The sequence below is a fragment of the Caballeronia sp. ATUFL_F1_KS4A genome (assembly GCF_023630905.1).
Classification (GTDB): Bacteria; Pseudomonadota; Gammaproteobacteria; order Burkholderiales; family Burkholderiaceae; genus Caballeronia; species Caballeronia zhejiangensis.
On record NZ_JALQEB010000003.1, the window covers coordinates 1 to 113,499 of the forward strand.

A 113,499-nucleotide genomic window follows, 5' to 3' on the forward strand; every position below is an offset into this window, starting at 1 on the left:
AACTCAACCCTTGACGCTCAATACAGTTGCTTTCTTTGCAGCAGCAAAGAAAGTGACTGCCGCCCCGCACAGGGGCAGTGCTAATAGACCGACACGAAAACGGGATCCAGCGAAATCGCAAGCGAACCACCACAACAAGCGCCAGCAAGAACCCCAAAAAAAACCATGCCCCGCCCAACCCCAGAAGAACTCCTCGACAAACTCCACCGCGAGGAAGAAAAACGCGAGCGCGGCAGACTGAAGATTTTCTTCGGCGCATCGGCGGGCGTAGGCAAGACCTTCGCGATGTTGCAGGCCGCACGCCGCCGCCGCGATGAGGGCGTGGAAGTAGTCGTCGGCGTGGTCGAAACGCATGGCCGCAAGGAAACCCTTGCACTGGTCGAAGGCCTCGAAACGCTCCCGCCCGCGCGCATCGAACACCGCGGCCGTCTGCTCGCCGAATTCGACCTCGACGCCGCGCTCGCCCGAAAACCGCAACTCATCCTCGTCGACGAACTCGCGCACTCGAACGTGCACGGCTCGCGCCACATGAAGCGCTGGCAAGACGTGCAAGAACTGCTCGACGCGGGCATCGACGTCTATACGACCGTCAACGTCCAGCACCTCGAAAGCCTCAACGACATCGTCGGGCGCATCACCGGCATTCGGGTCTGGGAGACCGTGCCCGATCGCATCTTCGACCTCGCCGATGAAGTCACGCTCGTCGACCTGCCGCCCGAAGAACTGCTCGACCGTCTGCGCGAAGGCAAGGTCTACCTGCCGGCGCAGGCCGAGCACGCCGTGCGCAACTTTTTTCGCAAGGGCAATCTGATCGCGCTGCGCGAACTCGCCTTGCGCCGCACGGCCGATCGCGTCGACGCGCAAATGCGCGAATACCGCGCCGATCAGTCGATCGAACGCATCTGGCGCGCGCGCGAACGGCTCATCGCGTGCATCGGCCCGGGACCGGAAAGCGCGACGCTCGTGCGCGCGGCCGCGCGGCTCGCCACGGCGCTCAAGGCCGACTGGCTCGCGGTGTACGTCGAGACGCCGAAGCTGCAGCGCCTCTCCGACGATCAGCGCCGCCGCACGCTCGACGCGCTCAAGCTCGCCTCCGAACTCGGCGCGGAAACCGTCACGCTCGATGGCGCCGATGCCGCCGCGACGCTCATCGACTACGCGCACATGCGCAACGTGTCGAAGCTCGTGGCGGGCGCGTCGGCGAGCGCGGGATGGCGGCGTCTCATCGCTCGGCCGGTGAGCGAGCGCATCATCCGGCAAGGATCCGATATCGACGTGACGCTCGTGTCGACCGGCACACGCGACGCGCCACGCCGCACGATCACGCAAGCCTTCGGCACCTGGCGCGACGGCGCGCACTCGCCGCCGCGCGCCTATCTTCATGCGCTCGCGATCGGCGGCGGCATCACGCTCGTCGCCGACATGCTCGCCGCCCGTCAGTTCGCAATCACGAATCTCGTGATGCTCTATCTGCTCGGCGTGATCTTCGCGGCCGTGCGGCTCGGGCGCGGTCCCGGCGTGATGCTGTCGTTTCTGTCGGTCGCCGCGTTCGACTTCTTCTTCGTGCCGCCCGAGCTGTCTTTCTCCGTGACGGACACGCAGTATCTGCTCACGTTCCTCGTCATGCTGCTGACCTCGCTCACGATCAGTCATCTGACGTCGAGCCTGCGGCGCGAGGCGCGCATCGCATCGCAACGCGAGCGGCGCACGGGCGCGATGTACGCGATGACCAAGGAACTCGGCGCCGCGTTGATGACCGAGCAGATCATCGAGATCGGCACGCGCCACGTCGCGGAAGTGTTTCAGGCGAAGGTCGCGATGCTCCTGCCCGACGCCGCCGAGAAAGTGCGGCAGAAAGTGGACGAACCGAATCCCGATGTGACGCTCGATGCCGCGCGTCTCGATCTCGACATCGCGCAATGGGTCTATGACCAGCAGAAACCGGCCGGACGCGGCACCGAGACCTTGCCCGCGAGCCAGGCGCTTTATCTCCCGCTCAAGGCGCCGATGCGCACGCGCGGCGTGCTCGCGCTCGTGACCGGGCGCGAAGCCGAACTCGCGGTGCCCGAGCAGCGCCGCATGGTCGACACGTTCGCGTCGCAGATCGCGCTTGCGCTGGAACGCGTGCATTACGTCGAAATCGCGCAGGACGCGCTCGTCAACATGGAATCGGAGCGCCTGCGCAACTCGCTTTTATCCGCGATATCGCACGATCTGCGCACGCCGCTCACGTCGATCGTCGGCTTCGCTTCGGTGCTGGAGGAAGAGGCGCGGGAAGCAGGCGGCCAGAGCGAGGCATCGCAGGAACTCGTGCACGCGATCCACGAAGAAGCGCTGCGCATGAGCGGCCTCGTGATCAATCTGCTCGACATGGCGCGTCTGCAGGCGGGCGCGATCCGGCTGAATCGTCAATGGTCGATGCTCGAAGAAACCGTGGGCGCCGCGCTCGCGAGTTCGCGCCGCGTGCTCGCCGGGCGTCCCGTACAGACGCGCGTGCCGGCGGACCTGCCCTTGCTGCAACTCGACGCCGTGCTGATGGAGCGTCTCTTCGCCAACCTGCTGGAAAACGCCGCGAAGTACACGCCGCCCGCGACGCCGATCCGCATCGGCGCCGCGCTCGCGCACGACGGGGATGCGCGCTTCGTGCGCGTGTGCATCGACGATGAAGGGCCGGGCGTGCCGGCCGGCATGCAGAACCGTCTCTTCGACAAGTTCACGCGCGGCGAGAAGGAATCGGCGCAACCGGGCATCGGGCTCGGTCTCGCCATCTGCCGCGCGATCGTCGAGGCGCATGGCGGGCACATCGGCGTCGAGAATCGCGCGGACGCGAACGGGCGCGTTCTCGGCGCACGATTCTGGTTCACGCTGCCGGCCAACGATGCGCCGCCCGAAGAATTGCCGCCCGACGAGGATGTCGACTCGAAGGCGGCCGCGCCGGGAACGGACGATGTCTGACGCGGCGAATTATGATGTCGGCTCACGAGCAAACTGCAAACCAACGATGAGCCAACCGACTTTGAACGGCGAGCGCGTGCAGCTTCGTCCGCTGCAACGCGAGGATCGCGCCGCCTTGCTCGATGCAGCCGCCGACGGCGAACTCTGGAATCTGAGCGTGACGGTCGTGCCGAACGAAGACGCCATCGATCGTTATATCGACACCGCCCTCGCGGGCCGCGATGCCGGCACCGTGATGCCGTTCGTGATCGTGCGCGCCAGCGATGCGCGCGTCGTCGGCAGCACGCGTTACTGGAAGATCGACCGCGTGAACCGCAAGCTCGAAATCGGACATACGTGGCTCGCGGCATCGACGCAGCGAACGGGCATCAACACGGAAGCGAAGTTTCTGCTGCTCGCGCACGCGTTCGAAGCAATGCGTTGCGTGCGCGTGCAGTTCACCACCGACGAGCTCAATGCGAAATCGCGCGCGGCGATACTCGGCGTCGGCGCGAAACAGGAAGGCATCGTGCGGCACGAGCGCATCATGCCCGATGGCCGCAAGCGCAATTCGGTCCGCTTTTCGATCATCGACGACGAATGGCCCGACGTCAAAGCGATGCTGCTCGCCAAGCTCACGCGTCGAGCGTAGCGCGCGCCTTCAGCGCTTTCACGCGCGCCTTCATGAACGCGACGAAGCGGCGCGTGACGGTGTCGTCGCGTTCGTCTTGCCATGCAAGTCCGACGCGCCAGCGCGCCGCTCGATCGCGCAATGTCAGCACGCGCGCATCGCGCAGCAAGTACTGCGCGCGCGATGGCAGGAACGCCGCGCCCACGCCGCCCGCCACCGATGCGAGCACGGACTGGATATCGTCCGCTTCCTGAATCACGCGCGGCGCGAAATCGTGCTCCGCGCACCAGCGATCGATCTGCGCAGCAAGCCCCGGCCCGCGCCCACGCGACAGCGCGATGAATCCCGGTTCGTTCAGTTCGTTCAGATTCGCGGGCAGACGCTTGTAGCGCGTGTGCTCGGGCACGGCGAGCGCGAGCGTTTCATCGAGCACGGTGAAGCCGGAAAGCCCGGCGCTCGCGGGCATCCGCATGAATCCGACATCGAGCTTGTTCGCGAGGATGCGGCGCGTCTGTTCGTGCGACGAGAGATCGTGCAGCGTGATGCTCACGTCCGGATTCAGCGCGCCGAATTCGGCGATCAGCTTCGGCACATGCGTGAGCGTCGACAGGCACAAGCCGACGCGCAGAAATCCGCGCGCGCCGCTCGCGGCTTCGCGTGCGCGGGCCAGCACGGCGTCGGCGTCGCGCACGAGCGCTTGCGCATCGCCGATGAAGCCCGCGCCGAACGTCGTCAGATCCGCGCCGTGGCGTCCGCGTTCGAAGAGGCGCGCGCCGAGGCTTTCTTCGAGCGACGCAATCTGCTTGCTGAGCGCAGGCTGGCTCAAGTGCAGCGCTTCGGCGGCACGGCCGAAATGACGCAATTCGGCGATGGTGAGAAAGGAGCGCAGGAGTTTCAATTCCATTTGGCGATCGAACACGTCGAAACATTCATTTTACTTATCGATTGCCGAGCGCTTCAATGAGGATACTCACTCGTCACATCGGGAGTTCCACTTGGATGCCGCATCGTTTCGTGTCGCCGTCATCGCGCTCGAATCGCGGAAGGGCGATGCCGCGCTCGACTGTCGATTCATCGCCGCAAAGCTCGCCTATGCCGCGCGCCAAGGCGTGTGGCTCGCGCTGTTTTCCCCTTCGGGTATCGACGATTCGCGCGCCGATCCGTTCGACGATCCGTCGATTCACGCGATCGCCGCCGCCGTCGATGAAAGCGGCGTCGCGGCGGGCGTCGGCTGGATCGAGCGCACCGAAGACGGCGGGCGCTTCGACAGCTACGCGATATGTTTTCCCGGCGGCGCGCGCGTGCGTCATCGCATGCCGAGTGCGGCGCGGCGCGGTTCGCACAGCGGCAATCGCCTCGGCGTATTCGACGCGCATCCGCTTGCGCACGAGACGGAGCGCACGACGGAGCGCACGACGGAACGCACGATGCCGCGCGGTTCGCTGCCGCTCAGTTTCGCGATCGTCGGCCGTCATCGATTGACGGGTTGAATCGCGCCTCCGCACGGCTTTTATGTCCCGATACAATCGGACGAACAGCCCGGCACGGAGGTTTCGCACATGGATTTGATCATTCGCCGCGCGGCGCTCGCTCACTCGCGCGAACTCGTCGACATCGGCATGGAGGCGGGGCGCATCGCCGCGATCGAGCGGCATCTTGCGGCCACCGCGCGCGAGGAAATCGATGCGAACGGCTCGCTCGTCACCGCGCCTTTCGTCGACGCGCACTTCCATATGGACGCGACGCTTTCCTACGGCCTGCCGCGCGTGAATGCGTCCGGCACGCTGCTCGAAGGCATCGCGCTATGGGGTGAATTGAAGCCGGATCTCACGCAGGAAGCGCTCGTCGAGCGCGCGCTGCAGTACTGCGACTGGGCCGTCGCGCGCGGATTGCTCGCGATCCGTTCTCACGTCGATGTGTGCGATCCGCGGCTTCTGGCCGTCGAAGCGCTCGTCGAAGTGAAACGGCGCGTGAAGCCGTATCTCGATCTGCAACTTGTCGCGTTTCCGCAGGACGGCGTGTTGCGCAGCCCGGGCGCGTTCGACAATCTGAAGCGCGCGATCGCGATGGGCGTCGATGTCGTCGGCGGCATTCCGCACTTCGAGCGCACGATGGCGGACGGCGCGGCATCGGTGAAACTGCTGTGCGAATACGCGGCGGAGCAGGGCTTGCGCGTGGACATGCACTGCGACGAGTCCGACGATCCGATGTCGCGCCACATCGAAACGCTCGCTGCGGAGACGCATCGGCTCGGCTTGCATGGACGCGTCACCGGCTCGCATCTCACGTCGATGCATTCGATGGACAACTACTACGTCAGCAAGCTCATTCCGCTGATGCGCGAGGCGGGCGTGAATGCAATCGCGAATCCTCTCATCAACATCACGTTGCAGGGGCGCTCCGATACTTACCCGAAGCGGCGCGGCATGACGCGCGTGCCGGAACTGATGGCGGCGGGCATCACGGTCGCGTTCGGGCACGACTGCGTGATGGATCCGTGGTACAGCTTGGGTTCGGGCGACATGCTCGACGTCGCGCACATGGGCTTGCACGTCGCGCAGATGACGGGCGTCGACGCGATGCGCGCGTGCTTCGATGCGGTCACGAAAAATCCTGCGCGGATTCTCGGGCTCGAAGGGTATGGCATCGAAGTGGGCTGCAACGCGGATTGCGTGGTGCTGGATGCGCGCGATCCTGTCGAAGCGATTCGGCTGCGGGCGGCGCGAACGGTTGTTGTCAGGCGCGGAAAGGTGGTGAGCCGGAGTCCGGCCGTGCGCGCGACGCTGGCGCTGGAAGGAAGGCCGGGGGAGGTGGATTTCAGGATTGAGAGGCGATAAAAAACCCGGTCCTCGCGGACCGGGTTTTCGCATCAATCGGCAGGAGGCGTCAATGCACCGTCGCGCCCGACATCCCGTTATGCCTCAACAACGCGTCGATATCCGGCTCGCGCCCACGGAACGCCTTGAACGATTCCATCGCCGGACGGCTGCCGCCGACTTCCAGAATCTCGCGACGATAACGCGTACCCGTGGTCGCATCGAGCACCGAACCGCTTCCGGCCTTCGCGGCTTCCTCGAACGCGGCGTACGCATCGGCGGATAAAACTTCCGCCCACTTGTAGCTGTAATACCCCGCCGCATACCCGCCCGCGAAAATATGGCTGAACGTATTCGGCCAGCGCGAGAAGGGCGCCTGCGGGATCACATGGAACTTCTCGTTGATCGCGCGTGCGAGATCGTTGACGTTCTGCGTCGCGTTGGCCGGATCGTAGGACGTGTGCAGCACCATATCGAACATCGAAAAGACGATCTGGCGCAGCGTGCCCAAACCGCTCTGGAAGTTCTTCGCGGCGAGCATCTTGTCGAACAGTTCGCGCGGCAGCGGCGCGCCGGTTTCGACGTGCGCGGACATGTCGGTCAACACGTCCCATTCCCAGCAGAAATTCTCCATGAACTGCGACGGCAGTTCGACCGCATCCCACTCCACGCCGTTGATGCCCGACACGCCCAGTTCGTCGATGCGCGTCAGCATGTGATGCAGCCCATGCCCGAATTCGTGGAACAGCGTGATGACTTCATCGTGCGTGAAGCATGCGGGTTTGCCGCCCACCGGCGCCGAAAAGTTGCAGGTGAGATAAGCAACCGGCGTCTGCACGCCGCCTTCGCCGCGCTTGTGACGCGAGCGCGCGTCGTCCATCCATGCGCCGCCGCGCTTGCCTTCGCGCGCGTAGAGGTCGAGATAGAACTGCGCGACGAGCGTGCCGTCCTTGTTCTCGACGCGGAAAAAGCGCACGTCCGGATTCCACACGGCGGCTTCGTCGCGGCGGATCGACACGTTGAAGAGCGTCTCCGTCACCTTGAAGAGACCCTTCAACACGGCTTCTTGCGGGAAGTATTGCTTCACTTCGTTTTCCGAGAACGAATAGCGCTTCTGACGCAGCTTCTCCGCCGCGTACGCGATGTCCCACGGCTGCAACTCGGGCATGCCGAGCTCGGTCGCGGCGAACGCGCGCAGTTCCATCCAGTCGTTTTCGGCGTAGGGGCGGGCGCGCTTCGCCAAGTCTTCGAGGAACGCGATGACCTGCGCGGGCGATTCCGCCATCTTCGGCGCGAGCGACACTTCCGCGAAGTTCTGATAACCGAGCGTCTTCGCTTCTTCCTCGCGCAGCTTCAGATGCTCGACGACGTTCGCCGTATTGTCCCATTCGGCCTTGCCGTTGCCATAGGTCGCGCCGAGTTCGGACGCGCGCGTGACGTACGCGCGATACATCGCCTCGCGCATCGGACGATGCTCCGAATACTGCAGCACCGGGAAATACGACGGGAAATGCAGCGTGAACTTCCAGCCTTCCTTGCCGTCGCGTTGCGCGGCTTCGTGGGCGGCTTCGATCACGTCGTCGGGCAGACCGGCGAGATCGCTCTTCTGCGTGACGATGTACGCATAGGCGTTGGTCGAATCGAGGACGTGATCCGAAAACGCCTTCGACAGCGCCGCCTGTTCTTCCTGCAACTGCGCGAAACGCGGCTTGCGGTCTTCGGGTAATTCGGCGCCCGAGAGACGGAAATCGCGCAGCGAGTTTTCGAGGATTTTTTTGCGCTCGGCCGACAAGCCCGCGAATTCGGTACCGGCGGCGATCGCCTTGTACTTTTCGTAGAGCGCGAGATTCTGTCCGACGCTCGCCGAGAATTCGGTCACGCGCGGCAGGTTTTCAGCGTGGGCGGCGCGCAGTTCGGGCGTGTCGGCGACGGCGTTCAGATGGCCGACGATGCCCCACGCGCGCGACAATTTTTCCGATTCCTGCTCGACGGCCTCGACGACGTCTTTCCACGTCGCAGGCGTCTCGGGCGCGCTTGCACGGTCGACGGCGGCCTTGGCATTGGCAAGGAGCACATCGAGCGCGGGCGTGACGTGCGCCGGCTGAATCTCGCCGAAACGCGGAAGATCGGAGAAGTCGAGCAGCGGATTGGCCGCTGCCGCTTCGGACGTGATGGCTGACGTGGTATCGCTCATGGCTCTCCCGTGCTGATATTGGATGACGCCGCACGGGTGTCGCGCCCCGCGCCGGCTCGTTCGGAGATTATTGGGGCGGGCGCGGCAAATTCCAATCGTTTGTTTTTAAGGGGCCGATTAAGGCAATGCCCGGCATTCCCCTACAACCCGCGGCCGCCCCGCGCCGCTCAAGCCTGCGCCGCGCGCTCGGCCGCTTCGATCGTGTTGACGAGCAGCATCGTGATGGTCATCGGGCCGACGCCGCCCGGCACCGGCGTGATATAGCCCGCCACTTCCTTCACGCCCGCGAAATCGACGTCGCCGCACAGCTTGCCTTCGTCGTTGCGGTTCATGCCGACGTCGATGACCGTCGCGCCCGGCTTCACCATGTCGGCGGTGAGGATGTCGCGGCGGCCGACCGCGGCGACGATCACATCGGCGTCGCGCGTATGTTTGGCGAGGTCGCGCGTCTTGCTGTGGCAGATCGTGACGGTCGAGCCCGCTTCGAGCAGGAGCAGCGCCATCGGCTTGCCGACGATGTTCGAGCGCCCGATCACGACGGCGTTCGCGCCTTTCAGGTCGATGCCGTGCGCTTCGAACATCTTCATCACGCCGTAGGGCGTGCACGGGCGAAAGAGCGGCTTGCCGGTCAGAAGCGCGCCCGCATTGGCGACGTGAAAACCGTCGACGTCCTTTTCCGGCGCGATCGCCTCGATGACCTTGTGGCTGTCGATGTGGGCGGGCAGCGGCAGTTGCACGAGGATGCCGTGGATCGACGCATCGGCGTTGAGCTTTTCGATGTGCGCGAGCAGTTCGTTTTCGGCGAGCGTCGCGGGGAAACGGTCCATCACCGAGTGCAGGCCGTTGTCCTGGCAGGCCTTCACCTTGTTGCGCACGTAGACTTCGCTCGCCGGATTGTCGCCGACGAGCACGACGGCCAGGCCCGGCTTATGTCCACGGGCGGAGAGGGCGGCGGCGCGCCGGGCGACATCGGCGCGAAGGGTCTTGGATAGGGCGTTGCCGTCGATGAGTTGGGCGGTCATGGCGAATCGGATCGAGGATGGGCGAGGGCGCGCGAGGGCGTGAAGCCGACGCCGTGCCCGCCGCTCTGATCGGCGACGGTGCGCGGCGCTCGCGCAAGGTGCTGGGCGCTTGCTTGGCCGCTGTGCGGCAAATGCGCCCTTGGGAAGGGCGAAATTATACCGCCGGGCGCGCTCGGGAGTCTCGGCGGGTCACCGACGTGAAACCAGAATCTCGGATCCGCTGCGTGCCGATGAGTCTTCGCCCAGCGCTTGTCAAATTACTTGCCGCTTACCAGTAAACCACCGTTCTTCCGGGATACTCCCTGCCGCGTTATTTACCGATGCTTGCAGGAGAAAATCAAGAATGTCTTTCGGAAAATGTGCAGTCATATCATTGACGTTTAGCAGTGTCGTTTTGCTTTCCGCCTGCGGTGGCGGAGGCTCCGGCGGCGCGGATGAGAACCGTCAGCCCGCCAGCGCGCCCGCCGCGGCCGCACCGGCCAGCGCGGCGTCGTCGACGGTCCCTTCGACAGATTTGCCGACCAGCGCCAGCGCGCCTGCTGCGGCGTCTTCGCCGGCAACGGTGGGGGAAGCACTGCCGAGCCTCGCGAATCCGCAAGCAGGATCGACGGCGCAAACAGGAACGAACGCCGAAGGAATCTGGACGACGAATTCGCTGACGAACCGCACCATCGCGCTAGTCGATCCGGACGGCAATGTCTCGTCGCTCAATGCGATTGGGTCGATCGTGACCAGCGCACTCTATGGCGTCATCTCATACTCGCCGCAGGCCTGGACGCTGACGTCCGGTCTGTCTTTCAACAACATGCTGTTCGCGTATCCGACGAGCTCGGGAAGCGGAACCTACTCGCCGCGAAACACTTTCAGCGGGAGCTACGTCGCGAATGGAGCGACCACGGAGTTCTCGTCGAACTACGATGCAGCGAACGCATTGAGTGTCACGCAGCAGAGCGTCGCGGGCACCTGGACGCAATCGTCGACGTCGCTGACGATCGCCGACGACGGCTCTTTCACAGGCAAACTAAGCGGTTGCGACGTCAGCGGAAAAATGTTGCTGGCGACCCCCGGCAGCAATCGCAACATGTACGCCGTGACGATGAGCGTGGCGCCCGCCACTTCCTGCTCGGTGCCTGCCGGCACGACCTATACCGGCAACGCGGCCATTCTGTTCGTGCCGATCACCGGCAGCAATGGTTATCGCCGAACGGTTCTGTACAACGTGCATAACCTGAACGAACTTCGTTATGCCTACGGCCAGTTGACGAAACAATAGTCCTCTCGCCCTGAGCCGCGCGCCACCCCGCGCCCGCTCAGGGCGTCACCACCTTCCACGACGAATCCGGGTTGAACGACTTGATTGCCGCCGCCTTGCTTGCGGAAGCCGGGCCCAGATCCTTCTCGTAGATCTGTCCGTCCTGATTGACCATGAACGTCATCACGCCCGTCTGGCCGTAGCGCGCGGGTGTCGCGATGACGCCGAAACCCTGCGTCAGCCGTCCGTCCTGAAGATAGTTCTTCGCGCCGCCCGGTGCGTTCGAGCCTTGCGACGTCAGAATGCGGTAGTGATAGCCGTAGTAGCCGTCCTTGTCGGTCGGCTTGTTCGGCATCGTCTCGGCGAGCGGACCGAGCGGGCTTTCCGGCTCGCCCGGCGCCGTGTCCCAGTAAAGGCCGTCGTGCTTGCCGGGCGTGCTCACGAAGCGGTCGGCGTACCGCCCCGCCGTCTTGCGAAAGTCGTCCTGCGCGGCGACGACCGCGAGCGCGACCTGCATCGCCGATCGCTCGTTGCGCCCGATGCGCCTCGTCAGCAGCTCGTCGCGCGCGGCGCGCATGTCGAAGCGCCAGCCGTTCGCGACCTTGACGAGCGGAATCGGCAGCGTCCAGCCGTCCGTGCCCGCTTCGATGCGCGCTGAAGGATGTCCGTCGACCCTTTGCGCATCCTCGACGATGCGATGCTGCTGCGCCCACGCGCCGAGGTACGCGTAGATATCCTCCCGGCCGATGCTGCCTTCGGGCACATATCGGCGATGGTCCTTGCCGAGCACTTTGGCGAGCGCGGCTTCGTCGTTGGTGGCGATGGCGTCGGTGAACGCTTGCGCCGCCGCTTCGGGCGTCGGATAAACGGCCTGCGCGTGCGCGAGCGACGCGCCGAGCACGAGCGACGCGACCGCGAACGCGCGCAGGACGAGCTTCTTCGATGAGGCGAATGGTTTCATGTCGGGCTCCTGGATCTGGCGTTCGCCGCATTCGCGGCGTTTGACGATGGAATCGATCATCAACGGCGGAAGCCTCCGCCGCCGCCTCGATGGAACCCGCCGCCGCCTCCGCCACCGCCGTGGAATCCGCCACCGCCGCCGCCTTGAAATCCGCCGCCGCCACGTTGCACGCCGCCTCCGCCCGCGCCCAAACCACCGCCACCGCCACCGCCGCCGCCCGCCTGACGCTGAACACCGCCGCCACCTGCGCCGGCGCGCTCATGCGACTGATTGAACGACTGCCGGCTCGCCTGTCCGCGCTGCATGTCCTGGCGCGCGCCGTTGCCATCGCCCGCGCCGCGCAGCGCGTTGTCGCGATTTACGTCCTGCGAGCGCTGACGAAGATCGCTCGTCGTGCGCGCGTTCGGTCCGCCGCCCTCGCGGATGCTCTGCGCGCGCTGGCTCGCCGATTCGTTGAGGTTCTGGCCGGTGCGCTGCTGCAAGGTCTGCGCGGCTTGCGCGCGCGCATCCTCGCGGCCCCGGAACTGGTTGCCGTTCGCGCCGAGATTGGCGTTGTTCAGGTTCTGGCGGTTCGCGGCGACGTTCGTCCGGTTGAACTGCGGATCGTTGCGGTTCCAGCGGACGTTATTGCTGTTCGCATTGATGCGGTTGGCCGTGTTGATGTTGTTGTAGCGATTCACGTTGACGTTGACATCGCCGTGACCCCAGTTGCAGTTGCCCCACAGCGAATTCACGACCGCGACGCCTGTTGCGAACGCCATGCCGGTCATGAACGCCGACCCGATCGCATATCCCGGAGGCGGCGGCACATAGACCGGCGGATACGCGGGATATGGCCACGTCCCGTACACGACCGTCGGGTTGTAGGTCGGCACGTAGACGACTTGCGGATTGGCGGGCTCGATCTGGATCACCGTAGTGCTGGTGGTCGTACTGCCCGCCGGCGCGGGCGCGCTCGTGACTTTCTGCTGCTCGTTCGTCTTCAGATTGCCCGCGCTTTGCGCCGCGCGCCGCAGACGCTGAACGGAGTCCATCACGTCGCTCGGCTGCGCGATGAACGCGTTGCCGAGCTGCGTCACCCAGTCGATCTTGGAGGCCATCGTCGCGAGCGCCTGCGGGAAAGCGACGAGCGACTGCACGCTCGGGTCCCATGGCTGCGTCTGCACGGCTTTCACGGCGTCGTCGCCCTTGAGGTTCGGATTCGCCTTCGACCAGTCGGCCGCTTCGGTAATCTGCGACGGATACGTCGACGCCATCAGCACTTGCGCGAGCAGCGCATCCGGATAGAGCGCGACCGGCGCGGTCAGCGCGTCGAGTTGCTGGTTCGTGAGTTTCTGGCCGGCCGGCGCGGCGTTCTGCGCTTGCGCGTCGAGCGGATGCGCGGCGAAAAGCGGCATCGCGGCGAGCGTGACGGCGAACGCGATCGCTCTTGCCGTGCCGATTTGCGAACCAATGACACCCATTCGTTTCGACATCGAATCCCCCCGTGCGAGACGTTGCGAGATCGTTGCGCGTAGCCGGGATTGAAGCGAGGAAATCGGGTAGTGATCCGGCGTGATTCAGCCAATATCACTTTTCAGTTCGGCGTTCAACGAACTTTGGCGGGAAGGAGATTCGGGCGCATTCGCTCGCGAGCGCGCCGATAAACGCGCGGCCGGCATGACGATGCCGGCCGCGAAGGGGAGAGCCGAAGCGCTTATTGCTGCGGCTTGTTCGACAGCGCGAGACGCAGCAGATCGGCCACCGTGTTCACGGAAAGCTTCTCCATGATGTTCGCGCGATGCGCTTCGACCGTCTTGATGCTGATGCCGAGATCGTCGGCGATCTGCTTGTTCAGCCGCCCGGCGATGATGCGTTCTAGCACCTGATGCTCGCGCGCCGTCAGCTTGCCCAAGCGCTCTGCGGCCGCGCGCTGCTGCTGCACGCTGGTGCTCTCGCTGCGCGCCTTTTCGAGCATGCGCTCGACGAGCTTGCGCAGTTCGGCTTCGTCGAACGGCTTCTCGATGAAGTCCATCGCGCCCTTCTTCATGGTCGAGACGGCCATCGGGACGTCGCCGTGCCCCGTCACGAAGATGATCGGCAAGAGCGAGTTCTCGGCGATGAGCTTCTCCTGCAGTTCGAGCCCCGTCATGCCGGCCATGCGCACGTCGAGGATCAGGCAGGAAATCGCGCCGGAATGGGCGATCGGCAGGTAGACGTCGAGGAACGATTCCGCGCTGGAGAAACACTGAACGCGATAGCCGTTTGCTTCGAGCAGCCAGCGCAAGGAATCACGTACGGCTTCGTCATCGTCGACGACGAAGACGGTTTCCTGAGTGGTGACTGTGCTCATAGTTCTCCCGTAACTGTTTGTTGTCTCGTATGTTCGTCCTGCGCATCCGTGCCGCCCGTGCCCGAGCCGCCTTCCACTTCGCCGATAGGCAGGCTGCAGTGGAAAGTCGCGCCGGTCACGTGGCCGTCCGCTTCGACGTTGTTGACCACCCAAAGGCGCCCGCGATGCGACTCGATGATCGAACGGCAGATGTTCAACCCCATGCCCATGCCGTCGGACTTGGTGCTGTAGAACGGCTCGAAGAGACGCTCGGCGGTTGCTTCGTCCACGCCCGGACCCTGGTCGACCACGCTGATGCACACGAAGCCGCCGTCCATGCGCTGCACGACTACGCGTATCACCGGATCGACGGCGTGTGGTTTCGCATCATGCATCGCCTCGGCCGCGTTTTTCAACAGGTTGACCAACACTTGTTCGATCAAAACCGGGTCGACGTAAATGACGGGCATCCGCGAACGGATTTCGGTGACGATGCGGATCTTGCGTTTGCGCGCCTCGATCTCGGCGAGACCGACCGCGTCCGCGACGATATCCGCGACGCGCGCCGCCTGGCGCTTCGGTTCGCTGCGCTTCACGAACTCGCGGATGCGCTTGATGATCATGCCCGCGCGCACGGCCTGCTGCGCGGTTTTTTCGAGCACCGGAAGCAGCGTTTCCTGCGTCATGCGGCCGGATTTCACGAGCGCGACGCAGCCCGAGCAATAGTTGTTGATCGCGGCGAGCGGCTGATTCAGCTCGTGCGCGAGCGACGACGCCATTTCGCCCATCGTCATCAGGCGGCTCGTGAACTGGAGCTTTTCTTCCTGCTGATGCGCGAGTTCCTGCGCCTGCTTCCTCTGCGTGATGTCGGTGGCGATCTGCATCTGCGCGAGATGGCCGTCGACCCACTGAATGTACTGGCGGCGCACCTCGAACCACTTCTGAATGCCTTCGACGTAGACCTCCTGCGCGTCCGCCGAGCTTTCCGTGAGGGCGGTGGCGGGCAGGCCCGCGTAGGTATCGACCATGTCGATGGTGTCGGACGAGCTCTGCGAACCGCCGTCGAACGCCGCGCCCGCGAGTTCCAGATGGCCGTCCGGACGAATGCCGAACAGATGCCGGTAATAGCGGTTCGCGAACAGCAGTTCGGCTTCGTCGGCGGCGAGCACGGAGACGGCGGCGTCGAGACTTTCGAGGACGGTGGTGAAGCGCTCGTGCGCGGCGGCGAGTTCCTCACGCGCGCGTTTCGGTTCGGTGATGTCCGTCATCGACGACATCCAGCCCGTCTGACGGCCGGAACTGTCGATGAGCGGCGAGACATAGAGTCGCGCGTGGAAAAATGACCCGTCTTTTCGGCGCACACGCAGTTCGAAACCGGAAGAGGGCGCTTTGCCGCGCAGCGTCATGTCGAGCTGGCGCTGCATCTCCGGATACGCGTCGCGCGGCCAGTACGGGAACGGCGCGTTCTTGCCGACGAGATCGCTTTCGTCCCAGCCCGTCATCCGGCAGAACGCCGGATTCACGTGCGTGATGCGGCCGTGCATGTCGAGCACGCGCATGCCGATCAGCACGGAGTTTTCCATCGCGCGACGAAAGAACGCCTCGGCGTAGAGCGCCTGCTGCGCCTCGAAGCGCTGGCGCGTGTGCTTCCACAGACTCCAGAGACTCCACAGCACGAAGCACGACAAACCGGCGACGAGCCAGACGAGCGTGTTGTTGGTGAAGTTCGTGAGCTGCGGATACGAGTACACGCGCACCGACAGGCCTTGTCCGGGCGGGTCGAGCGGCAGGTCGTAGAACATGTCGCGCGGCAGGCGCGGGCGGCTCGATGTGGTCGCGAGCTCGCGGTTGTTCAGATCGGTGATGGAAATCTTGTATTTCGCCGACAATTCGCTCGGAATGTCGTGCTTCAGTATGCCTTCGATCGAAAACACGGCCGCGATCGAGCCGAGGAATTCGCGGTCGCGGAAAACCGGCGTCTGCAGCGTGATGTAGCCGTTGCCGAGATCGTCGTACAGCAACGGCGAGTAGACTTGGCGGCGGGTGGTGCGCGCTTCGTCGAAGGCGGCCTGCACGGCCTCGTCCATCTGCGTGTCGTTCGGCTTGGCGAGGCGCGATCCGAGCACGGGCAGCGGCGTATTCGGCCAGCGCGGCTTATGCTCGCTCGTGTACCAGTTCATGTAGAGGATCTCGGGATGCCCCTGCATGATGTCGGTGGACGAAGTCTGGAAGGTTTGCGGATCGCCGTGCCCTGTCGCGATGTCGCGCGCGAGCGCCTGGATCTGCTCCTGCGCACCGGTCATCGACAGGCGAATTTGTTGCTGAGCCCACGCGACGTTGCGATAAAGCGTGTCTTCCTGCTGCTGTTGCTCGCGCCGGTTCAGGCTCCAGAGAATCAGACTCATCACGATCAGAAACACCAGGATCGAAATGAGCGGCGTGAGTAAATAGGAGTTCGACCACCACGGTCCGTGGTGCCAGCGGGAGGGCGAGGCGTCGGTCGGCTTGCGCGCGGACCTCGCCGAGCGTTTGATCAGCCGTTCGGTCAACATGGAGCGATTGTAACGCACCACCTGATTGTTAAATGGCGTAAAAAGACGGTAAAGCGTGCTCAGTTGCAGGAAAAGGAGGAGAAACATCTGAACAAAAAAGTCTTATCGGACGGTGCGTTGCAGCAATTTTTCGCATGGTGAGATTAGCTCTCATGATTTGAAAAATTCCTTGCGTCATGGTCTGGACCCTCTTTAGAATTGCCGGCACGCGGCCAGTGCCCGCTTTTCCGCGTGTGTTCGCGGGCGTGTGCCGGCGGTTCTCATCGAGTGTTCCTCACATCAGGAGACGAGCATGTCCGCTGTACCCGACGAAGTTCTCAAATATGTCGCCAACGCCAAGGACGACGATCCTCAGGAAACCGCCGAGTGGCTCGATGCGCTCGACGGCGTGATTTCCGCGGTCGGTCCTGATCGCGCGCACTACCTGATCGAGAAACAGATCGAATTCGCTCGCGTGCATGGCGAGCACCTGCCGTTTTCGGCGAACACGCCGTACATCAACACGATCCCCGTCGCTTCGCAGGCGAAGATTCCGGGCGATCAGGACATCGAACACCGCATCCGCTCGTACACCCGCTGGAACGCCATCGCGATGGTGCTGCGCGCGGGCAAGGACACGAACGTCGGCGGTCACATCGCTTCGTTCGCATCGGCCGCGACGCTCTACGACGTCGGCTTCAATCACTTCTGGCACGCGCCTTCGAAAGATCACGGCGGCGACCTCGTCTTCGTGCAGGGCCACTCGTCGCCGGGCGTCTATTCGCGCGCGTTCCTGCTCGGCCGCCTGACCGAAAAGCAACTGAACAACTTCCGCCAGGAAGTGGGCGGCGAGGGCATCTCGTCGTATCCGCATCCGTGGCTGATGCCGGATTTCTGGCAATTCCCGACCGTGTCGATGGGCCTCGGCCCGATCATGGCGATCTATCAGGCGCGCTTCATGAAGTACATGGCCGCGCGCGGCATGGCGAAGACCGAAGGCCGCAAGGTCTGGGCCTTCCTCGGCGACGGCGAAACGGACGAGCCGGAATCGCTCGGCGCGATCGGCATGGCCGGCCGCGAGCGTCTGGACAACCTCGTGTTCGTCATCAACTGCAATCTGCAGCGACTGGACGGCCCGGTGCGCGGCAACGGCAAGATCATTCAGGAACTCGAAAGCGAATTCCGCGGCGCCGGCTGGAACGTCATCAAGGTCATCTGGGGCAGCCGCTGGGACGCGCTCTTTGCACGCGACAAGACCGGCGCGCTGATGCGCCGCATGATGGAAGTCGTCGACGGCGAGTACCAGACGTACAAGTCGGAGTCGGGCGCGTTCGTGCGCGAGCACTTCTTCAACACGCCGGAACTCAAGGCGCTCGTCGCCGACTGGTCCGATGACGACATCTGGAACCTGAACCGCGGCGGCCACGATCCGCACAAGATCTACGCGGCCTTCGACGCAGCGACCAAGACGAAGGGCGCGCCGACCGTCATCCTCGCCAAGACCATCAAGGGCTATGGCATGGGCGAGCATGGTCAGGCGATGAACATCACGCACCAGCAGAAGAAGCTGCCGATCGACACGCTGAAGAAATTCCGCGACCAATTCCGTCTGCCGCTTACCGACGAGCAGATCGCCGACGTGCCGTATCTCACGTTCGAGGAAGGCTCGAAGGAACTCGAATACATGCGCCAGAAGCGCATGGACCTGGGCGGCTATCTGCCGACGCGCCGCGAGAAGGCCGAATCGCTGCCGGTGCCGGCGCTGTCCGCGTTCGAGCCGCTCTTGAAGGGCACGGGCGAAGGCCGCGAAATCTCCACGACGATGGCGTTCGTGCGGATCCTCAACATCCTGCTGAAGGACAAGGCGCTCGGCAAGCGCATCGTGCCGATCGTCCCGGACGAGTCGCGCACGTTCGGCATGGAAGGCCTCTTCCGCCAGATCGGCATCTGGAATCAGGACGGCCAGAAGTACATCCCGGAAGACTCCGACCAGCTGATGTTCTACAAGGAATCGGAGACGGGGCAGATCCTGCAGGAAGGCATCAACGAAGCGGGTGGCATGTGTGACTGGATCGCGGCCGCGACGTCGTACTCGACGCACGGCGAGATCATGATCCCGTTCTACATCTTCTACTCGATGTTCGGCTTCCAGCGCATCGGCGATCTGGCGTGGGCCGCGGGCGACATGCGTTCGCGCGGATTCCTGCTGGGCGGCACGGCTGGCCGCACGACGCTGAACGGCGAAGGGCTGCAGCACGAAGACGGCCACTCGCTGCTGTGGGCGGCATCGATTCCGAACTGCGTGAGCTATGACCCGACGTTCGGTTACGAACTCGCCGTCATCATGCAGGACGGCCTGCGCCGCATGGTCGCGGACCAGGAGGACGTGTACTACTACATCACCGTGATGAACGAGAACTACGAGCATCCGGCGATCCCGCAAGGCGATGCCGTGGCTTCGGACATCATCAAGGGCATGTACGCCTTCAAGAAGGCCGATGCGCCGGCCAAGGCGCACGTTCAGTTGATGGGCGCGGGCACGATCTTCAACGAAGTCATCGCCGCGGCTCAACTGTTGAAGGACGACTGGGGCGTCAGCGCCGATCTGTGGAGCGTGCCGAGCTTCACCGAACTGGCCCGCGACGGTCAGGCGTGCGAGCGCTGGAACCTGCTGCATCCGACCGAAGAGAAGAAGCTGCCGCACGTCACGGCGCTGCTGAAGGACGCGAAGGGCCCGGTGATCGCATCGACGGATTACATCCGCGCGCTCGTCGACCAGATTCGCGGCTATGTCCCGCAGAAGTTCGTGGTGCTCGGCACCGACGGCTATGGCCGCTCGGATACGCGCGAAGCGCTGCGCCACTTCTTCGAAGTCGACCGCTACTGGGTGACGCTGGCTGCGCTCAACGCGCTGGCCGACGAAGGCACGATCGAGCGCAAGGTCGTCGCCGAGGCGATCAAGAAGTACAACCTCGACCCGTCCAAACCCAACCCGATGACCGTCTAAAGGCATCGCCCCCGTGCGTTGTGACGCGGCCTCTTTCCGAAGCGGAAGGAGGCCCGCGTGCGACCCAGGAGACACTAATAATGAGTCAAGCGATCGAAGTCAAAGTGCCGGACATCGGCGATTTCAAGGACATCCCCGTGATCGAGGTGCTGGTCAAGGTGGGTGATACGGTCGAACCCGAGCAGTCGCTCGTCACGCTCGAATCCGACAAGGCCACGATGGACGTGCCGAGCTCGGCAGCGGGCGTCGTGAAGGAAGTGAAGGTCAAGGTCGGCGATAACGTGTCGGAAGGCTCGCTCATCGTCGTGCTGGAAGGCGGCGCAGGCGGCGCGGCCGCACCGGCGCCCGCGCCCGCGCCGGCGGCACCGAAGGAAGTGCCCTCGGATGCGCCCGCGAAGCCCGCGCCCGCGCCGAAGGAAGCGCCGTCCGCGCTCGCGCAGGCGCCTGTCATTCCCGCCGGCGACGGCTCGCGCACGTCGAGCCACGCGTCGCCGTCGGTGCGCAAGTTCGCGCGGGAACTGGGCGTCGATGTGTCGCGCGTGCGCGGCACCGGGCCGAAGAACCGCATCACGCAGCAGGACATCACCGCGTTCGTGAAGGGCGTGATGTCGGGACAGGGCGCGGCGCCTGCGGCTGCGGCGCCGGCTGGCGGTGGCGGCGGCGAACTCGGCCTCTTGCCGTGGCCGAAGATCGACTTCACGAAGTTCGGTCCGGTCGAGCCGAAGCCGCTCTCGCGCATCAAGAAGATTTCGGGCGCGAACCTGCATCGCAACTGGGTGATGATCCCGCACGTCACGAACAACGACGAAGCCGACATCACCGAGCTCGAAGAATTGCGCGTGAAGCTCAACAAGGAGCACGAGAAAGCGGGCGTGAAGTTCACGATGCTCGCGTTCGTCATCAAGGCCGTGGTCTCGGCGCTGAAGAAGTTCCCGGACTTCAACGCGAGCCTCGACGGCGACAACCTCGTCTTCAAGCAGTACTACCACATCGGTTTCGCGGCCGATACGCCGAACGGCCTCGTCGTTCCGGTGATCCGCGACGCGGACAAGAAGGGCCTCGTCGATATCGCCAAGGAAATGGCGGAACTGTCGAAGCTCGCGCGCGACGGCAAGCTGAAGCCCGATCAGATGCAGGGCGGCTGCTTCTCGATCTCGTCGCTGGGCGGCATCGGCGGGACGCACTTCACGCCGATCATCAACGCGCCCGAAGTCGCGATCCTCGGTCTGTCGCGCGGCTATCAGAAGCCCGTGTGGGACGGCAAGCAGTTCGTGCCGCGCCTCACGCTGCCGATGTCGCTGTCGTATGACCATCGCGTCATCGACGGCGCGGCCGCGGCGCGCTTCAACGCTTATCTGTCGGCGATTCTGGGCGATTTCCGTCGCGTCATTCTCTGATCTGCTGATCTGGCCGACGGCGGAACCTCGGACGTTCGTCCGAGGTTCCATCCGCATATCTCTTAGGGGACAACATGAGTCTCGTCGAACTAAAAGTACCCGACATCGGCGACTTCTCCGATGTCGATGTCATCGAAGTCAATATCAAAGCCGGCGACGTCATCGAAAAGGAACAGGGCGTCATCACGCTCGAAACCGACAAGGCCACGATGGAAGTGCCCGCGGATGTCGCGGGGACCATCAAGGAAGTGAAGGTCAAGCAGGGCGACAAGGTGAGCCAGGGCTCGGTCATCGCGATGATCGAAACCGCCGGCGCTGCGGCCGCGCCATCGCCGGCTCCGGCTCCCGCCGCTGCGCCCGCACCGGCTGCGGCTTCGGGCGGCGGCGTGCAGGACGTGAAGGTGCCGGATATCGGCGACTTCAAGGACATTCCCGTCATCGAAGTGCATGTGAAGCCGGGCGATACGGTCGAAAAGGAGCAGTCGCTCATCACGCTCGAATCCGACAAGGCGACGATGGACGTGCCGTCGCCTGCCGCCGGCACGGTCAAGGAAGTGAAGGTGAAGGTCGGCGACAACGTGTCGGAAGGCACGCTGGTTCTGACGCTCGAAGGCGGCGCGTCCGCTGCGGCGCCTGCTCCCGCGCCCCAGAAAGCGGCGCCGGCAGCCGCGCCGACGCCCGCGCCGCAAGCAGGCAGCTACGCCGGCGCGGCCGATGTCGAATGCGACATGCTCGTGCTCGGCGCCGGTCCCGGCGGTTATTCGGCGGCATTCCGTTCCGCCGATCTCGGCATGAAGACCGTGCTCGTCGAGCGTTATTCGACGCTCGGCGGCGTGTGTCTGAACGTCGGCTGCATTCCGTCGAAGGCGTTGCTGCACACGGCGCTCGTCATCGACGAAGCGGCCGAGCTCGCGGCGCACGGCATCAGTTTCGGCGAGCCGAAGGTCGATCTCGACAAACTTCGCGGCTTCAAGGAAGGCGTCGTCAAGAAGCTGACCGGCGGTCTCGCGGGCATGGCGAAGGCGCGCAAGGTCCAGGTCGTGACGGGCGTCGGCGCGTTCGTCGATCCGAATCACATGGAAGTGAACGGCGCGGACGGCAAGAAGGTCGTCAAGTTCAAGCAGGCGATCATCGCGGCGGGTTCGCAGGCGGTGAAGCTGCCGTTCTTCCCGGACGATCCGCGTGTCGTCGATTCGACCGGCGCGCTCGAACTGCGCCAGCTTCCGAAGCGCATGCTGGTGGTGGGCGGCGGCATCATCGGGCTGGAAATGGCGACGGTGTATTCGACGCTCGGCGCGGACATCGACGTCGTCGAAATGCTCGACGGCCTGATGCTCGGCGCGGACCGCGATCTCGTGAAAGTCTGGGAGAAGTTCAATTCCAAGCGCTTCACGAACGTGATGCTCAAGACCAAGACGACCAAGGCGGAAGCCAAGGAAGACGGCATCTATGTGACATTCGAAGGCGAGAAGGCGCCGGCCGAGCCGCAGCGCTACGACCTCGTGCTGCTCGCGGTCGGCCGCAGCCCGAACGGCGGCAAGATCGGCGCGGACAAGGCGGGCGTCGCGGTGACGGATCGCGGCTTCATCAACGTCGACAAGCAGATGCGTACCAACGTGCCGCACATCTTCGCGATCGGCGATCTCGTCGGCCAGCCGATGCTCGCGCACAAGGCCGTGCACGAAGGCCACGTCGCGGCGGAAGCGGCGCACGGCGAGAAGGCGTATTTCGACGCGCTGCAGATTCCGTCCGTCGCTTATACGGATCCGGAAGTGGCGTGGGCTGGCAAGACGGAAGAGCAGTGCAAGGCCGAAGGCATCAAGTTCGGCAAGGCGGTGTTCCCGTGGGCCGCGTCGGGCCGCGCGATCGCCAACGGCCGCGACGAAGGTTTCACCAAGCTCATCTTCGATGAAGAGACGCATCGCGTGATCGGCGGCGGCATCGTCGGTCTGAATGCGGGCGATCTCATCAGCGAAGTGTGTCTCGCGATCGAGATGGGCGCGGATGCGACCGACATCGGCAAGACGATCCACCCGCACCCGACGCTCGGCGAATCGGTCGGCATGGCCGCCGAGTTGTACGAAGGCGTGTGCACGGACTTGCCGCCGCAGCGCAAGAAGTAAGCGTCCGCGGTTACAGAAGAAAGGCGCGCTCCTTGACCGGAGCGCGCCTTTTTGTTTGTGGGATTCACGAGCAATAGACGACAAAAAACCCGGCGCGATGGCCGGGTTCTTCGCGATTCTTGCTGCATCGGCCGGGCAGGGGCCCGGCGGCAAACTTACGCAACCGACTTCTTGGTGGCGCGGGCAGCTTGCTCGGTCGCTTGCGTAGCGGCCTTCGTCGCAGCCGTAGCGGCAGCGTTGAAGTTGCTTTCAGCAATTTCGACAGCTTGCTTCGTTGCCTTGTGAACCGTTTCGTACGTCGTGTTGGCGGCGGTGATGGCCGACTTCATGACGGCGACGGCGGTTTCCGAACCGGCCGGTGCGTTCTTCGCGACGTTGTCGACGAGCGTTTGGACCTTGCGGTTCTGCTCTTCGTACTGCGCTTCCGCGACGCGGGCGAATTCGGCTTGCGTGGCCGACGCGATTTCATACAGGTGACGGCCGTACGACAGCACCTTTTCCGCGACCGGCTGGGTCAGGCTGGCTTGCAGGGCGAGCAGTTCCTGCGCGTCCTTCACCGACAGCGCGCGCTGTGCGTTTTCCTGGCTTTCGGCCAGCGTGGACTTCACAACTTGCAGGTTCAGTTCGACGAGCTTCTCAACGCCTTCGAACGCCTTGTTCGTGAGGCCGAACAGCGTGTCGAAGTTGGCTTTCTGTGCAGCGGCGATTTGCTCGGGGGTCAACAGCGTCATCTCAGGCTCCTGATGGCAGACCCATCAACGCGGGTCGTGGTTTGGGTAGATCCGGCGCGATATACCTGCCGGCTAGGTGCAACTGCGATTGGTGCGTCGCAACATGAGACCCATTTTAGAGATATTCCGATGGATGTCAAGCACTTTTTGTGCGCCGCACAATAGGCAGAAACCGTATGTTAAACAACAACTTACATGCCGATTGCGTGGTCGAAATAAACGTCCGTGGAAACCCTATGCACTCAAGCTGGGCATGGCTTCCGACACGCATCGGGCCGCATGTTCAACACGATCAAAGCACGGCTCGATGAAACTTTGATGTTCCGGCGACGCGGACAGCGCGGCTTCTGCGGCAATGCGGAAGCGAGATATTTCTGAAGGTCGTCTTATTTTTAGGATGTCGCCGTACACCAAATTGTTGAAGAAACGTTAACATTTCGGCTGTCCGAGTTGTCTCGTGATCGTCTGTGCGCTCCGTTGGTGCTGACTCCCGTTCGTATCTCTGCGTTTTGTCTGATCCGATCCTCACGTTTCACTAAAGTCGTGGAAAGTTTTGCCGATAGTGCGTTTGTCGCGGTGTAGCAAAGCGCATTTTGGGCAGCACTATTTCGCCGGGCCGATCGTTTTTTCCGATCGAGGCGGTTTTTTGTTCAGCAATACGCAATCACGGCTTACAACTCGGTTTAACGAGTGCCGATAAGTGCTTAATATTGCTTAAATTTCGTAGCTTCACTACACTTGGCGGTACCCTCCAGCCGCCCAACAGAACACTAATGAAAACCGAAATGTTTTCGTCGTTGAAGGTGGTGCATGGCGTGGCAGTGCGCTCGGCATTGTCCATCGCCGTCTCCATCGCAGTAGCGACGTCCTTCGCAGCGGCTCCGGCTGAAGCCCTCGCGAAGACCGCCACCCAAACCAAAACCGCAAAGAAATCCACCGCCAAGGCTGAAAAGCCCGCGCGCGTCGCCAAGACCACGCTGAAAGCGCCGAAGCCCGCGAAAGCGGCGAAAGTCGCCGCGGCCGATGACGACGATGACGCGCCGCGCGCATCGCGCAAGCGTCGCGCGTCGTATCGCATGGAAGCGCATTCGCGACGCGCCGCGGTGCACGCGGTTGCGTTCCAGCCGCGCGCGACGTCGGTTGGTCAGGCGTTCGGACTGCACGATACCCCCGACAGCCTCGCGCTGCGTTCGAGCGTGGCTTACGTCGTCGACCAGAACACGTCCGAGACGCTCTTCGACAAGAACTCGCGCGCCGTCGTGCCGATCGCATCGATCACGAAGCTGATGACCGCGATGGTCGTGCTCGATTCGCACATGCCGCTGACCGATGAAATCACCGTCACCGACGAAGACCGCGACTACGAGAAGTTCACGGGTTCGCGCCTCGCGGTCGGATCGCAACTGAATCGCGAAGACATGCTGCACATCGCGCTGATGGCGTCGGAAAATCGCGCGGCGGCGGCACTGTCGCGCTATTACCCGGGCGGCCGTCCGGCGTTCATCGCCGCGATGAACGCGAAGGCCAAGTCGCTCGGCATGGTCGACACGCACTTCGAAAATTCCACGGGACTCACGAGCCAGAACGTGTCGAGCGCGCGCGACCTCGTGAAGATGGTCAACGCGGCGTATCAATATCCGCTGATCCGCAAGTTCTCGACCGACCGCAGCTACGACGTCTTCACCGGCAAGCGCAATCTCGCCTACAACAGCACGAACGCGCTGATCCGCAATGCTTCGTGGGACATCGGCTTGCAGAAGACGGGCTTCATCAACGAAGCGGGCGAGTGCCTCGTGATGCAGGCAACCGTCAACGGCCGTCCGGTCGTCATCGTGCTGCTCGATTCGTACGGCAAGTATTCGCGCTTCGCCGACGCGGGCCGTCTGCGTTCGTATCTCGATACGCTCGGCGAGCCGCATATCATGAGCGCGGACATGGGCAGCGGCGCAAATCCTTGAGCGCCTGATCTTCGCTGATGCAAAAGCAAACGGGATTCGTCGAAAGACGAATCCCGTTTTGACATGCGGCGAAGAAATCAGCGATGCGCGTGTTGTTGCGCGTCGGAAGCTGCCTCTTCCGGGTGATATCCCAGCGATTGCGAGATCTCGAGCGCCGTGTGGCTCAATTGTTTCAGCCAGGCGTCCTGCAGACGATCGGCGGGCGCGGACAGCGACAAGCCGGCGACGAGGCGTCCCGTATCGTCGTAAATGCCCGCCGCGATACAGCGCACGCCGAGTTCGAGTTCCTCGTTGTCGCGCGCGCACGCCTGCTGGCGCACCAGCGACAGTTCGCGCTCGAGTTTCGAGAGATCGGTGATGCTGTTCTGCGTGTGGCCGGAGAGACCGGTTCGCATCGCATACGCGCGTACGCGCGCGGCTTCGTCGGCGGCGAGAAACAGCTTTCCGACCGAAGTCAGATGCAACGGCGCGCGGCCGCCGATCGCACGCACGACCTGCATGCCCGAGCGCTCCGAGTACGCGCGCTCGATATAGACGATCTCGTCGCCTTGCCGCACGGAAAGATTGACGGTCTGCCCGGTCTGCCGATGCAACTCGCGCATCGGCGGCATCGCGGCTTCACGCACCGAAAGACGCGCCTTGACGAGATTGCCGAGCTCCAGCAAGCGCATGCCGAGGCGATACGTGCCGGGGTCCGACCGGTCCACGAGCCGGCATAGCACCATGTCGTTCAGAATGCGATGCGCCGTGGATGGGTGCAGATCGGTGCTCTGGGCGAGTTCTTTCAGGCTGACGGGGTCAGTGTGATCGGCGAGGGCGTCGAGAAGACGCATCATGCGCTCGATCACCTGAATGGAGGTTTTGGATTCCGGGTTCGTATCGCTCATCGTGAAAAATCGGTTGATGCGTCAAACAGCGGAATGGGGATTGTATCTCATAATGTGAAAAAAGCGAACGCTTCGCCAAAACAATGCGCTCGTCGATGACATCGATGGCCAGCGAGAAGCCCGTCGCGCGGGACTTATCAAGGATAATCGGCGCTGCGTTCACATCACTCCACAAACAGGAAACGCCCCAATGCGAGTCGGATTATTCGTGACATGTCTCATCGACATGATGCGCCCGGAAATCGGCTTCTCGGTCATTAAGCTGATCGAGCAGGCGGGTTTCGAAGTCGTCGTGCCGCCGTCGCAGACCTGTTGCGGCCAGCCTGCCTACAACTCGGGCGATCGGCCGCTCGCCCGCGATCTCGCCGAAAAAACGCTGCGCGAATTCGAGCAGTTCGACTATGTCGTGGTGCCGTCCGGTTCATGCGGCGGCATGATCCGCGCGCACTACGGCGATCTCTTTCGCGACGATCCGCAATTGATGAGCCGCTTCGCGCGCCTTCAGCCTCGCGTGTTCGAACTGACCGATTTTCTCGTGAACGTCGCGAAGGCGCGCATCGAGCCGGGCGTGTTCGACGGCATGGTGACGTATCACGATTCCTGCTCGGGTTTGCGCGAACTCGGCGTGAAATCGCAGCCACGCGAGCTGCTCGCCCAGGCAGGCGTGCCCGTGACCGAGATGGCCGGATGCGAGCATTGCTGCGGCTTCGGCGGCACCTTCGCGGTGAAGTACGGCGACATTTCGACGGCGATCGTCGATGAGAAATGCGCGAACATCAAGGCGAGCGGCGCGGATACCGTCGTGCTCGGCGACCTCGGCTGCATGCTGAACATCGAAGGGCGCCTGCGCCGCACCGGCGATACGTCGACGCGCGTGCTGCATATCGCGCAAGTGCTCGCGGGCGACGCGGCGCGTCGCGCCTGAAGGAGACAAACGGATGCAAGTCCAGACGATGCACTTCAAGGCGCGCGCGGGAAGCAAGCTCGCCGACGAGCGCCTGCAGCAGAATCTCACCAAGCTCTCGACCAAGTTCGTCAGCGCGCGTGCGAGCGCGGTGCGCGACATCGACTTCGAGGCAACGCGCGCCGCGTTGAAGGAGCGCCGCAATCGCGCGCTCGAGAATCTCGACGTGTGGCTCGAAACCTTCGAGCGCGAGGCGACGCGTCGCGGCGCGACCGTGCTTTACGCCGAAACGACGCAGGACGCGGCGAAGCTCGTCGCGGACATCGCGCGCAAACACGATGTGAAGAAGGTCATCAAGACCAAGTCGATGGTCTCGGAAGAGATGCAGCTGAATCGCGTGCTCGGCGAGATGGGCGTGCAGTCGATCGAGACCGATCTCGGCGAATACATTCTGCAGATCAACGACAACGAGCCGCCGAGCCATATCATCGCGCCGGTCGTGCATAAGGATAAGGAGCAGATCGCGGATCTCTTCGCGAAGACGCACAACAAGCCACGCCTCACCGACATCCCGGAGATGACGCGCGAGGCGCGGGAAGTGTTGCGGCCGCATTTCATGTCGGCGGACATGGGCGTGACGGGCGGCAATTTCCTGATCGCGGAGACGGGGTCGGTGGCGGTCGTCACGAACGAGGGCAACGAAGGCATGTGCACCGTGATGCCCCGCGTGCATGTCGTGGTGACGGGCATCGAAAAAGTGCTGCCGACGCTCGAAGATCTCGCGACCGCGATGCGCCTCCTGCCGCGCTCGGCGACCGGCCAGACGATCTCGAATTACTTTTCGCTCTTGACCGGACCGCGCTCGGCCGACGAGACGGACGGGCCCGATCATATGTACTTCGTGCTCGTCGATGGCGGCCGCACCGGGCTTATCGGCGGCGAGTTTCAGGAGATGCTGCGCTGTATCCGCTGCGGCGCGTGCATGAATCATTGCCCGGTCTATCAGAAGATCGGCGGACATGCGTATGGATGGGTGTATCCGGGACCGATGGGCTCGGTGCTGACGCCGGCTTATGTCGGCATCGACAAGGCGCTCGATCTGCCGCAAGCCGCAACGCTTTGCGGCGAGTGCAACAGTGTTTGTCCGGTCGGCATTCCGTTGTCGGATCTGCTGCGCAAGCTGCGCGAGAAGCAGATGGAGCGTCGGCTGCGTCCGTGGAACGAGCGCGCCGCGCTCGCGGCGTGGGGCTATCTCGCGAAGCGGCCGCTCGCCTATGCCCTTTTCACGAAGCTCGCGGTGCGCGTGCTCGAACGCATCGGCGGCAACAAGAAGACGATTTCACGACTGCCGTTCGGCGCCGGATGGACCGACACGCGTGACATGCCCGCGCCAGTCGGGCGCACATTCCGGGAGCTGTACAAGGCGCAGCATTCGCATCTCGGATAAAACAAGGCCGCGCCGGATCTTTCGATCGGGCGCGGCCTTTGTCGTCGAAGCGCTTTTATCCGCCGTACCGTCCCAGGAAGCCGCGCGAATTGCCGCCCTGCGAATTGCCCCCACCGCCATTCGCGGATGGTGGCGGGGCGCGATTCGGTCCCGGCGGCCGACCGCCCACGGACTGCGGCGCCGGCGAGTTGCCTGCTTGCGGGGGCTGCGCTGCCGGAGGACGGCCGCCGCCTGCTTGCGGTGGCGGACCGCTCGGATGTCCGCCGCCCGCCTGCGGAGGCGGGCCGCCCGGACCCCGGTCGCGCGGCGGATGCCCGCCGCGCCATCCGCCCGGCGGCGGACGACGCCAGCCGGGACCATCGTCCCAATATCGGTTAGGCGGACCGTAGTAAATCGGGCCCGGCCCGGAGTAGTAACCGCCGCCTACGACGACGCCCGGCGGCGGGCCACCGTAGTATCCGTAGCCCGGGTCGTCGTAGACAGCAGGGTAGCCGCCGCCATAGGCCGACGCATCGGGATACGCCGCGCAACCACCGAGAAGTGCGGCAGACGAAGCAAGCAAGACACCAGCGACTGCGGATTTCATGATCGTGGGAAATTCTGTAGAACCATTACTGAATAAGACATCATCGGCGCGTGGATGTCGCGAACAACTTTGTAAGCCTTTATGACGGCAAGCTGTCATAAAGGCGCGAGCGGTCGCGACCGTTCATCAAAACGGCTTGTTGTCCCGGGCGCAACAATCCTTTGCTTTTCAACGGCTTTTTAAGGTCGGGACAAGTCCGTAAAATTCGAAATGTCCATCAGTGGGTTCCCTTGATCCGATGCCCACTGCGACACATCGACCAAAGGCAGTCCCATGAGAAAGACAATATCGACCTACTGGCCCGTCGCCATCCTGCTTCCGATCGCGCTCGCGTTCTGCATGCACGCCGGCGAGGACAGCGGCGCGGCAATGCGCCATGAAGAAACCAGCGTGGCGGGCGTGAGCGCAGAACTGGCGCGCGCGATTTCGCTCGGCTTCGTCGACGACGAAGACGCACAACCCGCTGCCGTCTCGGCGGAAAAGACGCTCTGATTCGCCGGTTTTCGACGCACACAAAAAATGGCGCCCGCAACGGGCGCCATTTTCATTTGGACGCGGCCGAACTGCTTACTTGAGCACGGCGGCGACCGCGTTCGCGACGGCGTCGAGGTTACGCGTGTTCAGCGCGGCCACGCAGATGCGGCCCGTGCTCACGGCGTAGATGCCGAATTCTTCACGCAGACGATCGACTTGCGCAGCCGTCAGACCCGAGTACGAGAACATGCCGCGCTGCTTGTTGACGAACGAGAAGTCCCGATCGACGCCGCTCGCCTTCAGTCGCTCGACGAGACCGTTGCGCATTGCGCGGATACGATCGCGCATTTCGCCCAGCTCCTGCTCCCAGGTCGCGCGCAGTTCCGGCGACGCCAGCACGGCCGCGACGATCGAGCCGCCGTGCGTCGGCGGGTTCGAATAGTTCGTGCGGATCACGCGCTTCAGTTGCGAGAGCACGCGTGCCGATTCTTCCTTGCTCGTCGTGATGATCGACAGTGCGCCGACGCGCTCGCCGTACAGCGAGAACGACTTCGAGAACGACGACGACACAAACACGTTCAGTTCCGATGCCGCGAAGAGACGCACGGCGGCGGAGTCCGCGTCGATGTTCTCCGCGAAGCCTTGATACGCCATATCGAGGAACGGCACGAGGTTCTTCGCCTTCACGACTTCGACGATCTGCTTCCACTGCTCGTCCGACAGATCGACGCCCGTCGGGTTATGGCAGCACGCGTGCAGCACGACGACGGTGCCCGCCGCGTAGCTGTTCAGCGCGGCGAGCATGCCGTCGAAGTTCACGCCGTGCGTGGAGGCTTCGTAGTACGGGTAGTGGACCACTTCGAAACCGGCGCCTTCGAAGAGCGCGCGATGGTTTTCCCAGCTCGGATCGCTGATCGCGACGACTGCGTTCGGGTTCAGGCGCTTCAAAAAGTCCGCGCCGATCTTGAGCGCGCCCGTGCCGCCAAGCGCCTGCGCCGTCACGACGCGGCCCGCGGCGATCAGCGGCGAATCGTTGCCGAGGAGCAGCTTCTGCACGGCGGCGTCGTAGGCGGCGATGCCGTCGATCGGCAGATAACCGCGCGGCAGCGCGGCATCGACGCGCGCTTTCTCGGCTTCGCGCACGGCGCGCAGGAGCGGAATCTTGCCTTCTTCGTTCGTGTACACACCGACGCCCAGATTGACTTTGGTCGTGCGCGTATCGGCGTTGAAGGCTTCGTTGAGGCCCAGGATCGGGTCGCGGGGAGCGAGTTCGACGGCAGAGAAAAGAGACATGATCTATCGGCAGTGGAGGAAAGACGTGCGGCGGGGAAGCGTGGCGACGACGGCATCATGCCGTCGAGCCCAGTCGCACATTGTAGCGAATCCGGCGCGGCTTTTCGGCCGAATATGGCGCGAATGCGCGTGCTTTTTGGCCCTTAATTCCGCGAACACGCCAAAAGCGCGCGATAAAAAAGGGCGTGAGCCGGTGCGCTTGAGATCGGCGAACCATGCCCAATCTGATGGAGACTACGCTTCCACATCCCGGTCACGTGCAGGCGAGCGCGCGCATTGCGTACGACGCTAGAATGATTGTTTGCCTCAGGCGCTGACTTTCTCGATTTCTCATGTCCGACACTCTCATCGCATCCCCCGAAGAACTGGACGAATCGAAGTTCGTCACGTTCGAAGGCTCGCCGTTTCAGTTGTATCAGCCGTATCCGCCCGCGGGCGATCAGCCCGATGCCATCGCGAAGCTCGTCGAAGGCGTCGAGGACGGTCTCTCGTTTCAGACGCTGCTCGGCGTGACCGGCTCGGGCAAGACCTTCACGATGGCGAACGTCATCGCGCGGCTCGGCCGTCCGGCGATCGTCTTCGCGCCGAACAAGACGCTCGCCGCGCAGCTCTACGCGGAATTCCGCGAGTTCTTTCCGCGCAACGCCGTCGAGTATTTCGTCTCGTACTACGACTATTACCAGCCGGAAGCGTACGTCCCGCAGCGCGATCTCTTCATCGAGAAGGACTCGTCGATCAACGAGCACATCGAGCAGATGCGGCTTTCGGCCACGAAAAGCCTGCTCGAACGGCGCGACGTGGTGATCGTCGCGACGGTGTCCGCGATTTACGGTATCGGCAATCCGTCCGAATATCACAAGATGATTCTCACGCTGCGCACGGGTGACAAGCTCGGCCAGCGCGACGTCATCGCGCGCCTGATCGCGATGCAGTACACGCGCAACGAAGCCGACTTCCAGCGCGGTTCGTTTCGCGTGCGCGGCGACACCATCGATATCTTTCCGGCCGAGCACGCGGAAATGGCGGTGCGCGTCGAGCTATTCGACGACGAAATCGAATCGATGATGCTCTTCGATCCGCTCACCGGACGCGTGCGCAACAAGATTCCGCGCTTCACCGTGTACCCGTCGTCGCATTACGTGACGCCGCGCGACACCGTCATGCGCGCGATCGAAACCATCAAGCTCGAATTGCGCGAGCGGCTCGAATTCTTCCACAGCGAGGGCAAGCTCGTCGAAGCACAGCGGCTGGAGCAGCGCACGCGCTTCGATCTGGAAATGCTGCAGGAACTCGGTTTCTGCAAGGGCATCGAGAACTACTCGCGGCACTTCTCGGGCGCGGCGCCTGGCGAGCCGCCGCCGACGCTCGTCGACTATCTGCCGCCCGATGCGCTGATGTTGCTCGACGAGTCGCACGTATTGATCGGCCAGTTGAACGGCATGTACAACGGCGACCGCGCGCGCAAGGAAAATCTCGTCGACTACGGTTTCCGGATGCCGTCCGCGCTCGATAACCGGCCGCTCAAGTTCAACGAGTTCGAGCGCAAGATGCGCCAGGCGATCTTCGTTTCCGCGACGCCCGCCGACTACGAGCAGCAGAAGGCAGGGCAGGTGGCCGAGCAGCTCGTGCGGCCGACGGGTCTCGTCGATCCGGAAATCGAAGTGCGTCCGGCGCGCTCGCAGGTCGACGACGTGCTCTCGGAAATCAACGCGCGCGTGGCGGTGCAGGAGCGCGTGCTCGTCACGACGCTGACCAAGCGCATGGCCGAGCAGCTGACCGAGTTTCTCGCCGATCACGGCGTGAAGGTGCGTTATCTGCACAGCGATATCGACACGGTCGAGCGCGTGGAAATCATCCGCGATCTGCGGCTCGGCACGTTCGACGTGCTCGTCGGCATCAACTTGCTGCGCGAGGGTCTCGATATTCCCGAAGTCTCGCTCGTCGCGATCCTCGACGCCGACAAGGAAGGCTTCCTGCGCGCCGAGCGCTCGCTGATCCAGACCATCGGGCGCGCGGCGCGTAATGTGAACGGCAAGGCGATTCTCTACGCCGACAACATGACCGACTCGATGAAGCGCGCCATCGGCGAAACCGAGCGGCGCCGCGCCAAGCAGATGGCGCACAACGAGAAGATGGGCATCACGCCGCGCGGGGTGGAGAAGCGCATCAAGGACATCATCGATGGCGTCTACAACGCCGACGACGCCCGCGCCGAGCTGAAGGAAGCGCAGGCGCGCGCGAAGTTCGAAGACATGTCCGAGAAGCAGATCGCGAAGGAAATCAAGCGCCTCGAGAAGCAGATGATGGATCACGCCAAGAATCTCGAATTCGAAAAAGCGGCGCAGACCCGCGACCAATTGGCGCTTCTGCGGCAGCGCGTGTTCGGGGCGAACGTGGGCGATCACGTGAGCGGAATCGGCGGTAAGTAAGCAATATGTAAGTGATTTTCAAGGCTTAATTCGAAAGGCGCGGCGAATCGGACGGTTCGCCGCGCCTTTTTTTATCCCGCCGCGATCGTGCGAGTCGGCGAAAAGCCTTACTGCGCCTAGGTCTGTAAGCTCGCTCAAATTGTTGCGGGAATCGAACGATGCTAAACTGACGAACATTGAGAATGGTTCGTATTAACGTTCACAGAGTTGTGCTAACGCCGCCGACCGAGCGGCGCTCCGGTATCTCAGTGGCAAGGCTCGCGTGGCACGCGTGCCAATCGATAACAACAAGGAGTTTTCTGATGGGTTCAACGTTGATGCGCGGCCTTGTCGCCGCCGCAGGTCTCACGGCGATGATGGCAGCGTCGGCAGCCGAATATCCGATCGGCAAGCAGCACATCGAGGCGGGCATGGAAACGGGCGCCGTGTATCTGCAGCCGATCACGATGTCGCCGGAAGGCATGATGCGCAAGGCGTCGGATTCGGATATCCACCTGGAGGCGGATATCCACGCGGTCAAGAACAACCCGACCGGATTCGCCGAAGGCGACTGGATGCCGTATCTGCAAGTCACGTATGAACTCACGAAGGTCGGCACGACGCAGACCATCAAGGGCGACCTGATGCCGATGGTCGCGAGCGACGGCCCGCACTACGGCGACAACGTCAAGCTCTTCGGGCCGGGCAAGTATCACCTGAAGCTGCATATTTCGCCGCCGTCGCAGGAAGGCCACATGGCGTTCGGCCGTCACACCGACAAGGAAACGGGCGTCGGTCCGTGGTTCAAGCCGTTCACGATCGAGTACGACTTCCCGTTCGCGGGCATCGGAAAGAAGGGCGGTTACTGATCGTCCGTGGCGCCCGGCATCCCGGACCGGGCGCATTCACTCTCAGGAAGTACGCATGAAGCTGAAAAATCAGGTGGCCGCGCTCGCGATGTCCGCGTTTGCCTTTGCCGGGATGAACATGGCGCACGCCGCCGACCTGCCGACGTTCAAGCTCGAAATGAACGACGGCAAGCTCAATCCGGCGCGCATCGAAGTGCCGGCGGGGCAGCGCATCAAGATCGAAGTGCATAACGTCGGCAAGGGCGCCGCCGAGTTCGAAAGCGTGCAGTTGCGCAAGGAAAAAGTGCTCGCGCCGGGGGCGGATTCGTTCGTGGTGATCGCACCGCTGGATCCGGGTGAATACAAGTTCTTCGACGATTTTCATCAGTCCGCGCAAGGCGTGATCGTCGCGAAGTAACGGAATGTGCCGCGCGATGTTCGCACCGCGCGCGGCCGCTTGAAGTGGAATTGCTGGAGGTCGGGTATGGGGCAGGTACTTTTCATCGTGTGGCGAGAGAGCGTCGAGGCGTTGCTCGTCGTCGGCATTCTCTACGCGTGGCTGAAGAACGGCGATCACCAGGCGCGCCGGGGCCTGCCTTATCTGTGGGCCGGCGTCGTCATCGGCCTGCTTGCGGCGGTGGCGCTGGGCGCCGCGCTCATCGGCTTCACGGAAGTGCTGTCGGGCGATGCACAGGATTACTTCCAGACCGCGATGGTGCTGATCGCCTGCGTGCTGATCGTGCAGATGGTCCTGTGGATGAAGCGCCACGGACGCACGCTCAAGCGCGACATGGAAACGTCGCTGCAAAAGAGCACGCAGGACGGGCACTGGTGGGGCATCGCGGTGCTCGTCGCGCTGGCGATCGCGCGCGAAGGCAGCGAGACGGCCGTGTTTCTCTACGGCGTCGGCTTCGGTCAGTCGGGGCACGTCGACGCGTCGCAGTACATCGCGATCATTCTCGGCTTCGGTCTCGCGCTGCTGACGTTCTATATCCTGCAGCTCGGCGGCAAGATCTTCTCGTGGCGCTCGTTCTTTCGCGTCACCGAAATCATGCTGCTGTTCCTGGCGGCCGGCCTCTTCGAAACGGGCGTCGACAAGCTGATCGACATGGAAGTGCTGCCGGTCATCGTCAATCAGGTGTGGAACACGTCGTGGCTGCTCGATGATTCGAGTACGTTCGGATCGCTCGTTGCTACGCTCACCGGTTATCGCGCGCATCCCGCGGGCATGAATCTCGTCGCGTATGCGGTGTACTGGGTCGTCATCTATCTTCTGCTGCGCCGTTCGAACACCCAGATGGCGCAAAAACAAAAGGCGGCAAGCCGTCCAGCATGAGTTCCGTAATGCGTAGACCGGGCCGGCTTCAACAAGCCGGCCACTGGATGCAACGTCACGGCAGCACGATCCGCATGATTCAGTGGGTCGTCGTTGCCGTGTATGCATTTCTGATCATCGTTCCCGCCGTGATGCCGCTGCCGGACGGCGCCGCGCATCTGTGGAGCAATCTCACGCTCGCCGCGCAGTTCGTGTTCTGGGGCATCTGGTGGCCATTCGTGCTGCTGTCGATGGTCATGCTCGGGCGCGTCTGGTGCGGCGTGTTGTGTCCCGAAGGCGCGCTGTCGGAGTTCGCGAGCAAGTTCGGCCGCGGCTGGGCGATTCCGCGCTGGATGCGCTGGGGCGGCTGGCCCTTCGTCGCATTCGGGCTCACGACGATCTACGGGCAGATGGTCAGCGTCTATCAGTATCCGAAGGCGGTGCTGCTCGTGCTCGGCGGCTCGACCGTCGGCGCGATGATCATCGGCGTGCTGTATGGCCGCGAGAAGCGCGTGTGGTGCAAGTATCTGTGCCCGGTCAACGGCGTGTTCTCGCTGCTCGCGCGCCTCTCGCCGTTTCACTACAAGGTCGACGAAGAAGCGTGGCGCCGTTCGTACACGAAGGGCGAGCACGGCCATCGCGTGATTCCGATCAACTGCGCGCCGCTCGTCCCGCTGCGCAACATGAAGGGCGCACAGGACTGCCACATGTGTGGCCGATGCAGCGGCCATCGCGACGCCATCGCGCTCACGTGGCGCTCGCCGTCCGAGGAAGTCGTGAAGCTCGGCGACAAGGCCGCGAATCCGTGGGACACCGCGCTCATTCTCTACGGCCTGCTCGGCATCGCGATCGGCGCGTTCCACTGGACCGTGAGCACCTGGTTCGTCGATCTGAAGCAATTTCTCGCCGCCTGGCTGATCGATCACGACATCCTCTGGCCGCTCGACACCAACGCGCCGTGGTTCCTGTTCACGCATTACCCGGAACAGAACGACGTCTTCTCGTGGCTCGACGGCACCATGGTCATCGGCTATATCGTCGCGACTGGGCTCGTGTACGGCACGGCGCTGCTCGGGCTGCTCGCCATCGGCACGCGCATGCTCGGCAAGATGAACGCGACGCGCCTGCATCACCTGACGCTCGCCCTGATCCCGATTGCGGGCGTCGGCGTGTTCCTGGGCCTGTCCGCGACGACGGTATCGCTGCTGCGCGCCGAGCATCTGCCGTTGTGGTGGGTGCCGGGTCTGCGGCTCGGCTTGCTCGCGGCCGCGAATCTCTGGAGCGCGTGGCTTGCGTGGCGCGTGACGGGGCGCCATGCATCGTCACTTGTTCCGCGCCTTCTTGCGATGGTATGGTTTGTCGCTGCGCTGGCCGTTGCGGACAGCGCGTGGTACCTGATGTTCTGGGGCTTCAGCCGATAAACCGTCCACGCCGTCAAGCGCGGCAACGAGAGCGAGAAGTGAGAACCAAACCCGTACTGACCGACGAAGACGTCAAGGCGATGGCCGCGGCCGCCGAGACGCATGCGAGAGAACACAACTGGAACGTGACGATTGCGATCGTCGACGATGGCGGACATCTGCTGCATCTGCATCGTCTCGACGGCGCAGGCGCGAGCACCGCCGAAATGGCGACGGGCAAGGCGCGCACCGCCGTGCTCGGCCGTCGCGAAACCAAGGTCTACGAAGACACCATCAAGCAGGGCCGCACGGCGTTCCTCTCCGCGCCGATGACCGCAATGCTCGAAGGCGGCGTGCCGATCTTCGTGGGCACGGACATCGTCGGTGCCGTCGGCGTGTCGGGCGTGAAATCGGATCAGGATGCGCAGATCGCGAAGGCGGGCATCGCGGCGCTCGGCATCGAGAACGTCTGAAGCATTCGCGCAATAAAAATGGCACGTCCTCGTAACGAAGACGTGCCATTCTGTTTTCGGATGCAGCGCTCGTCGGCATGCATCGTGACCCAAGCAGGAACCAAAAAAAAGCGGCTTCGCTTGCTATCGACGACTGGCTGGTGTTTGCACGAAGGGGTCTAATTTCTCGCGTGCAAGTCGTCCTCGCTGGCTAAGGCCAAACACCTCTTGGCGAGGTGGTCCCCACAATACCCGGTACTACGGCTGTTCTTGCCTGCGCGTCATTTCGTCAGGATCAGTTTGCCCAAACGCGTCGCACGCAACTGGTACGTCTCTCCGTTATGCACGATGCTCACGTGACTGCGTCCCTGCAGCAGCGCGTCGCTTTTCAGCGATCGCTCGCCGGTGCTGTCCCCCGCGTGCGCGACGTGAACCGTGGTCACGGTCGTCGCCTTCGGGCGGGTGATCGCGGCGTCGCGGACAGCCGGGCGGCGCAGCCTGAGCGTGGAGGATCGCGGCGTATCGGTCATGTCGGAAAATGTGCGTTCGTTGATTCGATGGGTCTATAGTAAATGATAACTATTCCTATTTGCAACTAGACTTTCCGATTGAAGCGCCTCTTTCGATAGCCAGTCTCGATGCGGCCGCGAAACATTCGCCACCGCATCCGTCAGAGGCTCAATGCAGCGGACTCTCGTCCCTGCGGCCGTGCGCGAACTGGCGAATGAGCCGCACGGTGTCGATGTCCGACTCGCGATACGCCGACTTCACGATTTCCTGCGTCTGACGCTCATCGGGCGTGGCGTTTTCGTTCTCGGGCAGCGTCGTGGCGTAGGTGAAGCGCAGGAAGAGCTGGACCGCATCGGGCTGCTCGATCGCCATCGTGAGCGAGCCGCCGACGTAATCGGCGGTCGGCAGGATGTCGTAGCGCACGCTGGTGCCGGGCGTGAGCGTCACGCGGTCGCGCACGGTCGCCTGGCCGTAGTGGAGTTCGCGTTCCATCGTGTCGCCATCGCGCGCGAGGATGTCGCAGCTATCCAGGCCGATCACGAATAGTTGCGGCTGCTCGGCGCGGAGGACGAGGCCTTCCCAGAGCTGCTCGCGCGTCAGCGATTCGAGAAGCGGATTGAGCGGATCGTTGATCTGGATCAGGTGTTCGAAATTCAAGACGACGTTTCCCTTGGACGTTCGTGGTGCCCGCGATGCGTCACTGCGGCGCGAGTCCGGATTCGATGTGAATCGCGCCGGACAGGACCTTGTGCATCGGGCACGCATTGGCAATTTGCAAGAGCCGTTCCCGCTGGTCATCGGACAGCGCGCCCGTGAGCGCGATGCGCCGGTCGATGTTCGTGCCGTCGGCGGTGCTTGTCATCGACAACTCGACGTGTACGCCTTCGAGCGGCCACTCCTTGCGCTTCGCGTACATCTTCAACGTGATCGACGTGCATGCGCCGAGGCTCGCGAGCAGCAGCGACGCGGGTTCCGGTCCGGTATCGCCGCCGCCGATGCCCGCCGGCTCGTCCGCGACCCACGAATGCGTTCCGTCGCCGAGGCGGACCTGATAGTCGATGTTGCCGATGCTGGCGGTCACGGAAGGTCCGGCCATGCGTGCTCCTGGTTGAAGTTGAGACTGCAAGATTGACGACAAAGCCGAAACGGCGCGGCAAGAACGGTCATTGTGACGCAATGTGTCCGTTCGTGCCGCACCGTTGCGCGGTTTTCGCTGTGACCAGATCAATGCGCGATGGCGCCCATCCGGCCCGCCTGATAGTCGATCACGGCCTGGCGGATCTCGTCCTCGGTGTTCATCACGAACGGGCCGTAGCGCACGACCGGCTCCTTCAGCGGCACGCCGCCGATCAGCAGCAGCTCGACGGGCTCATCGCCGGCGGCGAGCGCGATCGTATCGCTGTCGTCGCGGAAAATCACCATCTGCTGCGCGCGCACCGGCTGGCTTTGCGGACCGTACAGCGCGGTGCCCGACAGCGGATAGGCGAACACGCGGTAATCGCGCGGCACGGCGAGTTCGACCTTCGCGCCCGGCTTGAGCGAAAAGTGCTGATACAGAATCGGCGTGCGCGTCTCGATCGCGGCCTTCACGCCGAGCGCCTCGCCCGCGATGACCTTCACGCTGACCTTGCCGTCCTCGCTCGTCGCGACGGGAATCTGCACGGACGGAATCTCCTGATAGTGCGGCGCGATCATCTTGTCGCGCTGCGGCAGGTTGACCCAAAGCTGCAGGCCGTGCACGCGGCCGCCGCGTTGCGTGAATTCCTCGGCGGGCATCTCGCTATGCACCACGCCCGCGCCCGCGGTCATCCATTGCACGTCGCCGGGACGCAGCGTGCCGGAATGCCCGGCCGAATCCTTGTGACCGAACTCGCCTTCGAGCATGTACGTGACGGTTTCGAAGCCGCGATGCGGATGGTCCGGCGCGCCTTTAGCCTCGCCGGGTGCGTAGTCGGCTGGGCCCATCTCGTCGAGAAGGAGGAACGGATCGAAATCCATCAGAAGACGGGTCGGGAAAGGGCGATGCACGACGAATCCGCCGCCTTCGACAGTGCGGGTCGCCGGAATGATGCGTTCGATGCTGCGGCTGGTGGACATTATTGCCTCGCGTCGGGAATACGGAAAAGAGGGGAATAGCGATAAATTTGAAACACAGAGCTATTATATGGGCCGCATTTCGCGGTAAAAGCCGTCGCGGCGCAATGGATTGTCCCGCTGGGGATAACGAACCGCGTCGATGTTCATCTCTTCCAGTCCCACCGGGCGACTCATGAAAGCCGACTCGCATGACCTGAACGATCTGATGTACTTCTCGCACGTCGTCGAGCACGGCGGGTTTTCCGCCGCCGAGCGCGTGCTCGGCATCTCGAAGTCGCGGCTGTCGCGGCGCGTGTCGGAGCTGGAAGCGTCGCTCGGCGTGCGTCTGTTGCAGCGCTCGACGCGCAAGCTCGCGCTGACCGAGGCCGGGCAGCTTTTCTATCAGCATTGTCAGGCGATGCTCGCCGAGGCACAGGCGGCCGTCAACGTCGTGCAAAGCCTGCGCGATTCGCCGCGCGGCACGGTGCGCGTGAGCGTTCCGGTCACGATCGCGCAGACGTTCCTGTCCGCCGTGATGCCGGATTTCATGCACCGCTATCCGGAAGTGCGCGTCGTCATGCGCGTGACGAACCGTGTCGTCGATCTGTTCGAAGATGCCGTCGATGTCGCGCTGCGCGTGCGCTCGGAGCCGCCCGCGAGCTCGAACGTCGTCGCGCGGCCGCTGTGGCGCACGGAGCAGATGCTGGTCGCGGCGCCATCGCTGCTGAAGTCGAATGCGCCGCCGATGACACCCGCCGAACTCGCCCAGTACGACACGATCGACACGCCGTCGGCGGACGGCCGCCACGTCTACCGCCTGATCGCGCCGGACGGCACGCGCCATGAGTTCGAGCACGAGCCGCGCCTCGTCACGGCCGATCTGTCGATGATCCGCGAGGCCGTCATGCGCGGCGTCGGCATCGCGGCGCTGCCCGAGATGATGTACGGCGCGCCGCTGCGCTCCGGGCAGCTATCGCCGGTGATGCCCGGCTGGACGTTTCCGTCGCCGCAACTCTACGCGGTGTTTTTGTCGCGTCAGGGCATGGTCCCGGCCGTCCGCGCATTCGTCGATTTTCTCGTCGAGTCGATCGGTAGCGGCCAGCGCTTTCCGGGAGAATGTCCTGTTCACGAACAGCCGGAACGGGAAACAGTTTGACCGCATCGGCGTTTGTCATTGGTTTATGGCATTGAAGCGCGCGCTTGCGATGGACAGATTCAATTGATCGTCACAATTTGTGGCGGTATATTGAAGCCTCCTTCGCTAAGGAGCTCCTTATGCGAAAACTGACGGCTGCTCTGATAGTTAGCCTGATAGGGTTGATTGCACTGTCCGTGTCGACCACGGCTGCTGCATGCGACGGAACTTCCGGTTCTGGCTATTCGAACCCAAAGTGACCGCCTCACCCGAATGCGCCGAGCGCGCACGAAAAAAGGCCTTCATCCGACGATGAAGGCCTTTTACTTTGTGCGCCCGGAAGAGGGCGCGTCGGGCTGTTACTTGCCGCTCTTCGGCTCGGTGACGAAACCGATCTTCGTCAATCCGCCTGCCTGCGCCGCCGACATCAGATCGGCGACCTTTTCGTACGCCACCTGACGATCGGCGCGCAGATGAATCTCCGGCTGCGGGTTCTGCTGCGCCGCCTGCGCGATGCGCGCGTTGAGCGCCGCTTCGTCGATCGGCTGATCGTCCCAGAGCGTGGTGCCGTCAGCCTTGATCGCGATGTTCACGTGCGCGGGCTTTTCGTCCTGCGGCTGGCTGCTCGCGTGCGGCAGGTCGATCTTGACCGCGTGATGCATGGCCGGAATCGTGACGAGGAAGATGATCAGCAGAACCAGCATGACGTCGACGAGCGGCGTCATGTTGATCTCGCTCATCATGCCGTCGTCTTCGTCTCCGGCGAAAGGGCTCATGGCCATGATGCGGACCTCCCCGGCTTACGACGCGCGCGTCGCGAGACGCAGGTTGTCCGACGCGGCGTTCGTCGCGCGCTTGGTCGACGAAAGCTTCGAGCCCGTGACGAAGAACGCGTGCAGGCCGTGCGCGAAGCGGTTCAGCTTCGTGACGATGCCCTTGTTCGCGCGGGTCAGCGCGTTATAGCCGAGCACGGCGGGAATCGCGACGAACAGGCCGAACGCGGTCATGATGAGCGATTCGCCGACCGGACCGGCGACCTGATCGATCGACGTCTGTCCCGTCGCGCCGATGGTCAAGAGCGCGTGATAGATGCCCCAGACCGTACCGAAGAGGCCGACGAACGGCGACGTGGAACCGATCGACGCGAGGATCGCGAGGCCCGCCTGCATGCGGCCGACGCCTTCGTCCATGACGTCTTTCAGGCAGCGCGTGATCCAGTCGGACACGTCCATGCGGTCGTGCAGATGCGGCTGCGTCTGATGATGATGGTCGGCGGCTTCCTGGCCGGCGAGCGCGAGCGCGAGAAACGGGTTGTCCGCCGGGCTCGACGACTGGCTGCCGAGCTTCTTGATGCCGTCGTTGAAGTCGTCGGAGTGCCAGAACGCCTGTTCGGCGTTCTTGGTGAGGCGCTTCAGGCGCACGACGTTCCACGCCTTTACGACGATCACCGTCCACGAAAGCACCGACATGATGACGAGCGCGAGCGCGATGCCCCGCGTCACGAAGTCGCCTTGCGCCCAGACGTGCGCAATCCCGTAGTTTTCCATTTCTGTTTCCTTCCTTGTATCTAATTAAACGATCAGTCGTTCAGACTGAAAACGAATGGCACCGTGGCGCTAGCACGAATCGCTTCGCCATTTTCCTTGTAAGGGCTGCACGCGCTGCCGCGCACCGCGTCGAGCGCCGCGTCATCGAGGCGCGACGAGCCGCTGCTCTTTTGCAGCGTGACGTTTTCGATCTTGCCCGACAGGCCTACCGTCAGACGGATGACGGCCGTGCCCGTTTCGCCGCGGCGCTTGGACATCGCCGGATAGTCGGGCTGCGCGATGTTGCAACTCAGGTGCGCGACGTTCTTCGGCGCGGCGAGATCCATGCTCGGCTTGCCGATCGCGGGCGCGGCCGGCGGCGGCGCAGGCTGAGCCGGAGCGGGCGGCGTGGGTTCCGGCGCGGGCGCGGCGATCTGCGAAGGCGCTTCCGTGACCGGCATCGGCGTCGGCTTCGGCTCGACTTTCGGTTTCACCTTCGGCTTGGGCTGCGGCTTCGGAACGGGCTGCGGCACGGGCTTGGGCGGCGGCGGCGTTTCGACGGCGACCGGCTGCGGCGCGGGCTGCGGTGTCTCGCTGATCAGTTGCGCGGTGATGGATTTGGCTTCGATCGGGCGGGGCGGCGGCTCGTTCTTCATCGTCAGCGCGACGCCCAGCAACGCAGCGTGAATGGCGACGACGGCGACGCACGCCGCGATCACGCGCGGATTCGCATTTGCTGTCGGCGCGGTCTGGAATGCGGCGGGAGAAGTGGTCGGGGACTGCATCGTTATTGGCTACTTGTGATGCTGCGTGAATGCTTGCTGATAACGCTGCCTTCGAGTTCGCTGTCCAACGAGCGCACAGGCACGGTGCGGAAGAAACCAGACGACGTCATTTTCGGAAAATCAGCAGGGAGATGAACAGGGTAGTCACGAAACCAATCAGCAATTCCATCTTTCCCTCCAGGGGTAAGGGTTGCGCGGCTGGCTGAAAGTGACCGGAAATACGAAGGTAACCTGGCTTGCTGGAGGCGATAAAACGACTGGGCGGCGCATCCGGAGCATCGGCGTCGCCGGTTGAGCGCGGCGACGCCGCGCGAATTGCTTCAGGCAGCCTGGCGCTCGTAGAACGTCAGCGGCGCAACGTGCTCGCGCTGCTGAACGCCGCATCGCGACGCGCAGACGCCGCTTTGTGCCATTACGTCGCGAACGCTTTCTTCACACTTGCCGCAGCACAGCGCGACGCCGAGTTCGAACTGCAGTTCATCAAAGGAGTCCACCCCTTCGGCGATGGCGCTTCGAATCTTTCGGTCGGACACTGATTTGCAGACGCAGACAATCATGATCGTTCGCAATAGTTAGCGTTAATGCGAATTATTATCATTCGGTATTGGCGCCTTTGCAAGCGCAGGACCGTGTTTTTTGTAACAGAGGGCGAAAGTTAGCGGGTTTATTGCTAGGAGCCTTGTCTGACGGGGCAAAGCGCGCGATGGAACTGCCAACGCGCGTGAGAAACCCTCAGACGATGTCGGGTTCGGCGAGGCGCGTTCGGCGCGAGGGGATGTCGACGTGCTCGACTTTGGCATCGAGCTGAAGGAGCGCGGCGGCGAGTTGACGCTGCGATTCGCCGTCGGCGGTGGAGCAGAAGCGCGGCATATCGTCGGACGGCGCGGCGAGGTTTTTGAGCGCGTGCGCGTCGAGCAGACGATCGAGCTGCCGCGCGATGGCGACGCTCGTGTCGACGATCTGCAGCCGCTCGCCCGCGATGTCGCGGATTGCGCGATCGAGAAAAGGGTAGTGCGTGCAGCCGAGCACGAGCGTGTCGGCGCCGGCATCGAGCATCGGCGCGATATAGCTTTCGAGCAGCGCCATCAGCGCGGGCGACGAGGTGTCGCAGCGCTCGACAGCCTGCACCAGCCCATGTCCCGCCTGACAGATGAAGCGGCAGTCGCCGGCGTAGCGGTCGAGCAGCGACTGAAAGCGCGCGGAGCGCAGCGTGACGGCGGTCGCCAGCACCCCGACCACGCGCGACTTCGAGACCGCCGCCGCCGGCTTCACGCCCGGTTCCACGCCGACGAGCGGAATCGGCAGACGCTCGCGCACGAGCGCGATCGACTGCGCGGTGGCCGTGTTGCACGCGACGACGAGCGCCTTCGCGCCCTGACCGACGAGCCACTCGCCGATTGCCATCGTGCGGTCGACGATGAAATCGTCGTCGCGTTCGCCGTAGGGCGCATGCAGTGAATCGGCGACGTAGATCAGACGCTCGTGCGGCAGAATCGCGCGCACGGCGCGCAGCACCGACAATCCGCCGAGGCCGGAATCGAAAATGCCGACCGGCGCGCTCGCGTCAGACGCGGCACGCTCGTTCGGCATCGGGGAGGGCGCTACGCGGGACATCCGATTATTCGTGATCGCCCATCATGGTCTGCTGGTAATTCTGGATGCCGACCTTGTCGATCAGATCCAGCTGCGTTTCCAGCCAGTCGATGTGCTCTTCGGTGTCGTGCAGGATCTTTTCGAAGATTTCGCGCGAGACGAAATCACGCACCGACTCGCAATACGCGATGGCTTCCTTGCAGGTCGACTGGGAAATCTGCTCGAGCTTCAGGTCACATTCGAGGATTTCCTTGGTCTCTTCGCCGATCAGCAGCTTGTGCAGGTCTTGCAGGTTCGGCAGGCCGTCGAGCATGAACACGCGCTGAATGAGCCAGTCGGCGTGCTTCATCTCACCGATGGATTCGTCGTATTCGTGCTTGTTGAGCTTTTCGAGGCCCCAGTGCTGGTACATCCGCGCGTGCAGGAAGTATTGGTTGATCGCGGTCAGTTCGTTTTTCAACTGCGCGTTCAGATATTCGATGACTTTCGCGTCGCCTTGCATGATTTTGTTTCCTGTTCGTAACGTGGGGCTGTTGGAAAGATAAACCTTGAGTGTGCCGATGCCAAGGTTAGGTAGAAATTTTTTGTTTCAGACGAAACTGAGAATGAAAACGCTTCTCGACTGGCGGCGGTTCAAAGAAAAGAGCCGGGCGCATCGCCCGGCTCTCGTCGTTCAGTCACGGTGATAAACCGCCATTAAGCGGCGATCAAGCCGTCGCGACCGGAATCTTGCCGATTTTCGCCTGCCATTCGGCCGGGCCCGTCTTGTGAACCGACGTGCCGCTCGAATCGACTGCCACCGTCACGGGCATGTCCTGCACATCGAACTCGTAGATCGCTTCCATGCCGAGGTCTTCGAACGCGAGCACCTTCGCCTCGCGGATCGCCTTCGACACGAGATACGCCGCGCCGCCGACCGCCATCAGATACGCCGCCTTGTGGTTCTTGATCGCCTCGATCGCGACCGGGCCGCGCTCGGCCTTGCCGATCATCGAGATGAGGCCGGTTTGCGCGAGCATCATCTCGGTGAACTTGTCCATGCGCGTGGCCGTGGTCGGGCCAGCCGGACCGACCGCTTCGTCGCGAACCGGATCGACCGGGCCGACGTAATAGATCACGCGATTGGTGAAATCGACCGGCAGCTTCTCGCCCTTCGCCAGCATGTCGGCAATGCGCTTGTGCGCGGCGTCGCGGCCCGTCAGCATCTTGCCCGACAAGAGCAGCGTCTGGCCCGGCTTCCACGATGCGACTTCGTCCGGCGTCAACGTGTTCAGGTCGACGCGCTTGCTCGTCTCCGTGTTCGGCTGCCATGTGACCTTCGGCCATGCGTCGAGCGGCGGGGCTTCGAGCTTCGCCGCGCCCGAGCCGTCGAGCGTGAAGTGCGCGTGGCGCGTCGCCGCGCAATTCGGGATGATCGCGACCGGCTTCGATGCCGCGTGCGTCGGCGCGGCCATGATTTTCACGTCGAGCACGGTCGAAAGACCGCCGAGACCTTGCGCGCCGATGCCGAGCGCGTTCACCTTCTCGTGCAGTTCCACGCGCAGTTCTTCGATCCAGTCCTGCGGGCCGCGCGCGATGACATCCTGAATGTCGATCGGGTCCATCAGCGATTCCTTCGCCATGACCATCGCCTTTTCGGCCGTGCCGCCGATGCCGATGCCGAGCATGCCCGGCGGACACCAGCCCGCGCCCATCGTCGGGACGGTCTTGAGAATCCAGTCGACGATCGAATCGGACGGATTCAGCATCGCGAACTTCGACTTGTTTTCCGAGCCGCCGCCCTTGGCCGCGACCTGAACGTCGACCTTGTCGCCCGGCACGATCTCGTAGTGGATCACGGCCGGCGTGTTGTCCTTCGTGTTCTTGCGGCCGCCTTCGGGCGGGCTCACGATCGATGCGCGCAATACGTTGTCCGGGTTCAGATAACCGCGGCGCACGCCTTCGTTGATCATGTCGGTGACCGACATCGTCGCGCCGTCCCAGCGCACGTCCATGCCGACCTTCACGAACACCGTGACGATGCCCGTGTCCTGGCAGATCGGACGCTTGCCTTCCGCGCACATGCGGCTGTTGGTCAGGATCTGCGCGATCGCGTCCTTCGCGGCCGGGCTTTCTTCCAGCTCGTAGGCGCGGCCGAGCGCCTGGATATAGTCGAGCGGATGGTAATAGCTGATGTACTGCAGCGAATCAGCGATGCTCTGAATCAGGTCTTCCTGCTTGATGACTGTCATGGCTTTGGGCTCTGGGGGACTGAATTTTTTCCTGCGGGCGTTCTGAAGGACGCTTCACTCGACTGCGTTTTTCGGCGGCGCAAAGGACTCGTCGTGGAAATGGCGCGGATGCGTATGCGTGGTCAGCCGGTCGACATACGCCATGATGAGCGCGGAAACGAGGAACGCGACGTGGATGATCACCTGCCACAACACGGTGTGAAACGTGTGCTGGTCGGGGTTGATGAAGGTTTTCAGCAGATGGATCGACGAGATGCTGATGAGCGCCATCGACAGCTTCACCTTCAGCACGCCCGCGTTGACGTGATCGAGCCACTCGGGCTCGTCGGGATGGCCTTCCACGCCGAGCTTCGACACGAACGTCTCGTATCCGCCGACGATCACCATGATGAGCAGATTCGAGATCATCACCACGTCGATCAGGCCGAGCACGACGAGCATGATATTGGTTTCGTCGAGCGTCATCGCGTGCGTGACGAGATGCCAGACTTCCTTCAGAAACAGGACGACGTACACGGCTTGCGCGACGATCAGGCCCAGATAGAGCGGCACCTGGAGCCAGCGGCTCATGAAGATGACTTTCGGCAGCAGTTTCATCGAGCCGGGCTGCTTGGGCGAGGCGGGAGAATGCTTGGGAGCGGACATGGGCGGCTTTTCAGTCGGGGCGGGTCGAACCGGAATGATGACTGGCGAATATGACGAACCGGAACGTGCAAAGTGCGTGCGGAGCGTTTGCAATCCGCCGGCGAGCGGCGGGTGTTGGCGCATTCGCGGTGTCGGGAAGCCCGCTATTGTAGCGTGTCGTCGCGCGGACTTCCCAAATGCTTTCAGAATCCGCTGAACCCGTTTTAGGCGCCGGTTTCGCCCGAAACGGAAGCCCGGGCGCGCGCCTTCAAGCTTGCGAGCGCGATGCCCGTCACGACGCACGCGAGCGCGATGCCGTGCGCGAGCGTCGGACGTTCGTCGAGAAAGGCGATGCCGTAGAGCGCCGCCGCGACCGGCAGCACGGCGCAGAAGACGCCGGCGAGACTGCCGTCGACGTGACGGATGCCCTTCATCCACAGCCAGAACGAGAAGATGCTCGCCGAAAGCCCGTACCACAGGACGAGCGCCCACGTGTTCCAGGCGACGCTCGTCCAGTCGAAGTGCGCGAGCGATGTTGCGCCGAGCGGGAGCATGAGCAACAGGCCGATCGCGTGCGTGTACGCGCAGATGTCGATGGCGGGCAGCGTCTGCGTGAGACGGCGCGAGAGGATCACATAGAGCGATTCGCAGCACACGGCGCCGAGCACCATCAGATTGCCGGGCAGGGAGCTCGCGCCCGCATCCCCGGCCTGCGCGACGTTGATGACGAGCACGCCCGCGATCGCCAGTCCGATCGACGCGAGCGCGCGCGGACCCGGCTTCTCCTTGAGCAAGATCCACGCGAAGAGCGCGACCACGGCCGGAATGGTGCTCGTGATGACGCCCGCCGCGACGGCGCTCGTGCGCGCGACGCCGTTCAACATCAGCAAGGTGAAGCCGAACGTGCCGAAGAATGCCTGCAGGAAAAGGTTGAGCCATTCGCCGCGCGCGACGCGCTTCATCTTCGACCAGCGCAAGAGCGGCCAGAGCACCGCGAGCGCGATCACGAAGCGCAGCAGCGCGAAGAGCGGAACGGGAACGAATGCGACGATCGATTTGCCGATGCCGACGTTGCTTCCGACGAGCAGCATCGCTGCAATCAAAAGAAGGGCGTAGCGATTCAAGCTGGATACCGCGCTGGGAGTTCAGTTACGATTGTGGGGACGCATTGTAGAAGCCGCGCGGACTCCGTGTATACCCCGTGCCTGTTGGCCCGGCCACGTAAGAAGCGGGTAAGTTGAGCGGCTTATCTTGAATTCAATGCAGGATGTCGCCGGTATGCGAATGTGCCGTGACATTTTTCCGTGCCGCTCCGGTACGGTAGAAAGGAGACAAGGTCGAAGCCGGGAACGCCGCGCGTTCTCCGCTTTCGAACCTCATAAACATGCGGCGCGCGCAACCCATTCAGCGATGCGCGCGCCGCCGGATTTCGGAAACACCATCAGGAGAGGTTGTCGATGTCTGCGATCGAATCGGTTCTTCAGGAAAAACGTGTGTTCCCGCCGTCAGCCAAGGCAAGCGCGGGTGCGGCAATCTCCGGCATGGACGCCTACAAGGCGCTTGTAGCGGAAGCGGAACGTGACTACGAAGGCTTCTGGGCGCGCATTGCGCGCGAGACGCTCACGTGGCACAAGCCCTTCACGCAGGTGCTGGACGAATCGAAGGCGCCTTTCTACAAGTGGTTCGAGGACGGCGAGCTCAACGCGTCGTACAACTGTCTCGACCGTCATGTGGAAGCGGGCCGCGGCAACGACAACGCGATCATCTTCGAAGCCGACGACGGCACCGTCACCAACGTCACCTATCAGGATCTGCTGGACCGCGTCTCGCGTCTCGCCAATGCGCTCAAGAAGCGCGGCGTGAAAAAGGGCGACCGCGTCGTGATCTATCTGCCGATGTCGGTGGAAGGCGTCGTCGCGATGCAGGCGTGCGTGCGTATCGGCGCGACGCATTCGGTCGTGTTCGGCGGCTTCTCGTCGAAGTCGCTCAACGAACGTCTCGTCGATGTCGGCGCGGTCGCGCTCATCACCGCCGACGAACAGATGCGCGGCGGCAAGGCGCTGCCGCTGAAAAGCATCGCCGATGAAGCGCTCGCCGCGGGCGGCTGCGAGAAGGTGAAGGACGTCATCGTGTATCGGCGCACGGGCGGCAAGGTCGCATGGACCGAAGGCCGCGACGCGTGGCTGCATGAAATCGTCGAGAACGAATCGGCGAAGTGCGAGCCGGAATGGGTGAGCGCGGAGCATCCGCTTTTCATCCTTTACACGTCCGGCTCGACGGGCAAGCCGAAGGGCGTGCAGCACAGCACGGCCGGCACGCTGCTGTGGGCCGCGCAGACCATGAAGTGGACCTTCGACATGAAGCCGGGCGACATCTTCTGGTGCACGGCGGATATCGGCTGGATCACGGGGCATAGCTATATCGCGTACGGGCCGCTCGCCATCGGCGCGACGCAGGTCATGTTCGAAGGCGTGCCGACGTATCCGCACGCGGGCCGCTTCTGGGAGATGATCGCGCGCCACAAGGTCACGATCTTCTACACGGCGCCCACGGCGATCCGCTCGCTCATCAAGGCATCGGAAGCGGACGCGAAGGTTCATCCGAAGAGTTTCGATCTGTCGACGCTGCGCATCCTCGGCACGGTCGGCGAACCGATCAATCCGGAAGCGTGGATGTGGTATCACGAGAACGTCGGCCGTGGGCAATGTCCGATCGTCGATACGTGGTGGCAGACCGAAACCGGCGGCCACATGATCACGCCGCTGCCGGGCGCGACGCCGCTCGTGCCGGGTTCCTGCACGCTGCCGCTGCCGGGCATCATGGCCGCGATCGTCGATGAAACCGGCCAGGACGTGCCGAACGGGCAAGGCGGCATTCTGGTCGTGAAGCGCCCGTGGCCGTCGATGCTGCGCAACGTCTGGGGCGACCCCAAGCGCTATCAGACGAGCTATTTCCCGGAAGAACTCGGCGGCAAGCTGTATCTCGCCGGCGACGGCGCGGTGCGCGACAAGGAAACCGGCTACTTCACGATCATGGGCCGCATCGACGACGTGCTGAACGTCTCCGGCCACCGCCTCGGCACGATGGAAATCGAGTCGGCGCTGGTCGCGAATCCGATCGTCGCGGAAGCCGCGGTCGTCGGCCGTCCGGACGATACGACGGGTGAAGCCGTGGTCGCGTTCGTCGTGCTGAAGCGCGCGCGCCCGGAAGGCGACGAAGCGAAGCAGATCGCCACCGAACTGCGCAACTGGGTCGGCAAGGAAATCGGTCCGATCGCGAAGCCGAAGGACATCCGTTTCGGCGAGAACCTGCCGAAGACGCGCTCCGGCAAGATCATGCGGCGGCTCTTGCGCTCGCTCGCGAAGGGCGAGGAGATCACGCAGGACGTCTCCACGCTGGAAAATCCCGCGATTCTGGATCAGCTCGGCGAAGCGCGCTGATCGTCCGCGACCGCTGCCTCGCGCGGCAGCGGTCGATCCTTATTGCCGATGACATGCGGTTTTGTTAAAAAACCGCATGTCCGATTCTTCCAACCCGACGCCTGCCTCGCCGCCGCCCGTATCGGCGGCGATGGCGCGCGCGCATCGGCGCTACTGGCGCTTCAATATCGCGCTGATCGGCGTGCTGATGACCATCGGCTTCGTCGTCTCCTTCGGCCTGCCGCTCTTCGCGCAACGCTTCCAGCATGCCCGCGTCGCCGGCTTTCCGCTGCCGTTCTACTTCGGCGCGCAGGGCGCGATTCTCGTCTACATCGCGCTGATCCTCATCTATATCGTGCTGATGCAGATGGCCGATGCGCGTCTTGCCCGCGCCGCCCGCGCCGAACAGGGCGACGCCGCATGAAGCTCACGAACCGGCTGATCCTCTCCTACGCGCTCTATACGGTCGGCTTCCTGCTGTTCATCTTTCTGATGGAGCGCATCGAGCGCACGACGGGGCCGGGAACGTGGATCGGCTATGTGTTCCTGTTCGTGCCCATCGCGGTGTACGCGGTGATCGGTCTTTTGTCGCGCACGTCGGATCTCGTCGAATACTACGTGGCAGGACGGCGCGTGCCGTCCGCGTTCAACGGCATGGCGACGGCCGCCGACTGGCTTTCGGCGGCATCGTTCATCGGGCTTGCCGGGTCGATCTACGCAAGTGGTTACGACGGCCTCGCGTACGTGATGGGTTGGACCGGCGGCTATTGCCTCGTCGCGTTCCTGCTCGCGCCGTACGTGCGCAAACTCGCGCGCTACACGATTCCGGATTTTCTCGGCACGCGCTTCTCCAGCAACCTCGTGCGCGGGCTCGCGGCGTTCGCGGCGATTCTCTGTTCGTTCGTCTATCTCGTCGCGCAGATCCAGGGCATCGGGCTGATCGCGTCGAGGTTCATCGGCATCGAGTTTTCGATCGGCATCTTCTGCGGTCTCGCGGGCATTCTCGTGTGCTCGTTTCTCGGCGGCATGCGCGCGGTGACGTGGACGCAGGTCGCGCAATACATCATCCTCATCAGCGCGATGCTGATTCCCGTGTCGATGATCGCGCATCGCGAAGGGCTCGGGTGGTTCCCGCAATTCAACTACGGGCGCGTGATGGAGCGCGTCGAATCGCTCGAACGCGCGGTCGCCGTGTCGCCCGACGAAGCGCGCGTGCGCGCCGATTATCAGCGGCAGGCCGCGCTGATTCAGCAACGCATCGACGCGCTGCCGCAGTCGTTCCATGCCGAGCACGCGCGCCTCGCCGCGGAGATCGCGGAACTGCGCCGGCACAACGGGCCGCTGCGGGAGATCAACGAGCGCGAGCGCGAACTCGCGGCTTTTCCACGCGATGCCGCCGATGCGCACGCCAAATGGTCGCGCGAACGCGATGCGTTGATCGAGCGCGTCGCCGCGCCCGTGCCGATGGCCGAGGCGTTCGCGCCCGGCTCGGCCGGTGACGAGAGCCCGCGCGTGCATCAGATCAACTTTCTGTCGCTGCTCCTGTGCCTGTCGATCGGCACGGCGAGCCTGCCGCACATCCTCACGCGCTACAACACGACGACGTCGGTGTCGTCGGCGCGGCGCTCGGTCGGCTGGACGCTGTTCTTCGTCGCGTTGTTCTATTTGACGGTGCCGGTGCTCGCGGTGCTCATCAAGCATGAAATATTGACGGGGCTCGTCGGGCATCGCTTTGCCGATCTGCCGCAGTGGGTCACGCAATGGCGGCGCGTGGAGCCGTATCTGATCCGCATCGGCGATGTGAACGGCGACGGCATCGTGCGCTGGGCCGGCATTCAGATGCAGCCGGACATGGTCGTGCTGGCGGCGCCTGAAATCGCGGGATTGCCGTATGTGATTTCCGGGCTGATTGCCGCCGGCGCGCTCGCGGCGGCTTTGTCGACGGCGGACGGACTCCTGCTGACGATCGCGAATGCGCTCTCGCACGACGTGTATTACTGCATGGTCGATCGCCGCGCGACGAGCCAGCGGCGCGTGACGATCTCGAAGATTCTGTTGCTCGGCGTGGCGCTGCTCGCGTCGTATGTGGCGTCGCTGAATGCGGGCAACATTCTGTTTCTGGTCGGCGCGGCGTTTTCGCTTGCAGCGTCGAGTCTCTTTCCGGCGCTCGTACTCGGCGTGTTCTGGAAGCGCACGACGCAGCGCGGCGTCGTCGCGGGCATGATCGCGGGGCTCGTCGTGTGCGTGTATTACATCGTGTCGACGTATCCGTTCTTCGTGCAGTTGACGGGTTTCGCCGGGCCGCGCTGGTTCGGCATCGAGCCGATCAGCTCGGGCGTGTTCGGGGTGCCGGCCGGATTCGCGGTGGCGATCGTTGTGAGTCTGTTCGATCGGAAGCCGGATGCGTACACGCGCGCGCTCGTCGATTACATTCGCCATCCGTAGGGGCTGGCGCAGGCGCGGGAACTTGGTATAATCGCGGTCTTCCGGAGAGATGGATGAGTGGTTTAAGTCGCACGCCTGGAAAGCGTGTATAGGGTAAAACCTATCGGGGGTTCGAATCCCCCTCTCTCCGCCAGACCCTCAAGCCCTTGATCTTCAAGGGCTTTTCTTTTTGTTCTCAGAATTGACGCGGGCGCTGTAAAAGGCCCGTATGCCGAAAAAATCCGAAACGCCGCCCGTCGTTGTTTCGAATCTCAAGTGGTTCCAATCGAAATGAGGAAGCTTCGTCCTTTTCCTCGCGCTTCGACATCATAGATTCGGATAACTGATTAAACATGGCGGCGCGCAGTCGATCGAGCGTCGAGCATGCGGACAACAAGTGGAGGGGAGCGAGAAGAGTTGTCGTAAGAGTCATGAGCGCTGGTACGGTTGCGCCTCTAATAATGCTCGATGAACTCTCGCACATGGCAGGGCGCAGCGGCCCATGCAGCCCATCTCTTACGACATTCAGAAGGATAGACGATGCGGCCAGGAAAGAAATCGGATTAATCGCGTTATGTAAGCGGCAATCGTTCAACGATGCGCCGGCTTGCCGGCAAACGCTGCAATTCGATCCGTTTCCGTCGTGGTGACTGCGGATTGTGCCGCCGCTTCGCGCGTCGCCTTCTTGCTTTGCGGCGGTGCAACGGACTTTGGACGGTTGCGCGCGGCGGCCGATCCGCCGAGAAAGAAACGCCCCGCGTAAGACACGGGGCATCGCATTGCAAGCTCAGTGCGTGAGAATCATCTGAGCGGCGTGATTCTCGGCGTCGTAGTGCAGCGCGGAGTTCGCCGCCTGCTGTTCCTGAATGAGCACTTCGCGCGCCGCCTGAGCACCTCGCTCATAACCGGCCTTCGTCGCGTGCTCCTCGAGTGCGGCGATAAGCGGCAATTGCTCCTCTGCCACCGAGCGCAGCAAATTCAGGATGTCGCGCCGCATCGCTTCGGGATAAGCGCAGAAGTGCTCGAAGCCACCCGGCGCAGCGACGATGTTCACGAGCGACGTAAGCAGTCGCGCCCGATTGTTGCAATGTTCGCTGATCTGCACCGACTGCGAGAGCGTCGCGTGGCCGTTCGGATCGACGGAAATATGCAGGTCATTCATCTTGAAAAGCCTCTTGTAATAACGGAAGGCCTGCATTTAAGCCGCTCCGGCGCTTGGAAACGCTCGGACGAATCCTATTACCTCGGGTGCGCGACGATCCTTTACTTTCGGATGTTTCCGCTCACGCGAAGCATCGTGCGAGCCAGCGCCAGAACGCGCGGCAACGGCCGGCCGTGACGACGCGTGATGCATCCATGTCGCGCGGCCAGGTCGCGTTTTCCTGATCGTCGCGCGACCGAGCGAAGAGTGTCCCGAAGTACATGGCAGCCCCCTTTGCGGATATCGATGGCGAACGGCGTCACGTGCGCGACTCCGATGCGTTCAGGATGCCGGTGCTTCCGCGAGCGCAAAACCCGCATGACGCGGGGAGCGCGCTTTGCATGCGGACATGGGCGAAAGGAGGGGTACGCGCGTCAGCATGCGCGCAGCGAAAGTTTTACATGAACTGTTGACACAAAAGATTCACAGTCGGAAAGGTCGACGGACCGTATCCTTTGCTCCGCTACGGTGAACGCGGGGCAACCATGCCGGACATCGCATTTCCTCAGCAGGGCGGCGTGAGCGAACGCACGCGCCGGACCGGTCTCATCGTTTTCGGTCTCATACTTCTCGGCGGTATCGGTTATGTCGGATTGCATCTGGCTAACGATCTCGAATCCGTCCGGCTGAGTTCCGCACTGCCTTATTTCCTGCTCGCCGTCGCGCTGCTGATCGCGCTCGGATTCGAGTTCGTCAACGGCTTCCACGACACCGCCAACGCGGTCGCGACCGTCATCTACACGCACTCGCTGACGCCGAACCTCGCGGTGGTCTGGTCCGGGACGTGGAATTTCATCGGCGTGCTGGTTTCGAGCGGCGCGGTCGCGTTCGGCATCCTGCAACTGCTGCCCGTCGAGCTGATACTCCAGGTCGGCAGCAGCGCAGGCTTCGCGATGGTCTTCGCGTTGCTCATCGCCGCGATCATCTGGAACCTCGCGACATGGTATTTCGGCCTGCCGTCGTCGAGCTCGCATACGCTGATCGGCTCGATCATCGGCGTCGGTCTCATGAATCAGCTATTGCGCGGGCCGAACGGCACGAGCGGCGTCGACTGGTCGCAGGCGGCGGGCGTCGGCAAGTCGCTGCTGTTCTCGCCGATCGTCGGCTTCATCTGCGCGGGACTCCTCTTGCTTTTGCTGAAGGCGCTCGTGCGCGTGCCGGCGCTCTATAAGGAACCGAAGAAAAATCATCCGCCGCCATTCTGGATTCGCGCACTGCTGATTCTGACGTGCACCGGCGTATCTTTCGCGCACGGCTCGAACGACGGGCAGAAAGGCATGGGTCTCATCATGCTGATTCTGATCGGCACGGTGCCGACTGCCTACGCGCTCAACAAGGCGGTGAGCCCCGCCGAAACGCAGAACTTCGTAGCCGTGGCGCACGAGGCATCGGCGAGCTTCGCGAAATATCTGAACGATGCGCCACCATCCGCCGATGCACGCGAAGACGTTCAATCCTACGTGCGTACGCGCCAGCTTTCGCCCGCGACGCTGCCCGCGCTGAAGCAACTGACCGACATCATCGCGAACCAGGTCGGCGCGTCGGGATCGCTCGCGGCGGTGCCGCAGAACCTTGTCGATAACGTGCGCAACAACATGTATCTCGCGTCCGAAGCGATCCGCCTGATGGAGAAGGCGAACGCGCCCGCGTTCGCGCCCGCGGACCGCGCCGTGATCGACAACTACAAGAAGCAGCTCGACCACGCGACGAAGTTTATCCCGACGTGGGTGAAGGTCGCGGTGGCGATCGCGCTCGGGCTCGGCACGATGGTCGGCTGGAAGCGCATCGTCGTGACCGTGGGCGAGAAGATCGGCAAGCAGCATCTGACGTACGGGCAGGGCGCGTCGGCGGAGCTGATCGCGATGCTGACCATCGGTGCGGCGGATGCCTACGGCCTGCCGGTCTCGACGACGCACGTGCTGTCTTCGGGCGTCGCCGGAACGATGGCCGCCAACGGCTCGGGGCTGCAATGGAACACCGTGCGCAGCCTCGTGCTCGCGTGGGTGCTGACGTTGCCGGCGTCGATCGCGCTCGCCGCCGGTCTCTACTGGGCGTTCAGAAATCTCTTCTGAGTGCGTGACGTTCAGGCGTTCGCCGGGCGGCCGGTCTTGACCGTTTCGAGCGCCTTGATCGCTTCGACGAGGCGTTTCTCGGGCGCGGCGTCGAGCATCGCGAGCGCGGCCCGCAGCAGTTCGCTCTTCTTCACGCGCACGCCGTTCTTCTGGCACTTCTCCTTGAGCGCGGCGATCTTCGCGTAGTCGGACTTGGGCATCGTGAAGCTGTCGCGCACGACTTTTTCCTTCTTCACGCGGCGGGCTTTCGCGTCGGCGTTCGGCTGGCTCGCGACGGTCTTCTCCGTTTTCTTCGCGGCAGCGGCTTCGACTGTCGGCGTCTTCCCGGCTTTCTTTGCGACGGGCGCTTTCGCGGCCGGCTTCTTCGCGGTCTTCGGCGTCGTGGCCGCGGCCTTGGTCTGCTCTGCTGGTTTAGCCGTCTTCTTGCTGGCCTTGGCCCCGCGCTTCGCGGGAGCGGGCGCGGCTTCCGTTGCGCCCTTGGGGAAATGAAACGCCTTCTTCGTCGGCGCCTTGACTTGCGGTGTGCTCATCCCGTTCTCTCCCGTCGTATGTGGAGAAAACAGTATATACGGTTTAAGGAGGCGCGCGTTCGCCGGACGCATCCGCGAAACGCGTGTCGCATCAACGGGATAGACGCGCGGCCCTCGACTTATCTACACGCTTGTCCACCGAAACTGTGGATAAGCGCGCGAAGGGGCCGCGTCAATCGTCATGACCGCGATGGCCGTGATCGTCGTCGTGGCGGGAGCGGCAAGCCTTGTCGTCGAGACGTTGCGCGACATAGCCCGGCAGATCGGCATCGTCGATCGCGAAGACGAAGAACTGGTTCGGATTATCGATGCCGTCCGGATGGTTCGTGTCCGTCACGGTGCCGACGAAGTCGTTGTCGTTCGCGATGAACAACGTGTGCTTGAGCGCGCCGCCGACGCGCACGTCCGGCCCGAACGCGAGGCTTTCGAGCTTCGCCGGAATGTCGGTCGACGCGATGCCGTGCGCGTTCAGCGCCTTGACGACATCGAGGAACAGCGTCTTCTGCAGCGCGAAAGGCGCGAGGCCGCTCGCGCCGCTCGTCTGGCTCACGTCCTGCGCGCCCGAAATATCGACGTGATACACGCGCTTGACGGCCGCGCTCGAATCGTCGCCGAGGCCCTTGCCGTCGCGCTCGTCGAGCAGAAGCTCGTGGTCGTTCACGGCGACGATATCGCTGATCGTCGGATAGTTCGGTTTGTCGGCCGTGCCCATGTTGGTGAGTGGATAGGCGAACTGCGTCGACTTGCCGGTGCGCAGATCGATGCGCAGGATGCGCGTGTACGCGCCATTGGTGCCGCCGTCCTGCAGCAGCGGACTTTGCATCGCGCCGAAGAGCGCGTCGCCGTCCGGCGAGATCGCGAGGCCTTCCATGCCTTTGTTCGCGACGCGGCCCGACGCGTTCGCGCCGATCTCGTCGCTGCCGACGGGCGAGAGCGCCGTCACCGCGAACGACGCCGGCACCGCGTACGCCGCGATGCGCTCGCCGCTCTGCCGGTCGAAGCGATAGATGTACGGGCCGTATTCGTCGGAGATGAAGACGCTCGCGCCGTCGCGCGCCACGCGGATGCTTTCCGGATCGAAGCGCGCGTCGCGCGGATACGTCGACGGCCGCGTCGGCGCGAAGTTGTCGGAGCGGCCGGTGAAGTAGTGCGTGTGCTTCTTCGCGTTGAACGCGGGCGCGCCGTTGCCGACGTTCGCCGCGGCGCCGTCGCCGTACACGAGCGGCTCGCGCGTATGGAGGAGCGTCGTGTCGATGAGTGTCGGATCGAGCGTGTAGGGCAACGTGCCGCCTTTCGCGCCGGCTTGGAGGCGCAGGATCAGCGTCTGGAAACGGTTGATGTACGACGCGGTGTCGTCGATGGCCTTGTTGTACGAGATCGCGTTCGGGCCGCGATCGGGCACGGCGAGAAACGTGTCGCAGCCGGCATACGCGAGTCCGGAGCCGAGCCCGCCGAGCAGATTGCCCGGCGCGCCGTTTTCGAGCGGCGCGGCCGTCGCCTTCGAGCGATCGACGGCATTGCCGCTCAACTGACCGATCGCGATGAGATCGACGCTCGCCCAAGCGGACGAACCCGCGACGGTCAACGCTAAAAAACCGAACGACAAGGCACATGCACGCGCTAGAACCATGAACGTCTCCTTTCTATGGAATTGCCCGCGCATTATTACGAGCGGCAAGTGACGTTCATATGACTAAGGAAGCGATCCTTTACTTCGAGCCATATCCAACCGATGCGAGCGCGCGATTCCGAAACGACAACGCCGGCGCAAGGCCGGCGTCGTGGACGAACGTTCGGAAGTTACTGCTTGATCGTCCCGGTCGATTTGGAGTCACCCGGCTGAGCCGGCGACATCCCTTGCTCGCGCTGCTGCATCAGCGTGCCGCCGCCGGAGGTGCCGGACTGCACGCCGCCTTGCGACGAGTCGCCCGTGCGCGGGGCGGGCATCGGTTCATTCTTGCCCGGCTGCATCTGCTGCTGACGCTGCATCAACTGATCGCGCGACATTTCCTCCGAAAGCGCGCTGGTGCTGGCGAGCGCGAGGAGCGCGCCAGCGATCGCGGTAGTGGTTTTCATATCTGTCTCCTTGAGCCGGCGCCAGGCGCGCCGCTTACAGAACCGTCAGCATCGAACGTGCCGCGTGCGCCGCGATTAGGACTGTCCTTATTTATGTCTTAAGCGACGCTAAATGGCCGATAAACGGATAGGATATTTGACAGGCGATCCAGGGCGCGGGTCTATTACAATTCGCGATCCAAACAATATCGAATTGCCTGTTTCCCGTTCGAAAGTCTGCACGCCACGGAGTACTTCATGTCGATCATCGCACTGAGCGAATTATTGAAATGGCGCGATCAATTGCCCGAGGAGTCGGGCGAGGAAGCGCACATGCTGAACGCATTGATTGCGCGTCGCGAAGCGGAAATGCGCGCGCGTATCGCGGATTCGATCGCGGCAGTCAGTCAGCGCGAAAACTGGAAACTGCAACGCTGCGCGGCAATTGCACGGCGTGTCGAAGAAACGCCGGTTCGTTATTTGGAATCGATTGACGAATTTTTTCAGAATCGAAACGAAGGCGCGCCTCATGTCGAAACGCCAGAGGTTCTGTCAGATTTCTTCGCGGACGATCGGCGCGAAGCCGCACTGACGCACGCGCCGCTGCACAGGCCCGCGACGCAGATCGGCATGCCCGGATTGCCGACGCCTGTCGTCAATCTGCATGGCGTCATGGGTTCGCTCGAGTCGCGCGTCGCTGAGACGCCGGGCATTGCGTGCGGTCTTCAGGGCATCAGGATCATGCGTATGGTCGCCTTGATGTCGAAAGCGCGCTCCGCTCAAATCGCCAGGATGAGGATGAACGGGACGCAAGCGTTTTATCGCCACTCTTGATTTTCGATCGTTGCATTCGGCGCATTCCGATTTTTTCATCGCGTTACATTTTTATCCTCTTTCTCACGGAATCCGCGCACTGCGTCGGCGGCATTTTCTGCATCGTTTGAATCGCCGGACGTCTCGCCTATACTTGATCCGATAGCTTATTCGAGCGAAAGAAAGCAGATTCCGTTCGTCATGCAGAATGGTTGCGCCGGTATTCATTCGAATCGAATAACGCGTGTCGCGGTACCGAATTTAAACCAACCTCAATGCATGACGGCCAGTGCTGGAAAAGACTGGCCAGGGAGCCATCGTGAAAAGCCTGCTGAGCAGAAGAGGGAGCTTGCTCGACAACGCACCATCGTTTCTCGTGCGTCAAAAAGCCAACATTCCACGCGGCTTCACCGCGCCGGAGATCCACGCCGAAGACCTGTCCGAGGGGGAGTCCGTCCCGGTTCAGCTTTCGACGCGCGTCACGCCGCTGCGGCCCGGGGTCGTTCCCGCCACCCAGCAATCCGGCAAGGAAGCCGTGCAGGCCGCGCATCTCGCGGAAGTCGAATGGCTCGTTCAGCAAGGCGCGCTCTCGACGTTTCGCACGTTTCAGAGCTTCGCCTATTCCGCGACCCTGCTGTTTTATCCGCGCGATCTGATCTATTACGCCGTGCTCCATCATGAGGATGCGGTCTGGCGCGTGCTCAAGGCCGGCGACCTCGGCGCGGCGGAATCGGCGTTTCGTCATTTCGTCGAACAGGCGATGCGGCTTGCCGACGCCGAAATGCGGCGCGCGCATCTCGAAGCGCAGAACGAGCAGATCGAACGTCTCACCGCGGAATCGGACGCGCAGATCGAGCGCGTGCGCGTCGATTTGCAGCGAGGCGGGCGGCACGATCAGGAGGTTGCGCTCAAGCAGCAGGAAATTCGCAAGGAGCTGGCGCAACTCGAAGGACGGCGCGCCGCGGCGCAGGCGCAACTCAACAAACTGCAGCGCCAGCTTCACCAACTCAACACGGCGGTCAACGAGAACGTGCCGAATCTGCCTGTCGTTCGATGACGCCACATTCAATCGTCCGAAGAAAACTTCCCGATCTCGCGTAGAATCGCCCCTTCGGGCAGCTAGTCGATTCTTTCGGCATACTCCCCACCGAACTTCGCAATGTATGTGCTGAGCCCGCGTCCGGCGCGGGCCAGTTGCTTCATTTCCTCGACGCGCGCGCGACCGGGCACGCGATAGTCATACAGGTATGTCCCGCCGTTGACGAAGCGCACTTTGATGCCGTCGTGCAGGATGTCGAATGCTTCGACGCCCGAATTGCCGGCAATATTTCGATAAGGCTGCATGGTGTCTTCAAACTCGAACGTACGCAAACGATTGCGCGCTCGTAGCAGGCCTAAAGTTTCGTCGGCGGGGACCGTTAAGGATGTCATGGATAAAGACCAATTCCCGTTCCTCGACTCGGACGATCCGCACTTTCAGCACGCTCGCGCGCTGAGCCTCTCGGTCGGTGCGATTCGCCGTGCACAAGGCAAGTGCAGCCCCAACGACTTCCCGGTCGGCTCGCTCGAATGGCACTTCGCCATCGAGGATTTCGCAGGCGATGTCCTGCGCGCGCTGATGGGCGAAACCGAAGGCGTCAACATTCAGGTCGGAGAGCGGCCCCTCGATTGACCGCGCGCCGCGCGTCTTAAACGCCGCCCATCGGCGGCGATTCCCCTTTGCTATAGCTTCACGCCGCCCGCTTCGGGCGCATCCACGCCGCCGGGCGGGATCGCGCCGCCCGGGCCGACGTCGCTCGTCCGGTCGCTCGACCAGTACGGCTCGCGTCCGTAGTGCTGATGCACGGTGCTCGCCCAGACGCGATCCGCCATCGAAGGCCAGGAATCCTTGTCGAAGCCCGGCGAGTTGCGCACCTGCTCGGCCGTCGCGTCGATCCGGAAGCAGTGGTTGTCCGTATCGAGCGTGAGTGCGCTCCACGGCACAGCGAGCAGTTTGTCGCCGATGCCCAGAAAGCCGCCGCTCGACAGCACCGCATAAGCGATCCGTCCGCTCGTCACGTCGAGCATGATTTCCTTCAGCGATCCGACATCCTGGCCGTCGCTGCTTCTGACCGAATTGCCGTCGAGCGTGCTCGCCGCCATGACATCGGGTCCGGGGCCGGCGGCCGTCGCCGCGCCCTTGCCGACGATCTTCGCGCCCGCGGAAGCCGGTTCCATCGATTGACTCATGATCCGCTCCTTTGACCATCGTGAGACACGTTATGGTGAGCAACGGCCGTACCCATGGCGTGTCATCGCGCTCTGCTAAGCTCGGAATTCGTTCATTCCGTCCGCTGCCCATGATCGCTTTCGAGGAATTGCTGGCCGTCGCCTACAAGAAGGAGCGCATGCAGAGCCGCCGTCTCGCCAAAGGCGCGGCGCTCACCGAGCACGCGGCGCTCGTCAGGACGTTGCAGAAGGCGGCGGGCGAGCAATCCTTGCGAGATTTCGTCGATGCGCGCCGCGCCGAGCAAATCCGAAACGCCGATGCGCTGCGCTCACGCGACGCCCGGCGCGCCGAACGGAGCAGGCCGCGTAGGACCGAGCCCGAAGCGACAGGATGGCGCGGCTGGTTCGACGGCTCCGCGCTGCCGAATCCCGGGCGGCTGGGAATGGGAGGGGTGCTCGTCGGTCCGCTCGGGGAGACGGTCGAGATCAGCATCGCCGCGGGCATCGGCGACAGCAGCGCGGCGGAATATCTCGCGCTGATCGCGGTTCTCGAAGCGGCGCTGCGCGAAGGTGCAGCGGATGCGGTGATCTACGGCGACAGCCGCGTCGTCATCGACGACGTCAGCGCATCGGAGAACGCCGGCATCCGCTCGCTCGCGCATCACGCCGCGCGCGTGCGCTCGCTCATCGCCCAAATCGGCGATGTGCGTCTGCAGTGGATTCCGCGTGCGCGCAACGCCCGCGCCGATGCGCTGTCGCGTCAGGCGCTCGACGCGGCGCGCGCGTCGGTCGAAGCGGCCTGACTTGCGGAATCATTACAAATCGCGGACGTCCGCCGTCGGGGTGTCGCCGAATGCGTCGCTCAGGAGATAATCGACGACCTTGCGCGCCGACGCCTCGGGCGTTGCGAGATGGCCGTCGCGCTTGAGCGCGTCGAAGCGCTCGCGCATCGGGAAGCGTTCGAGCGCGGTGCCGCGGATTTCGGCCTGCATGTCGGTGTCGACGACGCCCGGCGCGACGCTGCAGATGCGCAGCGCGCGATTGCCGTCGAGCGCGATCGCGCGCGCGTGATGATCGAGCGCCGCCTTGGTCGCGCAGTAGATGCTCCAGCCGGGGTAAGCGTTGCGCGCCGCGCCGCTCGAAATATGCACGATGCGCGTGTCGATCGATGGCCCGGCCGCCTGCGCCACCGCCGACGCAAGCATCAGCGGTGCGGCGACGTTCACACTGACCGCGCGCGCGACGTCGGCCGGCTTCTGATCCGCGAGACTGCCGACCGGCGCGAGCAGGCCCGCGTTGTTGACGAGCACCACGCGTTGCGCGCCGGACACGAAGCGGGACAGGGCGTCGCCCGACAGCCATTCGGTGAGCTTCGGGAGATCGGCGAGATCGAGCTCGACTTCGTGCAACTGACCGGGATGGCGCGCGGCGAGTTCGTCGTTGCGCTTTCGGGAAATCGCGAGCACTTGCGCGCCTTGCTCGAGCAGCAGCGAAGCGAGCGCGGCGCCGAGTCCGCGGGTGTGGCCGGTGAGGATGACGCGAATCGGTTCGGACATGAGCGTGGTCGGGTTGGCTGAAGTCGTCCGATTTTATCGACAAGCGCGGCGGGGCGCCGGCTACGCCAAAACGCGTCATCCCCGCAACAGGAGCGAGCGGGGAATACGGTCGTTCGTTGGTTCCTGGACACAGATGCGATCGGGCATCTTCTTTTGACTGACAAGCTTCTTCACAAAATTGACAATCGATCTCAAACAAGAATCATCGGAGCCTGCCATGCCGAATCGCCGCAAAGCATCCCGAGCTGCGTCGTCGATCTCCGAGTCTGATCGCCTTGCCGCGCGCAACAATCGCTCGCTGACTTGCTGCATCGCGGCTTGCGCGACCTTCATCGGCTTGCCTGCGGCGTCGTGGGCTCAGAGCTCGGTGCAGCTCTACGGTGAACTCGACGCGGGCATCGCTTATACGAACAACGTCGGCGGCCACTCGCAATATCGCCTGACGAGCGGCACCATCGACGGCAGTTACTGGGGACTGCAAGGCACCGAGGATCTCGGTGGCGGCGCGCGCGCGATCTTCCGGCTCGAGCGCGGCTTGTCCGTCGCGACGGGCGAGGGGCTGAACGATCATCCGATGTATGTCGGCATCGGCACCGATACGCTCGGCACGCTCACCTTCGGCCATCAATACGACTCGATCCACGATTACTTCCAGACCTTCACGCTGACCGGCAACACGGGCGGCACGGCGTTCGCGCATCTGCTCGACAACGACAACGCGAACAACTCGTTCCTCGCGGCGAACTCCGTCAAATACACCAGTGGAAACTATGGCGGCCTGAGTTTCGGCGGTCTCTACGCGTTCTCGAATCAAGCGGGCGGATTTTCGGACAATCGCGCGTACAGCGTCGGGGCCAACTATTCGGCGGGCTCCTTCAACGCGGGCGCCGCCTATCTGCACAACAACGGGCGCGGCAACACGACGAGCGGCGCATACGATTCGCTCGCGCTGCCCGGCCCGGGCAACACGATATTCAACGCCAACGTGCAGCGGCAGAACACGTTCGGCGTCGGCATGAGCTACGAGATCGGCGAATTCACGTTGGGCGGCGCATTTTCCCGCGCGATCAATTCCGGCGTCACCGATGCCGACACCGGCGAGCTGATGCCATCGCTCGCGCTCAACAATTACGAGATCAACGGCATCTACAAGCTGACGCCGGCGATTCAGATCTCCGGAATGTACGTGTACACCAACGGCGGCGGCGCGCACTGGCACGAGGGCGCGCTGCAGGTGGACTATCTGCTCTCCAAGCGCACTGACGTGTATCTGGAGTCGATCTATCAGCGCGCTTCGTCGGGCGCGCCGGCGGTGATCAACACCAACGATCCGTCGAGCGGCCGCAATCAGCTGATGTTGAGCACGGGCATCCGTCATCGTTTCTGACCATTCTGCGGGCGTCGCGCGCGTGCTAATTTTGCGGTTTAGTTTGCGCCGATCCGCAGGTGTCCCATGTCGCTCCAGACTTTCTCGCTGTTCCTGCCCGCGTGCTTCGCCATCAACATGGCCTTCGGGCCGAACAACGTGCTGTCGCTGTCGAACGGCGCGCGCGATGGCGTTCGCGCGTCGGTGCTGGCGTCGTTCGGGCGGATCGTCGCTTTCGCGATCATGATCGCCATCGCCGGGCTCGGGCTCGGCGCGCTTTTGCTCGCATCGCAGACGCTCTTCACGGCGATCAAGTTCGCCGGCGCGGCGTACCTCGTGTGGATCGGCGTGAAGCTGATCCGCTCCGGACCTTCGCTCGTCGTCAAGGAAGAGGGCGCGGCGCGCGGTCCGATGAATCTCGCGCGGCTCATCAAACAGGAATTCTGGGTCGCGGCGGGCAATCCGAAGGCGATCCTCGTATTCACGGCCTTCTTCCCGCAATTCGTCGATCGCAGCGCGTACGCGACGAGCTTCGCCATTCTCGGCGCGACGTTCCTGCTGCTCGAACTGGTGGCGATCTTTATTTACGCCGCGCTGGGCGCGCGCCTTGGCTCGCTTTCGCGCGGCGCGCGCGGTTTCACGTGGTTCAATCGCGTGAGCGGGGCGCTGATGATCGGCTTCGGCGTGATGCTCGCGTTCGTGCGGCGGCCCGCGACCTGATTCAGCGACTTTCGGGATCGATTTAATCGCGCGAATTATTACATTGAGTCATAGTCGATAACCGCGCACTAATTCTCGCGACAAATTACGCCAATCGCAGAATCCGAGAACTTTGCGTTTCGCTTGATTTACCCGCCATGCGAGAAAGCGGCGACGAAACGTCGCGCGCCCGCATTTTGCCGATTACCCGATACTTCCTTGCCTCGCGCGTCGAGGAAAGCCAACGCCGCGCGTGCGCCGCTGATTCAGGATTCGATAGCAATCGAATGTCTCCGATTTGCGATAATCGCGTGTTTGCCGCGGATAATCGCCCAGCTATTCATCTGATCATTTCGCGGACTATTCGCTCGTTTCGTCATTACGTGCAATCGGTATCTCGAAATGCGCCGATTCGCTTACGCCGTTTGAAGGATTTTTTCCGATGCTAACTCACTCGTCCCGCGCCTCGCAGACGCGCTCGTTCACGACCGTCTTTCTGATCGAAATGTGGGAGCGCTTCGGCTATTACGGCATGGCTGCGCTGCTCGTGCTGTTCATGGTCGACAAGATCGGTTTCGCCGATGAGCAGGCCAACCTCACCTGGGGCGCGTTCACCGCGCTCGTGTTTTCGGCGCCGTCGATCGGCGGCTGGATCGGCGACAAGATACTCGGCGCGCGCCGCACCATGACCGCGGGCGCTTTCGTGCTGGCGCTCGGCTATCTGATGCTCGCGCTTCCGGTCGACACGCTCGGCTTCATGTATGCGTCCCTCGGCGTGATCGTCGTCGGCAACGGGCTCTTCAAGTCCAACGCGGCGAATCTCGTGCGCCGCATCTACGAGGGCGATGACGCGCGCATCGACAGCGCGTTCACGGTCTATTACATGGCGGTCAATATCGGCTCGACGTTTTCGATGCTCGCGACGCCGTGGATCAAGGATCACTGGGGCTGGCACGCGGCGTTCGCCGTGTGCTGCGGCGGCATGGTGCTCGGCCTGCTGAATTTCGCGGTGATGCGCCGCACGCTCGCGCACATCGGTTCCGCTCCGGACGACCAGCCGATTCGCTGGAAGCACGCGTTCGCGGTGGCGGCGGGGAGCATCGCGCTGGCGGCATCGACCGTATTCATCCTGCAGCACAAGACCGTGGCGGTCGCGTGTGTCTACGCGGCGGGCGTGGCCATTCTGGCGATCTTCGGCTACATGTTGATCAAGTGCGACCGCAGCGAGCGCGCGGGCCTCGTCGCCGCGCTGATCCTCACGTTGCAGGTCATTCTCTTCTTCGTGTTTTACCAGCAGATGTCGACATCGCTCACGCTGTTCGCGCTGCGCAACGTCGATCCGTCGTTCTCGATCGGCAACGCAGAGCTGTTCACGTGGAGCGCGGCGCAGTTTCAGGCGCTCAACCCGATCTGGATCATGCTCCTGAGCCCGATTCTCGCGTTCCTTTACACGCGACAGGCACAGCGCGGCCGCGGCATGTCGGTGGCCTTGAAGTACGCTCTCGGCTTCGTCGTCGTGGCGATCGGATTCTTCGTGTTCGGTCTGAGCGGGCGTTACGCGGTGGATGGGCGTGTGTCGTCGTGGTTCATGGTGGCGGGTTACGGTCTCTATTCGCTCGGCGAACTGCTGGTGTCGGGCCTCGGTCTCGCGATGATCGCGCGCTACGTCCCGGCGCGCATGAGCGGCTTCATGATGGGCGCGTATTTCGTCGCGACGGGCGTGTCGCAGTATCTCGGCAGCGTCGTCGCCAATTTTGCGCGCATGCCGTCCGGCAACCTCGAACCGGTGCAATCGCTGCCGCTTTATACGCATCTCTTTTTCGGGCTCGGCTGGCTGGCCGCGGGCGGCGCGGCGGTCGCGATGGCGCTCCTGCCGGTGCTCGGCAGACTGTCGCGGGCGCATCAGCAGGCGGTGGAGCAGGCCGTTAACGCCGCCGCAAACGAACGCGCGACGCCGGCAGCAACGTTGAGTACAAACAACGTTTGACTTCGGGGAATGCTTCGGTCTATAATTTAATTCTTCAGACGCGGGGTGGAGCAGTCTGGCAGCTCGTCGGGCTCATAACCCGAAGGTCGTAGGTTCAAATCCTACCCCCGCAACCAGTTTCAAAAAGCGAAGAGCCCGGTTCAGCCGGGCTCTTCGCTTTTGTGCGTTCGTTTCTTCTTCGTTCTCAATGGCGCAGGTCCGGCAGCGAAAAAGCGCGACCGCTCATCCGACCGAAAATTTCCTTCCCAAGCACGAAAAGCCTGCATGAGCTGTGTGCTCATGCAGGCTTTGTGCGATCTTGCCAGCTTTAATCGATTGGGGCGCTACGATAGTGCGCGAATCCGCGAGCTTTCACGCGACCTGCACGTGAAACCGCGACCCGATCGATCTCAGGTTGCGATGCCGATCTTGCCTAAGCAGACGAGGGCGCGATGCCCTGCGTCGATCAATAGAACTTCTTCGGCAGTTGCGCGCGACGGATCTGCTTGCGCAGACGAGCGACAGCAGCAGCTTTCTTGCGCTTGCGCTCGGTGGTGGGCTTTTCATAAGCCATGCGCGACTTGAGCTCTTGAATCAGGCCCGTGCGTTCGACGGTACGGCGAAAACGACGCATGGCGACGTCGAAAGGCTCGTTCTCTTTCAACAGTACTTTAGTCATTGAAATCTCGGTTGATCTGGCCCTGCCAGAATTTAGGGCAAAACGCAATTGTACACTTTTTGAGCGTGACCCTGCACGCACTTTGTACGAAAGCATGCATATGCGGACTCGGGAATCACATCGTAGGTCGTTGAATCGAGACGACAATCCCGGAATACCCGCGCTCAGAATCCGCGCGAGCGAGGAGGCCTTCGATCGGGCTCGGCTCGGCGCGCGTCCGCCTGCTCGATCGTCACGTCGGACAGGGCGAGCGCGACGCACGGCAGAATCCAGCGTTCGGCTTTTTCCTCCGCGGTGAGTCCCGGCCATTCCACGCGATACGCGATCTCGCCTTCGACGATCCGGCAGATGCACGCACGGCAGGTGCCGTTGCGGCACGATCGCGGCAGCGACAGATTCGCCCGCAGCGCGGCTTCGAGCAGCGTCTCGCCGCCTTTCACCGCGACGAAGTGTCCGGCAGGCTCGATGACCATCGCGAAGGCGCGCGGCTCGTCGTCATTCACGCCTGTACCTCGACGTTCGCGCGGCCGTTGGTGAGATCGCGCAATTCGGCGGCGGCCGGCTCGCGCGCGATCGCGGCCATCCGCACGACGAGGCGCACGGTCATCCCATATTCGCTTTGCACGAGTTCGGCGTCGTGCTGCTCGATCCATCGGCGCACGCGCGCTTCGTCGGCATAGTCGATGTCGATGCCGATCAGCCCGCGTTCGATGCGCTCGACGCGCTCGGCCAACTGCATCGCGCTTGCGATCGCATCGGTGTAGGCGCGCACGAGGCCGCCCGCGCCGAGCTTGATGCCGCCGTAATAGCGCACGACCGCGGCCAGCACGCCATCGACTTCGTGATGCCGCAGCACTTCGAGAATCGGCCGTCCGGCGGTGCCGGAAGGCTCGCCGTCGTCGGACATGCCCGACTGGCCGCCCGCGAGCAGCGCCCAGCAGACATGCGTCGCGCCCGGATGCTCGGCGCGCAGGCGCTCGAGCTCGCGCATGGCTTCGTCGCGATCCGCGACGGGTATCGCGAGCGCGATGAAGCGGCTCTTGCGGATGTCGATTTCAGCGCTGACGGAAGCGGCGAGAGTGTACGTTGGCAAAGCGGAAAACGCGCGGGAGGCAAATATCGAATCATAGCCGCTCGACGCGGCCGGTCATGCCGCCACGTCCGAGCCGTCTTTCAGCGCGCGCTGCATGAGCACTGTATCGACCCATCGTCCGTGCTTGAAGCCGACGTCGCGCAGCACGCCGACATGTTCGAACCCGAGCCGCGCATGCAGCGCGATCGAGCCGGCGTTGCCGCTGTTGCCGATCACCGCGATCATCTGCCGCCACGGTCCGCGCTCGCATCGTTCGATGAGCGCCGTGAGCAGCGCGATGCCGACGCCGCGGCGACCGAAACCATCGGCGACGTAGACCGAATCTTCGATCGTATGCCGGTAAGCCGAGCGCGGCCGGTATGCCGACGCATACGCATAGCCCGCCAGCCGTCCGTCCCGCTCCGCGACGAGATACGGCAAGCCCGCCGCCGCGATGGCCGCGTGACGCGCGCGCATGTCGTCGACCGACGGCGCGATCTCTTCGAAAGTCGCGAGCGCGTTTTCGACGTAGTGCGAGTAAATGCGCGCGATGGCGTCGAAGTCGCCTTGCGCGGCGTCGCGCACGAGCGGTCGGGAGGAAACGTCGGAGGCCATGTCTGTCGTTCGATGCAAGGAAAACGCGGTTTCTGGTCTGGCCATTTTCGCACGGTGCATCGGCGGCAAAAAAAGCTTGCGCGGGCCGTGCGGAAGACCACCAAAAGGCAGCGTTTTCGGGCAAAGAAAACGTTGAATCGAGCGATGCGCGACCCCTACACTAAGTCGTTTGTCCGAGACTCGGGCGCGGCGCAACGCACGCCGGCCACGTCGGACAGGAAATACACAACGCGCGCGCGACAGTCTTTGCGCCGCGGTCCATAAGACGCAATGAACAAAATTCAACGTGGGGCGCTGGCGGCGCTTCTGATCGTCATCGTGGGAATCGCGGCGCTGGCGCCGGCGGGGATCGGCTTTTTGTTCGCGCAGCGCAGTCAGCGGCATGACGAGACCGCGCGCCTGAACACGGTCGCGGCCGCCGCGCTCTTTCGCGCCGAAGATGTCACGCGGCGGCTGTCGGGCGCGCTCGGGGAAATCGGCAAAGTGGCGGCCGTGCCGTGTTCGACGCCGTATCTGCAGGAGTTGCGACGCATCGCGCTCACGCACGAGCAGGTGCGCGACGCCGGCGCTTACGATCGCGACGGCCGCTGGCAATGTTCGTCGCTCCTGGGCGCGGTGTCGGCGGGCGTGCTCGACGGCCTCACGCTGCCGCCGCCCGACTGGCGCTCGCGCGACGGCGTGATGGCGTGGTACGGGCTGTCGCGTCTGCCGGGCGGCAAGTCTTCGCTCGTGATGGGGCGCAACGGCTTCTACGTCGCCGCCGATCCATCGCTTTACGTCGACACGCTCGACGCGAACGACGAGGTCGCGAGCGGCGTCGCCGTCATCAACACGGAAGTGAGCCGCGTGATCGCGACCACGCCCGCCACCGACGCCAACGCGATCCTCGCCGTCTATCGCACCGAGCCGCCCGTGCGCGACGACTCGCCGTACGTCGTGCGCCGTTCCGTGTCGATGCCGCTCGCGGTCGTCGTGAGCGCGCCGCATCAGACGCTGCGCCAGCGCCTGCGCACGCTGCCGTGGGGCTGGCTGCTCGGCGGCGTCGTGGTCGGGCTCGCGCTCGCGAGCTGGGCGGCGTTCTTCTTCGTGCGACGGCTCTCGCCGCGCGGCCAGTTGAGCGATGCGGTGCGGCGGCATCAGTTCATCGTCGCGTATCAGCCGATCGTCGATCTCGCCACGCGGCGCTGCGTCGGCGCGGAGGCGCTCGTGCGCTGGAAGTATCACGATCGCATCGTGCGGCCCGATCATTTCATCCCGCTCGCGGAGCATCAGGGGCTGATCCAGGCGATCACCGATCAGGTGCTCGACACGATCCTGCTCGAACTCGGCGACTTTCTTAAGCGCTACCCGGAGTACTACGTGTCGGTGAATCTGTCCGCGCCGGATCTCACCACGCATCGCTTTCTCGACGTGCTCGGCCCCGCGATCGCGCAGCAGGGCGTGCGGCCGGAGCAGATTCACATCGAGGCCACCGAGCGCAGCTTTCTCGACGCCGATGCCGCCAAGGAAGTCATCGGCGCGTTTCGCGAAGCGGGCCATGCCGTCTATCTCGACGATTTCGGCACCGGTTATTCGAGCCTCTCGCACTTGCAAAACTTTCGCATCGACGGCCTGAAGATCGACAAGTCGTTCGTCGATACCGTCGGGCAGGACGCGGCGTCGAGCAGCGTCGCGTCGCACATCATCGACATGGCCGCGACGCTCGACGTGCAGGTGATCGCCGAAGGCATCGAGCGTGAGGAACAGGCTGCGTATCTGCTCGCGCGCGGCGCGCGGTTCGGGCAGGGCTGGCTGTTTTCGGCGCCGCTCACGGCCGCGGAATTCATCCGCTACGCGGGCAAGACGCGCGCCGCTTGATCGGCCTCGATTCGTCCTTATCTACGATGTTTCCTGACGAGGCCCGATCATGACCACTCCGATGAACGACCCGACCGCCACCGCTTTCCTGCGCGACGTGCGGCATCCGCTGCTCGTGCTTCATCGCAGCGTGCTTGCGCATTTGCGCGCGCGCCACGAGGCCGAGTTCGGGCCGACGTCGCCGGGCGAATTCCTGCAGATCGTGATCAACGGATCGGCGTATCGCTGGCTTACGCCGTTCTCGACGCTCATCGCCGCCATCGACGACGTCCTCGACGACGAGGAAGCCACCGCCGACGCGCGCATCGCGCACGCGCAAGCCGTCGTCGACATGTTCAGCGCCGGCACGCGCGACCCGGCATTCGCCGAGCAATTCCTGCCTTTGCTGCAGGACAGCCCGGAGATCGCCGTGGCGAACGGGCAGGTCGCGCAACGCGTGCGGGACGTCGCGCGCGCGTAAATGGCGTGATCGACGGGCGCGCGGTCTATCGAAAATGCGACCTGAAAACCGCAATTTCCGGATTCCGCGCGCATCGGGGTTTTCCTGTCTGTCGCGTGCGAACAGCGTTGCGCGGCGGGCCCGTGGCCGCGTGACGGCTCACCGCGTCGTCGTGCTGCATCGCAGCAAAGACGTTTCATCACAATTGAGCGATTAATTTTCGCTTGCGAGTATCGCCGCCAATCGCCGGAGCGCTCGTAGTCGCGCTCCGCTTCTTTCAACGAAGACGATGGAGGCGACTCTTGATCCTGTACGGCTTCGGCCCGCTCCTCTGGGCGGGCGCCAAAGAGACGCTCGCGCTCGCGGTGCTGTCTCTCGCGGTATCGGTGCTGCTCGGCTTGGCCGGCGCATCCGCGAAACTTTCGCGTCACGCGCCTTTGCGCGCCGTCGCGACCGCATACACGACGCTCATCCGCTCGGTTCCCGACCTCGTGTTGATGCTGCTGCTCTTCTACAGCATTCAGATCGCGATCAACAATGTCACCGATGCCTTCGGCTGGAGTCAGTTCGACATCGATCCGTTCACGGCCGGCGTGCTCACGCTCGGCTTCATCTACGGCGCGTATTTCACCGAGACGTTTCGCGGCGCGTTTCTGGCGGTGCCGCGCGGGCAACTCGAAGCGGGCAGTGCGTACGGCATGAGCGGCATGCGCGTGTTCGGCCGCATTCTCTTTCCGCAGATGATGCGTTTCGCGCTGCCGGGCATCGGCAACAACTGGCAGGTGCTCGTGAAGGCGACGGCGCTCGTGTCGATCATCGGTCTCGCGGATGTCGTCAAGGCGGCGCAGGACGCGGGCAAGAGCACGTTCAACATGTTCTTCTTCATCCTGATCGCGGCGCTGATCTATCTCGCGATCACGAGCGCATCGAACCTCGTGTTGATGGCGCTCGAGCGCCGCTATTCGATCGGCGTGCGGCACGCCGAACTCTGACTCCTGCCAGCGAGCAAAAAGCCATGATCCAGATCTTCGCCGAATGGTGGCGTCCGTTCCTGTATTCCGACGGCATGCGCGCGTCGGGCCTCGTCGTCACGTTGTGGCTGCTCGCGGCGTCGATCGCGCTCGGCTTCTGCGCGGCGGTGCCGCTCGCCTGCGCGCGCGTATCGCGCAACCGCTGGCTTTCGACGCCCGTGCGCCTCTACACGTACGTGTTTCGCGGCACGCCGCTTTACGTGCAACTGCTGCTGCTCTACACCGGCATGTACAGCCTGGAATTCGTGCGCACGCAGTCCTTGCTCGAAGCGTTTTTCAAAAGCGGCTTCAATTGCGCGATCCTCGCGTTCGCGCTCAACACCTGCGCCTATACCACCGAAATCTTCGCCGGCGCGATTCGCGGCATCGCGCACGGCGAAGTGGAAGCGGCGCGCGCATACGGCATGAGCACCTTCACGATGTATCGCCGCATCATCCTGCCGTCCGCGCTGCGGCGCGCCTTGCCTTTGTACAGCAACGAAGTGATCCTGATGCTGCACGCGACGACCGTCGCCTTCACCGCGACCGTGCCGGACATCCTGAAGGTCGCGCGCGATGCGAATTCGGCGACCTATCAGTCGTTCGAATCGTTCGGCATCGCGGCGCTGCTGTATGTCGCGATCTCGTTCGCGCTGGTCGCGGCATTCCGGCGCGCCGAGCGGCGCTGGCTCGCGTATCTGCGGCCGGCGGGCGCGGTGCGCGCTGTGCGTCATTAACGAGCGGTAAAATTCGAAGCCATGCGTCACACCCTGTCATCACCCGAGGAGAAAGCGTTGCAGCCAACCGCCAAAGACGTCGCGACCAAGCTCGTCGCCGAGGACATTCACAAGCGCTACGGCGACAACGAAGTGCTGAAGGGCGTCTCGCTCGCGGCCAAAGCGGGCGATGTGATCAGCATCATCGGCGCGAGCGGCTCGGGCAAGAGCACGTTTCTGCGCTGCATCAACTTCCTGGAGCGGCCGAACGCGGGGCAGATCATCGTCGATGGCGAAGCCGTTCGCACCAAGACCGATAAATCCGGCAATCTCGAAGTCGCGGATCACAAGCAGTTGCAGCGCGTACGCACGAAGCTCGCGATGGTCTTCCAGCACTTCAACCTGTGGTCGCACATGACGGCCATCGAGAACGTGATGGAAGCGCCGCTGCATGTGCTCGGCATATCGAAGAAGGAAGCCGAGGATCGTGCGCGCGAATATCTCGAGAAAGTGGGCCTGCCGCCGCGCGTCGAGAAGCAGTATCCGTCGCATCTGTCGGGCGGTCAGCAGCAGCGCGTCGCGATTGCGCGCGCGCTCGCGATGCATCCGGATGTCATGCTCTTCGACGAACCCACGTCCGCGCTCGATCCCGAGCTCGTCGGCGAAGTGCTGAAGGTGATGCAGCGTCTCGCCGAAGAAGGCCGCACGATGATCGTCGTCACGCATGAAATGGGCTTCGCGCGCAACGTGTCGAATCACGTCATGTTCCTGCATCAGGGACGCACGGAAGAAGAGGGCGCGCCGTCCGAAGTGCTGAGCGCGCCGAAGAGCGAGCGTCTGCGCCAGTTCCTGTCGGGCAGCCTCAAGTAACGTGACGCTGCAAGTTGCGATCGTCGCGCTGCCGCCGGTGTCGATGAGCGGCATTGGGCCGATCATCGACAGTCTTTCGCTCGCCAATGAAATCGACGGGCATCGTCTCTACGAATGGCGCATCTGTTCGTGGGACGGCCGTCCGGTGCCGCTTTCGGGCGGCGCACAGCTTCCCGCCGATTGCGCGTTCAACGACGCCGTGCGTTGCGACTGGCTCATCGTCGTGTCGGAGCGCTATCAGCAGTTCGCCGATTACCGGCTCTTTCTCGCGAGCCTCGCGCGCGTCGCGCCGCGTACGCCGCTCGTTTCCGGCATTCATCACGGCGTATGGTGGCTCGCGATGGCCGGGCAGCTTTCGCAATATCGCGTCGCGGTGAACTGGGAAACGTATCAGCAGTTCACCGAGCAGTTCGAGCGCGCGATCGTCAGCCAGCAGATTTTCGAAATCGACCGCGATCGCGCTACTTGTTCCGGCGGGCAAGCGGCCATCGATTTCATGCTCGCGATGATCGCGCGCGAACACGGCCCGGACCTCGCGGAGCGCATCGCGGATTCGCTCGGCATCGGCACCTTGCGCGCGGGCACGGAGCGTCAGCGCATTCCGTTCGTCACGGCGCCGGGCGAGCGGCATCCGCGCCTGAACGACGCGCTTCAACTGATGGAAGCGAATATCGAAGACCCGCTCGCCACCGATGAAATCGCGAATCTCGTCGGCATTTCGCGCCGGCAGCTGGAGCGGCTCTTTCGTCAGTATCTCGGCGCGATGCCGTCGAAGTATTACCTCAATCTGCGTCTCACGAAGGCGCGCACGCAACTGCAGCGCACGAGCAAATCGGTGGTGCAGATCAGTCTCGCGTGCGGGTTTTCATCGGCGGCGCATTTTTCCAATGCGTATCGCGACCGTTTCGGCGTGACGCCGCGCGAGGAGCGCCGTAACTGGATCGAAAAGCAGCGCGGCGGCGCGATCGACGAACCGCGCGGCGGCGCGCTGATCGAGCCGCCCGGCGCGGCATAGAAGCTGCACGGTATCTGCGGAAAAGCTCATCGAAGCATGTCGCGAACGCGCAAGACGGAACGCGGGCGATTGCCTAATATCGACGTAATGCTCAAACCGAGGAGTGGCTCATGACCGACATCAATGTGAATCGCGGTACGTTCGACGAAGTAATGGTTCCGGTGTTCGCGCCGGCCAATTTCGTGCCCGACCGGGGCCGCGGCTCGCGCGTCTGGGACACCGAAGGCCGCGATTATGTCGATTTCGCCGGCGGTATCGCGGTGACGGCGCTGGGCCACGGTCATCCGGAACTGCTGAAAGTGCTGCACGAGCAGGGCGAGAAGCTCTGGCACATCGGCAACGGTTACACGAACGCGCCGGTGTTGCGCCTCGCGAAACGCCTGACCGATCTCACCTTCGCCGACCGCGCGTTCTTCGCGAATTCGGGGGCGGAAGCCAACGAAGCGGCGCTGAAGCTCGCGCGCCGTTACGCAATCGACAATCACGGCGACGACAAGATCGAAATCATCTCGTTCACGCAGTCGTTCCACGGGCGCACGTTCTTCACGGTGAGCGTCGGCGGACAGCCGAAGTATGCGGAAGGCTTCGGTCCGCAGCCGGCGGGCATCCGTCATCTGCCGTACAACGATTTGCCGAAGGCGCTGGAAGCCATCGGGCCGAAGACGTGCGCGGTCATCGTCGAGCCGGTGCAAGGCGAAGGCGGCGTGCTGCCCGCCGATCCCGCGTTTTTGAAGGGCTTGCGCGAAGCCTGCGACAAGCACGGCGCGCTGCTGATTTTCGATGAAGTGCAGACCGGCGTCGGCCGCACCGGCACGTTTTACGCGTACATGCAGTACGGCGTGACGCCGGACATCCTGACGAGCGCGAAGGCGCTGGGCAACGGCTTTCCGATCGGCGTGATGCTGACCACGAACGACATCGCCGCGCACTTCAAGGTCGGCGTGCACGGCACGACTTACGGCGGCAATCCGCTCGGCGCGTCGATCGCGGAGAAAGTCGTCGAACTCATCAGCGATCCGAAGCTGCTCGAAGGTGTCGCCGAACGCAGCAAAGCGTTCAAGGCGCATCTGGAGCGCATCAACGAGCGCTTCGGCATGTTCAGCGAGATACGCGGACGCGGCCTGCTGATCGGCGCGGAACTGAACGACAGCTACAAGGACCGCGCGAAGGACGTGCTCAACGCGGCGGCCGCGAACGGCGTCATCATGCTGATCGCGGGGCCGAACGTGCTGCGCTTCGCGCCGTCGCTCATCATGCCGATGGCCGATCTCGACGAAGGCTTCGCGCGCATCGAAAAGGCGATCGAGCAGGTCGTCGGCACGGTTGCGGTCAAGTGACCAACGGAATCCGATGATGCTCTTCGTCCGCCCCGCAAGACTCTCCGATCTCGACGAGCTCGAACGCATGGCGCGCGCCGCGCTGCCCGTGCTGCACTCGTTGCCGCGCGACCGGCGCGCGCTCGAAACGCGCGTCGCGCTCTCGGAAGACTCGTTTCGCGCCGAAGTGGAATTTCCCGGCGAGGAGTTCTATCTCTTCGTGCTCGAAGACTCGCAGACAGGCAAGTTGCTCGGCACGTCGAGCATCGTCGCGTCGGCGGGGTATTCCGAGCCGTTCTACGCGTTTCGCAACGATGCGCTGATTCACGCCTCGCGCGAACTCAAGGTAAACCGAAAAATCCACGCGCTCACGATGTCGCACGAACTGACGGGCAAGAGCCGTCTGACGGGCTTTTATATCGATCCGTCGTTGCGCGACGAAGCGAACGAAGCGGCCGCGCATCTCTTGTCGCGCGCACGCATGATTTACATCGCGGCGAATCGCAAGCGCTTCTCCAGCGAAGTCTTCTCGCTGATGCTGGGCGTCACCGACGAATCAGGCGCGTCGCCGTTCTGGGACGCGGTCGGACGCAAGTTCTTCGGCCGCGACTTCGAACAGGTCGAATCGGAATCGGGCGGACGCAGCCGCACGTTCATCGCGGAAGTGATGCCGAGCTATCCGCTCTATGTGCCGCTGCTGCCCGGCGATGCGCAGCGCGTGCTCGGCGAGCCGAACGAAAGCACGCTGCTCGCCTACGACATTCATCTCGAGGAAGGCTTCGAGCCGGATCGTTACGTCGATATTTTCGATGCCGGTCCGGTGCTGACGATCGCCGTCGACAAAAGCGCGTCGGCGAGTTCGGGCGAATTGCGCGCCGTGCGCGATGCCGCCGTCGAAAGCGGCGCGCCGTATCTCGTCGCGGCGGGCGGCGCGCATGCGTTCCGTTGCATCGTCGCGGGACTCGCGGGCACGCGCGCGGACGGCGCCGAATTGACCGCACAGGCGCGCGATGCGCTCGGCGTCGAAGACAAGGACACGGTGCGTTGCGTGCCGTTGCATCAGGCATCGGGAGAATTGCAATGATCGTCGTGCGATGCACGCAGCCGGGCGATGTCGACGCGCTCGTCGCGCTCGCCCAGGAAACGGGCCCGGGCCTCACCACGTTCAAGCCGGATCGCGGCGCGCTCGCGGCACGCGTCGAACGCGCGCGCCGCACGCTGACCGGTGAAGCGCAAGCCTTCGAAGCAGGCTATTTCTTCGTGATGGAAGACACCGCGACCGGCGATGTCGCGGGCGTGTGCGGCATCGAAACGGAAGTCGGGCTGGAGCAGCCGTTCTACAACTATCGCGTATCGACGGTCGTGCACGCGAGCCAGGACATGCGCGTGTGGACACGCATGTCGCTGCTCAATATCTCGCACGATCTGACGGGTTATGCGGAAGTCTGTTCGCTCTTTCTCAGCCCGCGCTATCGCACGGCGGGCGTGGGCGGCCTGTTGTCGCGCTCGCGCTTCATGTTCATCGCGCAGTTCGCGGATCGCTTTCCGCAGCGTTTGTGCGCGGAATTGCGCGGCCACTTCGACGAAAACGGCGAGTCGCCGTTCTGGAACGCGGTCGGCTCGCATTTCTATCAGATCGATTTCAACGAAGCGGATTACCTGAGCTCGCACGGCAAGAAGTCGTTCGTCGCCGAACTGATGCCGCGCTATCCGGTGTATCTGGACTTGCTGCCGGAGACCGCGCAACAGGCGGTCGGCGTCACGCACAGGGACACCGCGCCCGCACGCAAGATGCTCGAGGCGGAAGGGCTGCGTTACGAGAATCACGTCGATATCTTCGATGCCGGTCCGGTGCTCGAATGCCACATCGCGGACTTGCGCACGGTGCGCGAGAGCGTGATCGCGCGCGTGCGTATCGGCGATCGAAGCGACACGGGCAGCGATGCCAAAAGCCTCGTATCGAACACCTTGCTCGAAGATTTCCGCTGCGGCGCGACGACGGGCGCGGTCGAGGACGGCGCGTTCCTGCTGACGGCGGAAGAAGCCGCGGCGTTGCGCGTGAAGGAAGGCGATCAGGTGCGCGTGCTGACTTCTCATCCGCGCGCCAAGTAAATGAGACACGACATGGATATTTCGAACCAGTTGTATATCGGCGGTGAGTGGCAGGACGGCAAGGGCGCGGCGTTTGCATCGCGCAATCCCGGCACCGATGAAACCGTGTGGCAGGGCAAGAGCGCATCCGCGCAAGACGTGGATCGCGCGGTGTCGTCGGCGCGGCGCGCGTTCGCGTCGTGGTCGGCGCTGTCGTTCGACGAGCGCGTCGCGGTCGCCAAACGCTTCGCCGCCTTGCTCAACGAGAACAAGGAAGCGCTCGCAAACGCGATCGGCCGCGAAACCGGCAAGCCGCTGTGGGAAGCGCGCACGGAAGTGGCGTCGATGGCCGCGAAGGTCGATATCTCCGTGCAGGCGTATCACGAGCGCACCGGCGAAAAGCGCGCGCCGATGGCCGATGGCGTCGCGGTGCTGCGGCATCGTCCGCATGGCGTCGTCGCCGTGTTCGGGCCGTACAACTTTCCGGGGCATCTGCCGAACGGACATATCGTGCCGGCGCTCATCGCGGGCAATACGGTCGTGTTCAAGCCGTCCGAACTCGCGCCCGGCGTCGCGGCCGCAACCGTCGCGCTGTGGATTCAGGCTGGCTTGCCCGAAGGCGTGCTCAATCTCGTGCAAGGCGAAAAGGACACGGGCGTCGCGCTTGCGAATCATCGGCAGATCGACGGGCTTTTCTTCACCGGCAGCTCGGATACCGGCACGCTCTTGCACAAGCAGTTCGGCGGACGTCCCGAAATCGTGCTCGCACTGGAGATGGGCGGCAACAATCCGCTCGTCGTCGCGAACGTCGAGGATGTCGATGCCGCCGTGCATCACGCGATTCAATCGGCGTTTCTGTCGGCGGGCCAGCGCTGCACCTGCGCGCGCCGTCTCTTCGTCCCCGACGATGCCGTCGGCGAGCGCTTCATGCAGCGCTTCATCGAAGTGAGCGCGAACATTCGCGTCGGGAAATACGACGATGAGCCGCAGCCGTACATGGGCGCCGTGATCTCGGCGCGCGCGGCGGCGCGTCTCGTCGATGCGCAGACGCGTCTGATCGAAGCCGGCGCGAAGCCCGCGCTTGAAATGAAGCAGCGCGCGGCGCATCTCGGCTTTGTCTCGCCAGCGATTCTCGACGTGACGAACGCGCGCGACGTCCCCGACGAAGAGCACTTCGGCCCGATGGTGCAGGTCACGCGCTACAAGACGTTCGACGAAGCCATCGAGCGCGCGAACGACACCGCTTACGGCTTGTCCGCGGGCCTGCTCGCCGACGACGAATCCGCGTGGAAGCATTTCCAGCGCACGATCCGCGCGGGCATCGTCAACTGGAACCGGCCGACCAACGGCGCATCGTCGGCGGCGCCGTTCGGCGGCATCGGACGTTCGGGCAATCAGCGGCCGAGCGCGTACTACGCGGCGGACTATTGCTCGTATCCGATGGCCTCGGTGGAAAGTGCGCAATTGCAGATGCCGGCGAGCGTATCGCCGGGACTTACGTTCTAAGCGGCGGAAATGAACATGCTTGCAACCGAAGCGAATTTCGACGGGCTCGTCGGCCCGACGCACAACTACGCGGGACTCTCGTTCGGCAACGTCGCGTCGCGCAACAACGAGAAGTCGGTGGCCAATCCGAAGGCCGCCGCGAAGCAGGGCTTGCGCAAGATGAAGCGGCTCGCCGATCTCGGCTTTCGGCAGGGCGTGTTGCCGCCGCTCGAACGCCCGTCGATCAGGCTGTTGCGCGCCGTCGGCTTTTCCGGCGACGACGCCAGCGTGATCGCCCGCGCCGCGCGTGAAGCGCCGGAACTGCTGGCGGCGGCGAGCTCCGCATCGGCGATGTGGACCGCGAATGCGGCGACCGTGAGTCCGTCCGCGGATACGGAAGACGGGCGCGTCCACTTCACGCCGGCGAATCTCGCGGCCAAGCTGCATCGCGCGATCGAGCATGGCGAAACGCGCCGCTCGCTTGGCGCGATCTTCGCCGACGAAGCGCGCTTTCGCATTCATCACGCGCTGCCCGGCACGCCCGCGCTCGGCGACGAAGGCGCGGCGAACCATACGCGTTTTGCGCGCGAGTACGGCGAGAAGGGCGTCGAGTTCTTCGTGTACGGGCGCAGCGAGTACGGCCAGGGTTCGCAGCCGCAGCGCTATCCCGCGCGTCAGACGCTCGAAGCGAGCCGCGCGGTCGCGCGCCTGCACGGTTTATCCGCCGATGCGACCGTGTTCGCGCAGCAATCGCCCGATGTGATCGATGCGGGTGTGTTCCACAACGACGTCATCGCGGTCGGCAATCGCACGACGCTCTTTTGCCATGAGCGCGCGTTCGTCGATCAGCACAAGGTCTACGACGAGCTACGTGAGAAGCTCGGCGCGCAAGGCACGCCGTTTCACGCGCTCGAAGTGCCGGACAGCGAAGTGAGCGTCGAGGATGCGGTTTCGTCGTATCTCTTCAATAGCCAGTTGTTGTCGCGCGAGGACGGCAGGCAAGTGCTCGTCGTGCCGCAGGAATGCCGCGAGAACGCGCGCGTGGCGGCGTATCTCGATTCCCTCGGCGGCCGCAAGACGCCGATCGACGAAGTGCTCGTCTTCGATCTGCGCGAAAGCATGAAGAACGGCGGCGGGCCGGCTTGTTTGCGTCTGCGCGTCGTGCTGAACGACGCCGAGCGCGCCGCGGTGAACCCGCGCGTGTGGATGAACGACGCGCTTTTCACGCAACTCGACGCGTGGATCGACAGGCATTACCGCGATCGCCTCGCGCCCGCCGATCTCGCCGATCCGAAACTGCTCGCCGAATCGCGCGGCGCGCTCGACGAACTGACGACCATCCTCGGACTCGGTGCCGTCTATGACTTTCAGCGCTGATTCGTCCTTGCTCGAAGACTTCCTCGCCTTCACGCTCAACGGCGGGCGCCCTTCCGTCGCACAGGGCGTCGCGCCTTCGGGCGTGCGCTGGACCTGGCAGGGCGAGGGCGTGTTGCTGCTGGAACCCGCGACAGAACCGACGCATAGCGTGCTCGCGTCGGCGGGCATTCACGGCGACGAAACCGCGCCGATCGAAATGCTGTGCTCGCTTGTCGCGGATATCGCGAACGGCCGCGCGCCGCTCGTCGCGCGCATGCTCGTGATCCTCGGCAACATCGACGCGATGCGTGCCGCCGACCGCTATCTCGACGACGACCTGAATCGCCTGTTCAGCGGCCGTCATGCGGATTTGCGCGACAGCCGCGAAGCACCGCGCGCCGCTGAACTGGAAGACGCCGCGTTGAAGTTCTTCGATGGCGTCACGCATCGGAAATGGCACATCGACATGCATACGGCGATTCGCGCGTCGGTGTTCGAGCAGTTCGCGTTACTGCCGCACACCGGCGCGCCGCTCGCCCGCGCGATGTTCGACTGGCTGCGCGATGCGCGTCTGCAGGCGGTGCTCCTGCATCGCGAGAAGGGCAACACGTTCACGCACTTCACGGCGCAGCACGCGGGCGCGCTCGCCTGCACGCTCGAACTCGGCAAGGTGCGCCCGTTCGGTCAGAACGATCTCGCGCGTTTTGCCGCATCGGATGCGGCGTTGCGTCGCCTGATTGCGGGCGAGGCGGCGAAGGAAAGCGCGCCGCTGCGCGTGTTCACGGTCGTCGCGCAAATCGACAAGCAGAGCGAGCAATTCGTGCTGAACGTGGCGAGCGACGTGCCCAACTTCACCGCGTTCGCCGCCGGCACCGAGCTCGCGCGCGACGGCGATTATCGTTATCGCGTGTCGCACGACGAAGAGCGCATCGTGTTTCCGAATCCGAAGGTCAAGCCGGGCCTGCGCGCCGGCTTGATGGTCGTCGATACGACCGATTCGACGCTCGCCTCTCTCGATTGACCGGCAACGGTTCATCGATTCACTTCCCGCTGTTTATCCGACGCACAGCGGGTGCGCGCTACAATCGCGCCCCGGTGTCGGATCATCACACCTGTATCGAACCGCAATGGAAGGAGATGGAAGTTGAAGAAATCGCATCTGATCGGTCGCAAGCTCGCCGCGCTGGCGGTGCTGGGCGCCGCCGTCGTCGCGTCGAACGCGCAAGCGGCCGATGACATGAAGCAACTGCGCTTCGGCGTCGAAGCGTCTTACGCCCCGTTCGAATCGAAGTCGCCGAGCGGCGAGCTGCAGGGCTTCGATATCGACATCGGCAACGCGGTGTGCGCGAAGCTGAAGATGAAGTGCGTGTGGGTCGAGAATTCGTTCGACGGTCTCATTCCCGCGTTGCAGGCGCGCAAGTTCGACGGCATCAACTCGGACATGACGATCACCGACAAGCGCAAGCTCGCCATCGACTTCACCGATCCGATCTACACGATCCCGAATCAGCTGATCGCGAAGAAGGGCAGCGCGATTCAGCCCACGGTCGAGGGTTTGAAGGGCAAACGCGTCGGTGTGCTGCAGGGCTCGATCCAGGAAACCTACGCGAAGGCGAAGTGGGCGACGGCGGGCATCGATGTCGAGTCGTATCAGGCGCAGGACCAGATTTATGCCGATCTGGCGTCGGGCCGTCTCGATGCGGCGTTCCAGGATGCCGAAGCGGCGTCGAAGGGCTTTCTGAAGCAGCCGCAGGGCGCGGGCTTCGCGTTCGCTGGCCCGGCCGTGGCGGATGACAAGCTGCTGGGTTCGGGCGTCGGCTTCGGCGTGCGCAAGAACGACAAGGCGCTCAAAGATGCGCTCAATCGCGCGCTGAAGGAGCTGAAGGACGACGGGACGATCGATCGCTTCGCGCAGAAGTATTTCGATGTAAAGGTGGTGTTGAAGTAAGGCTTCGGTTTGCCGGATGTGAGAAGCCCGCTTCGGGAGTGGTCCCGGAGCGGGCTTTTTTTAGGTCACATCGACGGCGTGACGATCACCGTCGCCGTCGTCCCCGCACTCAGCAGCACCCCATCCGGCACTTCATCGATATGCACGCGCACCGGCACGCGCTGCGCGAGCCGCACCCAGTTGAACGTCGGGTTCACGTCGGCGAGCAGCTCGCGGCTTTGCGGATTGTCGCGATCATAGATGCCGCGCGAAATGCTCTCGACGTGCCCCTTCAGCTCGCCGCCGCTCATCAGGCGAATCGATGCCTTGTCGCCGATACGCACATGCGGCAGCTTCGTTTCCTCGAAGTATCCATAGACCCAGAATGAATGACTGTCGACGATCGCGAGCTTGGCGGCGCCCGCCGTCGCGTAGTCGCCGCGAAACACGTTCAGGTTGGTGACGTAGCCGTCGACCGGCGAGAACACTTTGGTGCGTTCGAGATTGAGCTTCGCGGCATCGAGCGCGGCCTGCGCCTGCTGCAACTGCGCTTCGGCGGTCGATGCGGTCTGCATCGCGTTTTCGCGCGCTTCCTTCGATACGACGAGGCTGTCCATGTCGGCGCGGCGCGCGGCGTCCGCACGGCGCATGCGCAATTCGGCCGCGCGCGCGGTGACGTTCGCCTGCGCCTGCTCGACCGCGATCCGGTAATGCGACGGATCGATCTCCATCAGCAGATCGCCCTTCTTCACGAACTGATTGTCACGAACCGGCAACTGCACGACCGCGCCCGACACGTCCGGCGCCACGTTGACGACATCCGCGCGCACGCGGCCATCGCGCGTCCACGGCTCGTCCATGTAATGCACCCACAGCACGCGCCCGATGACGAGCGCGACCGCGAAAATGGCGATCGTCAAAACCAGCCCGATGATTTTCCTGAGAATCATGATGCGAACTCTTTTTCAGCTTGTATGAAGGTGATGTCGATTCAGCGATACGCGATGAGCCCGAGCGTCCCGCAAATGCAGACGAGCAGACTCGCGCGAAACAGCGCCGGATGCCAGACCACGCGATAAAGGCCCGTCAGCGCGAGCGCGCGGTCGACGACCCATGTGATCATCGCGCCGGCGATGAAGAGCAGCAGGATCGTCGGCACATAGGCTTCGAGGATCGCGACGTTACGCGGGAACATGGTCCGCTCCTTCTGGCGTGTGTTTCCGAACCGGCGCACCGTGCACGAAGGGCGCGAACGGCGATTCGTGATCGAGCAGCGCGGTCCGGACAAAATGAAGATGACTGGCGATGCGCTGCAGCCGATGCTTTTCCTCGCGCGGCAGATCGAACCGCGCGAGCACATCCCGCGTATCGTCGATCGCGCGTTCGGTCGCGGCGAGCGTGGCGTCGAAGCGCTGCGCATTCGGGCGATCGAAAAGGCGCGCGATGGCGTCGAGCGTCGCGTCGATCGAGCGGCGCCACGGCATCGACGCCGCGTACTGCGGCGCGTTCGACAGCCCTGCGATCTCGCGTCGCAGATCGATCACCGCGTTGCCGAATTCGAGCACGGCGAAGAGCCATTGCAACGCATCGCGCTGCAAGTCGGGACGTCCGGTCGCGAGCGCGTTGATTTGCGCGAGCAGATCGCGCGTGCGGCTTTCGAAGTGCGTCGTGAGACGCGTGAGACGTCCATGGCGCGCGCTCACGACTTCGCGCCGCAGATCGCCGAGCAGGAGACGCCGCAGCCACGGCGCATCGGTCGGCAGCAGGACGGCGAAGGCGACCGCCGCGACGATCATCGACAGCACGAGCGCGAGGGCATCGTTCATATAGCCGGTCGGATCGTAGTGCACGAGATTGTCCGGCCCCGCGAGAAAGCAGAAGAAGATGCAATAGCCGATGCCCACGCCGGCGAGCGCGCGCCGCGTGCTCAGATACGCGCCGAGCAAAAGCGCGGGCGCGAGCGCGGCGCACATCATCGCGAAGCCCTCGATATGCGGAAACACGCCGAACACGACGATCATCCCGGCGACGGCCGCGAGCATCGTGCCGAGCGCCATTTGCGCGGACATGAGCGTCGGACGCGGCGACGACGACGCGAGCGCGCACACGGCCGCCGCGTTGAGCACCATCGTGCTGCCGCTCGGCCACGCCGTCGCGATCCAGAACGCGGACAGGACGAACATCACGATCGCGCCGCGCAGGCCCGAAATCGCCGCGGCGAGCAGGTTCGTCTTCGGCACGTAGCGCGCGATCCAGCGCTCGCGTTCGTGCGACGGCGAGCTCAGCGACGCATACGTTTCGGCATAGGCGAGCATGTCGTCGACGAAGCGATACAGCAGTTCCGTCGCGGTATCGAACTCCAGTTGCGCGAAGTCCGGATCCGCTTCGAGCGCGGCACGCGTCGCGCGCACGCGCCGGGGCAGTGCGGCCTTGTAGTCGCGCAGTTGCGCGGCGGCGTGCGCGGCATCGGCGGCGTTTTTCACCGGTTCGCCCGATACCGAGAAGAGCGGCGGCACTTCGCGAAAGAATGGCTCCAGCGCGGCGATCGTCGTCGCCGATGCGTTCTCGCGCAGCCGGTTCATCAACTGATGCAGCGCGTGAAAGCGCGTCGACGCGCTCATGAACTCGCTGTTGAGACGTGCGAGCCGCCCGCCGCGCATCCGCGATTCGGGATTCTCGAACACGGCGACGCTGCGCGCGGCCTCGAAGCCGACGATATCCGACACGAACGCGAGATTGGTTCGCTCGATCTGCGCGCGTTCCATGTTGCCCGACAGCGCGCGGCACACGTAATCGACGAACTGCGCGAAGCGGCGGCGCACCGTCGTGCGAACCTGCTCGCCCGCGTGCTGCGGAAAGACGAGCGCGCTCACCGCGCCGGAACACACGATGCCGAGCGTCACTTCGCCGACGCGCGTGAGCGCCGACAGATACGCAGCCTCCGGATGCTGCGCCGCCGGAATGCCGATCAGCGCGGCCGTGTAACCGGCGAGCACGAAGCCGTACGAGCGGAAGTTGCGATTGCGCGCCGCGCCCGCCGTGCAGACGCCGACCCACAGCGCCGTCGCCGAGAGGAACAGCACCGGCTGCTGAGAGAACAGGCTGATGAAGATCATCATCACGACGAGACCGACCATCGTTCCGCAGAAACGATAGAAGCTCTTTGCGAGCACCATGCCGCTTTGAGGCTGCATCACGACGAACACGGTGGTCATCGCGGTGCGCGGCTGCGCCATGTCGAGGCGCATCGCGATCCACAGCGACAGCAGCGCCGCGAGCACCGCCTTGAAGATGTAGATCCACGCGAGGCCGTCGGTGCGCGCCCAGTCGAGCACGACCTCCTTGAGCGGCTGTCGTCCGATGAGAGAAGCGGGCGTCGACATGCTCAATCCCGTGCCTTGCTGAACGGCCCGATATGCTTCGACGGCGCGAGCGCGGTCTGCTGCGGCCCGTTCGACGGATCGTCGATGCCGCCGCCGAGCGCCGACGTCAACGTCGCGTAGGACGCGAGGCGTTGCGCGCGCACGCGCGCCTCGCCGTCCTGCGCCTTGAGCAATTGCGTCTGCGCGATCAGCACGTTCAGATAATCGGTGAGGCCGCGCTTGTAGCCTTCGTTCGCGAGATCGTAGTTCTTGCGCGCGGCGGCGACGGAGCGGCCCGACGCTTCGAGCTGCGTATCGAGCGAATGCACGCGCACGACCTGATCGGCGATGTCCTTGAGCGCGGCGACGAGCGTCGCGTTGTAATGATCGACGGCCTGATCGTATTGCGCCGATGCCGCGCCGAGCTGCGCGCGCAGGCGTCCGCCTTCGAAGATCGGCAGCGAGATCGCGGGGCCGAAGCTGTAGCCGGATGCGTCGCGCGTCAGGAACGAGAGCAGCGCGCCGCCCGCGAACGCCTGCGTCAGCGACGCAGCGAGATTGATGTTCGGATAGAACCCGGCCTTCGCGACATCGATGCCACGCGCTTGCGCCGCCACCATCCAGCGCGCCGCGACGATATCCGGCCGATGTCCGACGAGTTCCGCCGGCAGCGCGGAGGGCAGGGGGAGCGGCGTGGCGAGCGACAGGTCGGGACGCGTGAGCGCTTCGCCCGCGCCGGGGCCGTCGCCGGCGAGCGCCGCCAACTGGTTGCGCGCCAGTTGGATCTCTTCCTTGTAGACATCGACCTGACGTTCGTACTCGGGCAAGGGCGCTTCGGCCTGGCTGACTTCCAGCTGCGTGCCGAGCCCGCCTTTCAAACGTCGCCGCGCGAGATCCGCGATGCGCTCCTGCTGCGCGAGCGTCTGCTCCGCGATATCGAGCAGCGCGAACGACTGCGAAAAGCCGATATACGCGCGCACGACGTTCGTTTCTAGTTCGAGTTGCGCGGCGCGGGCATCGGCGGCCCGAACGTGTGCGACGTCCAGTGCGCGCTCGGCGTTGTTGTCGTCGCGATGCCAGAGATCGAGGTTGTACGACAGCGACAGGCCCGCGGTGTTGTCCCAGGTGGTCGTGTCGGCGTACGTGCCGGGGCCGTAGAAATCGTTGTTGGGCCAGTTCTTGCGGGCGATGCTCATCGAGCCGTCGACGTGCGGCAGCAACTCGGAGCGCGCGACGCCCGCCTGTTGCTGCGCTTCGCGCACGCGCGCCGCGGCCATCGCGAGCGTGGGGCTGCCGGCGGTCGCGCGTGCGATCCACGCGTCGAGTTGCGGGTCGCGATAGGCGCGCCACCATTGCTCGGCGGGCCATTGGGCGTCTGCGTTGGCGGCGCGAATGGCGCTGCCGGCATCGAGCGTCGCCGCGTCCGTGAGGGAATCCTGCGGCGCGATTTTGCCCGTGCTTGCGCATCCACCGATTGTTAATAGTGCTGCAAGAACGGCCGCGCCTGCAGCGCTTCTGGACAGTCGTCCCCGCACGATTCACTCCTAAAATGAATTAGATGCCAAGAAGTGATTATATTTTTGCGAAGATTGTCGAATAACCCGTAAGGATGCAAAGCATTTTTACGAGGGATGTGATAATCGTTGTTGTTACGCGTGTAACAATCCGAGTCACGAACGATTTTTAAGACGGAATTAGCGGCATGGACACGCTCCAGAACATGCGCGTATTTGTGCGGGTCGTGGAAGCGGGCAGCTTCACCGCGGCCGCGCAGCATCTGAACACGACGACGGCTTACGCATCGCGCGCCGTATCCGACCTCGAGGCGCACTTGCGCGCGCGCTTGCTGAACCGGACAACGCGGCGCATCGCGCTCACCGAAGCGGGCGAGCGCTATCTGCAACGCTGCGAGCAAATCCTCGCCTATGTCGATCAGGCGGAAGCCGAGGCCGGCGATGCGCACGCGCGTCCGTCCGGCAAGCTCAAGGTCCATTCGATGACGAGCTTCGGCCAGCACTACGTCGTGCCGATGATCTCGCGCTATCAGCAGCGGCATCCTTCGGTGCAGGTCGATCTGACGCTCGCGCAGCGCGTGCCCGATCTGCTCGACGAAGGCTACGACGTGTCGATCGTGCTCGCTTCCGATCTGCCGGATTCGGGTCTCGTGTCGGCGCGTCTCGGCTCGGTGTACAGCATCGCGTGCGCGTCGCCGGCGTACATCGAGAAGAACGGCGCGCCGCACGTGCTCTCCGATCTCGTGCGCCATACCTGCCTGCATCTGATGACGCCGGTGTTTCCGGCCGACCGCTGGGTTTTCGACGGCCCGAACGGTCAGGAGACGGTGAGTCTCGGGCCGTCCACGTTCACGGTCAACGTCGCCGAGGCGATGGTCGCCGCGATCCGCGAAAGCATGGGCATTGGCGTGCTGCCGACGTCGTCCGCGCTGCCGGGCTTGCGCGCGGGCACGCTCGTGCGCGTGCTGCCGCAATACACGATGCAGGAGTTGAACGTGTACGCGCTCTATCCGTCGCGGCAGTATCTCGATGCCAAGATCCGCACGTGGGTCGAGTTCCTGCGCGAGGCGCTGCCCGACACGCTCGCGGCCGACGCGGAATCGCTCAAGGAATTCGTCGTCGCCTGAACACGGATGAAGCTGCGTTCAGTTACGAAAAAAGCCGCGGCGCAACACTTGCTTACTCACGATTTGTCCGCAGCTTGATACTTTCTGCACTGGTTCTCACGCATCTTTGACCGGGATAAGTCACATGAGTACGCCCCTTTTGCTCGCACTCGCCGCGCTTCTCGTCCTGCTCGCCGTTCCGGCGTCGCGCGATCTGTTCAACGCCATGCGCGCGCAGTCGGAGCGCGAGGCGAAGCGGCGCCTGGTGCCGATCCGTATCGACGACGATCGGCGGCGGCGCTAAACGAACTTCACACGGCCGTCACAGCGAGGCTTCGAGCGGCTCGATGAGTCGCGGCTCATCATTGGTCGCGCGATTCACATCGGCCGATACGCGGTGCCAGACGAAGTGCGACGCCGGCACGCCGTCCGACTTGACGAGCGCCGCGAGATCGTCGGGCGACGCGTCCGGATCGAGCCAGCGGCGCGCGTTTGCCGGCGCGAACACGAGCGGACGCCGGTCATGCACGTCGACGAGTCCTTCGTCCGCCGCCGCCGTCACGATGACGAAGCCCGCGCCGGGCGCGGCAGCGTCGTCGTCGCGCATGATGCTCGTCAGCGCGGCGAGGTACATCGGCTCGCCGTCCGCGCGCTGGATGAAGTAGGGCTGCTTGAAAGGCTTCGCGGCGGGGTCTCCCGGGCGTGGCTCGATACGCCATTCGAACCAGCCATCGGCCGGCACGAGAATGCGCGCCTTCTTCCATAAATGCTTGAAATACGCGCTCGTCGCCGCCGTCTCGACGCGCGCGTTGATGGTCTGCGGCAGCTTCTTCTGAATCGCCCACGGCGGGCAATAGCCCCAATGCACCGCGCGGATGGTTTCGTCGGGATAGACGGCGAGCGGATGCGTGCCGGGCGACAGGTTATAGCCGGGACGCCTGTCGGCGGCATCGACCAGCACGAACGGATTTCTCAGATGCAGACGCTGCGCGTAATGCATCGGCAGTCGGTACTGGCTGATTCGGCCGCACATGGCGTTCCTCCGCAAAGTCCGCGACGTTTCAAATTTCGACGACCTTGTCCCACGCGAAATCCGGATTCTCCCACCGTTGCTCGCGGCGGCTGAAGTAGCCGCGCGGATTGCACACGACGCGCGTGCCGTCCACCTCGTAATCGAACGACGTATGCGTGTGGCCGTGAATCCACAACGACGCGGGCGCGCGCGCGAGCGACGGCAGATGATTCACGAAGCCCGCGGACACGAGATCTTCCGCGTAACGCGGCGCGAGGCTCTGGCGCATCGGCGCGTGGTGCGTGACGACGATCGTTTGCCCTGCGAACGGCTTCGCGAGTTCGCTCTCGAGCCATGCGCGCGACTGTTCGTGCAGCGCGAGGGAATCGTCCGGTGCGAATTCGCGCGGTTCGCCGTCCGGCTCGGGCCACGCGAGTTGAATGAGGCCCTTATAGTCGAGCATCACTTTCGTGCACGCGGCCTTGGCGTTTTCGATTTGCGCATCGCCGGAGCCGAACAGCGCGAAGTCGGTCCACAGCGTCGTGCCAAGCACGCGCCACGCGCCGCGCCGATCCACCAGCGACGCGTTGTTCAGATAGTGCACGTTGTCGACGCTGCGCGCGGCGTCCTGCATTGCCGCTTCCATCGCGCCGAACTCGGCGTCGTAGTATTCGTGATTGCCGGGCACGTAGACGACGGGCACGTCGGAATCGAAATTTTCCGCGGCCCAGCGCAAACCTTCGGCGTGGTTGTGAATGTCGCCAGCCAGCACGACGAGATCGGCCTGTGCATACGGAATCGCCAGCGGCTCGTCGCATTCGAGATGCAGGTCCGACAGCACGCGAATCTTCATGCGATGTTCTCCTTCGCGAGCGTCGCGTTCCAGCGCACGACCTTGCCGGGATTCATCAGGTTGTCCGGATCGAGCGCGGCCTTGATCGTCTGCATGAGACGGACTTCGACCGGCGACTTGTAGTGCATCGCTTCATCCACCTTCAACTGGCCGATGCCGTGCTCCGCGCTGATGCTGCCGCGGTGCCGGTGCACCTGGTCATACACGAGCGCGTTGATCGGCGTCTGGAATTCGCCGAGGAAGCGCTTTGGGTCGACGCCTTCGGGCGCCTGCACGTTGTAGTGCAGGTTGCCGTCGCCGAGATGGCCGAACGTCACCATGCGCACGCCGGGCACTGTCTTCGCGATGATCGCATCGGTTTCCTCGATGAACCGCCCGATGCTCGAAATGGGCACGGCGATGTCATGTTTGATGTTCAGACCTTCCTCGGCCTGCGCGAGCGGAATATGCTCGCGCAGATCCCAGAAAGCCTGCGACTGCGCGAGGTTTTCCGCGACGACGGCATCTTCCACGATGCCCTTCTCGAGCGCTTCTTCCATCAGCCGCTCGAAGAGGGCGCGGGCGTGCTCGTCGCTCTCGCTGTCGGAAAGTTCGAGCAGCACGGTTTGCGCGTGCGGTTCGCCGAACGGATAGCGCAGTTGCGGGAAATGCTTGCCGACGAGCCGCATCGAGAAATCGGACATCAGCTCGAAGCCGGTCAGAAGCGCGCCCGCGTGATGCTGCGCCAGCGAGAGAAAGTCGAGCGCGGCATGCGGCGAAGCGAGCCCGGCCAGCGCCGTGACCTTCGCGACCGGCGCGGGATGCAGCTTCATGACCGCCGCCGTGATGATGCCTAGCGTGCCTTCCGCCCCGATGAAGAGATCGCGCAGATCGTAGCCGGTGTTGTCCTTGCGCAGCCCGCGCAGGCCGTCCCAGATTTCGCCCTGCGGCGTCACGACTTCGAGGCCGAGACACAGCTCGCGCGTGTTGCCATAGCGCAGCACGCCAGTGCCGCCCGCGTTCGTCGAGAGATTGCCGCCGATGGTGCAGCTGCCTTCGGCGGCGAGACTCAACGGGAACAGCCGTTGCGCTTCTTCGGCGCGCGCCTGGATTTCGGCGAGCACGACGCCCGCTTCGACGGTGATCGTGTTGTTATGCGGATCGACGCCGCGCACGCGATTGAGCCGCTTCAGGCTGATGACGGCTTGCGCCCCGCTCGAATCTGGCGTTGCGCCGCCTGCGAGACCGGTGTTGCCGCCCTGCGGCACGATCGCGACGCGATGCTCGCGAGCGATCCGGACCACGGCCGCGACCTGCGCGGTATCGGCGGGCAGCAGCACGGCGCACGCAGTGCCGCGATAGCGCTTGCGCCAGTCGACGAGGTACGGCTCGGTATCGTAGGCGTCGGTCAGGACATGCGATGCACCGAGAGCGTCGGCGCACGCGGCGATGAAAGCTTGAGTGGCGGTCATGGGCAGATGGGCAAAGGATCCGGTAGAGCGTAGTGCACAGTATCGCGCAGGCGAGCGGCGCGCGACCCTCGTCCGAATGGCATAGGCACGCGCGCACGGTGAGGTTTCATGCTACAAAGCATCACGTCCGGGCAGAACGCGGGCGAAAAAAGCGAACGTTTCAGCTTTTTTCCGCACGAGCGTTCAACCGGGCCGCGCGTTTGAAGGGCGCGACGTACGCGAGCGCGCAGACGAAGAACGCGAGGGCGAGCGCTGCTTCCAGCCAGGCGAGCGACGCGGGGAGGCGCGCATCGGTCATGCCGCGCACGATGCCTTCGGCGAAATACAGCAGCACGAGCATCGACGCCCATTGCAGCGTGTAGAGATTTTTGCGCGCGACGCCCGGCAGCGCGCACGCGAGCGGCAGCGCCTTCAGCGCGAGCGCCCATGCGCCCGGACGCAGCGGCGCGAGCCAGAGCTCCCAGACGAGCGCGAGCACGACGAGCGCCACGAGGCTCGCAAGCGCGCCCGATGCGAGCGCGCCGTTGGGACGTGCTGTGGAGGTCGGCGTGGTCATGCGGAACGGGCGCCGCGCACGAGATTGAGCGCGGTGCGTGCGAGCCGTGCGCCGAGCGCGATTGCGAGCGCCTTCTCGTCGGCGGAAATGCCGTGCCGCTGATTTTCGTCGCCGCCCGCGCGGGCGTGATGAGACGCGCCGTAGGGCGTGCCGCCGCTTTGCGTCGTGGTGAGCCGCGATTCGGTGTACGGGATGCCGACGATCATCATGCCGTGGTGCAGCAGCGGCAGCATCATCGAAAGAAGCGTGCTTTCCTGGCCGCCGTGCAGGCTGCCGGTGGACGTGAACACGCTGGCAGGCTTGCCCGAAAGCGCGCCGGACAGCCATTGCGGCGTGGTGCCGTCGAGGAAGTACTTGAGCGGCGCGGCCATGTTGCCGAAGCGCGTAGGCGAGCCGAGCGCGAGGCCGGCGCATTCTTCGAGATCGCGCAATTCGGCGTAGGGCGGTCCGTCGGCGGGAATGTCGGGCTGGGTCGCTTCGCAGACCGTGGAAACCGGCGGCACGGTTCGCACACGCGCCTGCATGCCGGCCACGCTATCGACGCCCTGCGCGATTGCGAGTGCGAGCTCGCGCGTCGCGCCGTGGCGGCTGTAGTAAAGCACGAGGATGTCGTTCATAAGGCTTTTTTAGTGAACGGCTATTATAGGTATTGGGTGATTTTCGTGGCGAGAAGCGGCTTTGCACGCGGGACGCCATGACGGGAGAACGCGTTTGCAGCACGTTTTTATCGATCTCGCGGCGGTCAGGCGTCTCGCCAGTTTTGTCGCGCGGCGCATCGGCGAAGACCGCGTCGCGCAAGTGGCGGGCAGCCTCACGTTCACGAGCGTGTTGTCGCTCGTGCCACTCGCCACGGTCGCGTTCGCGCTCTTCACCGCGTTCCCGATCTTTGGCTCCTTCCAGGCGTCGCTTCAGGACTTCCTCGCGGTGCACCTGATGCCGCCGCAGATCAACGATCAGATCTTCAAGTATCTGAACCAGTTCGCGTCGAAGGCGAAGGGGCTGACGACCGTCGGCATGATCATTCTGTTCGTGACCTCCGTCATGACGATGATGACGGTCGAGTCCGCGTTCAACGTGATCTGGCGCGTGAAGAAGGCGCGCCCGATCGCGCAGCGCGTGCTCGTCTACTGGTCGATCATCACGCTCGGGCCGATTCTCTTCGGCTGCAGCCTGTCGATCTCCTCGTACGTGTTCGCGCATTCGGTCGCGTTCGCGGGCTCGCACAACCTGATGCCGCCGATCGTCGAATGGGCGCTCACAGGCGTCTCGCTGCCGCTCACGGCGCTCGCCTTCACGTTCATCTACGTCTATATGCCGAACTGCAAGGTCGAATGGCGCGATGCGATCGTCGGCGGGCTGATCGCGGCGGTCGCGTTCGAACTCGGCAAGCGCGGCTTCGGCTATTACGTACGGCGCATTCCGACCTACACCGCCGTCTACGGCGCGTTCGCGGCGCTGCCGGTCTTTCTGCTGTGGGTGTATCTGTGCTGGATGTTCGCGCTCATCGGCGCGATGGTCACATCCGCGCTGCCTGCGATTCGCACGGGGCAATATCATCGGCGCGATTTTCCGGGCAGCGATCTGCTCGATGCACTCGAGATCCTCGCGCGGCTCGTCGAGGCGCGGGACGAGGGCAAGCCCGGCTACACGTCCTTGCAGCTTTCGACCCTGGCGCGCTGCGATCTCGATACGTCGACGAGGCTGATCGCGCGGCTCGACGCGCTCGGCTGGATCGGCAGGCTGGAGGATTCGCGCATGCCGCGTTATGTGCTGATCGCCAATCCGAATCAGATCACGGTGACGATGCTCTTCGAGCAGTTCGTGATCGATCGCGCGGAACTCGAATATCAACTGAAGCTGGATGCGGCGCAGGTCGACTGCGGCGCGCTGATGAACGCGCTGGATAACGAGAAGCTGGAAATCACGCTCGGCTCGCTGATCGCGGCACGCGCGTCTGCGCTGACGAGCGCGCGTCCGCGCGAGGTGCCGCGCTCGTCGATGCCGGAGCAGCCGGCCTGAGCCTTCGTTCGACGCATATCAAAGCGAGATTCTGCCGACGCAGATGTCCTTGAACATCACCCAGTCGCCCATCAGGCTGTAGATCGGGTGGCGAAACGTCGCGGGGCGGTTCTTCTCGAAAAAGAAATGGCCGATCCACGCGAAGCCGTAACCGCAGACGACGGCCGCGGGCAGCCAGAGCCAGTCGCCGGTAGCGATCGCCATCGCGAGGCAGCCGATCACGCCCAGCGATCCGATGAAGTGCAGCCTGCGCGACACCAGGTTGCGATGCTCTTCGAGGTAATAGGGATAAAACTCGGCGAAATTCGCGAAATGTTCACCATGTGCGGTGTGCGCCATGACGGCCTCCCTGATGATGCGTGCCGGTGTCTGAAGATTAGCCAGCAAGAATCATTCTGCGACTGCCAGTCGCGCCATGCAAGCAGCCACGGCGGGCTTGCGCGGCCCGCCGCACGCGCGTTTTCAGGCCGACGGCGCTTTCGCGCTGGCGCACGCGAGCGCGAAAGCGAACAGCGCATCGAGCGTCGCGTCGGGCTGCTCGGTCATGATCGCGTGGCCCGCATCGAGTTCCACGGTCTTCAAGGACGCGCCGGCTTTCCTGAAGGCATCGACGAGCGGACGGGCAGCGCGCGGCGGCGTCATCAGGTCGCGCTTGCCGCTCACGATGCACACCGGGCAACGCACGGCGGCCGCGCGTTCGAGCGCGTCGGCGTAGGTGTTGCAAGCGCTGAAATCGGTGTGAAAAAGCAGCGCTTCGCCGCGCAGGCTCACGCGTTCCATGAGCCGCTGATTCACGCCTTGCAGCCAGAAGCCCGGCGCGGGACTCGACGGCTTCGCGGCGATCGTCGAATGCGACCATTGGTTGACCATCGCGATGGCTTCGGGCTCGTGCTCGCGTGCGGCGTCGAGCAGCGTATCGGAGACGGCCATCGGCGCGGCCGTCGCGAGCAGGGCGAGACCCGCCGCGCGGTCGGGATAGCGGCCAGCGGCATCGAGTGCGATCAGCGAGCCCATGCTGTGGCCGACGAAGAGCGCTTGCTGCACGCCGGCCGCGTCGAGCACGGCGATGACCCAGTCGGCGAACTCGCCGATGGTCGAAAGCGCGGGACCGGCGCTTCTTCCGTGACTCGGCAGATCGAGCGCCAGCACGCCGAAACCGTGATGCGCGAAATAGCGCGTCTGCAAGGCCCAGACGCTGTGATCGTGTTCCGCGCCGTGAATGAACACGACGGCGGGGCGCGTCGCGTCGAGAGGCTTGCCGCCGGTGTAGGCATAGGCCGCGCGGCCGTGGACGTCGAGGATCATGCGCGGCTCCCGAGCGGCGCGGCGGCGCTCGCGTCCGGAGCGCTTTCTGCCGCTTTCTGCGCGGCTTTCAGCGCGCGCTTGAGATCGTCGATGAGATCGTCGGGATCTTCCAGTCCGATCGACAGACGGATGCGCCCCGGCCCGATGCCCGCAGCTTCGAGCGCGGCGGCATCCATGCGGAAGTGCGTCGTCGATGCGGGATGAATCACGAGCGAGCGCGCATCGCCGACGTTCGCGAGATGTGAAAACAGCGTGAGCGTTTCGATGAACTTGCGCGCCGCCGGCACGCCGCCCTTCAGATCGAAGCTGAAGACCGCGCCGGCGCCGCGCGGCAAGAGACGTCCGGCGAGCGCGTGATCGCGATGCGTCGGCAGTTCGGGATAGGCCACGCCTTCCACTGCCGGCGAACTCAGCAGGAACTCGATCACCTTGCGCGTGTTCGCGACATGCCGATCCATGCGTAGCGGCAAGGTTTCGATGCCTTGCAGCAGTTGCCACGCCGCCTGCGGATGCAGACACGCGCCGAAATCGCGCAAGCCTTCGCGCCGCGCGCGCAACAGGAACGGCGCGACGGTGCTCTCTTCGGCGAACACCATGCCGTGAAAGCCGTCGTAAGGCTCGGTGAACTCGGGGAAGCGTCCGCTCGCGGTGAAATCGAACGTGCCGCCGTCGACGAGCACGCCGCCGATCGTCGTCCCATGTCCGCCGAGAAACTTGGTCGCGGAGTGATAGACGAGATCCGCGCCGTGCTCGAACGGACGCAGCAGATACGGCGTCGTGAACGTGGAATCGACGAGCAGCGGCACGGCGTGCTCGTGCGCAATTTCCGCGACGCCCGCAATGTCGAGCACGTCGAGCCCCGGATTGCCGAGCGTTTCGCCGAAGAAAAGCCGCGTGTTCGGCCGTGCCGCCGCGCGCCATGCATCGAGATCGTGCGGCTTCACGAATGTCGTCTCGATGCCGAAGCGCCGCAGCGTGTAATGCAGCAGATTGTGCGAGCCGCCGTAGAGCGCGCTGGACGCGACGATGTGCGAGCCCGCGCCCATCAGCGTCGCGATCGCGAGATGCAGCGCGGCCTGGCCGCTCGCCGTGCCGATGGCGCCGACGCCGCCTTCGAGCGCCGCGACGCGCTCCTCGAACACCGCGACGGTCGGATTCGAGATGCGCGAGTACACGTGCCCCGAGCGCTCCATGTTGAAGAGCGCGGCGGCGTGATCGCTGTCGCGAAAGGTGAACGACGTCGTCTGATAAATCGGCGTCGCGCGCGCGCCGGTGACGGGATCGGGCGCGGCGCCCGCGTGCAGCGCGAGCGTGTCGAAACGGTTGGCTGGCATCATAGGCGGCCGGCGCGCGAGACGGCCGGCGTGCGGCGAAAATGAGGGTCAATCATCCTAACATCGGATGCGCGCGCCCAAACCTAGGGCGAACGCGCGGCCTTCGATCGCGCAAAGCCTTGTCCGTTCGGCCAATGCGGGCGAACCGTCGTCCCGTTCGCTTTCCTTTTGCGGGCCTTTCCGATAGCATCGGCCTATGGTTTCATCATCGTTCGGCCAATCGAACAGGCATTTCGCTAGGAGACAGTCATGCGAGTCAGCGACATTCTGAAAGTTAAGGGCAACACGCTGTTCACCGTGACACCGGACACGCCGCTCTCCGACGCAATCGACACGATGGCCGCGCACGATATCGGCTCTCTCGTCGTCATGGAGTACGGCGATCTGGTCGGCATGCTGACTTTCCGCGAAATCATCCTGACGTTGCACAACAATGGCGGCTCGGTCGGCGCGACGACCATCCGCAGGGTCATGGACGACCATCCGCTCACCTGCACGCCCGAAACGGACGTAAACGAAGTGCGCCGCATGATGCTCGAACATCACGTGCGCTATCTGCCGGTCATGGAAAAGCGTCAGTTGATGGGCGTCATCTCGTTTTATGACGTCGCCAAGGCGGTCGTCGAAGAGCAGGGCTTCGAAAATCGCATGCTGAAGGCGTATATCCGCGACTGGCCGGAGCAGCAGGAAGAAGCACGCTGAGCATGTCGATGTCGCGAGGCGTCGCGCTTCGCGTGCATCGGACCCACCGAAGCGCGCCCTCATGGCGCGCTTTTTTACGTCTGGCCCAAGTGGGAGGGTTAGCATTTCGCCCGGTTTCCCTTCCATTCGGATTCGACCGCGGACATTGCGCGATCAACGCCGAACTCAACTATTGCGCAAGACATGAGTGACAAACCGCTGCGCGCCTCGCCGCGCGCTTCCCGACGTTCCCAAGCCGAAGGCGACGGCCAGTTTCGCCTGTTGCGCGAGCGCCGTTTCGCGCCGTTCTTCTGGACGCAGTTCCTCGGCGCAATGAACGACAACGTCTTCAAGGTCGGCTTCACGTCGCTCGTGACGTTTCAGGCCGCGCGCTTCTCCGGCGTCGATCCGAAGACCGCCGCGTTTCTCATTTCCGCGATTTTCATCGTGCCGTTCTTGCTGTTCTCCGCGACGTCCGGCCAGATCGCCGACAAGTACGACAAGGCCGTGCTCGCGCGGCTCGTGAAGAGCTTCGAGATCGTCGTGATGCTGATCGGCGGCGCGGGTTTTCTGCTGCACAGCGCGCCGCTGCTTTACGTGTGCACGTTTTTGATGGGCGTGCATTCGACCGTCTTCGGCCCCGTGAAATACGCGTATCTGCCGCAGCATCTCGATTCGCATGAACTCGTCGGCGGCAACGGACTCGTCGAGATGGGCACCTTCGTCGCGATCCTGATCGGCACGATCATCGGCGGGGCGGCGGCGGGCGCGTCGGAACACGGCGCGATGCTCCTCGCGATCGCGTGCATCGCGTTCGCGATCGTCGGGCGCGTAGCGTCGGCGTTCGTGCCGAAGTCGGATGCATCGCAGCCGGACTTGCGCATCAACTGGAATCCGGTCTCGGAGACATGGCGCAATCTGAAGCTCGCGAAGCAGGACCGCACGGTGTTTCTGAGCCTGCTCGGCATTTCGTGGCTGTGGTTCGTCGGCGCAACCTTTCTCACATCGTTCTTCAATTTCGCGAAGGACGTGCTTTCCGCCGATCCCGACGTCGTGACCATCCTTCTCGCGACGTTTTCCATCGGCATCGGCACGGGATCGCTACTCTGCGAGCGGCTTTCGAAGCGGCGCGTCGAGATCGGGCTCGTGCCGCTCGGCTCGATCGGCATCAGCGTGTTCGCGATCGATTTGTTCTTCGCGAGCCATCGCATCGCGCCGGCCGGGCATCTGCTCAACGTCGGCGAATTCCTGATGACGCTGCCGCACTGGCGCATTCTCGCGGATCTCTTTCTGCTCGCCATGTTCGGCGGCTTCTACAGCGTGCCGCTCTACGCGCTGATCCAGGCGCGCAGTCAGCCGACTCATCGCGCGCGCATCATCGCGGCGAACAACATCCTCAATTCGTTTTTCATGATCGTGTCGGCGCTGATGGCGCTCGCGCTTACGTCGTTGGGCGTCGGCATTCCGGGACTCTTTCTGACGACCGCGCTGCTCAACGTCGTCGTCGCGGTCTATATCTATTCGCTGGTGCCGGAGTTCTTGCTGCGCTTCATCGCGTGGATTCTCGTGCACACGTTCTATCGGATCCGTCTCGTCGACGCCGAGCGCATCCCGGCGCATGGCGCGGCCGTGCTCGTGTGCAATCACGTGAGCTTCGTCGATGCGGTCGTCATCATGGCCGAAAGTCCGCGGCCGATTCGCTTCGTGATGGATCACCGCATCTTTCGCACGCCGTTCGTCGGCTGGATGTTCCGGCATGTGAAGGCGATTCCGATCGCGCCCGCACACGAAGACGCCGACATGCTCGAACGCGCGTACGCCGCCTGCACGCGGGCTTTGGATGACGGCGATCTCGTCTGCATCTTTCCCGAAGGCAAGCTGACGCGCACGGGGGATATCAATCCGTTCCGGCACGGCATCTCGGAGATTCTGCGGCGCCATCCGGCGCCCGTCGTGCCGATGGCGCTGCGCGGTCTGTGGGGCAGCGTGTTCTCGCGCCACGAAGATGCGCAATGGCCGCGTCCGATCCAGCGTGGGGCGATGACGCGGCTGACGCTCGCGGTCGGCGAACCGATCGCGCCAGAGGACGCGACGCCTGCGCATCTGCAGGAAGCCGTGTCGGTCTTGCGCGGCGCGCGGCGGTAGACGGCGCTGGCATAATAGCGGTTTCCCCGACACTTTTTTTCAGGTCGACGCTCATGTCCGGCAATACCCTTGGCACGCTCTTCACCGTCACGAATTTCGGCGAGTCGCACGGTCCGGCGATCGGCTGCGTGATCGATGGTTGCCCGCCGGGCATGGCGCTCAGCGAAGCCGATATTCAGATCGAACTCGACCGGCGCCGCCCCGGCACGTCGCGTCACGTCACGCAGCGGCAGGAAGCGGATCAGGTCGAGATTCTTTCCGGCGTGTTCGAGGGCGTGACGACCGGCACGCCGATCGCGCTCCTGATCCGCAATACCGATCAGCGCAGCAAGGACTACGGCAACATCGCGCAGACCTTCCGTCCCGGTCACGCGGACTACACCTATTGGCAGAAGTACGGCGTGCGCGACTATCGCGGCGGTGGCCGGTCATCGGCGCGGCTGACCGCGCCGACCGTCGCCGCCGGCGCGGTTGCGAAGAAGTGGTTGCGTGAGAAGTTCGGTCTCGAAACGCACGGCCGCATGAGCGCGCTCGGGGAAATCGACATTCCGTTCGTCGACTGGCGCCACGTGCCCGAGAATCCGTTTTTCTCGGCGAACGAAGCAATCGTGCCGCAGCTCGAGGAATACATGGACAACCTGCGTCGCGACGGCGATTCGGTCGGTGCGCGCATCGAAGTCGTCGCGACGGGCGTGCCGGTCGGTCTCGGCGAGCCGCTTTACGATCGCCTGGACGCCGATATCGCCCACGCGATGATGGGCCTGAACGCCGTGAAGGCCGTCGAGATCGGCGCGGGCTTCGCGAGCGTCGCGCAACGCGGCTCGCAGCACGGCGACGAAATGACGCCCGAAGGCTTCGCGACGAACAATGCGGGCGGCATCCTCGGCGGCATTTCGAGCGGGCAGGACATCACGGTGTCGATCGCCATCAAGCCGACGTCGAGCATCCGCACGCCGCGTCAGTCGATCGACAAGGACGGCGCCAGTGCGACGGTCGAGACCTTCGGCCGTCACGATCCGTGCGTCGGCATCCGCGCGACGCCGATCGCCGAAGCGCTGCTCGCGCTGGTGCTGATGGATCACGCGCTGCGGCATCGTGCGCAATGCGGCGATGTGGTCGTCGGAACGCCGAAGATCGCGGCTCAAGCGCCGTCGAAATAAAAGAAAAGGGCGCCGATTTGGCGCCCTTTGTCGTTTCAGACCTCACATGTTCGGATAGTTCGGCCCGCCGCCGCCTTCCGGCGTAACCCAGACGATGTTCTGCGTCGGATCCTTAATGTCGCAGGTCTTGCAATGCACGCAGTTCTGCGCGTTGATCTGCAGGCGCTCGTTGCCGTCGTCCGACTTGACGAACTCGTACACGGCGGCGGGGCAGTAGCGGCTTTCAGGACCGGCATACGTGCGCAGGTTCACGTTGACCGGCACGCTCGGATCCTTGAGCGTCAGATGCGGGGGCTGATTCTCTTCGTGGTTCGTGTTCGAGATGAACACCGACGAGAGACGGTCGAACGTGAGCTTGCCGTCCGGCTTCGGATAGACGATCGGCTTGCATTGCGACGCCGGCTTCAGCATCTCGTGATCCCAGTGCTGATGATGCAGCGTCCACGGCACGTTGCCGCCCATCACCTTTTGCTCCAGACCGACCATGAACGTGCCGAGGTACAGACCCTTGCTCATCCACTGCTTGAAGTTGCGCGCGCGGTAGAGTTCGGTCTTGAGCCACGAACTGTCGAACGCTTCGGAATAGGCCGTGAGTTCGTCGTTCTGGCGGCCCGCCTGAACGGCTTCGAACGCGGCTTCGGCGGCCATCTTGCCGGACTTGATCGCCGCGTGGCTGCCCTTGATGCGCGATGCGTTGAGAAAACCCGCGTCGTCGCCGGCAAGCGCGCCGCCCGGGAACGCGAGCTTCGGCAGCGACATCAGGCCGCCGGCGGTGATCGCGCGCGCGCCGTAGGAAATGCGCTTGCCGCCTTCGAGGAACGCGCGGATCGACGGATGCGTCTTGTAGCGCTGGAATTCCTCGAATGGCGACAGATACGGATTCGAATACCCGAGCCCGACGACGAAGCCGACCACCACCTGATTGTTGTCCATGTGGTAGAGGAACGAACCGCCGTAGGTGTCGGGTTCCAGCGGCCAGCCGGCCGTGTGGATCACGAGACCGGGCTTGTGCTTGACCGGGTCGATTTCCCACAATTCCTTGATGCCGATGCCGTACACCTGCGGATCGGCATTCTTGTTGAGCTTGAATTTCTCGATGAGCTGACGGCCCAGATGCCCGCGCGCGCCTTCGCAGAAAAGCGTGTATTTCGCGTGCAGTTCCATGCCGAGCTGAAAATTCTCCGTCGGCTCGCCGTCCTTGCCGACACCCATGTTGCCGGTGACGACGCCGCGCACCGAACCGTCGTCCGCATACAAGACTTCGGCGGCCGGAAAGCCCGGGAAGATCTCGACGCCCACGGCCTCGGCCTGCTGGCCGAGCCAGCGCGTGACGTTGGCGAGCGATATGACGTAATTGCCGTGATTCTTGAAATTGTCGGGGAGAAGCCAGTTCGGCACCTGCTTCGCGTCGTTTTGCGACAGGAACAGGAACCGGTCTTCGGTCACTTCGACGTCGAGCGGCGCGCCTTTTTCCTTCCAGTCGGGAATGAGCTCGGACAGGCCGCGCGGATCCATGACCGCGCCGGACAGGATGTGCGCGCCGATCTCGGAGCCTTTCTCCAGGACGCACACGCCGATCTCGACGCCTTTTTCTTCCGCCAGTTGCTTCAACCGGATGGCCGCCGACAAACCGGCTGGTCCGCCGCCGACGATCACGACGTCGTATTCCATCGATTCGCGGGGACCGTATTGCTCGATGAGGCTCGCCGGGGTCATCAATGCTCCTATGTGCCGTTAGAATGCCCTTTCGGGATCGCGTATTTTCAGGGAAGGTGAAGCGGGCCGCAACCAAAGCTCGCTAATTTAGCACGATCGTACTATTATTCACGACACCCGCGCTATCGGTGTTGACGCTTATTGCCCGCATCGGCGCGCCGCGTGCCTGCCCGGGCTGAGCCAACCATAAAAAGGGAAGCACAATGGGCCGTTCGATCAACCTGGAAGGCAAGGTCGCGCTGATTACCGGCGCGTCCAGCGGTTTGGGCAAGCGTTTCGCGCAAGTGCTGTCGCAGGCGGGCGCCAAAGTGGTGCTCGCCAGCCGGCGCACGGAGCGCCTGAAGGAGCTGCGCGCCGAAATCGAGGCGTCGGGCGGCGCCGCGCACGTCGTTTCGCTCGACGTCACCGATTACCAGAGCATCAAAGCGGCGATCGCGCATGCGGAGACCGAAGCGGGTACCATCGACATCCTCGTGAATAACTCGGGCGTGTCGACCACGCAAAAGCTGACGGAAGTGACGCCCGCGGACTACGAATTCGTGTTCGGCACGAACGTGCGCGGCGCGTTTTTCGTCGCGCAAGAGGTCGCCAAGCGCATGATCATGCGCGGCAACAGCAACAGCGCGGCCAAGCCGGCCTATCGCATCATCAACGTGGCGTCGGTGGCAGGCTTGCGGGTGTTTCCGCAGATCGGCCTCTACTCGATGAGCAAGGCCGCCGTCGTGCAGATGACAAAGGCGATGGCGCTCGAATGGGGCCGACACGGCATCAACGTCAACGCGATCTGCCCGGGTTATATCGATACCGAGATCAACCACCACCACTGGAAGACCGAGCAGGGGCAAAAGCTCATTTCGTTGCTGCCGCGCCGCCGCGTGGGCTCGCCAAACGATCTCGACGGTCTTTTGCTGCTGCTCGCCGCCGACGAATCGCAGTTCATGAACGGCTCGGTCATCTCGGCGGACGACGGTTTTTCGCTTTGAACTTTTTAGCGCACGCAATGACCACGCATAACGATTTCCACACCGTCTTCGAACTTTCCATGCCGATCCGCTGGGGCGACATGGACGCCTTCGGGCATGTCAATAACACCGTCTATTTCCGCTACATGGAGCAGGTGCGTATCTCGTGGTTCGAAGAGATCGGTCTCGTCGGCGGCAATGGCGACGGGCAAGGGCCGGTGATCGTAAACGCGTCGATGGAGTTTCTGAAGCAGCTTCAGTATCCCGGCGACGTAATCGGGCGCATGTCCGTCGGCAAGCCGGGGCGCAGCAGTCTCGATACGCGCTTCGAGCTGTATCGCGCCGATGAACCCGCCGCACTGTATGCGCGCGGCGCGGCGAAAATCGTCTGGATCGACTACGCGGCGGGCAAGTCCGTGCCGCTGCCGGACATGTTGCGGCAGATCATCGAGACCGCCGCGCCCGTCGCGCCGTAAAGCGCGCAGGTCAGGTGCCGAGCAGCCGTTGCAGCAGTTCGGTCGCATTGCCCGTGTCGTACTTTCTCATGAGCCGCGCGCGGTAGATATCAACCGTCCGCGGGCTGATATCGAGCACGCGGCCGATCTGCTTGCTCGTCTTGCCCGTCACGAGCTGTGCGGCGATCTCGCGCTCGCGCGGTGTCAATTCGATCGCGACCCGCCGCGTCGCGCTCAAGTCCTCGAATGTCCAGACGCCCGCCGCGTGAGGCGCGGTCCGGTCGAGCGCGCGGCCGGTGACGTGACACCAGAACAGTTCGCCGTTCTTGCGCTTCATGATGCGGTCGTCGCTGTACGTGCCTTCCTTGCTGATATGCGCGGCGATGCGCTCGCCGATGCGCGCGAACTCGTCCGGCGAGGGATACAGCACCTCGAACGACTTGCCGATGAGCGCCTCGCGCATGGAACCGAAGATCGCGCAAAGCTGCTCGTTGCAGTCTTCGATCGTGCGCTCGCGCGAAAGCACGAGCCCGACGGGCGCAAGTTGAAACGCGGTTTGATAATCCAGTGCACGCATGTGAGATCGGGCGCGCGGCGCCTTGCGTATCGCGGCGAAAAGCGCCGGGAACCAACGCGCGCGGGCAAAGACTTATGTATTTTTGCGTATTGTGCCGGATCATCGGCACAAAGTACGCTTGTGCCACGTCAAAAGGCCGCGCGATGCGCTCGAACAGTGCATCGGCGGCATCAAAAAACCGATTTTCAGTTGGTTTCAACATGGAAGGGACACACAGATGAACAAGGTCTATCCCAGCGCGAAAGCCGCGCTCGAGGACATCGTCAAGGACGGGCAGACGTTCGCCGTCGGCGGTTTCGGGCTGTGCGGCATTCCCGAAGCGCTCATCGCCGCGCTGCGCGATACGGGCGTCAAGGGCATCACCTGCATCAGCAATAACGCGGGCGTCGACGGCTTTGGCCTCGGTCTCTTGCTCGAGACGCGCCAGATCAAGAAGATGATTTCGTCGTACGTCGGCGAAAACAAGGAGTTCGAGCGCCAATACCTCGCCGGCGAACTCGAGCTCGAATTCACGCCGCAGGGCACGCTCGCCGAGAAGCTGCGCGCGGGCGGCGCGGGCATTCCGGCGTTCTTCACGAACACCGGTTTCGGCACGGTGATCGCGGAAGGCAAGGAAACGCGCCAGTTCGGCGAGAACCATTACGTGCTCGAGCATTCGCTCACGGCCGACGTCGGTCTCGTCAAGGCATGGAAGGCCGATAAATCCGGCAACCTGATCTTCCGGCGCACCGCGCGCAACTTCAACCCGATGTGCGCGATGGCCGGCAAGATCACCGTGGCCGAAGTGGAAGAAATCGTCGAGACGGGCGAACTCGATCCGGACGCGATCCATCTGCCGGGCATCTACGTGCAGCGCCTCGTGCTGAATGCGCAGCCGGAAAAGCGCATCGAACAACGCATCGTCCGCGCGAAAGGAGAGTAATCATGGCTTGGACTCGTGACCAGATGGCCGCGCGCGCGGCGCAGGAACTGCAGGACGGCTTCTACGTAAACCTGGGCATCGGCTTGCCGACGCTCGTCGCCAATCACGTTCCGGACGGCATGGAAGTGTGGCTGCAGTCGGAAAACGGTCTGCTCGGCATCGGGCCGTCGCCGTATGAAGACGAAGTCGACGCCGATCTCATCAACGCCGGCAAGCAGACCGTGACGACGCTGCCGGGCTCGTCGATCTTTTCGTCGGCGGATTCGTTCGCGATGATCCGCGGCGGCCACATCAACCTGGCGATCCTCGGCGCAATGCAGATCAGCAAGAAGGGCGATCTGGCCAACTGGATGATCCCCGGCAAGATGATCAAGGGCATGGGCGGCGCGATGGACCTCGTCGCCGGCGTGAAGAAAGTCGTCGTGCTGATGGAACACGTCGCGAAGGGCGACCAGCACAAGATCCTCGAAGAGTGCTCGCTGCCGCTGACGGGCGTGGGCGTCGTGGATCGCATCATCACCGATCTCGGCGTGATCGACGTCACCGACAATGGCCTCAAGCTCGTCGAGCTGGCCGACGGCGTGACGGTCGAGGAAATTCAGAAGAAGACGGGCGCGCCGCTCGATGTCACGAGCGTGAAGTGATAGCGGCGTGACACGAACGCCGGTTCTCTCGGCGTGAGCGCGAACACGGGCGGGCGAAGCTTTCGGAGCTTCGCCCGCTTTGCTTTTGCGGGTTTCGCCCGCATCTGTGCACGCGGGAAGGGGTCGTCCGTTCGGCATAGGCCCGCTCGATCCGGTGAGATGCGCTTTACAATCGTTTCGACACTTCCACGAGGACCTCTCCATGACCGCATCCATCGTCGCCGAAGCCGTGCATTCCGATCTGAGCGAGCCGCGCCAGCGCTTCGTGCAATGCGCGAGCCCGGCGGGTCTGCATCGCATCGCCTATACGGAGTGGGGCGATCCGGCCAATCCGCGCGTGCTGCTGTGCGTGCACGGCCTGACGCGCTCGGGACGCGACTTCGACAAGCTCGCGCAAGCGTTCGCGCGGGACTATCGCGTGGTGTGTCCGGACGTGGTCGGGCGAGGACTGTCCGACTGGCTCGCGGATCCGCGTTACTACGGCGTGCCGCAGTATGTCGCGGACGTGGTCACGCTGATCGCGCGGTTGAACGTCGAGACGGTGGACTGGTTCGGCACGTCGATGGGCGGTCTCATCGGCATGGCGCTCGGCGGCTTGCCGAACACGCCGATCCGAAAGATGCTGCTCAACGATGTCGGGCCGCATATCGAACCGGTCGCGCTGCAGCGTATCGGCGAGTATCTCGGCAAGCCGGCGCGTTTCGCATCGCTCGACGAAGGCGTGCGGCACGCGGCGGCGCTCGCGTCGTCGTTCGGGCCGCTGAACGACGAGGAGTGGGCGAGCATCAACACGCCGCTCCTGCACGAGCGCGACGGTGCGTGGGGCTTTCGCTACGACCCGGGCATCGCGACGCCGTTCACGTCGGCCACCGATGAGCAGAATGCGGCCGGCGAGGCGTTTCTTTGGCGCTCGCTCGCGTCGATCAGGACGCCGGTGCTCGTCGTGCGCGGCGAGAGCTCGGATTTGCTGTCGCGCGAGACGGTCGCGCAAATGGTCGAGAAAGGTCAGGCCGTGACGAGCGCCGAGATCCCGGGCGCGGGTCACGCGCCGGCCTTTCTTGTCGAAGATCAAATCGCCATCGCCAGGGGGTTCTTTCTCGGCGATGACGCGAGCGGGGCATAATATTGGGCTGAACATAAGGTGCTTGCGCGCCGCTTGCGCTTCTTTTCTCACCATCACCGATCAGGAACAAACAATGGCAGTCATTCGTCATCACGTCGGGCCGCGCCTTTCCGAAACCGCGATCCACAACGGCACGGTGTATCTCGCCGGCCAGATCGCCGAGGACACGGACCAGGACATCACCGGTCAGACGCGCGAAGTGCTCGGTCACATCGACCGCCTGCTCGAAGAGGCGAACAGCGACAAGTCGCACTTGCTGTCGGTGCAGATCTATATCTCGGACATGATCCATTTCCCCGGCATGAACGCCGTGTGGGACTCGTGGGTCGCGGAAGGCAACACGCCGCCCCGCGCCACCGTCGAGGCGAAGCTCGCCAATCCGGCGTGCCTCGTGGAAATCGTCGTGATCTCCGCACAGCGCAACTGAATCGAGTCGTCTGAAGTATTGGCATCGCCCGAATGACCGAGACCGCCGTCCCCACCGAAACGTTGCCCGAGCCGTCCATCGACGACGCGCTCGCGTTCGTGCGCGAGCACGCGAAGGACGCGCGCGTCTCGACGGGCGAACTGCTCGCGGACCACGCTGCCGGCACCGCGCGCATCATGCAGACGCTCAACGTCGATTCGCACGCGGTCGCCGCCGCGGCGCTCTTCGTGCTGGCGCCGCATCTTGACGATCCGGAGAAGGTGATCGCGGAGCGCTTCGGCCCGGAAGTGCAGCGGCTCGTCGGCGATGTGCGCAAGCTGTTGCGGCTTGGTTCGGTCAGCTCGCGCGCGACGCTCGCGGAACTGCCTGAAAACACGCGCGACGCGCAGGCCGCGCGCCGTGCGCAGGTCGAAGCGTTGCGCAAGATGTTGCTTGCGTTCGCGCAGGACATTCGCGTGGTGCTGATCCGGCTCGCCTCGCGCGTGCAGACGCTGCGCTACTACGCCGCGCACAAGATCGAACCGTCGCCCGACGTGCCGCGCGAGACGCTGGAGATTTACGCGCCGCTCGCCAACCGGCTCGGCATCTGGCAACTGAAGTGGGAACTCGAAGACCTGTCGTTTCGCTTCGAAGATCCGGTCACGTACAAACGCATCGCGAAGCTGCTCGACGAGAAGCGCGTCGAGCGCGAGACCTATGTGACCGAGGCCATCGCTCGTCTGCAGAAGGAACTGGAAACCGCGCACATCAAGGCGGACGTCAGCGGACGGCCGAAGCACATCTACAGCATTTGGAAGAAGATGCGCGGCAAGCAGCTGGATTTCGCCGAACTGAACGACGTGCGCGCATTTCGCGTGATCGTCGGCGACATCAAGGATTGCTACACCGTGCTCGGCATCGTGCACAACCTGTGGCAGCCGGTGCCGCGTGAGTTCGACGATTACATCTCGCGTCCCAAGCCCAACGGCTACAAGTCGCTGCATACGGTCGTGATCGGCGACGACGGGCGCGCATTCGAAGTCCAGATTCGCACGTACGAGATGCATCAGTTCGCAGAGTACGGCGTGGCCGCGCACTGGCGGTACAAGGAAGCGGGCGCGCGTGGCTATGCGGGGCAGGTGACCGCGAGCGAGAAATACGACGAGAAGATCGCATGGTTGCGTCAGCTTCTCGCGTGGAAGGACGACGTCGAAGGCGAGCATCCCGGCTGGCAGCATCTGCGCGACGCGACGCTCGACGACGACCATATCTACGTGCTGACGCCGCAGGCGCGCGTGATCGCGTTGCCGCAAGGCGCGACAGCCGTCGATTTCGCATATCACCTGCACAGCGAGCTCGGACATCGTTGTCGGGGCGCTCGCGTCGACGGCGCGATGGTGCCGCTCAACACGCCGCTGCAAAACGGACAGACGGTCGAGATCGTCGCGGTGAAGGAGGGCGGTCCGTCGCGCGACTGGCTCAATCCGCAGCTCGGCTATCTGCATAGCGCCCGCGCGCGGCAGAAAGTGCGCTCGTGGTTCCTCGCGGCGGATGCGGCGGAGAACATCGCGGCCGGACGGAGCATCGTCGAGAAGACCTTGCAGCGCGAGGGAAAGACATCTGTCAGTCTCGAACAGCTCGCGGCCAAACTCGGCTTCAAGGCGCCCGAGGAGCTTTACGCACTCGTCGCGAAGGACGAGTTCAGTCTGCGCAACATCGAGCAGGCGCTCTCCGATGCGCCGCCGCCCGAGCCCGAACCCGAAGCGCCCGAGCAGTTCGAGAAGCGCAGCAGCGGGCAAAGCGTGGCGCACGGAGCGTCGACGGGCGTGCTCGTCGTCGGTGTCGATGCGCTGCTCACGCAACTCGCGCGTTGCTGCCGCCCGGCGCCACCCGATCCGATCGCGGGATTCGTCACGCGCGGCAAAGGCATGTCGGTGCACCGGACCGATTGCGAGACGTTCAAGCGCATGGCCGAGCGCTCGCCCGAACGCGTGCTGCACACGACTTGGTCCGCCGAGGTGATGAACGGGCGTGGCTCGTCCGTTTATCCGGTGGACCTTTCGGTTGAATCGGCGGATCGCCAGGGCTTGCTGCGCGACATCTCCGAAGTGTTCGCGCGCGAGAAGATCAACGTGATCGGCGTGAAGAGCCAGAGCCGCAGGAATGTCGCGTATATGCAGTTCACCGTGGAAGTGTCGAGTGCAGCGCAGATTCAACGCGCATGCACGCTGCTCGGCGAAGTGCAGGGCGTGATTCGCGCTTCGCGTCGCGCGTAGCATTTAGAAGGGATTGAACGGATTGGCGAATATTTTCGATTTTTCTGAAGATAAGCACTTGCCAACATCTGAAACACTCCATATAATCTCACTTCTTTCAGGCTCGTAGCTCAGCTGGTTAGAGCACCACCTTGACATGGTGGGGGTCGTTGGTTCGAGTCCAATCGAGCCTACCAACGAAAACGAAATCCAGCGGACTTCGGTTCGCGGGGTTTCAAACCGCAAGAAGCGCGCAGCGCAAAAGGCGAAAAAACATGGCACGTCGAACGTTGACCGAAACAACTTCGGAGCGACGCTAGTCGAGGACCATATTCGCCTTCTGCCAAATTGTTTCGCGGTATGTGTGAAAAGTGAATGCGGCCCCTCGATAGCGGGGCCGCATTTTTTTTGTCTTGCGATTTTCAAAACGAAATCGCGTGGCAATGCTTAATCGAATCGCCCGGCATGTGCCGGCGTCTTGGAGAACGATATGGTTTCGGTACGTTTGCCTGATGGGTCGGTCCGACAATACGACCACCCGGTGACCGTCGCGGAAGTTGCGGCATCGATCGGCGCGGGCCTCGCCAAGGCGGCGCTCGCCGGCAAGCTCAACGGCGAACTCGTCGACACCTCGTTTCTGATCGACAAGGATTCGTCGCTCGCGATCGTCACCGACAAAGACCCGGAAGGCGTCGATGTCGTGCGTCACTCGACCGCGCACTTGCTGGCCTATGCCGTGAAGGATTTGTTCCCCGAGGCGCAAGTAACCATCGGGCCGGTCATCGACAACGGCTTCTACTACGATTTCTCGTACAGCCGTCC

General features: G+C 63.7%; 107 protein-coding genes, 3 tRNA genes and 1 pseudogene (1 of these 111 only partly in view). 61 read left to right on the forward strand and 50 right to left on the reverse strand.

Annotated elements, in window-relative coordinates; translation table 11 throughout:
- Positions 1-165 precede the first annotated feature (165 nt).
- Positions 166-2,955 (forward strand): DUF4118 domain-containing protein, encoded by a 2,790-nt coding sequence (locus tag NCS03_RS05510; RefSeq protein WP_250528906.1) that lies wholly within the window; start codon positions 166-168, stop codon positions 2,953-2,955.
- Between the two features lie 46 nt (positions 2,956-3,001).
- Positions 3,002-3,586, forward strand: coding sequence for a GNAT family N-acetyltransferase (locus NCS03_RS05515; RefSeq protein WP_250528907.1), 585 nt, complete (start codon positions 3,002-3,004; stop codon positions 3,584-3,586).
- Here NCS03_RS05515 and NCS03_RS05520 read toward each other — a convergent pair.
- Entirely contained in the window at positions 3,570-4,469 is a 900-nt protein-coding gene (locus tag NCS03_RS05520) for a LysR family transcriptional regulator (RefSeq protein ID WP_033537202.1), read from the reverse strand. The genes NCS03_RS05515 and NCS03_RS05520 overlap by 17 nt on opposite strands.
- 91 nt (positions 4,470-4,560) lie before the next feature.
- Between NCS03_RS05520 and NCS03_RS05525 the strand changes: the two genes are divergently transcribed.
- Positions 4,561-5,055 carry a carbon-nitrogen hydrolase family protein gene (locus NCS03_RS05525; RefSeq protein WP_250528908.1) on the forward strand — a complete coding sequence of 165 codons (495 nt, stop codon included), beginning with the start codon at positions 4,561-4,563 and terminating at the stop codon, positions 5,053-5,055.
- A gap of 69 nt (positions 5,056-5,124) precedes the next feature.
- On the forward strand, positions 5,125-6,402 hold the full coding sequence (locus NCS03_RS05530) for an amidohydrolase family protein (RefSeq protein ID WP_008350489.1): 1,278 nt from the start codon (positions 5,125-5,127) through the stop codon (positions 6,400-6,402).
- A 49-nt stretch (positions 6,403-6,451) separates the two neighbouring features.
- On the opposite strand, the gene NCS03_RS05535 is transcribed toward NCS03_RS05530, so the two are convergent.
- The 3 genes from NCS03_RS05535 to NCS03_RS05545 form a co-directional block, all read right to left on the reverse strand.
- Complete coding sequence (locus NCS03_RS05535) at positions 6,452-8,575, reverse strand: M3 family metallopeptidase (RefSeq protein WP_034474086.1); 2,124 nt, start codon at positions 8,573-8,575, stop codon at positions 6,452-6,454.
- Between the two features lie 167 nt (positions 8,576-8,742).
- Positions 8,743-9,597: a bifunctional methylenetetrahydrofolate dehydrogenase/methenyltetrahydrofolate cyclohydrolase FolD gene (gene folD, locus NCS03_RS05540; protein ID WP_250439530.1), complete on the reverse strand. Its 855-nt coding sequence runs from the start codon at positions 9,595-9,597 to the stop codon at positions 8,743-8,745.
- Positions 9,598-10,041: 444 nt separating this feature from the next.
- A complete protein-coding gene (locus tag NCS03_RS05545) occupies positions 10,042-10,269 on the reverse strand; it encodes a hypothetical protein (RefSeq protein ID WP_235366345.1) in 228 nt (75 codons plus the stop codon).
- A gap of 55 nt (positions 10,270-10,324) precedes the next feature.
- Between NCS03_RS05545 and NCS03_RS05550 the strand changes: the two genes are divergently transcribed.
- Positions 10,325-10,870, forward strand: coding sequence for a hypothetical protein (locus tag NCS03_RS05550; RefSeq protein ID WP_239294958.1), 546 nt, complete (start codon positions 10,325-10,327; stop codon positions 10,868-10,870).
- Between the two features lie 37 nt (positions 10,871-10,907).
- On the opposite strand, the gene NCS03_RS05555 is transcribed toward NCS03_RS05550, so the two are convergent.
- The 4 genes from NCS03_RS05555 to fixL form a co-directional block, all read right to left on the reverse strand.
- Positions 10,908-11,810, reverse strand: coding sequence for a DUF2950 domain-containing protein (locus NCS03_RS05555; protein WP_250519358.1), 903 nt, complete (start codon positions 11,808-11,810; stop codon positions 10,908-10,910).
- Positions 11,811-11,869: 59 nt separating this feature from the next.
- The gene (locus NCS03_RS05560) at positions 11,870-13,273 is read right to left on the reverse strand and encodes a DUF3300 domain-containing protein (RefSeq protein ID WP_502801515.1); all 1,404 of its coding nucleotides are present in this window, start codon (positions 13,271-13,273) and stop codon (positions 11,870-11,872) included.
- A gap of 233 nt (positions 13,274-13,506) precedes the next feature.
- Entirely contained in the window at positions 13,507-14,142 is a 636-nt protein-coding gene (fixJ, locus tag NCS03_RS05565) for an oxygen response regulator transcription factor FixJ (protein ID WP_008350478.1), read from the reverse strand.
- On the reverse strand, positions 14,139-16,673 hold the full coding sequence (gene fixL / locus NCS03_RS05570; RefSeq protein WP_034472179.1) for an oxygen sensor histidine kinase FixL: 2,535 nt from the start codon (positions 16,671-16,673) through the stop codon (positions 14,139-14,141). The genes fixJ and fixL overlap by 4 nt, the downstream gene beginning before the upstream one ends.
- A 292-nt stretch (positions 16,674-16,965) precedes the next feature.
- Between fixL and aceE the strand changes: the two genes are divergently transcribed.
- The 4 genes and pseudogenes from aceE to lpdA all read left to right on the forward strand — a co-directional run bounded on the left by aceE (position 16,966) and on the right by lpdA (position 23,179).
- A complete protein-coding gene (aceE, locus tag NCS03_RS05575; protein ID WP_034472145.1) occupies positions 16,966-19,659 on the forward strand; it encodes a pyruvate dehydrogenase (acetyl-transferring), homodimeric type in 2,694 nt (897 codons plus the stop codon).
- A gap of 80 nt (positions 19,660-19,739) precedes the next feature.
- On the forward strand, positions 19,740-21,056 hold the full coding sequence (gene aceF / locus NCS03_RS05580) for a dihydrolipoyllysine-residue acetyltransferase (protein WP_250434441.1): 1,317 nt from the start codon (positions 19,740-19,742) through the stop codon (positions 21,054-21,056).
- Between the two features lie 74 nt (positions 21,057-21,130).
- A pseudogene (locus NCS03_RS31255) lies at positions 21,131-21,298 on the forward strand (biotin/lipoyl-containing protein); the annotation flags it as partial.
- A 144-nt stretch (positions 21,299-21,442) separates the two neighbouring features.
- Positions 21,443-23,179, forward strand: coding sequence for a dihydrolipoyl dehydrogenase (lpdA, locus tag NCS03_RS05585; protein ID WP_033537214.1), 1,737 nt, complete (start codon positions 21,443-21,445; stop codon positions 23,177-23,179).
- Positions 23,180-23,334: 155 nt separating this feature from the next.
- Here the strand turns inward: lpdA and NCS03_RS05590 are convergent, their stop codons facing one another.
- The gene (locus NCS03_RS05590; RefSeq protein WP_008350468.1) at positions 23,335-23,910 is read right to left on the reverse strand and encodes a phasin family protein; all 576 of its coding nucleotides are present in this window, start codon (positions 23,908-23,910) and stop codon (positions 23,335-23,337) included.
- A gap of 773 nt (positions 23,911-24,683) precedes the next feature.
- On the opposite strand from NCS03_RS05590, the gene pbpG reads away from it, so the two are divergent.
- A complete protein-coding gene (pbpG, locus tag NCS03_RS05595; protein ID WP_033537204.1) occupies positions 24,684-25,868 on the forward strand; it encodes a D-alanyl-D-alanine endopeptidase in 1,185 nt (394 codons plus the stop codon).
- Between the two features lie 77 nt (positions 25,869-25,945).
- On the opposite strand, the gene NCS03_RS05600 is transcribed toward pbpG, so the two are convergent.
- Positions 25,946-26,755, reverse strand: a complete 810-nt coding sequence (locus NCS03_RS05600; RefSeq protein WP_008350464.1) for an IclR family transcriptional regulator — start codon at positions 26,753-26,755, stop codon at positions 25,946-25,948.
- Between the two features lie 190 nt (positions 26,756-26,945).
- Here NCS03_RS05600 and NCS03_RS05605 point away from each other — a divergent pair, with 190 nt between their 5' ends.
- Positions 26,946-27,680, forward strand: a complete 735-nt coding sequence (locus tag NCS03_RS05605; protein WP_008350463.1) for a (Fe-S)-binding protein — start codon at positions 26,946-26,948, stop codon at positions 27,678-27,680.
- Between the two features lie 13 nt (positions 27,681-27,693).
- Complete coding sequence (locus NCS03_RS05610) at positions 27,694-29,106, forward strand: lactate utilization protein B (RefSeq protein WP_250528910.1); 1,413 nt, start codon at positions 27,694-27,696, stop codon at positions 29,104-29,106.
- A gap of 55 nt (positions 29,107-29,161) precedes the next feature.
- Here the strand turns inward: NCS03_RS05610 and NCS03_RS05615 are convergent, their stop codons facing one another.
- Entirely contained in the window at positions 29,162-29,692 is a 531-nt protein-coding gene (locus NCS03_RS05615; RefSeq protein ID WP_250528911.1) for a hypothetical protein, read from the reverse strand.
- A gap of 273 nt (positions 29,693-29,965) precedes the next feature.
- Here NCS03_RS05615 and NCS03_RS05620 point away from each other — a divergent pair, with 273 nt between their 5' ends.
- The gene (locus NCS03_RS05620; RefSeq protein ID WP_250439546.1) at positions 29,966-30,184 is read left to right on the forward strand and encodes a hypothetical protein; all 219 of its coding nucleotides are present in this window, start codon (positions 29,966-29,968) and stop codon (positions 30,182-30,184) included.
- Between the two features lie 75 nt (positions 30,185-30,259).
- On the opposite strand, the gene NCS03_RS05625 is transcribed toward NCS03_RS05620, so the two are convergent.
- Positions 30,260-31,459: an amino acid aminotransferase gene (locus NCS03_RS05625; RefSeq protein WP_008350454.1), complete on the reverse strand. Its 1,200-nt coding sequence runs from the start codon at positions 31,457-31,459 to the stop codon at positions 30,260-30,262.
- Between the two features lie 332 nt (positions 31,460-31,791).
- On the opposite strand from NCS03_RS05625, the gene uvrB reads away from it, so the two are divergent.
- From uvrB to NCS03_RS05655, 6 genes are all read left to right on the forward strand, one after another.
- Positions 31,792-33,888 carry an excinuclease ABC subunit UvrB gene (gene uvrB, locus NCS03_RS05630; RefSeq protein ID WP_008350451.1) on the forward strand — a complete coding sequence of 699 codons (2,097 nt, stop codon included), beginning with the start codon at positions 31,792-31,794 and terminating at the stop codon, positions 33,886-33,888.
- A 302-nt stretch (positions 33,889-34,190) separates the two neighbouring features.
- The gene (locus NCS03_RS05635) at positions 34,191-34,736 is read left to right on the forward strand and encodes an iron transporter (protein ID WP_008350449.1); all 546 of its coding nucleotides are present in this window, start codon (positions 34,191-34,193) and stop codon (positions 34,734-34,736) included.
- 88 nt (positions 34,737-34,824) lie between these two features.
- Entirely contained in the window at positions 34,825-35,133 is a 309-nt protein-coding gene (locus tag NCS03_RS05640; protein ID WP_372492535.1) for a cupredoxin domain-containing protein, read from the forward strand.
- Positions 35,134-35,199: 66 nt separating this feature from the next.
- Positions 35,200-36,051, forward strand: a complete 852-nt coding sequence (locus NCS03_RS05645; RefSeq protein WP_008350446.1) for an FTR1 family iron permease — start codon at positions 35,200-35,202, stop codon at positions 36,049-36,051.
- Positions 36,048-37,451: a 4Fe-4S binding protein gene (locus NCS03_RS05650; RefSeq protein ID WP_250528912.1), complete on the forward strand. Its 1,404-nt coding sequence runs from the start codon at positions 36,048-36,050 to the stop codon at positions 37,449-37,451. The genes NCS03_RS05645 and NCS03_RS05650 overlap by 4 nt, the downstream gene beginning before the upstream one ends.
- Positions 37,452-37,489: 38 nt before the next feature.
- On the forward strand, positions 37,490-37,903 hold the full coding sequence (locus NCS03_RS05655; protein WP_008350442.1) for a GlcG/HbpS family heme-binding protein: 414 nt from the start codon (positions 37,490-37,492) through the stop codon (positions 37,901-37,903).
- A 260-nt stretch (positions 37,904-38,163) separates the two neighbouring features.
- Here NCS03_RS05655 and hemP read toward each other — a convergent pair whose 3' ends face one another.
- The 4 genes from hemP to NCS03_RS05675 all read right to left on the reverse strand — a co-directional run bounded on the left by hemP (position 38,164) and on the right by NCS03_RS05675 (position 40,489).
- On the reverse strand, positions 38,164-38,412 hold the full coding sequence (gene hemP / locus NCS03_RS05660; protein ID WP_008350441.1) for a hemin uptake protein HemP: 249 nt from the start codon (positions 38,410-38,412) through the stop codon (positions 38,164-38,166).
- Between the two features lie 148 nt (positions 38,413-38,560).
- Positions 38,561-39,049, reverse strand: a complete 489-nt coding sequence (locus NCS03_RS05665; RefSeq protein ID WP_008350440.1) for an SRPBCC family protein — start codon at positions 39,047-39,049, stop codon at positions 38,561-38,563.
- A gap of 40 nt (positions 39,050-39,089) precedes the next feature.
- Positions 39,090-39,488: an OsmC family protein gene (locus NCS03_RS05670; protein WP_250434463.1), complete on the reverse strand. Its 399-nt coding sequence runs from the start codon at positions 39,486-39,488 to the stop codon at positions 39,090-39,092.
- A gap of 128 nt (positions 39,489-39,616) precedes the next feature.
- Complete coding sequence (locus tag NCS03_RS05675) at positions 39,617-40,489, reverse strand: pirin family protein (protein WP_034472126.1); 873 nt, start codon at positions 40,487-40,489, stop codon at positions 39,617-39,619.
- A 172-nt stretch (positions 40,490-40,661) separates the two neighbouring features.
- On the opposite strand from NCS03_RS05675, the gene NCS03_RS05680 reads away from it, so the two are divergent.
- Positions 40,662-41,624, forward strand: coding sequence for a LysR family transcriptional regulator (locus NCS03_RS05680; RefSeq protein WP_008350437.1), 963 nt, complete (start codon positions 40,662-40,664; stop codon positions 41,622-41,624).
- 338 nt (positions 41,625-41,962) lie between these two features.
- Here the strand turns inward: NCS03_RS05680 and NCS03_RS05685 are convergent, their stop codons facing one another.
- The 9 genes from NCS03_RS05685 to NCS03_RS05725 form a co-directional block, all read right to left on the reverse strand.
- The gene (locus NCS03_RS05685) at positions 41,963-42,385 is read right to left on the reverse strand and encodes an ExbD/TolR family protein (protein ID WP_008350436.1); all 423 of its coding nucleotides are present in this window, start codon (positions 42,383-42,385) and stop codon (positions 41,963-41,965) included.
- An 18-nt stretch (positions 42,386-42,403) separates the two neighbouring features.
- Positions 42,404-43,150 carry a MotA/TolQ/ExbB proton channel family protein gene (locus NCS03_RS05690; protein ID WP_008350435.1) on the reverse strand — a complete coding sequence of 249 codons (747 nt, stop codon included), beginning with the start codon at positions 43,148-43,150 and terminating at the stop codon, positions 42,404-42,406.
- 32 nt (positions 43,151-43,182) lie between these two features.
- A complete protein-coding gene (locus NCS03_RS05695) occupies positions 43,183-43,914 on the reverse strand; it encodes an energy transducer TonB (RefSeq protein ID WP_034472124.1) in 732 nt (243 codons plus the stop codon).
- A gap of 320 nt (positions 43,915-44,234) precedes the next feature.
- On the reverse strand, positions 44,235-44,471 hold the full coding sequence (locus NCS03_RS05700) for a (2Fe-2S)-binding protein (protein WP_008350432.1): 237 nt from the start codon (positions 44,469-44,471) through the stop codon (positions 44,235-44,237).
- Positions 44,472-44,646: 175 nt separating this feature from the next.
- A complete protein-coding gene (gene murI, locus NCS03_RS05705) occupies positions 44,647-45,528 on the reverse strand; it encodes a glutamate racemase (protein WP_250528913.1) in 882 nt (293 codons plus the stop codon).
- A 4-nt stretch (positions 45,529-45,532) separates the two neighbouring features.
- Positions 45,533-46,009, reverse strand: coding sequence for a bacterioferritin (gene bfr, locus NCS03_RS05710; RefSeq protein ID WP_008350427.1), 477 nt, complete (start codon positions 46,007-46,009; stop codon positions 45,533-45,535).
- 205 nt (positions 46,010-46,214) lie between these two features.
- Positions 46,215-47,738: a fumarate hydratase gene (locus tag NCS03_RS05715; protein ID WP_175979931.1), complete on the reverse strand. Its 1,524-nt coding sequence runs from the start codon at positions 47,736-47,738 to the stop codon at positions 46,215-46,217.
- Between the two features lie 54 nt (positions 47,739-47,792).
- A complete protein-coding gene (locus tag NCS03_RS05720) occupies positions 47,793-48,383 on the reverse strand; it encodes a TIGR00645 family protein (protein WP_033537207.1) in 591 nt (196 codons plus the stop codon).
- Between the two features lie 203 nt (positions 48,384-48,586).
- Positions 48,587-49,486 carry a DMT family transporter gene (locus NCS03_RS05725; protein WP_033537208.1) on the reverse strand — a complete coding sequence of 300 codons (900 nt, stop codon included), beginning with the start codon at positions 49,484-49,486 and terminating at the stop codon, positions 48,587-48,589.
- A 333-nt stretch (positions 49,487-49,819) separates the two neighbouring features.
- On the opposite strand from NCS03_RS05725, the gene acs reads away from it, so the two are divergent.
- From acs to NCS03_RS05745, 4 genes are all read left to right on the forward strand, one after another.
- Positions 49,820-51,802, forward strand: coding sequence for an acetate--CoA ligase (acs, locus tag NCS03_RS05730; RefSeq protein WP_008350420.1), 1,983 nt, complete (start codon positions 49,820-49,822; stop codon positions 51,800-51,802).
- Between the two features lie 76 nt (positions 51,803-51,878).
- Positions 51,879-52,205 carry a DUF4212 domain-containing protein gene (locus NCS03_RS05735; protein WP_008350418.1) on the forward strand — a complete coding sequence of 109 codons (327 nt, stop codon included), beginning with the start codon at positions 51,879-51,881 and terminating at the stop codon, positions 52,203-52,205.
- The gene (locus NCS03_RS05740; protein WP_008350416.1) at positions 52,202-54,226 is read left to right on the forward strand and encodes a sodium:solute symporter family protein; all 2,025 of its coding nucleotides are present in this window, start codon (positions 52,202-52,204) and stop codon (positions 54,224-54,226) included. The genes NCS03_RS05735 and NCS03_RS05740 overlap by 4 nt, the downstream gene beginning before the upstream one ends.
- A 43-nt stretch (positions 54,227-54,269) precedes the next feature.
- A tRNA-Ser gene (locus tag NCS03_RS05745) sits at positions 54,270-54,359 on the forward strand.
- Positions 54,360-54,992: 633 nt separating this feature from the next.
- Here the strand turns inward: NCS03_RS05745 and NCS03_RS05750 are convergent.
- Positions 54,993-55,367: a hypothetical protein gene (locus NCS03_RS05750; RefSeq protein WP_144403848.1), complete on the reverse strand. Its 375-nt coding sequence runs from the start codon at positions 55,365-55,367 to the stop codon at positions 54,993-54,995.
- Positions 55,368-55,891: 524 nt separating this feature from the next.
- On the opposite strand from NCS03_RS05750, the gene NCS03_RS05755 reads away from it, so the two are divergent.
- Entirely contained in the window at positions 55,892-57,478 is a 1,587-nt protein-coding gene (locus tag NCS03_RS05755) for an inorganic phosphate transporter (protein WP_034472177.1), read from the forward strand.
- 11 nt (positions 57,479-57,489) lie between these two features.
- Here NCS03_RS05755 and NCS03_RS05760 read toward each other — a convergent pair whose 3' ends face one another.
- The 3 genes from NCS03_RS05760 to NCS03_RS05770 form a co-directional block, all read right to left on the reverse strand.
- Positions 57,490-58,008, reverse strand: coding sequence for a hypothetical protein (locus NCS03_RS05760; RefSeq protein WP_008350407.1), 519 nt, complete (start codon positions 58,006-58,008; stop codon positions 57,490-57,492).
- A 172-nt stretch (positions 58,009-58,180) separates the two neighbouring features.
- Positions 58,181-59,638 (reverse strand): esterase-like activity of phytase family protein, encoded by a 1,458-nt coding sequence (locus NCS03_RS05765; RefSeq protein WP_250528914.1) that lies wholly within the window; start codon positions 59,636-59,638, stop codon positions 58,181-58,183.
- 170 nt (positions 59,639-59,808) lie between these two features.
- Positions 59,809-60,084: a hypothetical protein gene (locus NCS03_RS05770; protein ID WP_008350405.1), complete on the reverse strand. Its 276-nt coding sequence runs from the start codon at positions 60,082-60,084 to the stop codon at positions 59,809-59,811.
- A gap of 237 nt (positions 60,085-60,321) precedes the next feature.
- Here NCS03_RS05770 and NCS03_RS05775 point away from each other — a divergent pair, with 237 nt between their 5' ends.
- Positions 60,322-60,897: a hypothetical protein gene (locus tag NCS03_RS05775; RefSeq protein WP_008350403.1), complete on the forward strand. Its 576-nt coding sequence runs from the start codon at positions 60,322-60,324 to the stop codon at positions 60,895-60,897.
- Positions 60,898-61,225: 328 nt separating this feature from the next.
- Complete coding sequence (locus tag NCS03_RS05780) at positions 61,226-61,933, forward strand: DUF2968 domain-containing protein (RefSeq protein WP_250521051.1); 708 nt, start codon at positions 61,226-61,228, stop codon at positions 61,931-61,933.
- Between the two features lie 62 nt (positions 61,934-61,995).
- Here NCS03_RS05780 and NCS03_RS05785 read toward each other — a convergent pair whose 3' ends face one another.
- Positions 61,996-62,307 (reverse strand): hypothetical protein, encoded by a 312-nt coding sequence (locus NCS03_RS05785; protein ID WP_372492530.1) that lies wholly within the window; start codon positions 62,305-62,307, stop codon positions 61,996-61,998.
- On the opposite strand from NCS03_RS05785, the gene NCS03_RS05790 reads away from it, so the two are divergent.
- Positions 62,306-62,548 carry a hypothetical protein gene (locus NCS03_RS05790; protein ID WP_008350396.1) on the forward strand — a complete coding sequence of 81 codons (243 nt, stop codon included), beginning with the start codon at positions 62,306-62,308 and terminating at the stop codon, positions 62,546-62,548. The genes NCS03_RS05785 and NCS03_RS05790 overlap by 2 nt on opposite strands.
- A gap of 50 nt (positions 62,549-62,598) precedes the next feature.
- Here NCS03_RS05790 and NCS03_RS05795 read toward each other — a convergent pair whose 3' ends face one another.
- Entirely contained in the window at positions 62,599-63,105 is a 507-nt protein-coding gene (locus NCS03_RS05795) for a PRC-barrel domain-containing protein (RefSeq protein WP_008350394.1), read from the reverse strand.
- A 110-nt stretch (positions 63,106-63,215) separates the two neighbouring features.
- Between NCS03_RS05795 and NCS03_RS05800 the strand changes: the two genes are divergently transcribed.
- Positions 63,216-63,887 carry a ribonuclease HI family protein gene (locus tag NCS03_RS05800; RefSeq protein WP_250528915.1) on the forward strand — a complete coding sequence of 224 codons (672 nt, stop codon included), beginning with the start codon at positions 63,216-63,218 and terminating at the stop codon, positions 63,885-63,887.
- A gap of 12 nt (positions 63,888-63,899) precedes the next feature.
- Here the strand turns inward: NCS03_RS05800 and NCS03_RS05805 are convergent, their stop codons facing one another.
- A complete protein-coding gene (locus tag NCS03_RS05805; RefSeq protein ID WP_250528916.1) occupies positions 63,900-64,640 on the reverse strand; it encodes an SDR family oxidoreductase in 741 nt (246 codons plus the stop codon).
- A gap of 217 nt (positions 64,641-64,857) precedes the next feature.
- Here NCS03_RS05805 and NCS03_RS05810 point away from each other — a divergent pair, with 217 nt between their 5' ends.
- From NCS03_RS05810 to NCS03_RS05825, 4 genes are all read left to right on the forward strand, one after another.
- On the forward strand, positions 64,858-66,027 hold the full coding sequence (locus NCS03_RS05810) for a porin (protein ID WP_241484860.1): 1,170 nt from the start codon (positions 64,858-64,860) through the stop codon (positions 66,025-66,027).
- 66 nt (positions 66,028-66,093) lie between these two features.
- On the forward strand, positions 66,094-66,726 hold the full coding sequence (locus NCS03_RS05815) for a LysE family translocator (protein ID WP_008350388.1): 633 nt from the start codon (positions 66,094-66,096) through the stop codon (positions 66,724-66,726).
- A 421-nt stretch (positions 66,727-67,147) separates the two neighbouring features.
- Positions 67,148-68,692 carry a peptide MFS transporter gene (locus NCS03_RS05820; protein WP_250528917.1) on the forward strand — a complete coding sequence of 515 codons (1,545 nt, stop codon included), beginning with the start codon at positions 67,148-67,150 and terminating at the stop codon, positions 68,690-68,692.
- Positions 68,693-68,731: 39 nt separating this feature from the next.
- Positions 68,732-68,808: transfer RNA gene (locus NCS03_RS05825), tRNA-Met, on the forward strand.
- 329 nt (positions 68,809-69,137) lie between these two features.
- On the opposite strand, the gene rpsU is transcribed toward NCS03_RS05825, so the two are convergent.
- The 4 genes from rpsU to NCS03_RS05845 all read right to left on the reverse strand — a co-directional run bounded on the left by rpsU (position 69,138) and on the right by NCS03_RS05845 (position 71,037).
- Positions 69,138-69,350, reverse strand: a complete 213-nt coding sequence (gene rpsU / locus NCS03_RS05830) for a 30S ribosomal protein S21 (protein WP_006999077.1) — start codon at positions 69,348-69,350, stop codon at positions 69,138-69,140.
- 164 nt (positions 69,351-69,514) lie between these two features.
- Entirely contained in the window at positions 69,515-69,823 is a 309-nt protein-coding gene (locus tag NCS03_RS05835; RefSeq protein ID WP_250528961.1) for a 2Fe-2S iron-sulfur cluster-binding protein, read from the reverse strand.
- 26 nt (positions 69,824-69,849) lie between these two features.
- Positions 69,850-70,443, reverse strand: a complete 594-nt coding sequence (locus NCS03_RS05840; protein ID WP_008350379.1) for an IMPACT family protein — start codon at positions 70,441-70,443, stop codon at positions 69,850-69,852.
- A 54-nt stretch (positions 70,444-70,497) separates the two neighbouring features.
- Entirely contained in the window at positions 70,498-71,037 is a 540-nt protein-coding gene (locus NCS03_RS05845) for a GNAT family N-acetyltransferase (protein ID WP_250480452.1), read from the reverse strand.
- A 270-nt stretch (positions 71,038-71,307) separates the two neighbouring features.
- Between NCS03_RS05845 and NCS03_RS05850 the strand changes: the two genes are divergently transcribed.
- The 13 genes from NCS03_RS05850 to NCS03_RS05910 all read left to right on the forward strand — a co-directional run bounded on the left by NCS03_RS05850 (position 71,308) and on the right by NCS03_RS05910 (position 85,140).
- The gene (locus NCS03_RS05850) at positions 71,308-72,894 is read left to right on the forward strand and encodes an EAL domain-containing protein (RefSeq protein ID WP_008350376.1); all 1,587 of its coding nucleotides are present in this window, start codon (positions 71,308-71,310) and stop codon (positions 72,892-72,894) included.
- A 61-nt stretch (positions 72,895-72,955) separates the two neighbouring features.
- Positions 72,956-73,354, forward strand: coding sequence for a hypothetical protein (locus NCS03_RS05855; RefSeq protein WP_033537211.1), 399 nt, complete (start codon positions 72,956-72,958; stop codon positions 73,352-73,354).
- Between the two features lie 281 nt (positions 73,355-73,635).
- A complete protein-coding gene (locus NCS03_RS05860) occupies positions 73,636-74,325 on the forward strand; it encodes an ABC transporter permease (RefSeq protein WP_008350371.1) in 690 nt (229 codons plus the stop codon).
- Between the two features lie 23 nt (positions 74,326-74,348).
- On the forward strand, positions 74,349-75,080 hold the full coding sequence (locus NCS03_RS05865; RefSeq protein ID WP_008350370.1) for an ABC transporter permease: 732 nt from the start codon (positions 74,349-74,351) through the stop codon (positions 75,078-75,080).
- A 21-nt stretch (positions 75,081-75,101) separates the two neighbouring features.
- Complete coding sequence (locus NCS03_RS05870; protein WP_051996525.1) at positions 75,102-75,929, forward strand: ABC transporter ATP-binding protein; 828 nt, start codon at positions 75,102-75,104, stop codon at positions 75,927-75,929.
- A 43-nt stretch (positions 75,930-75,972) separates the two neighbouring features.
- Complete coding sequence (locus NCS03_RS05875) at positions 75,973-76,944, forward strand: GlxA family transcriptional regulator (RefSeq protein WP_250434590.1); 972 nt, start codon at positions 75,973-75,975, stop codon at positions 76,942-76,944.
- A 110-nt stretch (positions 76,945-77,054) separates the two neighbouring features.
- Positions 77,055-78,281, forward strand: coding sequence for an aspartate aminotransferase family protein (locus tag NCS03_RS05880; protein WP_250528918.1), 1,227 nt, complete (start codon positions 77,055-77,057; stop codon positions 78,279-78,281).
- Positions 78,282-78,297: 16 nt separating this feature from the next.
- Positions 78,298-79,344, forward strand: coding sequence for an arginine/ornithine succinyltransferase subunit alpha (gene aruF, locus NCS03_RS05885; RefSeq protein WP_033537219.1), 1,047 nt, complete (start codon positions 78,298-78,300; stop codon positions 79,342-79,344).
- Positions 79,341-80,372, forward strand: a complete 1,032-nt coding sequence (gene astA / locus NCS03_RS05890; protein WP_250456437.1) for an arginine N-succinyltransferase — start codon at positions 79,341-79,343, stop codon at positions 80,370-80,372. The genes aruF and astA overlap by 4 nt, the downstream gene beginning before the upstream one ends.
- Before the next feature lie 12 nt (positions 80,373-80,384).
- Entirely contained in the window at positions 80,385-81,857 is a 1,473-nt protein-coding gene (gene astD / locus NCS03_RS05895) for a succinylglutamate-semialdehyde dehydrogenase (protein WP_008350362.1), read from the forward strand.
- 15 nt (positions 81,858-81,872) lie between these two features.
- A complete protein-coding gene (gene astB, locus NCS03_RS05900) occupies positions 81,873-83,213 on the forward strand; it encodes an N-succinylarginine dihydrolase (RefSeq protein ID WP_008350361.1) in 1,341 nt (446 codons plus the stop codon).
- Entirely contained in the window at positions 83,197-84,213 is a 1,017-nt protein-coding gene (astE, locus tag NCS03_RS05905) for a succinylglutamate desuccinylase (protein WP_175979944.1), read from the forward strand. Before astB ends, astE begins: the two co-directional genes overlap by 17 nt.
- 123 nt (positions 84,214-84,336) lie before the next feature.
- Positions 84,337-85,140: an ABC transporter substrate-binding protein gene (locus tag NCS03_RS05910; RefSeq protein WP_008350359.1), complete on the forward strand. Its 804-nt coding sequence runs from the start codon at positions 84,337-84,339 to the stop codon at positions 85,138-85,140.
- A 65-nt stretch (positions 85,141-85,205) separates the two neighbouring features.
- Here the strand turns inward: NCS03_RS05910 and NCS03_RS05915 are convergent, their stop codons facing one another.
- Genes NCS03_RS05915 through NCS03_RS05930 form a run of 4 tightly spaced genes read right to left on the reverse strand, consistent with a single transcriptional unit; the run spans position 85,206 to position 90,016 of the window.
- The gene (locus NCS03_RS05915; RefSeq protein ID WP_008350358.1) at positions 85,206-86,069 is read right to left on the reverse strand and encodes an efflux RND transporter periplasmic adaptor subunit; all 864 of its coding nucleotides are present in this window, start codon (positions 86,067-86,069) and stop codon (positions 85,206-85,208) included.
- 41 nt (positions 86,070-86,110) lie between these two features.
- On the reverse strand, positions 86,111-86,314 hold the full coding sequence (locus tag NCS03_RS05920) for a DUF1656 domain-containing protein (protein WP_008350357.1): 204 nt from the start codon (positions 86,312-86,314) through the stop codon (positions 86,111-86,113).
- Complete coding sequence (locus tag NCS03_RS05925; RefSeq protein ID WP_250507352.1) at positions 86,301-88,502, reverse strand: FUSC family protein; 2,202 nt, start codon at positions 88,500-88,502, stop codon at positions 86,301-86,303. The genes NCS03_RS05920 and NCS03_RS05925 overlap by 14 nt, the downstream gene beginning before the upstream one ends.
- 2 nt (positions 88,503-88,504) lie before the next feature.
- On the reverse strand, positions 88,505-90,016 hold the full coding sequence (locus tag NCS03_RS05930) for an efflux transporter outer membrane subunit (protein ID WP_250528919.1): 1,512 nt from the start codon (positions 90,014-90,016) through the stop codon (positions 88,505-88,507).
- Between the two features lie 167 nt (positions 90,017-90,183).
- On the opposite strand from NCS03_RS05930, the gene NCS03_RS05935 reads away from it, so the two are divergent.
- Together NCS03_RS05935 and NCS03_RS05940 are read left to right on the forward strand one after the other, a co-directional pair.
- Positions 90,184-91,122 (forward strand): LysR family transcriptional regulator, encoded by a 939-nt coding sequence (locus NCS03_RS05935; RefSeq protein ID WP_008350353.1) that lies wholly within the window; start codon positions 90,184-90,186, stop codon positions 91,120-91,122.
- Positions 91,123-91,246: 124 nt separating this feature from the next.
- A complete protein-coding gene (locus tag NCS03_RS05940) occupies positions 91,247-91,405 on the forward strand; it encodes a hypothetical protein (RefSeq protein WP_250528920.1) in 159 nt (52 codons plus the stop codon).
- Positions 91,406-91,423: 18 nt separating this feature from the next.
- Here the strand turns inward: NCS03_RS05940 and NCS03_RS05945 are convergent, their stop codons facing one another.
- The 5 genes from NCS03_RS05945 to wrbA all read right to left on the reverse strand — a co-directional run bounded on the left by NCS03_RS05945 (position 91,424) and on the right by wrbA (position 95,590).
- Positions 91,424-92,134: an SOS response-associated peptidase gene (locus NCS03_RS05945; protein WP_008350351.1), complete on the reverse strand. Its 711-nt coding sequence runs from the start codon at positions 92,132-92,134 to the stop codon at positions 91,424-91,426.
- 28 nt (positions 92,135-92,162) lie between these two features.
- Positions 92,163-92,966, reverse strand: coding sequence for a metallophosphoesterase (locus NCS03_RS05950; protein ID WP_244807930.1), 804 nt, complete (start codon positions 92,964-92,966; stop codon positions 92,163-92,165).
- Positions 92,963-94,417 carry an FAD-binding oxidoreductase gene (locus NCS03_RS05955; RefSeq protein ID WP_250434505.1) on the reverse strand — a complete coding sequence of 485 codons (1,455 nt, stop codon included), beginning with the start codon at positions 94,415-94,417 and terminating at the stop codon, positions 92,963-92,965. The genes NCS03_RS05950 and NCS03_RS05955 overlap by 4 nt, the downstream gene beginning before the upstream one ends.
- A gap of 160 nt (positions 94,418-94,577) precedes the next feature.
- The gene (locus NCS03_RS05960) at positions 94,578-94,973 is read right to left on the reverse strand and encodes a DUF2069 domain-containing protein (RefSeq protein WP_034472069.1); all 396 of its coding nucleotides are present in this window, start codon (positions 94,971-94,973) and stop codon (positions 94,578-94,580) included.
- Positions 94,970-95,590 carry an NAD(P)H:quinone oxidoreductase gene (gene wrbA / locus NCS03_RS05965; protein ID WP_034472067.1) on the reverse strand — a complete coding sequence of 207 codons (621 nt, stop codon included), beginning with the start codon at positions 95,588-95,590 and terminating at the stop codon, positions 94,970-94,972. The genes NCS03_RS05960 and wrbA overlap by 4 nt, the downstream gene beginning before the upstream one ends.
- Positions 95,591-95,684: 94 nt before the next feature.
- Here wrbA and NCS03_RS05970 point away from each other — a divergent pair, with 94 nt between their 5' ends.
- Positions 95,685-96,992 carry a YihY family inner membrane protein gene (locus NCS03_RS05970; RefSeq protein ID WP_250528921.1) on the forward strand — a complete coding sequence of 436 codons (1,308 nt, stop codon included), beginning with the start codon at positions 95,685-95,687 and terminating at the stop codon, positions 96,990-96,992.
- An 18-nt stretch (positions 96,993-97,010) separates the two neighbouring features.
- Here NCS03_RS05970 and NCS03_RS05975 read toward each other — a convergent pair whose 3' ends face one another.
- From NCS03_RS05975 to NCS03_RS05985, 3 genes are all read right to left on the reverse strand, one after another.
- Positions 97,011-97,331 (reverse strand): Mpo1-like protein, encoded by a 321-nt coding sequence (locus tag NCS03_RS05975; protein WP_008350338.1) that lies wholly within the window; start codon positions 97,329-97,331, stop codon positions 97,011-97,013.
- A 123-nt stretch (positions 97,332-97,454) separates the two neighbouring features.
- Entirely contained in the window at positions 97,455-98,297 is an 843-nt protein-coding gene (locus tag NCS03_RS05980) for an alpha/beta fold hydrolase (protein WP_244807934.1), read from the reverse strand.
- A complete protein-coding gene (locus NCS03_RS05985; protein WP_033537221.1) occupies positions 98,294-99,631 on the reverse strand; it encodes an O-acetylhomoserine aminocarboxypropyltransferase in 1,338 nt (445 codons plus the stop codon). The genes NCS03_RS05980 and NCS03_RS05985 overlap by 4 nt, the downstream gene beginning before the upstream one ends.
- A gap of 249 nt (positions 99,632-99,880) precedes the next feature.
- Here NCS03_RS05985 and NCS03_RS05990 point away from each other — a divergent pair, with 249 nt between their 5' ends.
- The 3 genes from NCS03_RS05990 to aroC all read left to right on the forward strand — a co-directional run bounded on the left by NCS03_RS05990 (position 99,881) and on the right by aroC (position 103,617).
- Entirely contained in the window at positions 99,881-100,333 is a 453-nt protein-coding gene (locus NCS03_RS05990) for a CBS domain-containing protein (protein ID WP_250528922.1), read from the forward strand.
- Between the two features lie 183 nt (positions 100,334-100,516).
- Positions 100,517-102,457 carry an MFS transporter gene (locus NCS03_RS05995; RefSeq protein WP_250528923.1) on the forward strand — a complete coding sequence of 647 codons (1,941 nt, stop codon included), beginning with the start codon at positions 100,517-100,519 and terminating at the stop codon, positions 102,455-102,457.
- A 53-nt stretch (positions 102,458-102,510) separates the two neighbouring features.
- Positions 102,511-103,617 (forward strand): chorismate synthase, encoded by a 1,107-nt coding sequence (gene aroC / locus NCS03_RS06000; protein WP_034472056.1) that lies wholly within the window; start codon positions 102,511-102,513, stop codon positions 103,615-103,617.
- 42 nt (positions 103,618-103,659) lie between these two features.
- Here aroC and NCS03_RS06005 read toward each other — a convergent pair whose 3' ends face one another.
- Positions 103,660-105,333 (reverse strand): electron transfer flavoprotein-ubiquinone oxidoreductase, encoded by a 1,674-nt coding sequence (locus NCS03_RS06005; RefSeq protein ID WP_250528924.1) that lies wholly within the window; start codon positions 105,331-105,333, stop codon positions 103,660-103,662.
- 203 nt (positions 105,334-105,536) lie between these two features.
- Here NCS03_RS06005 and NCS03_RS06010 point away from each other — a divergent pair, with 203 nt between their 5' ends.
- Complete coding sequence (locus tag NCS03_RS06010; protein ID WP_008350325.1) at positions 105,537-106,316, forward strand: SDR family oxidoreductase; 780 nt, start codon at positions 105,537-105,539, stop codon at positions 106,314-106,316.
- A gap of 17 nt (positions 106,317-106,333) precedes the next feature.
- Entirely contained in the window at positions 106,334-106,771 is a 438-nt protein-coding gene (locus NCS03_RS06015; RefSeq protein WP_008350323.1) for an acyl-CoA thioesterase, read from the forward strand.
- A gap of 10 nt (positions 106,772-106,781) precedes the next feature.
- On the opposite strand, the gene NCS03_RS06020 is transcribed toward NCS03_RS06015, so the two are convergent.
- Positions 106,782-107,327 (reverse strand): LuxR C-terminal-related transcriptional regulator, encoded by a 546-nt coding sequence (locus tag NCS03_RS06020; RefSeq protein WP_244807937.1) that lies wholly within the window; start codon positions 107,325-107,327, stop codon positions 106,782-106,784.
- 217 nt (positions 107,328-107,544) lie between these two features.
- On the opposite strand from NCS03_RS06020, the gene NCS03_RS06025 reads away from it, so the two are divergent.
- From NCS03_RS06025 to thrS, 7 genes are all read left to right on the forward strand, one after another.
- Positions 107,545-108,249 carry a CoA transferase subunit A gene (locus NCS03_RS06025; RefSeq protein WP_008350318.1) on the forward strand — a complete coding sequence of 235 codons (705 nt, stop codon included), beginning with the start codon at positions 107,545-107,547 and terminating at the stop codon, positions 108,247-108,249.
- Between the two features lie 2 nt (positions 108,250-108,251).
- A complete protein-coding gene (locus NCS03_RS06030; RefSeq protein WP_008350316.1) occupies positions 108,252-108,893 on the forward strand; it encodes a CoA transferase subunit B in 642 nt (213 codons plus the stop codon).
- 202 nt (positions 108,894-109,095) lie between these two features.
- Complete coding sequence (locus NCS03_RS06035) at positions 109,096-110,016, forward strand: alpha/beta fold hydrolase (protein WP_250528925.1); 921 nt, start codon at positions 109,096-109,098, stop codon at positions 110,014-110,016.
- Between the two features lie 73 nt (positions 110,017-110,089).
- Complete coding sequence (locus tag NCS03_RS06040) at positions 110,090-110,443, forward strand: RidA family protein (RefSeq protein ID WP_250528926.1); 354 nt, start codon at positions 110,090-110,092, stop codon at positions 110,441-110,443.
- Positions 110,444-110,475: 32 nt separating this feature from the next.
- On the forward strand, positions 110,476-112,698 hold the full coding sequence (locus NCS03_RS06045; RefSeq protein ID WP_034472050.1) for a RelA/SpoT family protein: 2,223 nt from the start codon (positions 110,476-110,478) through the stop codon (positions 112,696-112,698).
- A gap of 99 nt (positions 112,699-112,797) precedes the next feature.
- Positions 112,798-112,874: transfer RNA gene (locus tag NCS03_RS06050), tRNA-Val, on the forward strand.
- Between the two features lie 293 nt (positions 112,875-113,167).
- Positions 113,168-113,499: the 5' end (the start) of a threonine--tRNA ligase gene (thrS, locus tag NCS03_RS06055; protein ID WP_008350308.1), read on the forward strand. The gene runs 1,576 nt beyond the window's last position; 332 of the gene's 1,908 nt are visible here — the first part of the coding sequence; the start codon lies at positions 113,168-113,170; the stop codon falls past the right edge of the window.

Bases quoted from the DNA above. Each gene is read 5' to 3' on its own strand.
- NCS03_RS06020 (WP_244807937.1), bottom strand. From the start codon at position 107,327: ATGCGTGCACTGGATTATCAAACCGCGTTTCAACTTGCGCCCGTCGGG.
- NCS03_RS05715 (WP_175979931.1), bottom strand. From the start codon at position 47,738: ATGACAGTCATCAAGCAGGAAGACCTGATTCAGAGCATCGCTGATTCG.
- NCS03_RS05645 (WP_008350446.1), top strand. From the start codon at position 35,200: ATGGGGCAGGTACTTTTCATCGTGTGGCGAGAGAGCGTCGAGGCGTTG.
- NCS03_RS05865 (WP_008350370.1), top strand. From the start codon at position 74,349: ATGATCCAGATCTTCGCCGAATGGTGGCGTCCGTTCCTGTATTCCGAC.
- astA (WP_250456437.1), top strand. From the start codon at position 79,341: ATGATCGTCGTGCGATGCACGCAGCCGGGCGATGTCGACGCGCTCGTC.
- NCS03_RS05520 (WP_033537202.1), bottom strand. From the start codon at position 4,469: ATGGAATTGAAACTCCTGCGCTCCTTTCTCACCATCGCCGAATTGCGT.
- NCS03_RS05720 (WP_033537207.1), bottom strand. From the start codon at position 48,383: ATGTCCGCTCCCAAGCATTCTCCCGCCTCGCCCAAGCAGCCCGGCTCG.
- NCS03_RS05960 (WP_034472069.1), bottom strand. From the start codon at position 94,973: ATGACCACGCCGACCTCCACAGCACGTCCCAACGGCGCGCTCGCATCG.
- NCS03_RS05835 (WP_250528961.1), bottom strand. From the start codon at position 69,823: ATGGTCATCGAGCCTGCCGGACACTTCGTCGCGGTGAAAGGCGGCGAG.
- wrbA (WP_034472067.1), bottom strand. From the start codon at position 95,590: ATGAACGACATCCTCGTGCTTTACTACAGCCGCCACGGCGCGACGCGC.
- folD (WP_250439530.1), bottom strand. From the start codon at position 9,597: ATGACCGCCCAACTCATCGACGGCAACGCCCTATCCAAGACCCTTCGC.
- fixJ (WP_008350478.1), bottom strand. From the start codon at position 14,142: ATGAGCACAGTCACCACTCAGGAAACCGTCTTCGTCGTCGACGATGAC.
- NCS03_RS05875 (WP_250434590.1), top strand. From the start codon at position 75,973: ATGAGCGGCATTGGGCCGATCATCGACAGTCTTTCGCTCGCCAATGAA.
- NCS03_RS05940 (WP_250528920.1), top strand. From the start codon at position 91,247: ATGAGTACGCCCCTTTTGCTCGCACTCGCCGCGCTTCTCGTCCTGCTC.
- astD (WP_008350362.1), top strand. From the start codon at position 80,385: ATGGATATTTCGAACCAGTTGTATATCGGCGGTGAGTGGCAGGACGGC.
- NCS03_RS05545 (WP_235366345.1), bottom strand. From the start codon at position 10,269: ATGGTGCGGTTCGTCAGCGAATTCGTCGTCCAGATTCCTTCGGCGTTC.
- aroC (WP_034472056.1), top strand. From the start codon at position 102,511: ATGTCCGGCAATACCCTTGGCACGCTCTTCACCGTCACGAATTTCGGC.
- NCS03_RS05795 (WP_008350394.1), bottom strand. From the start codon at position 63,105: ATGAGTCAATCGATGGAACCGGCTTCCGCGGGCGCGAAGATCGTCGGC.
- astE (WP_175979944.1), top strand. From the start codon at position 83,197: ATGACTTTCAGCGCTGATTCGTCCTTGCTCGAAGACTTCCTCGCCTTC.
- NCS03_RS05760 (WP_008350407.1), bottom strand. From the start codon at position 58,008: ATGAGCACACCGCAAGTCAAGGCGCCGACGAAGAAGGCGTTTCATTTC.
- NCS03_RS05670 (WP_250434463.1), bottom strand. From the start codon at position 39,488: ATGGCCGGACCTTCCGTGACCGCCAGCATCGGCAACATCGACTATCAG.
- NCS03_RS05775 (WP_008350403.1), top strand. From the start codon at position 60,322: ATGTCGATCATCGCACTGAGCGAATTATTGAAATGGCGCGATCAATTG.
- NCS03_RS05695 (WP_034472124.1), bottom strand. From the start codon at position 43,914: ATGCAGTCCCCGACCACTTCTCCCGCCGCATTCCAGACCGCGCCGACA.
- uvrB (WP_008350451.1), top strand. From the start codon at position 31,792: ATGTCCGACACTCTCATCGCATCCCCCGAAGAACTGGACGAATCGAAG.
- NCS03_RS05690 (WP_008350435.1), bottom strand. From the start codon at position 43,150: ATGGAAAACTACGGGATTGCGCACGTCTGGGCGCAAGGCGACTTCGTG.
- NCS03_RS05820 (WP_250528917.1), top strand. From the start codon at position 67,148: ATGCTAACTCACTCGTCCCGCGCCTCGCAGACGCGCTCGTTCACGACC.
- pbpG (WP_033537204.1), top strand. From the start codon at position 24,684: ATGAAAACCGAAATGTTTTCGTCGTTGAAGGTGGTGCATGGCGTGGCA.
- rpsU (WP_006999077.1), bottom strand. From the start codon at position 69,350: ATGACTAAAGTACTGTTGAAAGAGAACGAGCCTTTCGACGTCGCCATG.
- NCS03_RS06045 (WP_034472050.1), top strand. From the start codon at position 110,476: ATGACCGAGACCGCCGTCCCCACCGAAACGTTGCCCGAGCCGTCCATC.
- NCS03_RS06010 (WP_008350325.1), top strand. From the start codon at position 105,537: ATGGGCCGTTCGATCAACCTGGAAGGCAAGGTCGCGCTGATTACCGGC.
- bfr (WP_008350427.1), bottom strand. From the start codon at position 46,009: ATGCAAGGCGACGCGAAAGTCATCGAATATCTGAACGCGCAGTTGAAA.
- NCS03_RS05515 (WP_250528907.1), top strand. From the start codon at position 3,002: ATGAGCCAACCGACTTTGAACGGCGAGCGCGTGCAGCTTCGTCCGCTG.
- NCS03_RS05980 (WP_244807934.1), bottom strand. From the start codon at position 98,297: ATGATCCTCGACGTCCACGGCCGCGCGGCCTATGCCTACACCGGCGGC.
- NCS03_RS05700 (WP_008350432.1), bottom strand. From the start codon at position 44,471: ATGATTGTCTGCGTCTGCAAATCAGTGTCCGACCGAAAGATTCGAAGC.
- NCS03_RS06005 (WP_250528924.1), bottom strand. From the start codon at position 105,333: ATGACCCCGGCGAGCCTCATCGAGCAATACGGTCCCCGCGAATCGATG.
- NCS03_RS05640 (WP_372492535.1), top strand. From the start codon at position 34,825: ATGTCCGCGTTTGCCTTTGCCGGGATGAACATGGCGCACGCCGCCGAC.
- NCS03_RS05610 (WP_250528910.1), top strand. From the start codon at position 27,694: ATGCAAGTCCAGACGATGCACTTCAAGGCGCGCGCGGGAAGCAAGCTC.
- NCS03_RS05920 (WP_008350357.1), bottom strand. From the start codon at position 86,314: ATGTTCCCGCGTAACGTCGCGATCCTCGAAGCCTATGTGCCGACGATC.
- NCS03_RS05590 (WP_008350468.1), bottom strand. From the start codon at position 23,910: ATGACGCTGTTGACCCCCGAGCAAATCGCCGCTGCACAGAAAGCCAAC.
- NCS03_RS05675 (WP_034472126.1), bottom strand. From the start codon at position 40,489: ATGTCCACCAGCCGCAGCATCGAACGCATCATTCCGGCGACCCGCACT.
- NCS03_RS05935 (WP_008350353.1), top strand. From the start codon at position 90,184: ATGGACACGCTCCAGAACATGCGCGTATTTGTGCGGGTCGTGGAAGCG.
- NCS03_RS05985 (WP_033537221.1), bottom strand. From the start codon at position 99,631: ATGCCAGCCAACCGTTTCGACACGCTCGCGCTGCACGCGGGCGCCGCG.
- NCS03_RS05535 (WP_034474086.1), bottom strand. From the start codon at position 8,575: ATGAGCGATACCACGTCAGCCATCACGTCCGAAGCGGCAGCGGCCAAT.
- NCS03_RS05950 (WP_244807930.1), bottom strand. From the start codon at position 92,966: ATGAAGATTCGCGTGCTGTCGGACCTGCATCTCGAATGCGACGAGCCG.
- NCS03_RS05530 (WP_008350489.1), top strand. From the start codon at position 5,125: ATGGATTTGATCATTCGCCGCGCGGCGCTCGCTCACTCGCGCGAACTC.
- NCS03_RS05560 (WP_502801515.1), bottom strand. From the start codon at position 13,273: ATGGGTGTCATTGGTTCGCAAATCGGCACGGCAAGAGCGATCGCGTTC.
- NCS03_RS05805 (WP_250528916.1), bottom strand. From the start codon at position 64,640: ATGTCCGAACCGATTCGCGTCATCCTCACCGGCCACACCCGCGGACTC.
- NCS03_RS05750 (WP_144403848.1), bottom strand. From the start codon at position 55,367: ATGAATGACCTGCATATTTCCGTCGATCCGAACGGCCACGCGACGCTC.
- NCS03_RS05815 (WP_008350388.1), top strand. From the start codon at position 66,094: ATGTCGCTCCAGACTTTCTCGCTGTTCCTGCCCGCGTGCTTCGCCATC.
- NCS03_RS05555 (WP_250519358.1), bottom strand. From the start codon at position 11,810: ATGAAACCATTCGCCTCATCGAAGAAGCTCGTCCTGCGCGCGTTCGCG.
- NCS03_RS05790 (WP_008350396.1), top strand. From the start codon at position 62,306: ATGGATAAAGACCAATTCCCGTTCCTCGACTCGGACGATCCGCACTTT.
- NCS03_RS05605 (WP_008350463.1), top strand. From the start codon at position 26,946: ATGCGAGTCGGATTATTCGTGACATGTCTCATCGACATGATGCGCCCG.
- NCS03_RS05880 (WP_250528918.1), top strand. From the start codon at position 77,055: ATGACCGACATCAATGTGAATCGCGGTACGTTCGACGAAGTAATGGTT.
- NCS03_RS05810 (WP_241484860.1), top strand. From the start codon at position 64,858: ATGCCGAATCGCCGCAAAGCATCCCGAGCTGCGTCGTCGATCTCCGAG.
- NCS03_RS05915 (WP_008350358.1), bottom strand. From the start codon at position 86,069: ATGATTCTCAGGAAAATCATCGGGCTGGTTTTGACGATCGCCATTTTC.
- NCS03_RS05510 (WP_250528906.1), top strand. From the start codon at position 166: ATGCCCCGCCCAACCCCAGAAGAACTCCTCGACAAACTCCACCGCGAG.
- aceE (WP_034472145.1), top strand. From the start codon at position 16,966: ATGTCCGCTGTACCCGACGAAGTTCTCAAATATGTCGCCAACGCCAAG.
- NCS03_RS05850 (WP_008350376.1), top strand. From the start codon at position 71,308: ATGAACAAAATTCAACGTGGGGCGCTGGCGGCGCTTCTGATCGTCATC.
- NCS03_RS05955 (WP_250434505.1), bottom strand. From the start codon at position 94,417: ATGACCGCCACTCAAGCTTTCATCGCCGCGTGCGCCGACGCTCTCGGT.
- NCS03_RS06040 (WP_250528926.1), top strand. From the start codon at position 110,090: ATGGCAGTCATTCGTCATCACGTCGGGCCGCGCCTTTCCGAAACCGCG.
- astB (WP_008350361.1), top strand. From the start codon at position 81,873: ATGCTTGCAACCGAAGCGAATTTCGACGGGCTCGTCGGCCCGACGCAC.
- NCS03_RS06015 (WP_008350323.1), top strand. From the start codon at position 106,334: ATGACCACGCATAACGATTTCCACACCGTCTTCGAACTTTCCATGCCG.
- NCS03_RS05625 (WP_008350454.1), bottom strand. From the start codon at position 31,459: ATGTCTCTTTTCTCTGCCGTCGAACTCGCTCCCCGCGACCCGATCCTG.
- NCS03_RS05845 (WP_250480452.1), bottom strand. From the start codon at position 71,037: ATGGCCTCCGACGTTTCCTCCCGACCGCTCGTGCGCGACGCCGCGCAA.
- NCS03_RS05740 (WP_008350416.1), top strand. From the start codon at position 52,202: ATGAAGCTCACGAACCGGCTGATCCTCTCCTACGCGCTCTATACGGTC.
- NCS03_RS05855 (WP_033537211.1), top strand. From the start codon at position 72,956: ATGAACGACCCGACCGCCACCGCTTTCCTGCGCGACGTGCGGCATCCG.
- aruF (WP_033537219.1), top strand. From the start codon at position 78,298: ATGCTCTTCGTCCGCCCCGCAAGACTCTCCGATCTCGACGAGCTCGAA.
- NCS03_RS05990 (WP_250528922.1), top strand. From the start codon at position 99,881: ATGCGAGTCAGCGACATTCTGAAAGTTAAGGGCAACACGCTGTTCACC.
- NCS03_RS05755 (WP_034472177.1), top strand. From the start codon at position 55,892: ATGCCGGACATCGCATTTCCTCAGCAGGGCGGCGTGAGCGAACGCACG.
- NCS03_RS05600 (WP_008350464.1), bottom strand. From the start codon at position 26,755: ATGAGCGATACGAACCCGGAATCCAAAACCTCCATTCAGGTGATCGAG.
- acs (WP_008350420.1), top strand. From the start codon at position 49,820: ATGTCTGCGATCGAATCGGTTCTTCAGGAAAAACGTGTGTTCCCGCCG.
- NCS03_RS05635 (WP_008350449.1), top strand. From the start codon at position 34,191: ATGGGTTCAACGTTGATGCGCGGCCTTGTCGCCGCCGCAGGTCTCACG.
- NCS03_RS05765 (WP_250528914.1), bottom strand. From the start codon at position 59,638: ATGGTTCTAGCGCGTGCATGTGCCTTGTCGTTCGGTTTTTTAGCGTTG.
- NCS03_RS05770 (WP_008350405.1), bottom strand. From the start codon at position 60,084: ATGAAAACCACTACCGCGATCGCTGGCGCGCTCCTCGCGCTCGCCAGC.
- NCS03_RS05870 (WP_051996525.1), top strand. From the start codon at position 75,102: ATGCGTCACACCCTGTCATCACCCGAGGAGAAAGCGTTGCAGCCAACC.
- NCS03_RS05680 (WP_008350437.1), top strand. From the start codon at position 40,662: ATGAAAGCCGACTCGCATGACCTGAACGATCTGATGTACTTCTCGCAC.
- hemP (WP_008350441.1), bottom strand. From the start codon at position 38,412: ATGACCGATACGCCGCGATCCTCCACGCTCAGGCTGCGCCGCCCGGCT.
- NCS03_RS05945 (WP_008350351.1), bottom strand. From the start codon at position 92,134: ATGTGCGGCCGAATCAGCCAGTACCGACTGCCGATGCATTACGCGCAG.
- NCS03_RS05615 (WP_250528911.1), bottom strand. From the start codon at position 29,692: ATGAAATCCGCAGTCGCTGGTGTCTTGCTTGCTTCGTCTGCCGCACTT.
- NCS03_RS05975 (WP_008350338.1), bottom strand. From the start codon at position 97,331: ATGGCGCACACCGCACATGGTGAACATTTCGCGAATTTCGCCGAGTTT.
- fixL (WP_034472179.1), bottom strand. From the start codon at position 16,673: ATGTTGACCGAACGGCTGATCAAACGCTCGGCGAGGTCCGCGCGCAAG.
- NCS03_RS06035 (WP_250528925.1), top strand. From the start codon at position 109,096: ATGACCGCATCCATCGTCGCCGAAGCCGTGCATTCCGATCTGAGCGAG.
- NCS03_RS05650 (WP_250528912.1), top strand. From the start codon at position 36,048: ATGAGTTCCGTAATGCGTAGACCGGGCCGGCTTCAACAAGCCGGCCAC.
- NCS03_RS05925 (WP_250507352.1), bottom strand. From the start codon at position 88,502: ATGTCGACGCCCGCTTCTCTCATCGGACGACAGCCGCTCAAGGAGGTC.
- NCS03_RS05995 (WP_250528923.1), top strand. From the start codon at position 100,517: ATGAGTGACAAACCGCTGCGCGCCTCGCCGCGCGCTTCCCGACGTTCC.
- aceF (WP_250434441.1), top strand. From the start codon at position 19,740: ATGAGTCAAGCGATCGAAGTCAAAGTGCCGGACATCGGCGATTTCAAG.
- NCS03_RS06030 (WP_008350316.1), top strand. From the start codon at position 108,252: ATGGCTTGGACTCGTGACCAGATGGCCGCGCGCGCGGCGCAGGAACTG.
- NCS03_RS05620 (WP_250439546.1), top strand. From the start codon at position 29,966: ATGAGAAAGACAATATCGACCTACTGGCCCGTCGCCATCCTGCTTCCG.
- NCS03_RS05785 (WP_372492530.1), bottom strand. From the start codon at position 62,307: ATGACATCCTTAACGGTCCCCGCCGACGAAACTTTAGGCCTGCTACGA.
- NCS03_RS05685 (WP_008350436.1), bottom strand. From the start codon at position 42,385: ATGGCCATGAGCCCTTTCGCCGGAGACGAAGACGACGGCATGATGAGC.
- NCS03_RS06025 (WP_008350318.1), top strand. From the start codon at position 107,545: ATGAACAAGGTCTATCCCAGCGCGAAAGCCGCGCTCGAGGACATCGTC.
- murI (WP_250528913.1), bottom strand. From the start codon at position 45,528: ATGTCCCGCGTAGCGCCCTCCCCGATGCCGAACGAGCGTGCCGCGTCT.
- NCS03_RS05800 (WP_250528915.1), top strand. From the start codon at position 63,216: ATGATCGCTTTCGAGGAATTGCTGGCCGTCGCCTACAAGAAGGAGCGC.
- NCS03_RS05735 (WP_008350418.1), top strand. From the start codon at position 51,879: ATGTCCGATTCTTCCAACCCGACGCCTGCCTCGCCGCCGCCCGTATCG.